Genomic DNA, 112658 nt, shown 5'->3' on the forward strand with positions numbered 1-112658 from the left:
CGGGGTCTGGCATCAACGGCGCCGTGGACGCCGTACGACGGTCACGGTCGAGCCGCTCGGACGGCTGACAGCGGGCCAGGAGCGGGAGTTGGGCGAGCGGGTCCGACGGGTGGGGGAAGTGCTGGAGGCGGAGGCGGAGTTGGTGGTCGGGGAGGTGACGGCGGGGCCGCACGCGTGACGAGGGCGTGGTGGTGGGCAGGTGCTCTCAGGCGAGGGGCTTGCGGGCGTCGAAGAGGTGGCGGGTGCTGTGTGCGACGAACGGGCCCTCGGACTCGATGCGTTCGTGCAGGGCGCGGAGTCGGTCCTCGTACTTCTCCGCGGTGAAGTCGGGGACCATCCAGATCACCTTGCGCAGGAAGTGGACGACGGCTGCGATGTCGTAGAACTCGATCCGCAGCTTCTCGGCGCGCAGTTCGGCGACTTCGAGACCGGCGGCCTCGGCGGCGGCGCGCTCGCGGTCGGGATGGCGGGCGTTGCGGGTCGCGTCGGGTTGGGTGCCGAGGAAGTACTCGACCAGTTCGTAGACGCTGCTGGGGCCGACGTGTTGGGCGAAGTACGTGCCGCCGGGTCGGAGCACGCGGGCGATCTCGTGCCAGTGCGCGCGCACGGGGTGTCGGCTCACGACCAGGTCGAAGGCGCCTTCGGCGAAGGGCAGTGGCGCGTCCTCGTCCGAGGCGACGACGGCGACACCGTGCGGGCGGAGCAGGGCGGTGGCCTTGGCGACGTTCGGGGGCCAGCCCTCGGTGGCGGCGGTGAGGAGCGGCCGCCGGTCGGCGCCGGGGAGTGGGCGGGGGACGGAGGCGAGGGCGAACCCGAGGACCTCCCCTCCCCCGGTCTGGATGTCGAGCGCGGCCGTGGCTCCCGCGAGCCGCTCCGCCATCGAACGGGCGTACCCCCAGGAGGGCCGCGCCTCGCTGGCCCGCCCCTCGAACCAGGAGAAGTCCCAGCCCGCGGTGGGGACGGCGACGCCTTCGGCGACGAGGTCTTCGAAAGTGCGGCGGTGTCCGTCCATGAGGTCATCGTGGCAGGGCGTTGTCAGTGGTCGCTGCTAATTTTTCGAGCATGACGACTGGGGATGAGGCGGGTGCGAAAGCTGGGGACGGGGCGGTCGCGGGCACGGCGACCGCGGGCATGCCGTACGCGGGCGGTGAGAAGGAGACGCTGCGGGCGAGCCTCGACCAGCACCGGGACGCGGTGCTGTGGAAGCTGGAGGGGATGGACGACGAGGGACTACGGCGCCCGATGACTCCGTCGGGCACGACTCTGCTCGGCCTGGTGAAGCATCTGGGGTCGGTCGAGTACGGGTGGTTCGTGGAGACCTTCGGCGGCGAGACCGAGCCGCTGTGGTTCGACCCGTACAGCGACGAGGACATGCGCGCGGACCAGGGCGAGACGACCGGGCAGATCGTCGAGTTCTACGGCCGCGCCCGCGCCGCCGCCGACCTCATGATCGCCGAGCGGTCGCTGGACGACCTCGGCCGACCGCCGTGGCGGAACCACTCCGTGTCCATGCGCTGGACCTTGGTCCACATGATCGAGGAGACGGCGAGACACGCGGGGCACATGGACATCGTGCGGGAGTTGCTCGACGGGGCGGCCGGGGACCATCGCCGGGACTGACGTGTCTGCCTGAGCGATGGTCTCGGCACGAGGGGTTACGGAACGAGCGGCAAGGTCTACGGGACGAGGGGCCGGACCTTCTCCGCCACGAACCGTACGAATCCCTCGGGGTCGGGCTCGTCGCCGGTCGGCTGGATGATCACCGTGTCGGCACCGGCGTCGGCGAGCCGCTGCACGGCCTTGGCGACGGCTCCGGCGTCCCCGGCGACACCGAGGTCGGGGACGGACTCGACGCCCTCGGTGGCGAGTTCGGCGCGGAGGCGGGCGGGGCCGTCGGGGCCGGTGGCGGCGAGGAGGTAGACGACGACTTCGTGCCGGGGGGCTTGGGGGGCGCGGGAGGGAGTGGCGGCGGAGTCGGCGGAGGAGGAATCGGCGGAGGAGGAGTCGGCGGCCTGTTGCCGCTGCTCGTTCCCCCGGTTGATCCCCTCGTCGATGAGCTGACGGGCCCGGCGTACGCCCTCGGGCGGGGTACTGGCGGTCAGGACGGTGCCGTCGGCGGCCTCACCGGCGAGGCGCAGCGTGCGGGGCCCGGTGGCGCCGGCGAGAACGGGAACCGGTCCAGCCGGCGGCCAGTCGAGCCCGACGTCGTCCAGCTTCACGTACCGCCCGCTCGTGGTGACCCGCTCCCCCGCCAACAGGGCGCGCAGCGCGACGAGATGCTCACGCAGCAGGGTCACGGGCGACTCGACGCGGGCGCCGACCTGGCCCATCCAGTCCTGCACGCCGTGGCCGACGGCGAGGATCGGGCGGCCGGGGAACATGCGGTGCAGGGCGGCGGCCTCCATGGCGGTGACGGCGACGTTGCGCAGCGGGACGGGCAGCAGCCCGACGCCGATCCGCACCCGTTCGGTCCAGGCGAGGGCGGCCGCGGCGGTGGAGATGCCGCCCTCCCGGAAGCAGTCCTCCCACAGCCACAGTTCCTCCAGCCCGGTCTCGTCGGCGAGCCGGGCGACGGAACGCAGTCGCTCAGGGGGCAGTTGGGGCCGGAACACAGCGCCGAGTCCAGTCATGGACCTTTCCTACCCGGCGCGGGGAGCAGGAACAACACCTTTACGCCGAGTCGCCGCTCTCGCTCCCTCCCCTGCCGTAGCGGAGCAGCACGACGCCGTTGCCGAAGACGCGGTTCTCGAGAAGCCGGAGGGAGGAGGCGATGTCGGCCCCTTCCGGGAAAAGCCGGGTCCCCTGCCCGACCAGCGCGGGATGAATGTACAACCGCAACTCCTCGACAAGCCCGAGCCGCAGAAACTCCCCTCCCACACCGGCCCCACCGACCCAGAGATCCCCTTGGGCCCCCTCTTTGAGCGCCGCGACCTCTTCGGGCACGATCTCCCGCACCACGGTGGCGTTCCACTCGGCCCGCGCGAGCGTCCGCGAGTACACGACCTTCGGCAACTCCCGCCAGATCCCGGCGAACTCGACGGTCACGGCATCGGCACCGGGCTCGGCGTCGGCGGTGGGCCAGAAGTCGGCCATCAACTCATACATGACCCGCCCACTGAGCAGCGCGCCCAGTCGTCCGATCTCGTCGTTGAAGTGCTGATGGAGTTCGTCGTCGACCGTGTGCCAGGAGATGTCTTTGTCGGGGCCTTCGATGTAGCCGTCTAGGGATACGGACATCATCAGAACGACTTTGGGCATCTGAGACTTCTCCTTCTCCTGGCTCACGTCCTGGCCATCATCCCTGGGTGTCCGCCGCGAACGGGTCGTCGAAACTCACCAGTTCCGCGATCTGGCGCAGGAGCCTGCGGAATGGATCCCGGTGGGTCGTGGCGGTTGTGCTGAGAGTGAGGAGCGCCAGGCTCGTACCGTAAGGGTGCGGAACGTGGGCGTGGAGTTGCAGCAAAGGCTCCTGTGGAAGGCCTGAGTCCGCACTGGGCACGCGGACGCTCTCACTGAACGAGGCCGGGCCACAGGGCATTTCGGCGTACTCGACATGGGTGTGGCCCTCCGCAGCGGTGACTGCACGGGCTGCGGTGACACCTCGGGGAGCCCATGTGGTGTTCACCCAGGTGATGGTGAACAGGGAGAACAGCATGCCGACGTCTCCGTCGCCGGTGTCGTCGCGGTGCAGACCCAGGGAGCAGTGAACAGTGCCGGCCGTGCGCAGGGTGGCGAACAGCCGCTCGGCGAAGTGGAGATCAGCTACGAATCGCTGTCGCGTTGCCTCGTCGGGGGCTGTGGCCAGGAGAGGTTCCATCACCTCCCGCAGTACCTCGGAATTCCGGGAAGCGGGCTCGGCGGCGAGGGCGTCAAAAGGCCACGAGATGAATCCCGGCGGCTTGAGGAACCAGATGCCGTCTCCCTCTGTCCTGGCGCTCGGATGAATGACGAGGTTCGGCATGGGCGCCGTCATGGTTCGCGGGACTCCGTACAGGTGGGGTGTCGGTTGCGCTAGAGGTGCGGTTGCGGGATGTGGCCGACCTGTACGGCACCTGCGCGCTGGGCTCGCTCGATGTCCGCGGATGCGGCACCCCAGTTCTCCGGCCTGGAACGACGGTCGAACACCGGGCGCTGGTAGAGAAGATGGAGACGCTTGGGCATCTTGCCGCCCCGAGCGGGCGCGGCGATGACCGCGAGGAAGCGCGGGTCGCCCGCGAACCAGAGAGGTTCGATCTCTGCTCTGCGCTCGGGCTTGGTACGGGGGCCGTCCATGCGCCTCAGCCACCAGTACGACCGCTGGTGCTTGATGAACACCAACGGGATCTTCGTATCCGGGTCGGCCGGATTCCGAAACTCGAACCAGATGCCGTCGTCCTGCGCACCGGGGTATTTCCCGATTCCGTTGGGCACACCTTCGAGGATCTGCCATGTGTACGCGCGCAGGATGCGGCGCATACGGAAGGCCCAGGGAAAATAGGTGAGTTGATTGACGGACCGGTAGAAGCCGTAGAGGAAGTACGGCACAAAGATCCAGACAACCCAGTCGGGGGTGTACGTCGAGACGCCCAGCAGGGCGATCCAGCTGGCGGGCCAGCCGACGAGTCCGATCACGTTCATGGCCATGTGCCCCGTCCACGCATGACGGGTGGGTGGATGGTCCCACGCCACAGGATGGTGGATCGCATTCATCTCAGGGTTGCCTTCCCATTCGGTTCAGGGAGTTGAGCAGCTTGGGGTCTATTGGAATGCGCGTCGAGCGAGGTCCACCGTCTCCGCCACGTCGACGGGTCCCAGGAAGAGGCCGTCCGCCGCAGTACCGGAATTGGCCACCCCGTCGCTGTCCAGCGAGTCGAACCGGCTGGCGGCCACACCGTACGAGGCGGTGGCGAAACCGGCCCACGGAGCGGCCGTTTCGACGACCTCGACGGTCTTGGCCAGACGAGGTGCCTTCTCCACCACCCACGTCGTGAACGGATTGTGCAGTTCGGTGAACTCCCTTGCTCCGGCGACGGTCTTGCCCCCGACCTGGCCGAACCTCTGGCCGAGCGTCAGAGCCTCACCGGCCTCGCTCACTCCTCTGAACAACAAGGGCGCTCCCTTGGTGACGGCCACCAGGCCGGGCAGTGCCCCAAGTCCGTCCGCCGCAACACCAATTGCGTTGCTCCAGAAGTCGGCGTCGAATTCCCCGTGCCGGACGCCGTCCCACAGAGACGTACGGACCTCCGGATTCAGCAGTCTCCCCGCGAACGCTCCCGCGCTCAACGCGGAGGCGGCCAGAAGCAGTACGGCCGCGGCGGTGCCGCCGGTGACGACGAACAGGGCCGCGATGGCGAGGCCGGCCGCCACCCAACTGAGAATGTCCGGCAGGTTGTCGACCAACCAGTCGAGCGCGTCCTCGAAGAAGCCCGGCTCGTGCGGCGCCAGTCTTCTCGTGGCGTCGCGGATCTTGCCGGCGCGGTGCCGAGCCTTCTCCTCGTGTTCCTCGGCGAGCTTCTTCGCCCTGCCGATGACCTTGTCGAGTTCGGCCTGCGCCTCCCCCACGGCCGTGTTCGCGCGCGTCAACGCCGCTTTCGCGTCGCTGTGCCGGGGGCCCTTCTCGTGCGCACCGAGGTCGTTCTCCGCATCGCTCGCGCGGCCTTTTGCCCGGGCGAGCGCGGCCTGCGCGTCCTTCGCGTCGCCGTCGAGGCGCTTGGCTCGCCGCTGGAACTCGTCGAGTTCGCCCTCCCACCGGTCGAGTTGCTTGGCCGCCTTGCGAATCGAGTGCGCGGCGTTCTTCAGATTGAGCGGCAGCGGGCCGTCACCGAGTTGCTTCCGAAACGCGACGGCGGCGTCGCCCCGCCAATAGCTGCCGTCCAGCAACTTGGTGACCAGGCCGTGGGTCTCCTCCAGCACCTTGGCGCAGTTCGTGAGCTTCTTCCGCAGATCACAAACGGTGTCGGTGCTGCCCGGCGCGGGGTTGAACCCCAGGTGCGGGTAGTTCGGATTGGCCGTCGGCCGCGACGACTTGAGTCCTTGCGGCCTGTCGAGGTCCGCTCGGGACCGAGGGTCGAGAGCCGCGCCCGATCGTTCGATTCCGGGGCTGTACGTCACCTCGCACCACTGACACCACTCGCCCCGGCATTGCCGCCCCGAGCCTTCTTCAGCGCCTCCTCCAGCGCCTTGTCGACCTCGCGGTAGCTGTCCCTGCTCTTACCGATGATCTCGGCGAGGCCCTCCGTCTGCTCGCCGATCTGCTCGGTGCCGTCCTTCCAGTCCTCCTGGAAGTCCTCGCAGGCAGAGTCCAGATCGTCTGTCCCGAGTCCGGCGACGGTCGCATCGCTCAGTGACCTGCGCAGTCCGTTGAGCGAGTTGCTCGACTTCTTCAACAGCTTCATGAAGTGCGCGAGTTCGTCGCCGTCGACGACCAACCGTTCCGCCATGCCCCGGTCCCTCTCCCCAGTTGATCAGCACCGATGGGAGGAACGACCGGGTCCGGGATTTGTGACGGACGGTGGGGCGCTCCCCTCTTTAGGGGGAGCGCTTACCGGTCAGGGTGGGGTGAAGTGGGGTGCCGTGCTCAGCGGTTGACTGCCTGGATTTCCTGTACGACGACGTTCTGGGTGGCGCCGAAGGTGCCGGGGTCGAGGTCGCCGCCCGGGGAGTTCGTGCCGGTCCAGCTGATGTTCCAGGTGACCGTGGCACGGAGGGGGAAGGTGTCGTCGCCCGAGGAGCGCAGGTATTTCACGCCGCAGGGTGGGGTCTTGCCGGCCTTGCCCTTGGCGTAGGGCTCGCCGATACGGTCGCCGTTGAGCGGGCAGACGCCGGACGCGGGGTAGGTCTGGGCGTCCGCGGTGCCGGGTTCGATCTTCACGGAGACCGGCGTGGCGGTGGTCGTCGCGGAGATGTTCAGCAGCGGGACGCTCGCCGTGACCGAGACCGGCTTGAACTTCGCCGCGTCCAGCCAGGCCCAGGTCGGGAGGTTCACCTTCGTGGTGTTGGCCGGGGCGAGGTCCATCTTCGTGGAGGGGACGCGGATCTCGGCGTAGGCGAGTTGCGCGAGCATCTCCGGCGTGACCGCCTCGGGGATGTCGGCGGGCGGGGCGTCGCCGGTGGCGACCCAGAAGTAGGGCTTCGTGCAGTTGAGCGCGGCGGGGTCGCCCTCGCGGCCCTGGGTGACGTACGAGTCCCACCAGAAGCCCTTGCCGGCCTGCTCCTTGTTGAAGTCCTTGTAGGGCTTGCCCTCTTCGTATGTCGCGCGCTGCTTGGCGTCCCACTCGTAGCCCGTCGAACCGGCTTCCCAGATCGGCTTGAGGTACTTCTCAAGTTGCTCGGGGGTGTATTTCGGGGCGTAGTAGCAGGCGGGCGGGGTCCAGGTTGTCGTGGAGGTCACCGGGCCCACGGATGCGCCGGAGCCGTTCTTGGAACGGTCGTAGACGATGGCTCCCGCGGTCGAGGTGAGCTTGTCGCCCTCGTTGCCGCCCTGCTCCTGGGTTTCGGAACCGGAGCCTTTTCCGCCGGGCACGAAATCGGCCCAGGCCGACGGGCTGGACGTGAACACCATGACGCCGGCCAGGACGGCGGTGCCGAGCGAGACTCTCCTTATGGCTGGCACTGAGCCGCCCCCCTTGTGGAAATGATCTGCGACGTCTGCCAGACACCGTCGGGGTTCTTGTCCAACCGGGTGTTGTAGAAGACGTAGCTGTTCTTGGTCGCCGGTGTCCTGGAGACCTTCCCGGTCTTCTTGTCCTTGCTGAAGCCCTTGCTCTCGTCCGCGCAGAAGGTGAGACCGGCCGAGGTCTTGCCGTTCAGCGTCACTTTGCGGTCGTAGTACCGGGCCGAGCCCGTCATCGTGGCCCCTGCGTCCTTGAACTCGGCGACCCACGACAGGGCGGCGTCCAGCGCCTTGCCGGTGTTGTAGTAGCCGATCGCCTCGCCCTTGGGATCGGTCCCGGTGATCGCGGCGTCGACGGCACGCATACGCTCCGCGTTGTCCGCCAGCACCGCGTCCTTGACCGCGTCGCCGGTCTTCGTGTCCTCGAAGTCGAGCGTCAGGTCGGACGGCAGCGTGATCTTCGGGCGGTCGGACGCCGTCGACGTCGACGCGGAGGGCGTCGGGGATGCCGAGGACTCCTTGCCGGTGTCGGCGCCTGCGATCTTGTCGTTCTTGCCGGAGCTGTCGTCGTTGCCGCATGCGGACAGCGACAGGGCCGCAGCGGCGGTCAGCGTGATCGCTGCGAGCAGTGTGGGGCGGCGGGTCACGGTCGGCTCCTGGTGGGGCGAGGCTTCTCTTGAGCGAACCAACGCTATCCAGCGGCATGGAGCGACACCAGGGTGACGCCCGTCAACCCGGGGAGCGTATGAGGTCAAATCCCCCACACCCGGGACCACTTGAGTCATTACAGTTACATAACGCGCCGACGTGTTCACGGTGCAGCGATGTGAGCCGATCATTCCACTCATGAACAAGCAAAGGTGAAAGTGTTCAGGGTTGGCACTTGGCGCTACCGCGCAGGGAAGTCAGCTTGCCCGCGACCCAGACGCCCTTGGCGTTCTTGCGGAGTTGTGTGGTGTAGAGGACGTAGTTGTCCTTGGAGGCCGGCGTCACGTCCGTCTTGCCGGTCTTGAGGTTCCGGTTATAGGCCTTGTTCTGGTCCTCGCAGTAGACGAAGCCCGCCGTACCGTCATCGCTGACCTTGACCTTCGCCTCGAAATAGCGCTTGGCGCCGGTGACGCGGTCCTTGTAGTCCACGAATTCCTGGATGAACTTCTGGCTTCCCGCCGCCGCTTCGCCCTCGGAGTAGTACCGGTACGCCTCACTGAGCGGGTCCTGCTCGGCGATGGCCATGTCCACCGCCTTGATGAACTCCTCGCTGTCGGCCAGCACCGCGTCCTCGTCCTTGTCGCCCGTCTTGGGCCAGTCGAAGGTGTACGAGAGGTCCGACGGCAGCTCGATCTTCGGGCGGTCGGACGCCGGCGACGTCGAGGGTGTCGGGGACGCCGACGGCTCCTTGGCGGAGTCGTCGGAGGTGTCGTCGTTGCCGCATGCGGACAGCGACAGGGCCGCGAAGGCGGTCAGTGCGATCGCTGGGAGCAGGGCGGGACGGCGGTTCACGGTCGGCTCCTGTGGGGCGAGGCTCGGGTGGAGTGGGCAACGTTAGCCAGTGGGGCGTTTCGGTGTGGGTACGTTCGGTGCGGACGGTAGGTCGGCCGGGTGAGAGGTTCTGGGGATGGCGCGGCGGTGGCGGGACGGGCGTGGGGTGTTGGTCGTGGGGGCGGACGGTGGGGTGGGGGGTGTCTCCGTTCCCCTGGAGGTCGCCACCTCCTATCGGGCCCGTACCAAAGGGCTGTTGGGGCGGGACTCCGTCGACGGGGCGATTCTGCTGTCGCCCGCGAATGGCGTGCATACCTTTCGGATGCGGATTCCGATCGATGTCGCCTATCTCGACCGGCGCCTCAAGGTCATCGCCGTACGCACCATGAAACCGGGGCGGTTGGGGCTGCCTCGGCTCCGGTCCCGGCATGTGCTGGAGGCGGAGGCCGGGGCTATGGCGGGGTGGGGGCTGCGGGTGGGGGGCACGGTCGAGGTGCGGGTGGATGGGGTGGGGGACGGGTTCTGAGGGGCGCGCCCTAACGGAGCCTGATGACCGGGGCCGCCGACGATACGTCCATCACGCCCCAGTCGCCCTCCACGTGGAAGGTCGAGCCGTTCCAGAGGAGGGCGTCGAAACCGCCGTAGTCCTTGGAGCCGGAAGCGTCCACCGCCGGAGGGGACCCCTGGCCCGACCACGTCAGCTCGCGTACTTGGGGGAATTGGATCGTGGCTCGCGCGTAGCAGGCCCGCTCGGTGGGGGCGGGTGGGTGGTGGGCCGGGTGTCCAGGGGTGAGGACCACTTCGACTTCGAAGGTGAGCACGCCGGGAGCGGCGCGGATCTCCAGGACGAAACTGTCCTCCAGGTAGACGTCCGCGAATCCGTCCAGCTGCTGGTAACTCACGCTCTCGGTCAGCTCTCCGTCCGCGGGAACGACACCTCCACCCGGCGGTTCTTCTTGCGGCCGTCCTCCGTGGAGTTGTCGGCGATCGGGTACTGCTCGCCGTAGCCGCGGACCTCGAAGGTGATGTTGGGGTCGTTGAGTTCCTGGTCCAGGACGTCCTGGACGGCGTTGGCGCGTTGGCGGGAGAGGACGTCGCCGTGGGCCGAGGAGCCGAGGTTGTCCGTGAAGCCGAAGACTCGGATTTTCGTGGCGTTCTGGTTTTTGATCTCCGTCGCGATCGAGGAGATGCGAGCTCTCGAATCGGCGCTCAGCTTCGCGCTGTTCTTGCTGAACAGGACCTCGGCCTGGAGGGCGAACTTGACGTCGGAGTTGGTGTCCTCGCGGCGTTCGTCGCCGCTCTGGTCCTCCACGACGGATTTGATGTCGAGGACCTTGGGCGTAGCCAGGGTGGCGCCTTCGGGGAGTTTGAGGTCGGGGTCGTTCGGGTCGACCTGGACGGGGGCGGAGGCGGAGGGTTCGGTGCCCGGGGGGACGCTGGGGGTGTCGTCGGCGTGGGCCCCCACCGCACCGTAGACATTGGCCGCGACCATGACGGTCGCCGCGGTGACGGCCACCAGCAGGCGCGGGGCCGTCGAGCGGGTGTGGGTACGGGTCATTGCCGGCCTCACCCGGAGATCTTGATCGTGGCGCTGGAGAACGTCGGCAGTTGGAGGGAGACCTCGGTCGTGCTCGCCGGTGGCGCCGGGAACTGCATGAAGACCGAGAGCTCCTCGCCCGCCTTGAGGATCGAGAAGCCCGTGGTCGTCAACGGGCGTCCCTCCGTGTCCCGTAGGACGTAGTAGCGCTTCTTCTCCTTGGAGTCCACGAGGGTGGCGCCGCCCAACGACCTGCCGTGCGCGACGACTTCGGTCTCGTCGCCGCGCAGGGCGGACGGCACGGTCACCGAGTTCGCGCTGTCGTTCTTCAACGTGCCGTTCACCGTGACGAATCCGCCGGCGTCGCGGTCCGCGGAAGTGACCTGGAGGAACAGGCCGTCGGAGCCCTTCAGTTCGGCCAGGGGGTCGTCCGACTGGCCTTCCTGGGCACTGGGGTCGGATCCGTCGTCCTTGGCATCGCCCTTGGAAGCAGAGGCCGTTGTCTCCGGCTTCTTGTCGTCACCGCTGCCGCCGCAGCCCGCCATGCCGACGGCCAGGCCGGCCGCGACGGTCAACGCGACCATCCCCCTGCGAGCCCGCGCAGTGAACCGAATGCTCATGCTTCTGCTTCCTTCGTCACTCGTCGTTCGCTATTGGTCGGCCAGATGGACGTCGAACAGGTCCTCGGGGTGCGGAAGTTCGGTGAGGTGCTCCGGGTCCAGGTCCCAGAACGCCCCGTCGTCGCAGGTGAGCCGTGGCAGCACGACGTCTCCCGCGTCACCGTCCCCCGGATCGCCCTCTCCCGGATCGCCGTCCCCGGGGTCCTCGGAGGGCTCCTCCGCAGGGGGGTCGAAGGTGCAGAGGGACTGGATGACGGCGGTGGCGTTTGTGGTGGACCGCTTGTCCTCCGTACCGGGGATGACGGATTTCCCGACGGTCCGGTTGGTCCTCACCTGGACCGTGAAGCCGAGCAGTCCCTGCGGTACGCAGCTCAGCACGGTCGCGTCGTTCTGCGCCGCGAGCTGGTCCGCACGCCCGCAGGAAGGTGCGAGACCCCCGACGTCGCCGTCGAAGATGTCCTGCCACTTCGTCGGGTCGAGGACGTCCGCCACCCACAGGTCCGCGAGCTGGTCCCGCCTGTCCTGGGCCGCCGCGAGGGCCGCCGCGTCGGCGGCCGTCTGGGCTCCGTTCCGATTCGCCGCGGCCTGGCCGACCGCGAGGTACGCGAACGCGAGGAAGAGCAGGGCTCCGACCACCGTGATGTAGATGGGGAACGCCTGCCCTGCGTCGCCGAGGTCGCGCCTGCGCATCAGCCCGTGATTTTGCCGATCTGCGTGGTGATCGCGTCGGCGATCGTGCCGCCGAAGTCCGTGCTGAGCAGCACCAGGATGATCGCCACGACCACCGCGATGATGCCCAGATACTCGACCGCCGTCTGGCCCTTGTCGTCGCGAGCGGCGCGGGTCCGCAGGTACGCGACGGTGGTGTTGATCCAGTTGCTCATGGTGTTCCCCTCCGGGTTCGGTGCCGGTGGCGCTGTCGTCACGAGAAACGTACGACGGAACACCCCGCCCGTCAGAGGGCCCCAGGGCCCAAATCCGGATCCGCTCCAGGTCCGGGACCCACGTCCTGCTCCCCTTGGTCCCCACCGGTCACCCCAATCCCCGTGCCGTGCCGAGCCACTTGGCGGCGGCCTCGGAGCGGCTGCTGCTGTGGAGCTTGGCGAAGATGCGGTTGATGTGGTTCTTGACCGTCTTCTCACTGATGAAGCACGTGGCGGCGATCTGCTGGTTGTTCATGCCGGACGCGATGAGGTCCATGATCTCCGCCTCCCTCGTGCTCAGTTGGTACCTCGACCTGTCGGGAGCTGCCGGACGGCCACTCGACCACCCAGACGACGACTGTCCCACATCCGGTTGCACTTGCGAAAGGTTTTCTGAAGAAATAGTGGAGACGAGAGGTGAGGAGTACCTGAAACCGCCAGCGGGGAAGGGTTCTTGAGGTGGAGAATGGATGACGACGGGGCGACTTGATTCGTATGCAATCGCACTTCCTACGATGTCCCGTACCGCCTCGACCAGTTGGTCCACCGTGAACTCGCCGTGCACCAGATAGCCGGCGGCGCCCCGGCGCAGGGCCTCCCGGACGATCTCCGGCTCGCTGCTGTACGTGAGCATCATGACCGGGGCGATGTCGACCAGGTACGGGAGCGCCGAGAGGCCGTCGACGCCGGGCATGCGGACGTCCAGGAGGACGACGTCCGGGCGGAGTTGACGTGCCGCCTCGTACGCCTCTCGGCCGTCGGCGGCCTCGGCCACGACGGCGATGTCCGCGCGGCCGGTGAGCAGGGCCGTCAGGCCCGCCCGGACCACCGGGTTGTCGTCGGCCACCACGACGCGCAGAGTCGTGTCGTCCGGCATGGGGCGGCCTCCTTTCGTGTCGTGGGGGGTGTGGCTCATGAGGGCGAAGCGGTGAGGGCTGCCAGCGGGAGTTCCAGTCGGACTTCCGTGCCCCGGTCGTGGTCGCCCCGGCCGATGCGGATGCGGGCGCCCACCGAGGCGGCTCGCTCGACCATGCCGACCAGGCCGAAGTGGCCCGCCCTGCGGAGCTGTTCGAGGGAGGCGTCGGGCGGGAAGCCGCGCCCGTCGTCGTACACGCTGATGCACAGCGACCGGCCGTGCACGCCCGCGCTCACGTCGACGCGGGTGGGGCACCCGTGCCGGTGGGCGTTCTCCATCGCCTCCGAGGCGATGGTGAGGAGTTGGCGGGCCACCGCCGGCGGCACGGGCGGCACGGAGTGCTCGCCGGTGGGGCGGTAGTGGGCCGTCACTCCGGTGCGGGCCCCGAAGTCCCGGGTGCGGGCGGCGAGTTCGACCAGGACGTCGGTGGCGTGGTCCGGGTCGGCCTCCCTGCGCAGGTCGGCGAGGAGCTCGCGGGACTCGGCCGCGGCTCTGCGGACCGAGCGGGCCACCAGTTCCGCCTGCTGTTTCACCAGGGCCGGATCCACGCGGTCGGCGCCCGCCGACGCCACGAGACCCTCCGCGGCCAGCGCCACACCGTGCAGGGTCTTGGCGACCGAGTCGTGCATCTCCCGGGCGAGGCGGGCCCGTTCGGCACTGACCGCCTCGGCGACGGCGAGACGGGCCTGGACCGTGGTCAGTGCCTGGGTGGCGGCGCCGAAGCGGAGCATCAGCAGACGCAGGGTGACCCCCACGGCCCCGGTGATGACACAGAAGCCCGGCAGGATCAGCGCCTCGGCGACCGTCGAATGGAGGTCCTTCGAACTCGCGTAGACCGTCACGAGGATGAGCCCCTGGAGCGACGCGAAGAGACCGGCGCCCCGCCAGCCGTAGACGAGGCCCGCGAGCAGCGGAGTGCAGACGCTGACGTACGCGAGGGTGCTGTCGGGGCCGGCGGCGACCAGGAGCAGCGCGGCGAAGAGCGTGTCCACGGCCAGCAGGGTCGGGTGTCGCAACAGGAGGGAGCCGAAGCGCTCCCAGTCGCGGAACAGGACGTACGACCCCATGAAGGTGACCAGTACGGCCGCCGCCACCAGGTTGGCCCCGAGGCCGGGGGCCGCGTTCAGGAGGGCGGCCGGGGCGGCCAGCGCGATCATGGCCAGGCGGAAGCCGAAGACCTGGCGGCACATCGCCTGCAGGGCGTTGATCTGGAGGGGGATCGGCGGTGCGGTCGAACCAGAGCCCGTGCCGCCTTCTCCATCGGGCAGCGGCGGAGGCCGATCGGCGTCGGCGGTCGTCGGAACGGGCCCCGGAACGGCCGCTGTCGCGGGCGGCCACGGCTCCCGCCGCGGTCCCGGTTGCGACGGCACCGCCCCGATCAGGACGTTCGACCTCTCCCAGCCCGGCGGCAGCGCCGGAGTCGCCGACGTCATCGGGACATCGGCCGCGCCGGTGCGCACGTGGGGCGCGAGGACGGTGCCCGCGGGGGGCGTCGTGATCTCCGGTGTCCGCGGGCGCCGTCGCAGCCGCCGGGTACGCTCCTTCGTCGCCATGGCTGTGGTCCCCCGCCCTAGTTGCCGGTGATGGTGCCGAAGTCCGTACCGGAGCCGAGGATCAGACCCGCGCCGAGCAGGATCATCGTGGCCGGGACCATGAAGGTGGTGATCACCAAGGTGGCCCTGGGGACCGCGCGGGCCGCCTTGCGGCGGGCGTTCTGCGCGTCCGTACGGCGCATGTCCTTCGCCAGCGAGACGAGCGTGTCGACGATGGGGGCGCCCAGCTCCTCGCCCTGCTGGAGCGCCGTCACGAACATCGCGACCTGTTCGGAGTCGTTGCGCCGGCGCAGTTCCGCGAAGGCCTCGCGGCGGCCCATGCCGAGGTCCATCTGGCGCAGGGTGATGCGCAGTTCGTCCGCCCAGGGGCCCTCGTACTTGATGGAGACCCGGTCCAGGGCCTGCCGGAAGCCGAGGCCGGCGCTCACCACGACGGCGAGTACGTCCAGGAAGTCCGGCAGCGTGCGCTCGATGACGTCCTTGCGGATACGGATCGCCGACCAGATGCCGACCTCCGTCCAGAACGCGCCGAAGGCGAGGAGGAGCAGCGCCAGGAGGAGGTGCCCCTTCATCAGCATCACCAGGGCGCCGAATCCGCCCAGGAAGCCGTAGACCGCGCGGCGGGCCGCGTAACGGTTGATCGTCAGGCCGCCCGGGTTGCCCGCGAGGTCGATCTTGCGGCGGTACTTGGCGACCAGCTTCGGACCCATCAGCCGCAGGACCGCCGGCGCGTACCGCATCCCGAGCCGGTCGACGACCGAGTCGACCGCTCCTGTGCGGGTGGAGCCGACCTCCAGTGCAAGTACCAGGTCGCTCGGCAGTTTCACGTCGGCGCGGTACATGCGGATGCCCGCGAAGACGCCCCAGACGCTGAGACCCATCGCCAGTGCGAGCAGTAGTGCCATCGGTTGTCCTCCCTCCCGGTTGTCTCAGACGTCGATACGCGACATGCGGCGGATCAGGATGAAGCCCACGGCGTACATCGAGAACGCGATGATCACGGCGGCCTGGCCTACCGGCGAACCCGTCATGCGCTCCAGGGCTCCGTCCTTGATGCTGTTCATCAGGAGCAACGACCCGAGTCCCAGCACAGGCACCGCATAAGAAGTCATATTCACCTGCGACAACTGCGTCCGAACCTCCCGTCGCGTCTCCTTCCGCTCCTCCAGCGTCTCCGTGAGGTTCCGCAGTGCCGTCACCACCTGGCCGCCCGCCCGGTTCGACAGAACCAACGTCGTGACGAGGACGACCAGTTCGCGGGACGGCAGGCGTTCCGCCATCTCGCCGAGCGCGTCGTCCATCGAGACGCCGAGCGCCAACTGGTTGGCCACCTTGGCCAACTCCTCGCCCGCCGGCGCCTCCAGTTCCTCCGCCGCCATGCCTATCGCCGTACGCAGCGCCAACCCCGCCTGTGTCGCGTTGGCCATGATGCGGGCCAGTTCGGGGAGTTGGTTGATGAACTTCTCGATGCGTTTCTGGCGTTGCCAGTTGAGGAACTGGACGGCCGCCCAGATGCCGAGGAGGCCGGCGATGGGGCCGAAGAAGGGGGCCAGAGAGGCCTGGCCGATGAGGAAGAGGCCCGCGACCGTGGCGAGCATGTAGACGAAGAACTCGCCGGGCGTGATGTCCAGGCCCGTTGCCGCAAGGCGGAGTTCCAGCTTGCGGCCCAGGCGCGTACGGCGCACCCGGCGGTCCACATTCACGAAGCGCCGGCGTCGGACGCCCGTCGGGATCTGGCCGGTGGCCGAGAGGCGGTCGACCAGGGCCTGGCGCTGGGCCTTGCCCTTCGTGTACGTGTGCAGGCCGAGGACGGCCAGGACACACGTCAGCAACGTGATGCCGGTGGTGAGCGTGACGAGCTGGTCCAGTTCCATCGGTCGGTCCTACCTGGCTTCTCGGGTGGTCAGCTGCGCCGCGGAGTTGGCCACTCCGAACGCCTGTGGGACGGGCTGGCTCGCCATGTAGAGGCGGTCGGCGGTGCGGCGCGGCAGCGGGGAGTACTCGAAGACGCCGTAGACGCGGCCGTCCGCCGCCATCGGCTGCGCGTGGAAGCGGGCCACGGTGGCAAGGCGGTACGGCTCGCTGCCGTGGCTGTCGAGGATCGCGATCTCGGTGATCCGGCGCGCGCCGTCGGCGAACCGGGTGAGCTGGATGATCACGTCGATCGCGCTGTTGATCTGGTCGTGCAGCGCCTCGAACGGGACCTCGACCTCCGACATCGACGCCAGCGTCTTCAGGCGCATCAGCGCGTCCTCCGCGCTGTTGGCGTGCACCGTGGCCAGCGAGCCGTCGTGGCCCGTCGACATCGCCTGGAGCATGTCCAGGGACTCGCCGCCGCGGACCTCGCCGACGACGATGCGGTCGGGGCGCATCCGGAGGGAGTTGCGGACCAGGTCGCGGATGGTGACCTGGCCCTGGCCCTCGACGTTCGGCGGGCGGGACTCCAGGCGGATCACATGGGCCTGCTGGAGCTGGAGTTCGGCCGAGTCCTCGATCGTGATGATGCGTTCCGACTCGGGGATCAGGCCCGAGAGGGCGTTGAGGAGAGTTGTCTTGCCGGTGCCTGTCGCGCCGGAGACGATCACGTTGAACTTCGCCTGTACCAAGCCCGCCAGCAGGTACACCATGTGCTCGTCGAGCGAGCCCAGGCCGACCATCTCGTGCAGCGTGAACGAGCGCGGGAAGCGGCGGATCGTGAGGGTCGCGCCGGTCAGGGACAGCGGCGGGATGATCACGTTGACCCGCTCGCCTGACGGGAGACGGGCGTCCACCATCGGATTCGACTCGTCCACCCGCCTGTTGACCGTCGAGACGATCCGCTCGATCGTCTGCATCAACTGGTCGTGGGAGGGGAAGCGCAGCGGGAGCTGTTCCACCCGGCCGCCCCGCTCGACGAAGATCGCGTCCGGGCCGTTCACCATGATCTCGGTGATCGACGCGTCCTCCAGGAGCGGTTCGAGGATGCCCAGGCCCAGGGCCTCGTCCACGACCCGGCGGATGAGTTGGGAGCGTTCGACCGTCGACAGGACCGGGCCCTCGCGGCTGATGATGTGGCCAAGTACCCGTTCCAGGCGGGCCCTTCGCTCGGCCGCCGCCAGCGAACTCATCTCCGCGAGGTCGATCTCCTCAAGGAGCTTGGACCGGTACGACGCGACCAGGTGGCCGTCCTCGCCCCGACTGCCGTTCTCCTCCGGGGTGTTGATACGGGACCGCAGACTCATGGTGCACCTCGTTCAGTGGTCGAGCGGCATGGTGGCGGTCTTCTGCGCGGTGCCGAAGTCCCAGCCCGGGACGATGGAAGGGATGTCGACGGTGGCGGTGACGGTGACCGCGTCGTCGCCGAACCCCTCACCACAGGAGGTGTTGTCCGCGAGCCAGTCGCTCACCGCGTTCTCGCACCCCGTCTGAGCGCTCTCCCGCAACGAGGCCGCCCGCGCCCCGGCCCGGGCCGCGGTGCCCGCCTGCTGCGCGGTATAGGCGATGAGTCCGATCTGTACGCCGGCCATCGCGACCAGGATCAGGACCGGGATGAAACCCAGGTACTCGATGGCGACTTGGCCCAGGTCACGCCGACCGCGGCCACGCCGGCCCCGATCGCGTCGCCCCTTGCTCCCGCCGCTCTCACCTTCGTACGACATCTCAGTCCTTCACCTCCTCCACCGCACCCGCGTGACCGATCACGTCGAAGGGGAAGCCGATCGCGCCGGGGAAGAGGACCGGGACTTCGAGCGTGACCGTGGCCCTGACGTAGCCGCCGCTGGTCGTGCACTCCACCTGGCCGTTCCACGCGTTCGGGAGCTTGTCCAGACCCGCCTGTTGGCACGCGGCATTTCTGGCGCCCTCCGGGACCTCCGTCCCCGCCCGTACCGCCTCGTCCGCAGCATTCCCCGCGAGCGTGAACGTGTATCCCAGGAGGACGAACTGCCACACCAGCACCAGCGTGATGATGATCAGCGGGGTCATGCCGAGCAGCTCGACACTCACCTGACCCGCGTCCCGCCGAACCGTCGGCAGCAGACCCGGAGCCCTCGATGCCCCCGCCGCCCTCACCGCTCCAGCTCCTTGCGTCGCCGCAGCGTCAGCGCGTTCCGATCCCCGCCGCGGGAGCGGCCGTTGCGGTGCTGGGGGCCCTGGGAGCCCTTGACCAGGCCCAGTTCGCCCGCGAGGGCCCACAGGGCCTGCTTCACCGTGCTCTTGTTGTCCAGTTCGTGGACCCGGCCCGCGTCCACCGCGCTCTGGAGTTCCTTGAAGTTGGCGGGGACCACGGTCGTGGCGAGGCCCGTGCCGGTGATCTTCTGGATCAGCGGCGGCTGGATCTCCGTACCGCGGGTGTGGCGGTTGACGACGACCATGGTCTCCTCGGCCTTGCGGACCTGGAGGCGGTCCCACATGCGGACGGCGCGCTTGGCGCCGCGGACGGAGACCACGTCGGGGGTGGTGACCAGGAGCGCGGTGTCAGCCATCTCCACCACCGCCGCGCCCGCGCCGCTGAGTTGGGCGCCGCAGTCGACGACGACGACCTCGTAGCGGGAGCGCAGGGCGCCGACGATCTGGCGGGCGGCGCGGTCGGTGACCTCCTCGCCGCGTTCGCCGTCGGCGGGGGCGAGGAGGAGGGTGAGGCCGGTGTCGTGGCGGAAGACGGCGTCGGCCAGGACCCGCGGGGTGATGTCCGTGATGGTGGCGAGGTCGACGACCGAGCGGCGGAACTGGACGTCCAGGTAGGAGGCGACGTCGCCGGTCTGGAGGTCCATGTCGAGCAGGACGGCGGTGCGGCCCGACGCCTGGGCGGCGAGGGCGAGTTGGATGGCGGTCGTGGTGGTGCCGACGCCGCCCTTCGCGCCGCTGACCGTGACGACCGTGCCGCCGACGCCGGTGAACACATCGCCCGCGGCGCCCAGATGACGGCGTACGCCCACCGACCACTGGGCCACCGCGTGCACCCGGCTGGCGAGTTCCTCATAGCCGAGCGGCAGGGCGATCAGGCCGCGGGCGCCGTAGTCCATGGCGGCCTGGAAGAGGCCGGGGCTGACGTCGGAGGTGACGAGGATGACGCCGACCGCGGGGAAGCGCAGGCTGACCTCGCGGACGAGCTCCAGGGCCGGGACGGGCCCGATGCGTTCGTGGACGACGACGACCTCGGGCAGTTCGTCGATGGACTCGGCGGCCAGCCGGGCGAGGGTGTCGATGAGCTGGGTGGAGTCGGTCACCGGGGCGACCGGCTCGGCGTCCGGCAGCTGGCTCAGCAGTGTGGTGAGGGAGCGCACCGCGTCCACGTCGCCGACTGCCGGGAGGATCCTCGTGGGCATGGCGGCCTCTCACTTGTCCTTGGTGAGTTCGTACGTGCGGTCCTTGTCGGGCACCGTGCCGGTCTCCCCCGGCGCGACGAGCGCGAGCCGCACCCGCTTGGCGAAGGACTCGGCGTACGTGATCCGCTGGGCGTCGAGCGCGGAGAGCGCGAACGTGATCGGGACGGCGTCGGTGGCGTCCCGAGTGCGGTCGTCGGCGTCGGGCTGGAGCGGGGTGAGGTCGCCGACGTCGAGGACGGACGCGTTCGTCACGATGATCTTGGAGAGGTCGGGATCGCCCTCCCGCTGGCCCTCGAAGGTGGCGTACACGTTGACCTTGGAGCCCGCCGTGATCTTGCCGGCCACGCCCGTCGCCGCGTCGATCATGATGGCGACCTCCTGCTGCCCGGGCTGCAGGGCGGGCTGGTCGACGATCATGTCGCTCTGCAGCAGGGAGCCCTGCTTGAGCGTGGTCACGGCGATCTTGCCGCGGATGTCGGCGAGATCGGTGACCGCGTTCTCCGACAGCCACCGCTTGGGCATCTCGGTCTTCTCGAACTGGGCCGAGGTGAGGCTGGTGTACGGCTTGATGTCCTTCTTGACCTCGTACGCCGTGACCTCGGGGCCGACCTTGGACTTCACGTCGTTGATGACGGACAGCACGCCGGCGAACGCGCCCAGGGCGCAGATGACCGACAGAAGCAGGAGTAGCACGCCGCGGCGCTGACGGGAGTTCATGAACCGTACAACCTCGTTGGGGGGCTCGGTCGAGCGGAATCGGGGACGGGGGGGGCCGAGGGCGGCTCAGCCGGCGGGCAGTTGGTTCTCCGGGACGGGTGACACCGGCGCGGTGGCCGAGCAGAAGACGCAGCGGTCGCCGATGACGTCGATGCCGCACCAGTGACAACTGCCCTGCCGGACCGAGGTGACCAGCTGGTAGAGCACCGACAGGTCCGGCAGATAGGCGGCGAACTCGACCAGTTTCCCGGTCTCCCACCACACCGCGGACTCGGCGGGCAGCGCGGTCTCCCGCAGCCCCTGCACGCTCCACTGCTTGGCCAGGGTCGCGGTGACCCAGTCCGACTGCAGCTGCCCCTTGGCCACTTGCATCCAGGTGCCGAACTCGGGCCCGGCGAGGGTGGCCCCGGGACCGATCTTCACCAACTGCGGCTCCGGGTGCGCGAGGACCGCGAACTGGCTGCCCGGCACCCAGGACTTGGCGTGCGACTTCAGCGGGACGGGGACCCGGTCCAGGCGCGCGACGGAGCCGAGCAGGGCGCCCGCGTGGATGTAGTGCGTGAGCAGCCGGCCCGCGGAGGCGAGCACCCCGGGGCTGAGGTCGCAGGACGCCAGCTGTCTCAACTGCCGGGCCAGGACGGCGAGTCCGAGCGGGGGCAGTTCGGGACGGAACAGGGCGATCCGGTCGCTCTCCAGCAGGCCGCGGATGGTGCGCAGCCGTCGCTCCACCGCGGGCGGGGTGGCCTGGGAGTACACGACGATGAGATGCCCGTGCTGGTCCAGCAGCGACTGGACGGCGAACAGCGCCTGGTCGAGGGGCTGTTTGTCCAGGTCAGGCAGGACGACAGCGGGCAGCGTCCGGTCGTCGTGCGGTGGCAGCGCGAGGTCCGCGCCGGTCACGGCAATGGCAGTTGGCACGCCCGCTCCCCGTGTTACGCCGTCGGCGGACCGAGATCACTCCGATACACCGAGTTGACTTCACTGCGTGACTACCTCAGCACTGTAACCACGCCCCTGTGACCGGAGAACAGCGTTTCTGTAGCTGGTAGGGAACTCGCAATGCACAAGACGCGCCAAAACGGAGCAGGTTGGTCATCTTGCCGCCCCTCCGGAGCGAGTCGACCTTCCCCCAAGTTGGTCTGGACCTCTTGACAGCCGGATTGGTCTGGACCAGCTTATTGTCATGTCCCCACTTAGAAGATCGGCACGGCTCTGGTCGGGAGTCGTCACCGCTGCCCTCGCCCTCTCCCTCGCGGGCGCGGGCCAGGCGTCCGCCGCGGACGTCAACAACGCCAAGAACGCCGGCTACGAGTCCGGCCTGAGCAACTGGACCTGTTCGGCGGGCAGCGGCACCACCGTCTCCTCGCCGGTGCACGGCGGCGCGGCCGCGCTCAAGGCGACGCCCGCCGGGCAGGACAACGCCCAGTGCACCCAGTCGGTCGCCGTGAAGCCCAACTCGACGTACACGCTGAGCGCCTGGGTGCAGGGCGGCTACACCTACCTGGGCGTGACCGGCACGGGCACCACCGACGTGTCGACGTGGACGCCCGACTCGGCGTCCTGGAAGCAGCTGTCGACGACCTTCACCACGGGCGGCTCCACCACCTCGGTGACCGTCTACACGCACGGCTGGTACGGCCAGGCCGCCTACTTCGCGGACGACCTCTCGGTGTTCGGCCCCGACGGCGGCGGTGGCGGCGACCCGGCCCCGACAATCCCCGCGGCGCCGGCCGGCCTCGCGGTGTCGGGCACGAGCTCCTCCTCGGTCTCCCTCGCCTGGAACGCGGTCTCCAACGCGACCGGGTACAACGTCTACCAGGGCGGTACGAAGGTGTCGTCGGTGACCGGCGCCTCGGCCACCGTGACCGGCCTCGCGGCCTCCACCTCGTACTCCTTCCAGGTCACCGCCACCAACTCGGCCGGTGAGTCCACCAAGTCGGCGACCGTGACCGGTACCACCACCGCGACCGGCGGCGGAGGCGGCGGCACCCTGCCCAAGCACGCCGTCACCGGCTACTGGCAGAACTTCAACAACGGGGCGACGGTCCAGAAGATCTCCGCCGTCCAGTCGCAGTACGACATCATCGCGGTGGCCTTCGCGGACGCGACGGGCACGCCGGGTGCGGTGACCTTCAACCTGGACTCGGCGGGTCTGGGCGGCTACACGGTCGACCAGTTCAAGGCCGACATCAAGGCGAAGCAGGCGGCCGGCAAGAAGGTCATCATCTCCATCGGCGGCCAGAACGGCACGGTGTCGATCAACGACTCCGCCTCCGCGACGAACTTCGCCAACTCGGTGTACTCGCTGATGCAGACGTACGGCTTCGACGGCGTCGACATCGACCTGGAGAACGGCCTCAACGCCACCTACATGTCGCAGGCGCTGCGCTCGCTGTCGTCCAAGGCGGGCTCGTCGCTGATCATCACGATGGCCCCGCAGACCATCGACATGCAGTCGACGTCGAACTCGTACTTCCAGACGGCCCTGAACATCAAGGACATCCTCACGGTCGTCAACATGCAGTACTACAACAGCGGTTCGATGCTGGGCTGCGACGGCAAGGTCTACTCGCAGGGCTCGGTGGACTTCCTCACCGCGCTGGCCTGCATCCAGCTGCAGGGCGGTCTGTCCCCGTCCCAGGTCGGTCTCGGCCTGCCGGCCTCGACCAGCGGCGCGGGCAGCGGCTATGTCTCGCCGACGATCGTGAACAACGCCCTTGACTGCCTCGCCAAGGGCACCAACTGCGGTTCCTTCAAGCCCTCCAAGACGTACCCCGACCTGCGGGGTGCGATGACCTGGTCGACGAACTGGGACGCCTCGGCGGGCAACGCGTGGTCCAACTCGGTGGGCGCGCACGTGCACGCGCTGCCGTAGCGCGGAGCGGAACCGGGAGAGAGATCAGGAGAAGAATCGAGATCGGTGGGCCGGGGGATGAAACATTTCCCCCGGCCCACCGCATCAATGAAGTGAGTACGGTGCCGAACGGCGCCGCGGGAGGGGGGCTCGGATGAGACAGCGCCGGGCGGAGGAGTACGCGGAGTTCGCCGCGGCACGTGCCGGGCATCTCTACCGGTCCGCCTGTCTGCTGACCGCCGGGGACACCCATCTCGCCGAGGATCTCGTGCAGGAGACCCTCGGGCGGCTGTACATCAGCTGGGGCCGGGTGTCGCGGGTCGGGAATCCGGCGGGGTACGCGCAGACGGTCCTGACGCGTACGTTCCTCGCGCACCAGCGGCGGCGCAGCAGCACCGAGCGGGCCACGGACGTGCTCCCCGACCTGCCGGGGCGCGCCTTCGACGGGGACACCTCGCTGCGGCTGACCCTGCTGGAGGCGCTGGGCCGGCTGCCCGCCAAGGACCGGGCCGTGGTCGTCCTGCGCTACTGGGAGGACCGCTCGATCGAGGAGACCGCCGACGTCATGAACACCAGCTCGGCGGCGGTCCGCACGCGCTGCGTCCGGGCGCTCGGACAGCTGCGCGAGCTGCTCGGCAAGGACCTCGGCGAGTACGCGCGCCCCTGAACACCGCGCCCTTGAACACGGCGTCCATGAACACCGGCATCCTCGAACACCCCCTCACTTCAGGCTTCTTCACCTCACCCCCTTCGCGAAACGGTGGTTCCGCCATGCCCGTCGAACAGCACAGCGATCCCTTCGAGGAGATTCTCGCCGCCGGTCTGCGAGAGGCCGGCGACGCCTTCGAGACCGACCGGGCCGCGCTCGTCACCGCCGGCTCGGTGCGCGGACGCCGGCGCCTGCTGCTGCGCCGGGCCGCCGTGACGGGCGGCGCCGCGGGCATCGCGCTGGTCGGCGTGGGCGGCGCGCTGCTCCTGCCCGGCGCCGACACCTCCCGTCACGACCAGGCCTCGGTGGCCTCCGCGACCACCACTCCCGGCAAGGGCTCGCACGGCGTGGTCACCGACGACGGACTGGTCAAGTCGCTCGAAGACCTGCTCCCGGAGGGCACGTTCAGCCAGGCGGGGGCCGCCTTCGACCAGCAGTCGGTGACCGTGCATCTCGTCTACGACGACGGCGAGGGCGCGTCGGCCATCGGGCTGTCCGTCGACCGCGTCGAACCGGGGAGCCAGGAGGCCGCCCAGTACACCCAGTGCCCGGGCAAGGCGCTGACGCACTACGACGCCTGCCGCACCGAGAAGCTGGCCGACGGCTCGCGGCTCATGATCTACCAGGGCTACGAGTATCCCGACCGCCGCGTGGACACCAAGTGGTGGGCCGCCGACCTGGTGACCCCACAGGGGCACCACGTCAGCGTCTCGGAGTGGAACTCCGCCGCCGAGAAGGACTCGCCGATCACCCGGCCCCAACCTCCGCTGACCCCGGCGCAGTTGAAGAGGGTCGCCACCGCGTCCGTCTGGCGCGACGCCGCCGACCAACTGGTCGGGAACTCCTCGAAGCCCACCGCCCCGTCGAGTCCGACGGCCCCCGCGGTCGAGGGCGAGCCGGTCACGTCGACGCTCAAGAGCCTGCTGCCGAAGGGGTTCAAGGTCACCGAGACCAGCCCCGGTGACGACGCCGAGTACGGCTATCTCGTGGTCGACGACGGCAAGGGGAAGACCTTCGTGCAGGTCAACGTGCAGCCCGACATGTCCGGTGCCGCGGGCGACCTCTTCGGCGCCGACTCCGAGACCCTGCCCGACGGCACCAAGGTCGCCGAGCACCAGGGGCCCGGCGAGAAGGGCGCCGAAGGTGTCGTCATGTGGACCGTCGACACGATGAAGCCCGACGGCTACCGGGTGGTCATCAGCGCCTTCAACTCCGGCTCCCAGAACACCCCGGCGACCCGCGCCACCCCGGCCCTGACCATGGAGCAGCTCCGCGCGATCGCACTCAGCACCGACTGGTTGTAGCCGAACGCGCCCCGGGCCGGAGCCCGGGGCGCGTCGGGCGGGTCCGCGTCAGAAGAAGTCCGCCCACGGCTGGTCCCAGATCTGCTTCACGCACAGCACCAGGAACAGCACCCCGGCCAGCGCCAGCATCGCGTTGCTGAGCGGTCCGTTGCGCCATTCGGCCGGGGTGCGGCCGGAGTTGAGGAGCCAGATGAGGGTGGCGGCCAGGAAGGGCAGGAAGGCCGCGCCCAGGACGCCGTAGAGGATGATCAGGCGGAAGGGCTGGCCCTGGAAGAGCAGGACGATCGGCGGGAAGGTCAGCCACAGGAGGTAGGCGCGGAAGGGCCAGGAGCGTTCGCGGGCGCCGGAGGCGACCTCCTCGCCGCGGACCGTCGACCGGGCCCGGGAGCGGGCCACGAAGTCGGCGAACATCAGGCTCACGCCGTGCCAGACGCCGATGAGTGAGGTGAAGGACGTGGCGAAGAAGCCGATCAGGAAGAACTTGGCCGTCGCCGTGCCGTATTCGGCCGCCAGGATGTCGCTGAGCTGGATCAGGCCCTTGTCGCCGCTCGCGATCGCGACGTTCGCGGAGTGCAGCAGTTCCGCGCCGACGAAGAGCATCGCGACCACGAAGATGCCGGTGGTGGCGTAGGCGACACGGTTGTCGAACCGCATCACCTTCATCCAGCCGGTGTTGGTCCAGCCCTTCGCGTTGACCCAGTACCCGTACGCGGCCAGCGTGATCGTGCCGCCGACCCCGCCGATCAGGCCCAGGGTGTTGAGGATCGAGTCCTTCTCGTCGGGCAGGACGGGCAGCAGGCCCGCGAAGGCGTGGCCCAGGTTCGGGGTGACCCGGATCGCGAGGTAGACGGTCACCACGAACATGACGCCCACCAGGACCGTCATGACCTTCTCGAAGACCTCGTACTTGTTGAACCAGACGAAGACGAGGCCGACCAACCCGCAGGCGATGCCCCACCATTCGAGGTCCATCACGTGCGGGAACAGCGCCTGCAGGGGCAGCGCGCTCGACGACATCGCCGCCGCGCCGTAGACGAAGCCCCAGATCACGGCGTAGACGACGAAGAACCATGTCGTCCAGCGGCCCAGGCTCGCCCAGCCGTCGAACAGGGTGCGGCCGGTGGACAGATGCCAGCGTCCGGCCGCCTCCGCGAGGGAGATCTTGACCAGGCAGCCGACGATCGCCGCCCACAGGAGGGTGTAGCCGAAGTTGCTGCCCGCGATGAGCGTGGCGACCAGGTCGCCGGCGCCGACGCCGGTGGCCGCGACCACGATCCCGGGTCCGATGTACCGCCAACTCGATTTACGTGGGGTGGAGTCGATGCCGGATGCTGCCTCGGTGTCAGTGGGGTTGCCCGTGGTGTCCGTCATGTGGGTCAAGAAAGCGCAAAGGGGCGCCTGGGGCAAGAGGGCCTGCGCGTACGGCTATCCGTACTGGAGTCGGACCGTGGCCCCTTTCGAGTCGTCGCGCACGTCCACGTACGCGCAGACCTGGCGGGTGAACCACAGACCTTGCGCGGGGTCCAACTCGCCGCCGGGCGGCGGCACGAAGCCGGCGAGGGGGTCGTCCAGCCGCCGCTCGGTGCGCAGTTCGCAGACGACGGCGGGCGCCCGGCCCCACAGCAGGGCGCCGGTCACGGGTCCGAGCGAGGCCAGCGCGGCGGCGACGGCCTCGGTGAACAACTCGGCGTCCGCGGGGGCGAGTCCCAGGGCGGTGGACCGGGCGCGTACGGCGGCGGGGTAGGGCCGCGGGAGCAGGTGCGCGCCGGCCGTGGGCGGTCCCTGGGCCACGGCGTCGAGTTCGGCGGCGAGGACGACCGGGTCCTCGTAGCCTCCGGTGTCCGGGTGGGCGCGGCGGGCCGCTCCGACGATGGCCGCGCCGGCGGTGCGGGTGTCGTACGCGCACAGGATCGTGGCCGCAGTCGGCGCGAACAGCAGGTTGGCGAGGGCCTCGTAGCGGATCCACTCGGCGGTCTCGCGTGTGGAGCGCCCTGCGCGTCCGCCCCAGTCGGGCTCCATGAGGAGGTGGACCCGGCCGTCGGGTCCGGCGCGGGAGTCGAGGTGACTCGCCAGCTGGGCAACGGCGTTGGCGGCCGAGCCGGTGTACCAGTCCGCGTGCGGGACCAGCCGCACCTGCCGGGCGTCATCGCCGAGGGCGTCCCGTAACAGGTCCAGCCGCTCGGGGGCGGCGACGGCCACCGGCGGGGGTTCACCCGGCGCGGCGAGGCCTTCGGCGAGGAAGGGCAGGGCGGCGGCCACGAACGCGTCGTCCGCGCCGAACACGGCCATGCGGTGGTCGAACGAGGAGGTGAGGGTCATGGTTCTCCTCCGGCTGGGGGTCTGACCGGTGGGCTGCGGCTCCCCTGGGGCCTGCCCCAACTGTCCGTCGCGGCCCGGCAGTTGCGCACCTCCCGCTCACACCCGCGAGTGCACTTCGCCGGGGACCGAGCCGGAGATGACCCCCACGCGTACACTGCGCGGCCGTTTTCCGAACGGTTCACGCCAAGGACTCTTGAGCCACTCTTGACCGGCTCATGACATAAGACCACGATGGGCCCGCCACGCGCACAGCAGGCGTACAGCACCCGCACAAGCACGTCGCCGGTCCACCCCCCGCTCCACTCCCCGCTTCCGGAGACCCCGGAACCCCAGGAGAAACCAGGAGACTTCATGCGACTTCGGATACGAGGTTCAGGCGCCCGGAGCGGCAGACGCACCGCCGCTCTCGCCGCCCTCCTCGCGCTGACCCTCGCGGCACCCCTCTCCGCGAACGCCGACGGCGCCGACAGCCCCGGCTCGGCGAAGGCGGCACCCGCTGCCGACGACATCCGGCAGTACGAGATCCACGTCGACCACAACACCCCGGTCACCCGTACCGCGATCACCGCGGCCGGGGTGAGCGTGGACGAGGCCGACGAGGAGACGGTGGTCGTCTCCGGCCGGGCCGCGCAGATCAAGAAGCTGCGCGCGCAGGGCTACGAGGTCGCGCCGCTCGGCTCCGCGCCGGACCGCTCCGCGGGCGAGGCGCGGCTGTTCGACTTCCCCACGGCCGACTCGAAGTACCACAACTACGCGGAGACGAACGCGGAGATCGACCAACGCCTCGCCGCCTACCCGAACATCATGAGCAAGCGGGTGATCGGCACGTCGTACCAGGGCCGGAACATCGTCGCGATCAAGGTCAGCGACAACGTGGCGACCGACGAGAGCGAGCCCGAGGTCCTCTTCACCTTCCACCAGCACGCGCGCGAGCACCTCACGGTGGAGATGGCGCTGTATCTGCTGCGGGAGTTGGGGGCCGGCTACGGCAGCGACTCGCGGATCACCAACATGGTCAACAACCGCGAGATCTGGATCGTGCCCGACCTCAACCCGGACGGCGGCGAGTACGACATCGCCACCGGCTCCTACCGCTCGTGGCGCAAGAACCGGCAGCCCAACTCCGGTTCCTCGTACGTCGGTACGGACCTGAACCGGAACTGGGACTACAGGTTCGGCTGCTGCGGCGGGTCCTCGGGCTCGACCTCGTCCGAGACCTACCGGGGCGCGTCCGCCGAGTCGGCGCCCGAGGTGAAGGTCGTCGCGAACTTCGTCCGCGGCCGGGTCGTCGGCGGCAAGCAGCAGATCACCGCGGGGATCGACTTCCACACGTACAGCCAGCTGGTGCTGTGGCCGTTCGGGTACACGTACTCGGACACGACGACCGGGATGACGGCGGACGACTACAACGCCTTCAAGACGGTCGGCCAGAAGATGGCCGCGAGCAACGGCTACACGCCCGAGCAGTCGAGCGACCTGTACATCACGGACGGGTCGATCGACGACTATCTCTGGGGTACGCAGAAGATCTTCTCGTACACCTTCGAGATGTATCCGGCGTCCAGTTCCGGGGGCGGGTTCTATCCGCCCGACGAGGTCATCGAACGCGAGACCTCCCGGAACCGGGACGCGGTGCTGCAACTGCTGGAGAACTCGGACTGCATGTACCGCTCGATCGGCAAGGAAGCGCAGTACTGCTCCTAGTCGACGTCCTTGGCCTTTGACCTGACGTCGGCCTTGGACACGACCTCGGCTTCGGTCGCGGCCTCGTCCTTGTCCTCGGCTTCAGTCGCGGTCTCGACCTCGGTCCGGGCCTCGTCCTCAGTCTGGTCCTCGACCTCGACCTCGATCTCGTCCTCGGCGTCGCCTTCTTCGAAGTAGGCGTCGAGGACGGCGTCCAGCTGCTCCTCCCACTCGGCGAAGCGGGCCCTGGACGTGGCCTCGATCTCGATCGGGTACCAGCGGCGTTCGGGGGTGTGCACGGTGATGGTGAACCGCTTGCCGAAGCGCGGGGTCTCCGTCTCCACGGCGCCGATCTCGTCCCAGCGGAACTCGCAACTCTGGTCGTCCAGGCTGAGCCGGACGCCCTTCTCGTCGGCGACGATCCGCGCGCGCCGGTCGGAGGCCTCGAACACAGGCCCGTCGCCGGACTCCTCCGCGTCGTCGGTGTCCTCGTCATCGGACTCGACGTCGACCTCGGCCGCCGCGGCCTCGGTGTCCGCCTCGTTGTCGGTCCCGGGCTGCTCCGCCGCCGCGTCCTCGGCCTCGTCCGGCTCCTTCGCCTTCGCCGGCTCATCGGACACGGGCGACGTGAGCCCGGGGATGAATGCCGGGTCGAACCCGGCGCCCTCCAGGGGCTGGCTGCTCGAACCTATGCGCTGCTCCACAGCGCGAAGTATGGTCGACGATCCTGTGCCGGACACAGCCAGCCCCGACTTTGTTATCGGACGCCTACACGAGCACACCGAACACACCGGACACCGCGGCCCCTACACGAACAAGCCCACCACCGCGGCACCACGATCCACCGCATCCGTCGGCACGCTCCGCGCGCGACACAGCGACAGCGACCGCCCACGGTCGGGCGACCGTCGGCGCGCTCCGCGCGTGAGCGCCGTCGTCAAGACGCGAGGCGACGACCGAGCCCACCGAGACACGGCCGACGCCAACGCGCGCGACACAGCGGCAGCGACCGCCCACGGCCGGCCGGCAATCCTCGCCGGCCGGCCGTGACGATCACCGCCACCCGGCCCCTACACGAATACGCTCACCACCGCCGCCACCGCGAAGCCCGCCACCGACAGGACCGACTCCAGGACCGTCCATGTCTTGAGGGTGTCGCGTTCGGTGATGCCGAAGTACTTGGCGACCATCCAGAAGCCGCCGTCGTTGACGTGCGAGGCGAAGATGGAGCCGGCCGAGATGGCCATGATGACGAGGGCGACGAAGGCCTGAGAGTGGTCGCCCTCCGCGAGGAGCGGGGCCACGATGCCCGCCGTCGTGACGATGGCCACCGTCGCCGAGCCCTGGGCGACGCGCAGGACGAGGGAGATCAGGTAGGAGAGGACGATCACCGGGAGGCCGACGTCGTTGAAGGTGTCCGAGAGGGCCTGGGCGACCCCGCTGGCCTTGAGGACCGCGCCGAAGATCCCGCCCGCGCCGACGACGAGCAGGATGTTGCCGACCGGCTTCAGGGAGGCCGTCGAGACGGTCTCCAGTGACTTGCGGGACCAGCCGCGCCGGATGCCCAGCAGGTAGTACGCCAGGAACAGGGCGATCGTGAGCGCCACGAAGGGGTGGCCGAAGAACTCGATCACCGAGCGGCCCGTGGAGGGGTCCAGGGCGATCGAGGAGAACGTCGCCGCCAGGATGAGGATCAGCGGCGTGCCGATGATGCCGAGCACCGTGCCCAGCGGCACCGGCGTCTCCCGCGGCTCCACCCCCGACTCGCGCTGCTCGGACAGCACCGCTTCCTTGGCCTCCGCAGCCGCCTCCACCATGTCCTGCGGTACGGCGACGAAGATGCGGTTGCCGACCCAGGCCGAGAACACCCAGGCGGCGAGCACCGCGGGCAGCCCGCAGACGATGCCCATCAGGATGACCCAGCCGAGGTCCACGTGGAGCAGCCCCGCGGCGGCCACCGGGCCGGGGTGCGGCGGCAGGAAGGCGTGGGTCATGGACAGGCCCGCCAGCAGCGGCAGGCAGTAGAGCAGGATCGACTTGCCGCCGCGCTTGGCCGCCGCGTACACGATCGGTGCCAGGACGAAGATGCCGACGTCGAAGAAGACCGGGATGCCGAAGATCAGGCCGGTCAGACCCATCGCGAGCGGCGCGCGCTTCTCGCCGAAGAGGTTGAGCAGCCGGGACGCCAACACCTCGGCGCCACCGCTGACTTCGAGGATCGCGCCGAGCATCGTGCCCAGGCCGATGATGATCGCGACATGGCCGAGGATGCCGCCCATCCCGGACTCGATGGTCGACACGGCGTCCGATCGCTGGACGGTGCCGAAGAGTTCGGTGACCGAGAGACCGGCCATCAGGCCGACGGCTATGGAGACCGCGAGGAGAGCGACGAACGGCTGGAGCCTGACCTTGATGATCAGGAAGAGCAGGAGCGCGATGCCGATGGCGGCGACGGTCAGCAGACCGGCGGTGCCGTCGAGAAGGAGGAGGAGACCGCCGGTGTGGGGTGGGGTCTCGGCGGGGGCTGTCGCGGCGAGCGGATGGGACATGGGTGGGGGTCCTCTGGGTAAGTACATCGGGCTTTCGGGCATGGGGGATCGCGGCACGGCACCCGGGGAGGTGCCATGCCGTGTACGGCGTGCGGGAGTTGAGGAGCCGTCAGCTCAGGACGGCGAGCGCGTCGATCTCGATGAGCAGACCCGCGGGGAGGCCGACGTAGACCGTCGTACGGGCGGCCGGCGGCGCGGTGAGGCCCTGCTCCTCGAAGTACGCGTTGTAGAGCGCGTTCATCTCGGCGAAGTGGTCGACGTCGGTCAGGTAGACGCGGATCATCATCGCGTCGTCCCAGCTCGCGCCGCCCTCCTCCAGGATCGCCTTGACGTTGGCGAGGGTCTGGAGGGTCTGCTCGCGCAGGGTGGGGCCGGCCGGCGTGGGCGGCTTGCCCTCCTCGGCCGGGAGGAAGCCGACCTGGCCGGCGACCTGGAGGATGTTGCCCTTCCGCACGCCGTGCGAGAACTTCGCGGGCGGAGCGGTGTGGGTCTTGGGGGTGAGGGCGATCTTGTCGGTCATACGGTGTTCCTGTCTGGTGGTGATGCCGGTGCTGATGCGGGCGTTCTTCCGGAGTACTCCCCGCTGATCGCGTCGGCCGTGCGGCGCACCAGCGGTAGCAGGGTGAGGAGTTCGTCGGCGGTCACCACGACGTTCGGCGCGGAGACCGACATCGCGGCGGCGACCTTGCCGTCCGCGCCGCGGATGGGGGCCGCGACGCAGTTGATGGACTCCTCGTGGCCGCCGAGGTCGGTGGCCCAGCCCTGGTCGCGCACCTTGTCCAACTCCTTCAGAAATGCAGGGGCGTTGGGCGTGGACCGGGCCGTGTACATGGGGTAGTCGAGCTCGTCGGCGAGCACCCGCCGCTCGCCCTCGGGCAGGTCGGCCAGGAGCAGCTTGGCGACGGCGGCGACGGTGATGGCGACGGGCTTGCCGATCCGCGAGTACATCCGCACCGGGTAGCGGCTCTCCACCTTGTCGATGTAGAGCACCTCGTGCTCCTCGTACACGGCGAGGTGCACGGTGTGTCCGCACTGCTCGTTGAGGCGTACGAGGTGGGGGTGGGCGATCTCGCGGATGTCGAGGTTCTCCATGGCCTCCTGGGCGAGCGCGATGAGGCGGGCGCCGAGGCGGTAGCGCTGGTCGGACTGGCGGTAGACCAGGCCGTGTTCGTGCAGGGTGCGCAGCAGCCGCAGGGCCGTGGACTTGTGGACGCCGAGCCGCTCGGCGACCTGGCCGAGGTCGGCGGGCCCCTCGGCGAGCAGCGGCAGGATGCTCAGCGCACGGTCGACGGTCTGGCTCATGGCGTACGTACCTCCTCGTCGGCCCGCTCTGCGGCTGCTGTCCAGCCGGGGCCGAGTCGAAGTCTCTCCCACGCCGTGTCGTCGAGGGCGACCAGCCGGTCGGCGTGGTCGCGGGCCGGGGGCACGGCGAGGTCGCCGGGGACAGTGAGGGCGGCGGCGGCCATCAGGTGGCCGTGCCGGATGCGGTCGCGGACGGGCAGTGCGCGCAGGGTGGCGGAGAGGAAGCCGGCGGCGAAGGCGTCCCCGGCGCCGACGGCGGCGACGACGTCGACGTGCGGGGCGGGCACGAAGGTGGCGCCGGTCCGGTCGTAGACGGTCGCGCCCTGCCCGCCCTGCTTGACGACGAGCACCGAGGGGTCGGGGAACGCGGCGCGCACGGCGTCGGCGCCCACCAGCCCCCACACCTCCTGCGCCTCGTCCTCGCCGACGAAGACGAGGTCGGCGGCGCGGGCCAGCTCCAGCGTGGTCTGCGGGCCGTCGGGGGTGCGCCAAAGGCCGGGCCGGTGGTTGACGTCGAAGGAGACGAGAGGGCGGCCGTGGCGCAGGACGGTCAGCTCGCGCATGAGGTCGGCGCAGCCCTCGGCCAGGGCCGCGGTGATCCCGGACAGATGCAGCACGCGTCCGGCGCGTACGGCGGCCAGGTCCACGTTGTCCACGGTCATCGCGGAGGCGGCGGAACCGGCCCGGTAGTACGCGACCTCGTGGGCGTCGGTGGCCCGGTCGCCGGCCGTGCGGAAGTACACGCCCGTGGGCCGCTCTGGGTCCCGTCCCACGGCGGTGACGTCGACGCCGTACGCCCCGATCGTCTCGACCAGGTGGTCGCCGAACCCGTCGGCCCCGACCCGGCTGACCCACCGGACCGAATGCCCGGCCGCGGCCAGCACACAGGCCACGTTCGACTCGGCGCCGCCGATGGCACGGTCGAAGGAGGGCACGTCGGCGAGGCGGCCCGGCCGGGTGGGCAGGAAGGTCACCATGGACTCGCCGAGCGCTACGACGTCCACGACGTCGGGGGCCTTGCCGGGTCCGGTGGCGGTCACGATCGTCGTAGCTCCTGGGTGAGGGGGTTCCGGCGGCTCCGTTGACCCCGCGTTGGCCGAGATGTTAGACAGCCGTAAGCGCTATACGCAATGGCCATTGCAGATATCGCAACAGACCAGATCAGGGAGGTCCCATGGACACCGAGGCACTCGACCGACTCGCCGAGGAACGCGTCGACCACCGATTCAAGGGCCTCCCGCCGGACGCGGACGGCCTGACCGTCGGCGAGCTGACCGCCGAGCGCCGCAACCTCTTCACGGGCGGCTTCACCACGCCCCTGCTCGCCCTGTCCGCCGAGCGCCTGGAGCACAACCTCGCGCTCATGGAGACGTACGCGACCCGCCACGGCCTCGCCTTCGCCCCGCACGGCAAGACCTCCATGGCCCCGCAGCTCTTCCGCCGCCAGCTCGACCGCGGCGCCTGGGGCATCACCCTCGCCCTCCCCCACCAGCTCCGCGTGGCCCGTGCCTTCGGCTTCCAGCGGCTCTTCCTCGCCAATGAACTCGTCGACCCGGCGGCCCTGCGCTGGATCGCCGGTCAGCTGGCGGCCGACCCGGACCTCCGCCTGATCTGTTACGTCGACTCCGTACCCGGCGTCGAGCTGATGGCCGCGGCCCTCGAAGGGTCCCCGCGTCCGCTGGACGTCGTCGTCGAACTCGCCGCCGGCGAGGGCGCCCGCACCGGCGTCCGCACCGAGGCGGAGTGCGCGGCCGTGGCCGACGCGGTGGCCGCCACCGGCACCCTGCGGCTGGTCGGTGTCGCGGGCTACGAGGGCGAGGTACCGGGAGCCGACCCGGAGCGCGTGCGCGGCTATCTGCGCCGACTGGTCGCCCTGGCCGCCGAGTTCGACAAGGCGGGCCGTTTCAAGGGCCTGGACGAGATCGTCGTCAGCGCCGGCGGCAGCGCCTGGTTCGACGCGGTGGCCGACGTCTTCGCCGAGATCCCCGAACTCTCCGTGCCCGTACTGAAGTTGCTGCGCTCGGGCGCCTACGTCTCGCACGACGACGGCCACTACCGCAAGATCACCCCCTTCAACCGGGTCCCCGAAGAGGGCGCGCTGGAGCCCGCGTTCCGCCTGTGGACGCAGGTCGTCTCCCGCCCCTCCCCCGAGCAGGCCTTCGCCAACGGCGGCAAGCGCGACGCGGCCTACGACCTCGACCTGCCCTTCCCCCAGGTCGTCCGCCGGGACGGCACCGAGCACCCGGCCACCGGCATCTCGGTGCCCGCCCTGTCCGACCAGCACACCTGGCTGACCACCACCCCCGAGGCCGAATTGCGGGTCGGCGACTGGCTGGGCCTGGGTCTGTCCCACCCGTGCACGACCTTCGACAAGTGGCCGCTGATCCCGCTGGCCGAGGCGGACGGGACGGTCGTCGACTACATCCGCACGTTCTTCTAGGAGGGTTCGTGGAGCAGCTCGTCATCCGGGACGCGGACGTCGTCGACGGTTCCGGCGCACCCTCGTACCGCGCCGACGTGGTGGTCGACGAGGGCCGGATCGTCTCGATCGTCCAGGAGGCCGCGGCGGCGGGCTGCCAACGCCCGAAAGCCGTGCGGGAGTTGGACGCGGAGGGCTTGACCCTCTCCCCCGGCTTCATCGACATGCACGCGCACAGCGACCTGGCCCTGCTGCGCGACCCGGACCACAGTGCGAAGGCCGCGCAGGGGGTCACGCTCGAAGTCCTGGGCCAGGACGGGCTGTCGTACGCGCCGGTCGACGACCGCACGCTCGCCGAGGTCCGCCGCTCGATCAGCGGCTGGAACGGGTACGGCGACGACATCGACTTCGACTGGCGGTCGGTCGGCGAGTACCTGGACCGGCTGGACCACGGCTTCGAGGGCCGCGGGATCGCGGTCAACGCGGCCTACTTGATCCCGCAGGGCACGGTCCGCATGCTCGCCGTCGGCTGGGAGGACCGCGAGGCCACGCCCCAGGAACTGGACCGCATGCGGCAGTTGGTGGCCGAGGGCATGGAGCAGGGCGCGGTCGGCCTGTCGTCCGGGCTGACGTACACCCCCGGGATGTACGCCAAGGACGCCGAACTGACCGAGCTGTGCCGGGTGGTGGCGTCCTACGACGGCTACTACTGCCCGCACCACCGCTCGTACGGAGCCGGAGCCCTGGAGGCGTACGAGGAGATGGTGGAGCTGACCCGTGAGGCGGGCTGCCCGCTCCATCTCGCCCACGCCACCATGAACTTCGGCGTGAACAAGGGCCGGGCACCGGAGTTGCTGACCCTCCTGGACGAGGCGCTGGCGTCCGGGGCGGACATCACGCTCGACACGTACCCCTACACCCCCGGCTGCACAACCCTCGTGGCGATGCTGCCCAGTTGGGCGAGCGAGGGCGGCCCGGAGGCGATCCTGAAGCGTCTCGCGGACGACGGGACGGCCGAGCGGATCCGGCACCACGTGGAGGTCGTCGGCTCGGACGGCTGCCACGGCGTACCGATCGAGTGGGACACGATCGAGATCTCGGGCGTGGGCACGGAGGCCTTGGCGGGATATGTGGGCCGCACGGTCCAGCAGTCGGCGGACGCCCGCGGCGAGACGCCGTGGACGGTGGCGCGCCACCTCCTGCTGGCGGACCGCCTGGGACCCACGATCCTCCAGCACGTGGGCCACGAGGAGAACGTGCAGGCGATCATGCGCCACCCCGTCCACACCGGCGGCTCGGACGGCATCCTGCAGGGCGCGAAGCCGCACCCGCGGGCGTACGGCACCTTCCCGCAGTATCTCGGGCGGTACGTACGGGAGTTGGGCGTGCTGTCGCTGGAGGAGTGCGTCGCGCATCTCACCTCGCGCCCGGCGGCCCGGCTGCGGCTGCCGGACCGGGGCCTGGTCCGCGAGGGGTACCGGGCGGACCTGGTCCTCTTCGACCCGGCGACGGTGGCGGCGGGCTCGACCTTCGCCGATCCGCGCAGGCTGCCGACGGGCATTCCGCACGTCCTGGTCGACGGACGGTTCGTGATCGAGGACGGACGGCGGACGGACGTACTGGCAGGGCGGGCGGTGCGGCGGACCACCCGCCCCTGACCGCTTACGGGTTGGGGCTCACGGCTTGGACCTACGGCTTGGGCAGGGTGCAGGAACTGGCGTTCAGGTTCAGCTTGTTGCCCGTGGTGAAGCAGGCGGGGATGTTGTAGATCTCCTGCGCGTAGTTGATGCCCTGGCGGACGGTCACGGTGCCGTTCGCGTCGACCTCGCAGGGGTTGTTCTCGGTGCAGCGCTGGCCGTCCTCGTTGCCGGTGTTGTTGACGGCGACGACCTGCCCGGTGGCGTTGTCGAGCACCGGCGAACCGGAGGTGCCGCCGATGGTCTGGCAGGCGGAGGTGTAACGGACCGAGTCCTTCCAGGTCCAGTCGCCCTCCTTGAGGCGGTAGACGAACCCGTCGATGTTGCAGGCGTAGGTCCGCTTCCAGTACCCGGAGACGACGGTGATCGCGGTACCGGCGGTCGGGTGGGTGCTCTGCACGGTCAGCGGGGAGATCCCGTAGGTGCTCTGGATCGAGGCGTACGTGGTGGTGAGCTGGTAGATCGTGACGTCCGTGTCGGTCATGGTCGCGTAGGCGACCTTGCTGGCGCGCAGCGTGCCGACCCTGGTCGCCGAGGCGTTGAGCAGCCCGAAGGTACGGGTGGAGGCCTGGTCGACGATGACCTCGCCGGCCGCCGGGAAGCCGGTCTCCAGGCAGTGGCCGTTCGTCAGCACCAGCGCCGGGTCGGTGGACACGGAGTTGGGGAAGCGGATGACGGAACCGGAGCAGTTGCTGAGCGAGACGGTGCCGGCGAAGTTGACGGCCTGGATGGTGGGCGCGGCGGCCTTCTCGACGGCCGCCTTCTCGGCCGGCGCCGTGGTGGGCGCGGCGACCGCGGGTGCCATGCCCGCCCCGGCGATGGCCAGGGTGAAGAGCGTGGCAAGGAGAGGCTTCTTCATGTGGGGGTCCCCTCTGGAAACGCGAGCGCCCGGAGATCTTCCGGTCGCTTTCACGTTTTTGTCATGGACATCTTCACGACAAGGGGGTGCCACGACAAGAAGGCATGCGCGAGTTGTGTACAGGTGATCTACGCGCGACACCTGCCATGTCTCATGTGGTGGAAAGCACGACCCGGGGGGCGTTACCGAGCCGTAAGCTCCCAGACATGCAGGTGATCCAGTCGACCAAGCTCGCCAACGTCTGTTACGAGATCCGGGGCCCGGTTCTTGAGGAGGCGATGCGGCTGGAAGCGGCCGGGCACCGCATTCTCAAGCTGAACACCGGCAACCCCGCCGCGTTCGGCTTCGAGTGCCCGCCGGAGATCCTGGAGGACATCCTCCGCAACGTCTCCTCGGCACACGGGTACGGCGACGCGAAGGGCCTGCTGGCGGCGCGCCGGGCGGTCGTCATGCACAACCAGACGCTCGGCATCGAGACCGACGTGGAACACGTCTTCATCGGCAACGGCGTGTCCGAGCTGATCGTGATGGCGATGCAGGGGCTGCTGGACGACGGCGACGAGGTGCTCGTACCCGCGCCGGACTATCCACTGTGGACGGCCGCGGTCTCTTTGTCGGGCGGCACCGCCGTGCACTACCGCTGCGACGAGCAGTCGGACTGGATGCCGGACCTCACGGACGTGGAGCGGAAGGTCACCGACCGCACCAAGGCGATCGTCATCATCAACCCCAACAACCCGACGGGGGCGGTGTACGACGAGGCGATGCTCAAGGGGCTCACCGACATCGCCCGGCGCCACAACCTGCTGGTCTGCTCCGACGAGATCTACGACAAGATCCTGTACGACGACGCCACGCACACGCCGACCGCGGCGGTCGCGCCGGATCTGCTGACGCTGACCTTCAACGGCATGTCGAAGGCGTACCGGGTGGCGGGTTACCGGGTCGGCTGGATGGCGATCTCGGGTCCGCGCGCGCACGCCGACTCCTACATCGAGGGTCTGACGATCCTCGCGAACATGCGGCTGTGCGCGAACATGCCGGGGCAGCACGGGGTGGTCGCCGCGCTGAGCGGACGGCAGACGATCAATGACCTGGTGCTGCCGGGTGGGCGGCTGCGGGAGCAGCGGGATGTGGCGTACGAGTTGCTCACGCGGATTCCGGGGGTGAGCTGCGTGAAGCCGAAGGGGGCGCTGTATCTGTTCCCGCGGCTCGACCCCAAGGTGTTCAAGATCAAGGACGACCGGCGGATGGTGCTGGATCTGCTGCGCCAGGAGAAGATCATGGTCGTCCAGGGGACCGGGTTCAACTGGCCCGAGCCGGATCACTTCCGGGTGGTGACGCTGCCGACGGCCGGGGATCTGCGGGATGCGGTGGGGCGGATCGGGAACTTCCTCGACGGTTACGGTCAACTTTAAACTTTAGACGGGATCTAAGGTAGGATGGTTTCCTGGCAGCCACAGGAGGCTATCCCCATGTACGAGCCGATCCGTACGAAGTCGGTCCACAGCACGGTGGCCGGTGCGGCCGATTTCCCCCACCGGTCGCGTGAGGACGAGCTGGACATCCAACTGGCGGGGCATCTCTCGGCGTTGCTGGCGGTGACGGACGAGTTGCGTGTGCTGGAGCCTTCCGGCGACCTCGACGAGGCGGCGGAGCGGCTTGCCGCGCAGGTGGGTCGGTTGCGGGGCGGTACGGCGCCGGTCCGCATGGCGGTGACCCCGCGCGACACCGACCTCACGGCTCTGCACCAGCGGGCGCATGCCCTTGCGGGGCGGGCGCTGGTGGTGGCGGCGTCGCGGGCGGACACGGCGGCGGCGATTCTGGCGGCGGAGCGGATGGATGCGCATGCGGCGGCGCTGGCTCCCCTGGAACTGGCGTCCCGCTGAGCGCGTCCGCGGTATCGCCGTAGGGGTTAGGCCGGTCTTGCGGCTGCGGCTCCGTCGTGGCCGGCCGCGCAGTTCCCCGCGCCCCTGAGGGCGTTGCACCGCCGAACGCCCCATTGCGCCGCCCCCTCTTGTCCCCACCCAATCTCTTCCGGCGCCCCCTGTTACTCCCGCTGACTCTTCTCCGCCGCAACGGCGATCAACCACCGCGGCGCACCCCGGCGGTGCCGAACCGGCCGCACATTCCACCCGCTCTTCTTCGCCGCATCATCTTCTCCCCGCCCCCACTTCTCGCCGCCCCCTCCTTTCCGCCGCCGCGGCGATCAGCCACCGCGGCGCGCCCCGGCGGTGCCGAACCAGCCTCCACTCACCCCCTGCTGAAGCGGCGCAGCCGGTCCGTTGTGTTCCGGGACCGCCACTTCACCCCCCGTTCACCCGGTAAGCACTGGAACATGGGGTTCCGGGAGCACGCTCCCCGGCGTGAGACGTATCGCAGGAATCGTCCTCGCGGTTCTGCTGATCGGCGGCGTGGTGGCAGCCGTCGTCGCAGGGCGGCACACGGAGGACCAGGGCACGGCAACGAAGACCGTGCGTGGCGTGATCGGATCGGAGAAGGCGGACTTCTTCGCCGATCCCGACGTGGTGAAGGCCCTCGCCGCCAAGGGCTACACCGTGAAGGCCGAGACCTCCGGGTCCTGGGCCATGGAGGGGCTGGACCTGGACGGGTACGACTTCGCCTTTCCCTCCAGTCAGGCACCCGCCGTCGAGCTCGCCGCCCGCTACAAAGTGCGCGGCGCCCTCCCCCGCCCCTTCTACTCGCCCCTCGTCGTCGTGGCCCACCGCAGCGCCGCCGACGTGCTCGCCGCCAACGGCCTCGCCACGCTCGACACCGAGCACCGCGGCACCCTGAAGATGGCCGCCTATCTCGACGCCGCCAAGCACGATCGCAGTTGGCAGCAGCTCAAGGGGGCCGGGAAATATGGGGAGTTGAGCGGGACTCTCTTCATCTCCAGTACCGATCCCGCGTCCTCCAACTCCGGCGCCCTCTACCTCGCCGCCGCCTCCTACGTGGCCAACGGCGGGCGGGTCGTCGCGAGCGAGTCCGACCTCGATCGCACCGAGCCTCTGCTGAAGAAGCTCGTCAGCGTGCAGGGCGCCCAGCAGTCCAGTTCGGACGCCGTCTTCCGGGACTTCGTCAGCGGGGCCGGGAATCCGCTCGTGCTGGTCTACGAGTCCCAGGTCGCCGCCCTGTTGGCGGACGGACAGCAGCCCGACGACCTCGTCGTGCTCTACCCGGACACCACCGTCAACAGCGACCACACCGTCGTACCGCTCACCGACAACGGCCAGGCACTCGCCCAACTCCTCTCCACGGACCCGGAGTTGCGCAAGCTCGCCGTTCGGCACGGTTTTCGGCCGCAGGGTTCCGCCACCGAGTTCGCCTCGGCCGGCACCTATCTCAAGCAGGAACTGACCGGCGTCCGGCAGGCGCCCGTGCCCACCTCCGCGGTGCTGCACGAGATGGCCCGCCGGGCGAAGGGATAACGGGGGGACAGACACGTGAACGATCACAACACCAGTCAGAACAGCAGCCACAGCAGCGACGACACCTTCACGCTCACTCCGCCCGAGGCCGTGACCGCAGTGCCGCGGGAGAAGGCAGGCGGGCTCGTGCCCGTCGCCGACACCGTCCGCACCGACATGGCACAGAAGGCCGCCGCGTACGTCGACGGGCTCGCCGCGCTCGACGCCCGCTCACCCGAGTTCGCCGGCAAGGTCGGCGAGATCACCGCGCTCGGCGCCGGCGAGATGCGTACCGCGACCGCACAATCCAACCGGATGCTGGAGCGGACCGTCCGCTCTCTGCCGGACAAGGGCGGGGACGCGCAGTCCCAGGTCGCCGGGTCGCTCGTCGAACTCCGGCGTGTGGTCGAGGACTTGGATCCGCGGGACATGCCGGCCGGCAAGGGGCGGAAGTTCCTGTCCCGGCTGCCCGGCGGCAACAAGCTGCGCGACCACGTCGCCAAGTACGCCTCCGCGCAAGGGACCTTGAACAAGATCGTCGGCTCCCTGCGCGGCGGCCAGGACGAACTGCGGCGCGACAACGCCGCGTTGCAGACCGAGCGGGTCCGCCTCTGGGAGACCATGGGCAAGCTGCAGGAGTACGTCGTGCTGACCGAGGCCCTGGACGCGGCCGTCGAGCAGCACATCGCCGGTGTCGCGGAGTTGGAGGCGGCCGACAGTCTCCGCGCCGACGTGCTCTTCCCCGTCCGGCAGAAGCACCAGGACCTGCTCACCCAACTCGCGGTCTGCGCCCAGGGCTACCTCGCCATGGACGTCGTACGCCGCAACAACGAAGAGCTGATCAAGGGCGTCGACCGGGCGGCCACGACCACCGTGTCGGCGCTGCGGATCTCCGTGATGCTGGCCTCCGCGCTGGACAACCAGAAGAAGGTCGTCGAGCAGGTCAACGCGTTGCGCGGGACCACCGAGGACCTGATCCGGGGCAACGCCGAGATGCTCGCCACGCAGAGCGGGGAGATCCAGCGGATCGCCGCCGACCCGGCCGTGGGCGCCGAGACCCTGCGCTCCGCCTTCCAGCAGATCTACCGCACGCTGGACGCCATCGACACGTACAAGGTCCAGGCGACCGAGGTGATGGCCTCGACCGTCGAGTCCCTGACCGCCGAACTCCAGTCCGCCAGCAGCTACTTGGCGCGCAGCAGGTCACAGAGCGCGCTCGAAGGGGGGCTCTCATGAGACGGGGTCTCGTCCTCGTAACCGCGGCCGCCGCCCTGTTGACCGCCTGCACGACTGCGCCCAAGGCGGCCGACCCCGCCGACGACCACTCCCCGCAGCCGGGCACCCTGCGCGTCCTCGCCTCCAGCGAACTCGCCGACATGACACCGGTGTTGGACCAGGTCCGCAAGGACACCGGACTCACCGTCCGCCCCACCTACATGGGCACCCTGGACGCCGTGGACCTGCTCGCCAAGGGCGGCACCGACGGGCTGTACGACGCGGTGTGGCTGTCCTCGGACGACTATCTGCGACTGCGGCCCGAGGCGGCGAAGCGGGTCGTGTCGGAGACGTCGATCATGTCCAGCCCGGTCGCGATCGGCGTGAAGACGGCCGTGGTGAAGGAGTTGGGCTGGCAGCCCGATCACGTCACCTGGTCGCAGGTCGAGCAGGCCGTGCAGGAGGGCCGGCTCAGCTACGGCATGACCGACCCGGCCCGCTCCAACTCCGGTTTCTCCACGCTGATCTCGGTCGCTTCCGCCCTGTCCGGCGCCCAGTCCGCGCTCACCGACGCGGACGTCACCAAGGCCACGCCGAAGCTGAAGGAGTTCTTCAAGGGGCAGCAGCTGACCTCGGGTTCGTCGGGCTGGCTGGCGACCGCCTACGAGCGGCGGGGGAACGTCGACGCGATGCTCAACTACGAGTCGGTCCTCAAGGGCGTCCCCGGTCTGACCGTGATCCGCCCCACCGACGGCGTGGTCACCGCCGACTACCCGCTCTCCTCCCTCGCCGCCACCAGCGCGGCGACCCGCGAGGAGGTCCGCCGTCTGACCGAGGCCCTGCGCACCCCGGAGATCCAGCGGCAGATCACAGAGCGCACTCACCGCCGCCCGGTCGTCCCCTCCGTGAAGCCGGCGGCCGGCCTCGACACCAGCCGCCGCCGTGAACTGCCCTTCCCCGGCAGCCGATCCGTCGCCGACGGACTCCTCGACGCCTACGAGAACAAGCTGCGCCGCCCCTCCCGCACGGTCTACGTCCTCGACACCTCGGGCTCGATGAAGGGCGACCGCCTCGCCCGGCTGAAGAAGGCGCTCACCGACCTCACCGCGGACTTCCGCGACCGCGAGGAGGTGACGCTGATGCCCTTCGGCTCGGACGTGAAGAGCGTCCGCACCCATGTGATCGACCCGGCCGACCCGCAGACCGGTCTGAACGGCGTCCGCAAGGACACCAAGGCGCTCAGCGCCCAGGGCGACACCGCGATCTTCTCCTCGCTGGAGAAGGCGTACGACCATCTCGGCGCCGACGACGACACGTTCACGTCGATCGTGCTGATGACGGACGGCGAGAACACGACCGGCGCCAAGTCCGCTGACTTCGACGCCTTCTACCGCGGGCTCGGCGCGCAGCAGCGGCAGACCCCGGTCTTCCCGATCCTCTTCGGCGACTCCGACCGGGCGGAGCTGGAGCACATCGCCGAACTGACCGGCGGCCGCCTCTTCGACGCCCAGAAGGGCTCGCTGGACGGCGCCTTCGAGGAGATCCGTGGCTACCAGTAGGTTCGTGGGGTTCCTGGAGTCCCGCAAGAACATCACCGGCAGCGCCTGCGGACTGGTGGGCGTGGTGCTGACCTTCGTCGGCGCGGCGGGACCGTACTGGCCCGTCGTGGTCGTCGGCCTCTACGGCGCGGGCGCGCTCATCGCCCCGCCGGAGCGCCCGGCGCCGCCCGCCTTCCCGGACCCGTCCGCCCAACTCGACGAGGTGCGCGAGGACTTCGAGCGGCTCGGCGGCTATCTCGCCGGCGTCGAGCTGCCGCCGGCCGCGGCGGGCCGGCTCACCGAACTGACCGAGCTGCTGGCCGCGTTGCTCGACCCGGGCTGGGCCACGGAGTTGCTGGGCCAGGACCCCGAGGGCCTGCACACCCTCTCCCGGGCGGTGCGCCAGGACATCCCGGAGGCCGTCGACACCTTCGTACGCACCCGGTGGTGGAGTCGGATGGCGCCGGGGCAGGAGCCGCCGGAGCGGCACCTGGAACGGCAGTTGACGCTCCTCCAGGAGGAGGCGGACCGGCTGGCCTCGTCCCTGCGGGAGACGGAGGCGCGGCGGCAGGAGTCGCACACGCGGTATCTGGAGGAGCGAGGCCGGGGGGCCTGAGCCGACCCCTCGGCCACCGGGCCCGCGTCATCCTGCCTGGATCCTGACCAGTACCACGATCAGCACCAGCACCACGAGCAGCAGCACCGCCACCTTCACCGCCCCCAACCGGCCGCCGCCTGAGGGCTCTTGGACGACCGGCGCCGGAACCGGAGGTGGCAGCGGCACCGGTGCCGGGCCGTTGAACACGTCGTGGCCGGTCAGGGCCGCGCGCGTGCACCAGGGGCAGGTCGGCAGGTGCGAACCGTAGGTGTGCAGGGGGCGGTTGGGGCAGCTGCGCATGCGGGCCCGCTCCCGGTCGAGCGCCCGTAGCCAGGCCTCCGCCGGTGGGCGGGCGGCGGGGGCGTGCACGCCGGGGCCGAAGGCGGCGCGGGCCAGGGTGAGCAACTCCGGTGGCAGTACGGACGGGTCGACCGTGCCGCGCGGGATGACGACCGACTCGGGGCGCACCACGTAGGAGCAGCTCGCGGCGATGTTGTCCTTGACCGTGGACTCGGAGGTGCTCTCGTGCGGGACGCCCCCGAAGGGGTGGTTGCCGGCCGTCAGGAGTTGGTAGACGAGGACCGCGAGGGCGAAGTCGTCGCTGGCGCGGGTGGCGGGGCCGCCGGCCTGGCGCTCGGGGGACGAGTAGTCGGTGGTGTGCATCAGGCACGGGAAGGGCTCACCGGTGACCGCGTCGGTGAAGGCGATGGAGTCGCAGTCCAGGAAGGTGACGAAGCCGTTGGCGTCGACGACCACGTTGCTGCTGGAGAAGTCTCCGATGACGAGGTGGTCGTGGTGCATGCGGGCGGTCATGAAGGCGAGGTTCCAGGAGACGCCGAGCAGGAACCGCCAGTCCGCCCGCTCCGGGAACAGCCGCAGCCGCTGGGCGCGGGTGAACAGACCGACCAGCTGGACGTGTTCGGGCTCTCCGAAGCGGTGCATGGCGTAGCCGAGGAACTCGCCCTCCGCACCCCGGGCGATCGCGGTCGGCCAGGCCAGCTCCGGCGGCTGGGACCGGTCGGTGGGGCGGGCGGCGAGCGGGGACATGGTCAGCATCCGGGCCAACCGCCGCTCCTGGTCGGGGCCCGGCGGCTCGCGGTAGAGCTTGACGACCGTGCCGTGGTCGCCCTCGACCGGGAAGACCGCCGCCTGGCCGCCGCCCTTGAGCGGGAGTTCGGCCAACTGGGCCTGCTTGCCGTCGAGATACACCACCCGGCCGCTCATCCCCGTACCTCCCGCACGGCCCGCAGCAGCGTCTTGTCGTCGGCGTTCAGCGCGGTCAGCCGGTCCGACCTGAGCAGCGCGGCCAGGTTCTCGTGCGCGCTGTCGGAGACCGGGCCCGGAGTGGTGTCCAGGGAGCGGAAGACGGCGTCCACGAAAGAGGCGTTGGGCGTGGGCGCGCCCCCTGCCGAGCGGGACAGGGCGGCCTGCGCGAGGCCGTCGGTGGACAGCAGCACCCCGTCGACGCGCGGGTCGCACACGCAGTCGGTGTGGATCCGGCGGGCCGCGTCCGGCGAGGTGAGGAAGACCGTCTCGTTGCTGTACTCGCTCACCGCGGCCGGCTGCGGCAGCGCGTGGAACTGCCGCTCTCCGTCCTCCGTCCCGGCCCGCAGCACCACGAAGCCGTCGCCGACGGTGAGATGACCTAGCCAGCCGGGGGTCAGCACGACGACGGTGAGCGTGGTCGCGAAGTCCGTCGCCGAGGCTCCGGTGGTGTCCAGGAACACCTTGGTGACGTCGTGGAAGGCGTCCGCGAGCAGGTCGTGCACGGCCTCGCCGGGCGAGGTGTCGACGGCGGCCGATGACCTGCGTACGAAGTGTTCGACGGCCAGGTCCACCGCGAGCCGGGAGCCCTCCTCCGAGCGCGGTCGGCTGCCCGCGCCGTCCGCGACCGCGAGCACCGCGACCTGTCCCGACACGGTGTGCGCGCACGCGTCCTGGCAGGGCCGGCCGTCTCTGCGGTGCCGGTAGCCCTCGACGCTCATGCCGTGCATCCGCCAGCCGGCCCGGCCCGCGCCCATCGCCTAGCTCTCCCAGGCCGGGCGCTGGGTCTTGAACTGGCTGAAGATCTTCTCGAAGACCTCGTCGCCCGCGCCCTTCTGCTCGGCGTTCGCGCTCGCGGACATCATCTGGAGCAGTTCGCGGAACGGGAAGCCCTGGATACGGGCGTTGAACGTCGGCGCGAAGGCGCGCAGCACCTGTTCGCCGATGTCGGTGATCCCGCCGACGCCGATCGCGTAGAGCCGGAAGCGGCGGGCGCGCTGCTCCTCGGCGAGGACGGGGACAAGGCGTTGCCAGGAGTCGGTGCGGCGGCCGGTGCCGTCGGTGGGCAGTCCGTCGGTGACCAGGCAGATCTGCGGGCGGTAGTACTGGAGCCCGGAAGCGCGCAGTTCCGCCTTGCGGGCCGCGACCACGTGCATCGACAGCTCCAGCGCCTCGGTCATCAACGTCACGCCGGCGGCCGCCAGTCGGGGCGGCCGGAAGGTGTGGGCGGGCACGAACGGGCTCACCGGCGTCCCCGGCGGCAGCGGCTGCGGGCCGCGCCAGGCGGCGACGCCCTGTCCGCCGAAGGTGACCAGCGCGACCTCGACGGAGTAGCTGAGCGCCACGTCGTCGTGGAGTTCGCGGGTCCACTCCACGAGCGCGTCGTTGAGCGTCTGGATCGGGGGGCCCGCCATCGAGCTGGACGTGTCGAGGCACAGCACCAGCGGCAGCCGCTGGGCGTTGTTCTCGAACTCGATGTCGGCGTACTCCGCCGGCAGGGTGGGCGGGTATTCGCTGGACATGGGCCTCTCCTGGTGGAACCGGTACGTCAGCGGGCGGGTCGCCCCGCGGCGGGCGGGAAGGCGTGCAGGACGTCCGCGTCCTTGTCCGAGGCGTCGGTGACGTCGACGGGCGCGCCGGGCGCGGGCGGCGCCTGTCCGGGCTCCGCCCACACCGCCCGGTACAGGACGCGGTCGACCTCGACGTATCCCTGCGGATGCAGATCGGTACGGACGACGGCGGACCTTGTCGGGCCACCACGGCCACCGTCGCGGGCCCGATGTCGGCCACCGGAACGGGCGGGGGTGGCGCGCAGGGCACGGGTGGGCTCGTCGGCGTCGGCGGTGCGCGAGGCCTGACCGGCCGTGGCGGGGGCGGGAGTTCGGGTGCGGCGGACGAGGAGGAAGAAGGCGCCGAGGAGGAGGACGAGGACGGTGGCGACGGCGGGGAGCAGCCAGGGGGGTCGGCCGTCGTCGGCGGGGTCGTAGACGTAGCCGACGCGCTTCTCGATGTTCGTCCCGGTCAGGTCGTTGCCCGACACGTCGTCCTTGGCGACCTGGTCGCACAGGGTCTTGTTGCCGGCCTCGGTGCAGACGCCGTTGTCCACGAGGTCCTTGTGTGTCCGCTCCGACAACTTGGTGATCTTGGCGTCCGGGTCGACGATCCTGCTGTCGGCCAGCAGGAGCAGGACAGTGCCGCCTTCGCCGGTGGTGACGCCGGCCGGTACCTGGACCGCCAGGTCGTGTTCGTTTCCATCGGCGTTGTCGATGGCGTCCTCGCGGTCCGACCTGGAACCGTCGAGCGCCAGCGAGCGGTTGAGGGTGACCGTGACGTTGCCGTCGTCCAGCCGACCCGTCCAGCACTTCAGCCTGGCCGAGAAGTCCCCACCGCACTCCTCGTCCGCCCCGGCCGCCGGAGCGACCGCCGTCAGGACGAGGAGAATTCCCAGAAAGATGGTGAAACGCAACGATCGCCCCATGGGCACCCCCGTGGCCCGAAAAGACCCCCGCCCATAGTGGAGCCAACAGGCCCGCGTCCGAAAGGGGTTGTGCCCCCTCACACCGGCCACTTCTACAACTGGAACACCTGGTGGCAGCGGATGAACATCTGCCGCGCCCGTTCCACCCAATCACTGGCCAGAGCATCGAAATCCGACTGTGTGACCCGGCAGATCAGCGGGAGGTCGCACACCCCCGCGAGACACGGCCGAGGTCCCCGGACGTCCCAGACGGAGAGCATCGGATTGAGCTGTTCCGTGTTCCACGCGTTCGACGCGGCCGCGGCGAGGGCGAGTTGATCGTGGCGCAGGTACTGGCCGTCGGTGACGAAGGCGACCAGCAGCCGTTTGGTGGTCATGAAGCGGACCGTGAGCGTGCGGCCGGTCTCCTCCAGATCGAAGCGCAGGGACACGGAGTCGGTGTCCGTAAGGGCGTGGTAGTTCCGCCCCGCACCCCACTTCTGCACCAACTGCCGCCAGTGCGTGCCGATTTCGAGGACCGGGGCGGGAAAGGACTCAGAGGGAGCCACGGTTCACCGCCCGGGAAACCATCGCGTCGGTCAGGCCTGCGTCCAGCAGGGCCTGGGCGTGCAGCAGCAGACAGGACGGCACGGACACGCTCGTACCGGAGGAGCGGCGGGCCGCCAGCTCGCTGACCCGCAGCTCGATCGTCCGTCTCACCTTGGGCGGCGGCCAGGACGGCGACTGCGCGGTCTCCGCGAGGAGTTCGGTCAGCAGCACGTCGAGCGGGGGCCGGTCCTCGGGCTTCTTGGCCAGGCAGCGGGCGATCAGCGGGCGGATGCCCGGGGGTACGGCGTCGAGTTCGGGTTCGCCGCAGACGACCTGGTAGCGCACGGACTCGCCGATGCCGTGCGGCGGACGGCCGGTGAGGGCGTACACCAGGACTCCGCCGAGAGAGAAGACGTCACTGGGCGGGCCGACCCGCGCGCCCTTCATCTGCTCGGGGGACATGAACGGCGGGGTGCCGACGATGAGTCCGGCCTGGGTGAGGCCGGGGGCGCCGTCGACGCGGGAGATGCCGAAGTCGATGACACGGGGGCCGTCGGCGGCCAGCAGCACGTTGGACGGCTTGAGGTCGCGGTGCACGACTCCCGCCGCGTGCACGGCCTGCAACGCCTCGACCAGGAAGGCGCCGAGCTTGCGGACCTGCGCCTCGGGCAGCGGGCCGTCGGTGCGGACGGCCTCGGTGAGCGAGGGGCCCGCCACGTACATCGTGGCCAGCCAGGGCAGTTCGGCCTCCGTGTCGGCGTCGATCACGGCCGCCGTGTACGCGCCGCTGACCACCCGGGCGGCGGCGACCTCGCGGGCGAAGCGCTCCCGGAACTCGGGCTCGGCGGCCAGTTCCTGGCGCACCACCTTCACCGCCACCTCACGCCCGGCCGGCGAACGGCCGAGATACACCCATCCCATGCCGCCGGACCCGAGCCGCCCGACGATCCGGTAGGGCCCCACCTTCAGGGGATCGCTGACCGGTGTGCGCACCCCGCTCACCTCATTTCGGGGTTCGTTGCAGGATGTCCCGAGTGTCCCGCGAAATCCGGGTGCGCACAGAGGTGATGCGAGAAGTGGAAGCCGTCGGTTTCACGACAAGGGCGAGGGCCCGCCGCCCCCGTTCCCGTCGGGGCGGACGCGAACGGTGACGACGGGCCCACAGTCCCGCACGCCGTTGTGCGGGACCTCGCCGGTCTCGGGGGCTAGCCCAGGCGCTCCACCAGCGCGCGGTACTCGTCCCACAGTTCCTTCGGTGTGTGCTCGCCGAAGGTGTTGAGGTGGTCCGGCACCAGCGCGGCCTCCTCGCGCCAGATCTCCTTGTCGACCGTGAGCAGGAACTCCAGGTCGGACTCGGCCAGTTCGAGGCCCTTGGTGTCGAGGGCGCCCTTGGCCGGCAGCACGCCGATCGGGGTCTCGACGCCCTCGGCGCGGCCGTCGAGGCGGTCCACGATCCACTTCAGGACGCGGCTGTTCTCACCGAAGCCGGGCCAGACGAACTTGCCCGCGTCGTTCTTGCGGAACCAGTTGACGTAGTAGATCTTCGGCAGCTTCGACTGGTCGCGGCCCTTGGCCACATCGACCCAGTGGCCCATGTAGTCGCCCATGTTGTAGCCGCAGAACGGCAGCATGGCGAAGGGGTCGCGGCGCAGCTCGCCGACCTTGCCCTCGGCGGCGGCGGTCTTCTCGGAGGCCACGTTGGCGCCGAGGAAGACGCCGTGGTTCCAGTCGAAGGACTCGGTGACCAGCGGTACGGCGGTGGCGCGCCGGCCGCCGAAGAGGATCGCCGAGATCGGCACGCCCTTGGGGTTCTCCCACTCGGGCGCGATGATCGGGCACTGCGCGGCGGGGGTGGTGAAGCGGGCGTTGGGGTGGGCGGCGGGCGTCTCGGACTCCGGTGTCCAGGAGTTGCCCTTCCAGTCGGTGAGGTGGGCCGGGGTCTCCTCCGTCATGCCCTCCCACCAGATGTCGTTGTCGTCGGTCAACGCGACGTTGGTGAAGACCGAGTTGCCCCACAGGGTCTTCATCGCGTTGGCGTTGGTGTGCTCACCGGTGCCGGGCGCGACGCCGAAGAAGCCGGCCTCGGGGTTGATCGCGTAGAGCCGGCCGTCCTCGCCGAACCGCATCCAGGCGATGTCGTCACCGATGGTCTCGACGGTCCAGCCGGAGATGGTGGGCTCCAGCATGGCGAGGTTGGTCTTGCCGCAGGCGCTCGGGAAGGCTGCGGCGACGTACTTCGACTCGCCCTGCGGGGGCGTGAGTTTGAGGATCAGCATGTGCTCGGCGAGCCAGCCCTCGTCGCGCGCCATGACGGAGGCGATGCGCAGGGCGTAGCACTTCTTGCCCAGCAGCGCGTTGCCGCCGTAGCCGGAGCCGTAGGACCAGATCTCGCGGCTCTCGGGGAAGTGCGAGTCGAGGGAGCTCGCGGGGATGGCCGCGGCGCCCAGGCCGACCACGCCGAGCAGCAGCACGGCGATCGGACGGCGTACGACGAAGCTCGCCCAGCGCGTGCCCATGTTGGGCTTGTCGGCCTTCTTGGCCGCGCGGGCCCCGCCCAGGAACCTGCTCTTCTGGCCGGCCGGCTTGATCTTGCGGCCCGCGTAGCCCAGCAGCGCCGGGATCATGGTCAGGGCGATGAAGACCGCGATCGCGACCGTACCGGCGGCTGCCACGCCCATCTTCGTCAGCATCGGGATGTTGACCACCGACAGGCCGACCAGCGCGATGACCACCGTAAGACCCGCGAAGACCACCGCGGAGCCGGCCGTGCCGACCGCTCGCCCTGCCGCTTCCTCGCGATCTCGGCCGTCGGCGAGTTCCGCTCGATAGCGGGAGACGACGAACAGGGCGTAGTCGATGCCGACCGCGAGGCCGATCATCATCGCCAGGGTGGAGGTGGTGGAGCCGAGGTCCAGCGTGCTGGCCAGGCCGGTGATCGCCGCGACACCGATGCCCACGCCGATGAGGGCGGTCAGCAGCGGCAGTCCGGCCGCTATCAGCGAGCCGAAGGTGATGACCAGGACGACGGCCGCGACCGCGATGCCGATGATCTCGGTGGACCCGGTCTCGGGCGTGGTCTGGAGGGCGTCACCGCCGACCTCGACGGTCAGCCCGGCGTCCTGCGCCTGCTTGGCGGTGTCCTCCAGGGCGTCCCGGGAGGAGTCCTTGAGCTCCATGCCGGAGACCTTGTAGCTCACCGACGCGTAGGCGATCGTGCCGTTCTTGCTGACCGCGTTCGACTTGAACGGGTCGGCGACGGAGGTGACCTCGGAGCCGTCGGCCAGGTCGTCGACCGCCTTGGTCACGATGGCCTTGTTGGCGGAGTCGGAGATCTTCTCACCGGCCGGCGCCTTGAAGACGACACGTGCGGTGGCGCCGTCGGCACTGGTGCCGGGGAAGCGCGCCTCCAGCAGGTCGAAGGCCTTCTGGGCCTCCGTGCCCGGGACGGAGAAGGAGGTCGTTCCGGGGGTCGGGGCGCTGGCCGCGCCCACTCCGACGAGGGTCAGCAGTGCCACCCAGAACAGGGCGACGAAGTGCCGTCGCCTGAAGGCGAACCGGCCGAGTTTGTAGAGGATCGTGGCCACGAGGGCGGTCTCCCGGTCAGGTCGTGTGAGGTGCAGGGCAGGGGTGATCAACCCGGCAGGGAGGCAGGGGTGATCGTCCCGACGACTTGAGCGGTGACGTCAGGTGGTGAGGTGGCGCAGGGGGATACGGGGAGGGGTCAGCTGACGGGTGGGCCAGGGATCAGCTGGTGGGTACACCGAGGGCGGGGAGGACCACGGCGTCGATGTACGAGACGAGGAAGTCCTGGGTGGGCGGCTGGTCTTCGAGCAGCGCCCGGGTCGCGAACCCGCCGACCATCATGTGCACCACGAACTCCAGCGCGGGGCAGTCCTCGCGGACCTCGCCCCGGTCGATGGCACGCCGGATCATCAGGTTGAAGCCGGTCATCTCCGGCTCGACCAGCTGCGCCCGGAAGGCACGGCGCAGATCCGGGTTGTTGTGCATCGCCATGGCGACGCCCCGCATCAGCGACGAGTTCTTCTCGAGGGTGCAGTCGTCGTCGACCCTGATGGAGGCGTGCAGGTCCTCACGGAGGGAACCGGTGTCGATGCCCTCGCCGTGATCCGGCTTGGTGTGCTTGATGGCTCGTACCACCAGCTCGGCCTTGCCGCCCCACTGGCGGTAGAGCGTGGCCTTGCTGGAACGGGTGCGGGCGGCGACGGCGTCCATGGTCAGGGCGTCGTAACCGACCTCACGGAGCAGGTCGAGCACGGCCTCGTAGAGCTCGGCCTCACGCTCGGGCGTGATCCGACTGCGACGCGCCGTTGCGACAACCTCGGTCATGCCTCTCACCTTCTCACTCCGCGTGCTTACTCGTTCGTACAACCATGAAGATACCCCGAAGCCGAGCGAAACGAAACCGTTTCGTACGTGCGCTGGGTCACGTGTGTGAGGATTCCGTAAGAAGGACTCGTCACACAGGCTGTGAAAGTTCGAGCCGGTTCACGAGTTGCTGGTACCCATCCCCCGGAAAAGCATGGGGAGGTGAGCTATCTGCGCCTGCCTCATCTCAGCGGTGATCTGTTGTGCTTCGTGGCCGAGGACGACCTCTGGCTCTCCCCGCTCGACGGCCGGGAGCGTGCCTGGCGGCTGACCGTCGACCGGACGAAGACCGGGCACCCCCGCTTCTCGCCCGACGGCGGGCAGATCGCGTACACGAGCTGGCGCAGTCTGGTGCCCGAGATCCACGTCGTGCCGGTGGACGGCGGGCCCGGGCGGCAGCTCACCTACTGGGGGTCGGCCGACACCCAGGTCTGCGGCTGGGACCCGGGCGGCACGATCCTCGCGGTCGCCTCGCACGGCGAGCCCTTCTCGTACTTCACCTGGGCCTACAAGGTCGCCACCGACGGCGATCCGGGGCGCAAGCTGCCCTGGGGCCCGGTCTCCGACATCCAGGTCGCCGACCTCGACGGCGAGCGCCGGACCCTGCTCCTGACCGGCACCCCGCCCCATGAACCGGCCGCCTGGAAGCGCTACCGGGGCGGCGCCACCGGCCGCCTCTGGCTGCACGGCGAACGGCTCCTCGCCGACCTCGGCGGCCACCTCGACTCCCCCATGTTCGTCGGCGGCCGGATCGCCTTCCTCTCCGACCACGAGGGCGTCGGCAACCTCTACTCCTGCGCCCACGACGGCTCCGACCTGCGCCGGCACACCGACCACGACGCCTTCTACGCCCGGCACGCGGCGAGCGACGGCACCCGGGTGGTGTACCAGTGCGCGGGCGACCTGTGGATCGTCGACGACCTCGCCGCCGGCTCCGAGCCGCGCCGCCTGGAGGTACGGCTCAGCGGCCCGCGCGCGGGCCGGCGCACGTACCAGGTCCCGGCCGCCCAGCACGTCGACGGTCTCTCGGTCGACGAGACGGGCCGCGCGAGCGCCGTCGTCGTCCGCGGCAGCCTGTACTGGCTGACCCACCGCGACGGCCCCGCGCGCACGATCACCGACACCCCGGGCGTACGGGCCCGGCTCCCGGAGATGCTCGGCTCGCTCGGCCAGGTCGCCTACGTCACCGACGCCGAGGGCGAGGACGCGGTCGAGATCGCCTATCTGCCCCGCGCCAGCGGCGACCGCGCGCCACGCCGGCTGGCCTCGGGCGAACTGGGCCGGGTCCTGGAACTGGTGTCGGACGCCAAGGGCGAACGGCTCGCGATCGCCTCCCACGACGGCCGCCTGCTGCTCATCGACGCCACCGAGGACTCCAACGGTGAGGTGACGGAGCTGATCCGGTCCATCAACGGGCCGGTCCGCGACCTCGCCTTCTCCCCCGACGGATCCTGGCTGACCTGGTCGCACCCCGGCATCGGCCGCTCGCTGCGCCAGATCAAGATGGCCCGCATCGCGGGACTCGGCACGGGCGAACGACTGATCGTGGACGTCACGAACGGCCGCTTCGAGGACGAGAACCCGGTCTTCACCAGGGACGGCCGCTATCTCGCGTTCCTCTCCTGGCGCGGCTTCGACCCGGTCTACGACGTCCACACCGGCGACCTCTCCTTCCCGCTCGGCTGCCGCCCCTACCTGGTCCCCCTCTCCTCCGCCACGCCCTCCCCCTTCGCCCTGAGCCCCGAGGGCCGGCCGGCCGCCGGTGGCCTGGACCCGGTGGAGGACGAGGGCGCGGACGGCGCGGTGACCGTCGAGGTGGAGGGCCTGGAGAGCCGGGTCACCCCGTTCCCGGTCACCGCCTCCAAGTACTCGGCGCTGTACCCGGTCGCGGGCGGCGGCCTGGTCTGGCTGCGCTGGCCGATCTCGGGCGCGCTCGGCGAGACCTTCGCCAACCCGGACGACACCAGCGGGCGGCCGACCCTGGAGTACTTCAACATCAGCAAGGCCAAGAAGTCCGAACTGGTCGACCACCTCGACTGGTTCGCCCTCAGCGGCGACGGCACCCGGCTGGTCGTGGTCGACGAGGACGAGCTGCGGGCCGTCCCTTCCACCGAGTCCGGCGACGTCGACAGCACGGTCTGGATCGACCTGCGCCGCATCCTGCACGAGGTCGACCCGCCCGCCGAGTGGCGCCAGTCCTACGAGGAGGCCGGCCGCCTGATCCGCGCCTACTTCTGGGACCCCGGGATGTGCGGCATCGACTGGGACGCGGTCCTCGACCAGTACCGTCCGCTGCTCGAACGGGTCGCCTCCCCCGACGAGTTCGCCGACCTGCTGCGCGAGGTCCTCGGCGAACTGGGCACCTCCCACGCCTACGTCACCCCCGCCCGCCGCAACGAGGGCCCGCCCCACTACCAGCGCCGCCAGGGCCTGCTCGGCGCCAACTTCGCGCGCAGGGACGAGGGTTGGGCCGTCCACCGCATCCTCCCCGGCGACTCCTCCGACTCCAAGGCCCGCTCCCCGCTGGCCGGCACCGGCATCCGCGAGGGCGCGGTCCTCACCCACGTGGACGGCCGCCCGGTGGACCGACTCACCGGCCCCTACCCCCTCTTGGCGGGTGCGGGCGGCACCACGGTGGAGCTGACCTTCACCCCGGCGGAGGGCGAGGCCGGCCGCGCCCGCCGGGTCGCCGTCGTCCCCCTCCTCGACGAACGCCCCCTGCGCTACCAGGACTGGGTGGCCAAACGCCGGGCGGTGGTACGGGAGTTGAGCGGCGGCCGCTGCGGCTACCTGCACATCCCCGACATGGGCGGCTCGGGCTGGGCCCAGTTCAACCGCGACCTGCGGATGGAGGTGTCACGCCCGGCGCTCCTGGTCGACGTGCGCGGCAACGCGGGCGGCCACATCAGCGAGCTGGTGGTCGAGAAGCTCACGCGCGTGATCCTCGGCTGGGACCTCACGCGCAACGCCCAGCCGGTGTCGTACGCGGGAAACGCCCCCCGGGGCCCGGTAGTTGCCCTCGCCGACGAAGCGACGTCCTCCGACGGCGACATGATCACGGCCGCGTTCAAGCTGCTCAAGCTGGGCCCGGTCGTCGGCCAGCGCACCTGGGGCGGAGTCGTCGGCATGACCGGCCGCCACCGCCTGGGCGACGGCACGATCATCACGGTCCCGATGAACGCGGCCTGGTTCGACGCGTACGGCTGGAGCGTGGAGAACCACGGCGTCACCCCGGACCTGGAGGTCCTCCGCACACCCCTGGACTGGGCGGAGGGCCGCCACGTCCAACTCGACGACGCGATCCGACTGGCCGTCGACCTGCTGGAGACGAGGCCGCCGGCAACACCGCCGGACTATTCAGCGGTACCGGACAGGTCGAGGCCAAAATTGCCGCCGCGAGAGTGAGTGAGGCGGGCGCCAACGCCCTGCTTTTGTCTTTGTCTTTCAGGGGCGCGGGGAACTGCGCGACCAGCCCCCCCCGGGCCCGCACCCGACAACGCACCATTCACAGCAACGCAAACATGGGGCGCCCCAACACACAGGGCACCCCATGCTCAGCTGCTGAAGCCAAGTGCAACGGCCGCGCCTCGACCAGATTCACACGCCAGGACAACCCTCGCATTTCGATCAGTCACGGTGCGTAGCACGAGCCTCTTCATCGGCCGTCCCACCTGCACCGACGAGCCCGCTCCGCATGCCGTCCAACCGTGACCCGAACCGCTTCATCTCCCGCTGGCCCACCGACCCGATGACCCCCGGCAGATACCCACGCACCCCCTGCATCCCCCGCAGCCACCACTGCCCGTACACATGACTGGACCGCCGCTCGATCCCCGCGACGATCCGGTCGACCGCGGGCCCCAGTGGATACGTCTTGTTGGCCGGCCACGGCAACCGCTGCCGCAGCTCCCGCATCACCTCGTCCTGGTCCGCCCCGCGCACCATGTCCGTGTCGGTCCAGGACAGATACCCCACCCCGACCCGCACGCCCTTGTACCCGACCTCGGCCCGCAGGCTGTGCGCGTACGCCTCCACACCGGACTTGGAGGCGCAGTACGCGGTCATCATCGGCGCCGGAGTCATGGCCGCGAGGGAGGCGATCTGGAGCAAGTAGCCCCGGCTCTCCATCAGTTGGGGCAGGAACGCGCGGGCCGTCACCGCCGACCCGATCAGGTTCACCTCGATCACCCGCCGCCAGGCGTCCGGATCGGAGTCGACGAACGGACCGCCCGTCGCCACACCGGCGTTGGCGACCACGATGTCGATCTTCCCGAACCGCTCCTTCACCTCCCGCGCCACCCGGGCCATCGCCTCATGGTCCGTGACGTCGGCGAACCAGTGGTCGCTGTCGCTGTGCAGCCGCTCGGAGACCTGCTTGAGGACGTCCGGTTCGAGCCCGACCAACGCCACCTTCACCCCGCGCGCGGACAGCTTCCGGGCGAGCAACTCCCCGACGCCCCGCGCCGCTCCGGTGACGACGGCGACCTGTCCTTCGAGACCGACCTTGCTCATGCGCTCTCCTTAGTGGCCGTGTCGGGCGTAGCGGGCCTATCGGCTGCGGCAGCCGGACCGGCCGTCGCGTACGTGGTCACCAGCTCCCGGATCCGCCCGCTCACCGACTCCGGCGCCTCGATGGGCACCATGTGCCCGAGCCCCGCCAGCTCCGTGCTGCCCACGCAGTTCGGCAGCGCGGCGACCAGCGCCCGCGTGTGCACCGGCGGGGTCAGCCGGTCGGCCGTCCCGCACAGCACGGCGGTCGGTACGCCGATCTCCCGTACGCCGTGGTCGAGTTCGAGCAGATCCAGCACCTGCGACCAGGCGTACCGCGCCTTGGGCGGACACGCGAGCACGATCCGCGCGACGGCTTCCACCATGTGCGGCGCCGAACCGGGGCCCATCGTCGCGTACTTGAGAAGCGCGCGGGAGACGGGCGTGACCGGCCCGAGCGGTCCCCGCGCGCCGAGGATCTTCTTGGTCAGCCAGGTCCGCGTCCGCCCCGCCCGGATCGGCAGCACGGTCGACTCGGCGACCAGCCGCGAGGCACCGGTGCTGCACAGCAGGACGGCGACGGCGTGCTCACGGAACGCGGGCCGGGCGGCCGCCGCCATCACCGTCATGCCGCCCATGGAGTGACCGACGATCACGGCCTGTTGGCCCGGCGCGAGGGTCGCCTTCAGTACCGCTTCGAGGTCGTCGGCGAGGGCGTCCGTACCGCAGGAGCGGCTCGCCGGGCTGCGTCCGTGGCCGCGTTGGTCGTAGGCGATGACGCGGTGATCGACCTCGAGGTCGCGGATCTGGGCCGCCCAGAAGGCGGTTGAGCAGGTCCAGCCGTGTGCGAGGACGACGGCCGGGGCGTCCTCGGGCCCGTGGATCTCGACATGGAGCCGGGAGCCGTCGGCGGAGACGGCGGTCACCTCGCGGGCGGGAGCGGGCGGGGCGTAGGGACCGGCGGTGACGTGCGTCAGACGGCTCACGCGGAAACCTCTTTCCTGGGGCCCTTGTCGGCGCCCTTGTCGACGCTCTTCTTGGCGCCCCTCTTGGCGGAGCCGGCCTTCTCGGCGGGGGCACTCCGGGCAGGTTCGGCCGACGGCCGTACGACGACGTACTCCCCCAGATCCACCCGGCGCGTGGCCCGCCGGAACTCGGTCGTCGTACCGGGCCAGACGGTGGTGTTGCGGCCGTTCGCGTCGAGGTACCAGCTGGTGCAGCCGCCGGTGTTCCACACGGTCCGCTCCATCCTCTCCTGCACGCGCCGGTTCCAGGCGTGCACGGCGCCGGGCCGGGCGTCGAGGGCCGCGCGGCCGCCGAGGACGTCCAACTGCCGCAGATAGTCCGCCATGTAGTTCAGCTGGGACTCGATCATCAGGATCATCGAGGAGTTCCCGAGCCCGGTGTTGGGCCCGATGATGGTCATCCAGTTCGGGAACCCGGCCGCGGAGGCGCCCCGCAGGGCCTCCATTCCACCCGTCCACGCCTCGGCGAGGGTCTTGCCCTCGGCGCCCACCACGCGGTCGGCGATCGGCATGTCGGTGACGTGGAAACCCGTACCGAAGACGATCGCGTCGACCTCGGTCTCGGTGCCGTCGGCGGCGACGAGGGTGGAGCCGCGCACCTCGCTCAACCCGCTGCTGACGACGTCGACGTTGGGCTGGGCGAGCGCCGGATAGTAGGTGTTGCTCAGCAGGATCCGCTTGCAGCCGATGCGGTAGTCGGGGGTGAGCCGGGCGCGCAGGGCCGGGTCCTTGATCGCGCGGGCCATGTTCCGTTTCGCCAACTGCTCGACGAAGCCCAGCTCTTCGGGGTGCTTGGTGAAGGCCTGGACCTGCAACTCCCTTATCCCCCACAGCAGTCCGCGACGGGCCCGGGTGGTGAAGGGCAGCGCGCGGTGCAGCGCCCGTTCGGCGCCGCTGATGGCGCGGTCGGCGCGGGGCATGACCCAGGGCGGGGTGCGCTGGAAGAGGGTGAGCCGGCCGACCCGCGGCTGGATGGCCGGCACGATCTGGATGGCGGAGGCGCCGGTGCCGATGACGGCGACGCGCTTGCCGCGCAGGTCGTAGTCGTGGTTCCAGCGGGCGGAGTGGAAGACCTCGCCGGGGAAGGAGTCGAGCCCCGGGATGTCGGGCGTCTTGGGATCGGACAGGGGCCCGGTGGCGGACACGACGACGTCGGCGGACAAGACCCCGGAACTGGTCTCGATGTCCCAGCACAACCGCCCCGCGTCCCAGGTCATCTTCTTCACCTCGGAGTTGAAGCGGAGGTGGGGCCGCAGGTGGAAGACGTCGGTGACGTGCTCCAGATACTTCCGGATGTGCTCCTGCCCGGAGAAGGCGCGCGGCCAGTCGGGATACGGGGCGAAGGAGAAGGAGTACAGGTGGGAGGGCACGTCGCAGGCGCACCCCGGATAGCTGTTGTCCCGCCAGGTGCCGCCGACGCCGCCGGCCCGTTCCAGCACGACGAAGTCGGTGATGCCCTCGCGCCGCAGCCGCACGGCGGCCCCGAGTCCCCCGAACCCGGACCCGACGACCACCACCCGCACATGTTCGTGTTCGGCCATGCCGATGCCCTTCCCTGCGCGACTCTGCCAGTGAACACTGGCGTAATCGGAGCGTAGAGCAGCTCCGTACTCATGGGTAGGGGTCGGCGGAAGGAAAGTTACCGCCGGTACGACATAGGCTCACGACGTGACAGCGGCCGAGGGACGACGAACCGAGTACCGCATGGAGGAGCTGGCCGCGAAGGCCGGCATCACCGTGCGCACCCTGCGCTTCTACCGCGAACGCAAACTGATCGGGCCACCCCGCCGCGAGGGCCGCATCGCCTGGTACGACGACCACCACCTGTCCCGCCTGCGCACGATCTCGGCGATGCTGGAACGCGGCCACACCCTCAACGGCATCGCGGAACTGGCCGACGCCCTCGACCACGGACGGGACGTCGCCGACCTCCTCGGCGTCGGCGGCCCCACCGAGGAGGAGCCGGTCCGCCTCACCCCCGAGGAACTCGCCGCCCGCTTCGAGGGCGAGGTCACCACCGAGAACCTCGCCGCCGCCATGGAACTCGGCTACCTGGGCACCGACGGCGACGAGATCGTCCACATCAGCCGCCGCCTCCTGGACGTCTCCTCCGACCTGGTCCGCGAGGGCATCCCGCTGGCCGAGGTCCTGGCGGCGGGCAAACAGGTCCGCGAACACGTCGACGTCCTCGCCGAGATGTTCGCCACCCTGGTCCTACGCCACGGCCCGGAAGAAAACCTCCAACGCCTACGCCCACTGGCCCGAAGCGTGGTGGAGGCGGAGCTGTCATTGGCGCTGGACAGGCGGTTGCGGAAGCGGGACTAGAACCGGGGGCCGGCGAGAGCCGCGAGGACTAATGGTCGTACACGACCGTCACCGGCGCGTGGTCCGACCAGCGCTCGGGGTGCGTGGCCGCGCGCTCGACGAGCCCCTTGACCGCCTTGGCGGCGAGGCCGGGCGTGGAGACCTGGTAGTCGATGCGCCATCCCGTGTCGTTGTCGAACGCCCGCCCCCGGTACGACCACCACGAATACGGCCCCTCCACCTCCGGATGCAGGGCGCGCACGACGTCGACGTACCCGCCGTCCGTCGCGTCGAAGACCTGGGTCAGCCAGGCGCGCTCCTCCGGGAGGAAGCCGGAGCTTTTCTGGTTGGCGCGCCAGTTCTTGAGGTCGGCGGGCTGGTGGGCGATGTTCCAGTCGCCGCAGACGACGACCTCGCGGCCGTCGGCGGCGGCGCGTTCGCGGAGTTCCTTGAGGTAGGCGAGGAACTCGCCCATGAAGCGGACCTTCTCGTCCTGGCGGTCGGTGCCGACCTCGCCGGACGGGAGGTAGAGCGAGGCGACCGTGACACCGGGCAGGTCCGCCTCGACGTAGCGCCCGCTCGTGTCGAACTCCGCCGACCCGAACCCGACCTGGACGCGGTCCGGCTCGCGGCGGGTGTAGAGGGAGACGCCGGCGCGGCCCTTCGCGGCGGCCGGCGCGTGCACGACGTGCCAGCCGTCGGGCGTGCGGACGTGCTCCGGCAACTGCTCCGGCTCGGCGCGCACCTCCTGCAGGCAGAGCACATCGGCGGAGGTCCCGGCGAGCCACTCCACGAAGCCCTTCTTCGCGGCGGCACGCAATCCGTTCACATTGGCGGTCGTCACAGTGAGCACGCGGGAACGATACCGGCACACTGGAGACAGTCCGACGCCCCACTCTGTGCATAGGTGTACGATCTTCGACATGAATATACGCCGGGTCCCCTTCGACCACCCCGACGCCGTGAAGCTGAACGACCAGGTCCAGGCCGAGTACCACGTCCGTTACGGCGACGGCGGCGACGCCACCGTCATGGACCCGACGCACTTCGAGCCGCCGAACGGCGTGTACCTCATCGCGTACGACGAGGACGACAGCCCGATCGCCACCGGCGGCTGGCGCGCCAAGGACGCCAACGGCGAGGGCAACCTCGACGGCGATGCCGAGCTCAAGCGGATGTACGTGGTCGAGCGGGCGCGGGGGTTGGGGCTCGCCCGGCGCATCCTGGCCGCGCTGGAGGAGGACGCGCGAGCGGCGGGGCGGCGGCGGATGGTCCTGGAGACGGGGACCAAGCAGCCGGAGGCGATCGCCCTGTACACGTCGAGCGGGTACGAGCCGTGCGAGAAGTTCGGCTACTACCGGTTCCACGAGGACAGCCGGTGCTTCGCCAAACCCCTTAACCCGTAAGGGTGTTCACGCCCTGAGATACGCCAGCACCGCCAGCACCCGCCGGTGCACGTCGTCCGCCGGTGGCAGGTCCAGCTTGGTGAGGATGCTGCCGATGTGTTTGCCGACGGCCGCCTCCGACACCACCAGCGCCCGCGCGATCGCCCCGTTCGACTTCCCCTCCGCGATCAGCGCCAGCACCTCCCGCTCCCGCGCGGTCAGCCGCGCCAGCGGATCACGGCGCCGGCGCAGCAACTGCCGTACCACCTCGGGGTCGACGACCGTGCCGCCGTCCGCGACATCGCACAGCGCGTCCACGAACCGCTCCACCTGCCCCACCCGGTCCTTGAGCAGATAGCCGACCCCGGTCCCGTCCCCGGAGTCCAACAGCTCGGCCGCGTAAGCCCGTTGCACGTACTGACTGAGCACCAGCACCGGCAACCCCGGCCGCTCCGAGCGCAGTTGGAGCGCCGCGTGCAGCCCCTCGTCCTGAAAACCGGGCGGCATGCGTACGTCCGTCACGACCACGTCCGGCCCGTCCGGACCCTGCGCGGCCACCGCCGCGAGCAGCGCGTCCGCGTCGCCGACGGCCGCGACGACCTCGTGCCCGAAGCGGCTGAGCAGCCCGGTCAGTCCGTCCCGCAGCAGCACGCTGTCCTCGGCGAGGACTACCCGGAGCGGTCGGTCGGCCGGCAAGGGATCTCCACTCGCAGCAGGGTCGGTCCGCCCGGCGGGCTGGACAGGGTGAGTCTGCCATCGAGCACCGACACCCGATCGGCGAGCCCGGTCAGCCCGCTACCGGCCCCGGCCCGCGCACCCCCGCACCCGTCGTCCCCGATCCGCAGCACCAACCGCCCGCCCGCGTACTCCCCACCGACCTCGGCCCGGCTCGCCCCGCTGTGCCGGGCGACATTCGCGAGCGCCTCGCAGACGACGAAGTACGCGGCGGACTCGACCGACCCGGGCAATCGCCGCCCGTCCAAGCCGAGTTGGAGATCGAGGGAGAGATCGACCGGGACCGGACTGCGGTCGGCCGCGTCGGCGACGGCGGCCTCAAGACCGTAGTCGGTGAGCACCTTGGGGTGGATGCCGTGGATCAACTCCCGCAGTTCGGCCAGCACTTGCCCGGCCTCCTCGTGCGCCTTGGCGAGCTGCTCGGCGAACGGTCCTGGTGGGGCGTCGAGTCGGGCAAGGCCGAGCGTCATGGTGAGGGCGACGAGCCGCTGTTGAGCGCCGTCGCGCAGGTCGCGCTCGATCCGTCGGCGCTCCGCCTCGAAGGCGTCCACCAACCGCACACGGGAGCGCACGAGTTCGGTGACCCGCACACTGTCCTCCGCACGGACCGGGGGCGCGATCATGGCGCGGGCGAGTTCGGCGCGGGCTCCCGCGAACACCCCCAGCGCGTACGCCCCTGTCGCGATCAGCACCACCCCCAGCCCGGCGACCGCGAACGCGCCGGGCAGCGTGTCGACGGCCCACACCTTCACCACCTTCGCCTCGCCCTGCACCCCGACCAGCACGGGCGCGGCCACCAACTGCCCCGGCACACCCACCGCGAGGGCGACGACCAGCGCGTCGAGCGGCCACAGCACCACCCCGACCAGCACGGCGTACGCCAACTCCCGCCAGGTCGCCGCCTCCCGCAACCGCGTCGACAGCCACGCCCCCAACCCCGCCCGCTCCGGCACCAGATGCCGCCCGGCGGGTTCCGCCCGGACCCCGACCAGCCGCAGCCGCCACCGTTCCACCGCGGCCACGGGAATCCCGGCCAGCACGGTCAGCCCGAGCAACGGCAGCCCGACGAGTACGACGGCGAGGGCGCCCCCGAGCACGGCCCCACAGGCGATCACCACGAGGACGACCGTCCCGAACAGCACCCCGCTGCCCAGGTACGCCAACGCCCGCCACGGCCATGCCGACCACAGGTATCCGCGCCTCCGGAGCGCCCGCCACACAGTCATGAGGATCACGGTAGGAGCGACGGGCGCGCCGGGCCATCCGTCCTGGGCGAGGCCGGGGGTATGCCTGGCCCTACCTCAAGTCTCGTCCCTGCCGCACTGATTGACCCGCCCGTCCCACGGTTCGCTGATCCCGGCAGCCGACGAGGGACGTACGGGAAGAAGGTCAGATGCGGTCCGACGCGATCGAACTACGAGGTGTGAGGCGGACGTTCGGGGCGGGCGACAGCCAAGTCGCCGCCCTGGACGACGTATCACTCGCCTTCCGGCAGGGCACCTTCACCGCCGTGATGGGCCCGTCCGGCTCGGGCAAGTCCACGCTGTTGCAGTGCGCAGCTGGCCTGGATCGCCCCACCTCGGGCTCGGTCCGGATCGGCGGGACGGAGTTGACGACACTCACCGAGCGCCGCCTCACCCTCCTGCGCCGCGAACGCGTCGGCTTCGTCTTCCAGGCCTTCAACCTCCTCCCGTCCCTGACGGCGGAACAGAACGTGGCCCTCCCGCTGCGCCTGGCCGGCCGCCGCGTACCGAGGTCGGAGGTACGGGCGGCTCTGTCCCGCGTCGGCCTCACGGACCGCGCCCGGCACCGCCCCGGCGAACTCTCCGGCGGCCAGCAGCAACGCGTCGCCCTGGCCCGCGCCCTGATCACCCGCCCCGAGGTCCTGTTCGCCGACGAACCGACCGGCGCCCTCGACTCGCGGACCGGCAGGGACGTACTCGCCCTCCTCCGCACCATGGTCGACACGGAGGAACGCACGATCGTGATGGTCACCCACGACCCGATCGCCGCGTCGTACGCAGACCGGGTGCTGTTCCTGGTGGACGGCCGCGTGCACGGCGAACTGTCCGGCGCCCCCGCGGCCGACATCGCCGCCCGCATGACGACACTGGAGGCCGTCCCGTGCTGACGGTCGCCGTCCAGACCCTGCGCACGCGTTGGGTCACCTTCGTCGGCAGCTTCGTCGCGCTCACGCTCGGCGTCGCGCTGATCGCCGTCATGGGCCAGTCCCTCGCCGCTTCCCTGGACGCCCCCGAGCGCCGGCCGGAACGGTTCACGGCGGCCGAGGTGGTGGTGAAGGGACAGGACACCCTCCGCGTCCCGACCCCGAACGGCGTCCGTACCGAGCAACTCGCCCACCCCCGCCCGGTCCCCGCCCGGACGATCGCCGCCCTGCGCCACCTGGGCAGGATCACCGAGGACCGCTCCTTCGCCGTACCCACCGAGGACGGCCCCCGCGACCTCGTCGGCCACCCATGGTCGACGGCGGCCTACGCCCCGTACGAACTCACCACGGGCCGCGCGCCCCGCACCGTCGACGAGGTGGTGGCGACGGGGAGTTGGACGGAGACGGGCCGGTGCCTGCGGACCGCTTACGGGCGGGTCCGCGTGGTCGGCACGGTTGGGGTGGTCGGCACGGTTGGGGCGGTAGGCGCAGTCCCCTTCGAAAACGCCCTGTTCTACACGGACACCCGGGCAGCGCGCCTGTCGCCGGTGAGTACGCAACTCGTGGTGGACGCAGACGCGGGGGCAGTACGGCGGGTGGTGAACGGCGCGGGCGGGGTGAAGGGTGTGGGCGAGGCAGGCGCCGGCGCGGGCGAGGTGAACAGTGTGGGCGAGGCAGGCGCCGGCGCGAGCGTGCTCACCGGCAACGACCGACGGCTCGCAGACCCCGACCCCGACCGTGACGCCGAGGCCCTCACGGCCCTCAACGCCCTGTTCGGCACGGCCAGCGGGGTCACCGGCTTCGTATCGGTGTTCGTCGTGGCGTCCACCTTCGCCTTCGCGGTCGCCCAGCGCCGCCGGGAGTTCGGGCTGCTGCGCCTGGCCGGCGCGACCCCGGCCCAACTCCGCCGGACGGTCTGCGCGGAGGCACTGCTGATCGGCGTCGCGGCCTCGGCGACGGGCTGCGCGCTGGGGGCGTACGCCGCTCCGCTGCTGGCGTCCCAGGTGGTCGACGGCGGCCTCGCACCGGCATGGTTCGCGATCGGCGACCACACCTGGCCGTACCACCTGGCCTTCTGGACCGGCGTACTGGTATCGCTGTGCGGAGTCCTGGCCGCCTCGCACCGGGCGGGCCGAACCAGCCCGACGGACGCGCTGCGAGAAGCGTCGGTGGACACCAATCCCCTCGCCCCGGGCCGCCTCCTGTCCGGTACGACCCTGCTGTTCACGGCCGTCGCCCTGCAGGCGTTCGCCCTGCTGACCGACCCGGGTGACCTGCTGCACCGCAAGACGTACGTCAGCCGCCCGATGCTGCTGATCACGGCGGTTGCGCTGCTGTCACCTGCGGTGGTGCGCCCCCTGGTCCGCCTGGTCGTCCGGCTGCCCGGCGCCGTCGGCATGCTGGTGCGCGAGAACACCGCTGCCGGTGTCCGCCGTACCGCCGCCGTCGCGGCCCCCGTCCTGGTCACGGTGGCCCTGACCGGTTCCCTGCTGGGCGCCACGGCGACGCTGGAGGGCGCGCGGGCGACAGAGGCAGGCGACCGCACCACGGCGGACTTCATCCTCACCCCACCACCCGGAACCGCCTTCACCCCAACGACCCTGCACCACCTGCGCACAATCCCCGACGCGATCGTCTCCCCCACTGCGACAACCGCCGTCTACGTCCTGGAGGACGGAACAACCCTGATCAAGTCACAAGCACGCGCGGCAGCCCCACCCCTCCTCGCCACAACCGCGCACCTACCCCTGACCGCCGGCCGAGTCATCGACCTGGACGACGACTCGATCATCGTGAACAAGGAATGGGCCAGCCACACCCTGGGCCAACGCGTAACCGTCTGGCTGGCCGACGGCACCCGGAAATCCCTGCGCATCGCGGCAGTGATGCCGACCGGCACGGGCGACAACGGCGCATACGTGACCCCGGCCAACGCCCCACACGCCCCCGTCGACCGGGTCGAGGTGAAGGTACGGGAGGGCGGGAGTGCGAGCGAGGTGGCGGCGGGGTTGCGGAGGGCGGTGAGCGGCACGGGGGTGGAAGTCCTGACCCGAGCGGACTGGCTACGACGCACACCCCCCTCCCCCTCGGGGGGTCTGGCCACCGGAACGGACCGCACAACCCGCCTCGGCTTCCTCCTGGTCCTAGGCCTCGCCCTCCTCTACACCGCCATCTCCCTAGCCAACACCCTGCTCATGGCCACCTCCGACCGACTGCACGACCTGGAAACCCTCCGCCTAGCGGGCGCGACAAGAACCCAGCTCCTACGCCTGATCACGGCGGAGTCACTGACGACGGTGACACTGGGCGCGTCCCTGGGCCTCCTGACCGCCACCCTGAACCTGCTCGGAATGTGGACGGCCCTGGCCCACCAGTCGGTATGGACCCTGCCCCGACTCCCCTGGCCCGCCCTGGCTCTGACCACGGCGTCCTGCGCGGCGATAGCCGTCGTCGCGGCCCTGATCCCAACGGCTCTCGCCTTGCGCAGCCGAGCCGCAGGGACGCGCACCGGTGCCGCTGCCTGACAACAGGTCAGCACAACAAAGATCCCGCCCGATCTTCCGATCGGACGGGATCTCATCAACTGCCCCAGGTTTCCCTGACCAGTTGTTGCGGTGGACCTGTGGGGATTTGAACCCCAGACCCCCTCGATGCGAACGAGGTGCGCTACCAGACTGCGCCACAGGCCCTTGCAACGAGTGAAACTCTAGCATCCCGGTCCGCGTGCTTGGAAATCCGTTCCCGGGCCCCGGCAGGCGGCCCCGCCACAGGTGGGGGCGGGGGCAGACGGAGAGGGCGAGCGCCCCCGGGTCGCCTATTCGTTGGCGGCCCGGGGGCGCTCCCCGTCCTCGTACTGATCGAACAGCGGCGTACGCCCCCGCTCCCGCGCGCGCCTCGCGGACGCGGCCCGGCGGGCGTCGCTGCGGCCCTCGCCGTCCGTCTCTGTCTCCGACTCCGCCTGGTCGTCGGCGGGATCCATGTGCGCGTCCGCGCCGGGCTCGGTGCCGGCCTCCGCCTCCTGGTCCCGCGCGACCGAGCTCGACCGTGCCGAGCTCCACGCGTCCGGCGCCCCCAGGTCCACGTCCGAGGTGGCTCGCGGAGCTACTGGCGCGGTCACGTACGTCGGCAGCGGCACCGGGACCGGGTCCCAGCTGTCGCCGTGTCCGGGACGCCGCTGGCGCTCGCGCTGCTGGTCGACCCACTCGGCGTGGTCGGTCTGCTCGACGAGGGCGCGACGGTCGGCGGCGAGTGCGGACAGGCCCGGGTCCAGTTCCTGCTCTGGCGCACCCTCCGGCGACTCGGCCTCGGCCTCGGCGGTGGCCCGCCGGCGCGGCTGACGCTGCCGCTCCCGCAGTCGCTGCGCGGCGGCCTCGGCCCGGCGCCGGTCCATCTGGTAGGTGAACCGGCGCTGCTCCTGGGAGCGCAGGTACACGATGTAGCCGCTCAGCAGTATCGCGGGCACACCCGGCGCCCACAGGAACGCCAGTCCGCCGACCGCCGCGACGACCGTGCCCATCGTGAACGCGAGGAACAGCATCACGGTGGTACGCCGACGGCGCGCGAGCACCTTCGTACGCCGGGCGCGCGCGGCGGCCGCCTCGGCCGCGGGCGAACGCCGGGCGACCGGGACGCGCTTGCGCGCCGGCGCGGAGCCGGATTCGGGCGCCGGAGCGGAGTGGGACGCGCGCGCCGGTGCGGAACCGGATGTGGGAGTGGACGCGGGACTGGTCGTACGGGCGGGCTTGGTACTCGGCGCCTGTGCCGACCCGGTACCTGCCCCCGACCCGGTGCCTGCCGCCGGTGCTTTCACGTCCGCGCGCACCTGGGCGCGGGCCGGAGGCATGGCGAAGGCCCGGACGTCCACCGAGTCGGTGACGACGTCCGGAGCGTCGGCGCTGTGCTCCCCCTCTTCGGTGGAGCGCGCGCGCAGGTCCTTGGCGTACCGGCGCTCCATGCCCGCCCGTCCGGACAGCAACCGGATGGCTGTGCTGAAGCGTTCCGTCGGACGGGCCTCGTTCAGCTCGTCCTGCCTACGGAGCCACATCGGCACCAAGTAGGCGGCCCAGGCCCCGACAATGACTGCGTAGATGAGGCCGCTGCTGCTCACGCCTCACACGGTAGAGGGGTTTGCGTGAGGCCATCTGCCAATTGAGCCGGTGTGTCGCACGATCTGGCTGATATTTCGAACTTTTTTTGTGACCGATGCGATCAGCAGCCCGCGACGGGCGCGAAATTAATGCTTTGAGTCGGTCACTGGGCGATCAATTTCGAACACCTATTCAATTCCCCGGAGAAGTGTCGTGCGAGGTCCGCTGAGAGCGTGCCCGCTGCCAGCGGCTCAGCAACCCGTCGGGGACCTCTTCCGCCGTGAGCGCGAAGACGAGATGGTCGCGCCAGGCTCCGTCGATGTGGAGATAACGCGGCCTGAGCCCCTCCTCACGGAATCCGAGTTTCTCCACCACGCGGCGGCTGGGCCCGTTCTCGGGGCGAATGCAGACCTCGATGCGGTGCAGACCGACCGTGCGGAAACAGTGGTCCACGACGAGTGCCACGGACGTCGGCATCACACCGCGCCCGGCCACCGACTCGTCCACCCAGTAGCCGACATGGCCCGAGCACATCGAGCCCCAGGTGATCCCGGCGACCGTCAACTGCCCGACCAGGCGCCCCTGGTACTCGATGACGAAGGGCAGCATCCGGCCCGAGTTCGCCTCGGACCGAAGATGCCGGACCATCTGCCGGTAGGTCGGCCGGTGGGCGATCGGCCCGCTGGGCGTGGGCGGCGGAATCGTCGCCTCCCAGGGGCGCAGCCAGTCCCGGTTGCGCCGGTTGACCTCGCGCCAGGCGCGCTGGTCACGCAGTTTTATCGGCCTCAGGACGATGTCGCCGTCCGCCAGCACGGCGGGCCAGGATGGGCTGTTCAGCTCGCACCCCCACTGGTGGCGCCGGGTCTTTGGTGGTCGCCGCCCCGGATCTGGTCGACGGCGTGCACCAGCAGGGGTTCCAGGACGGCGAGACCGTCCTTCACCCCGCCGGTGGAACCCGGCAGGTTGACGATGAGCGTGCCCCCCGCGACTCCGGCCAGCCCCCGGGAGAGCGCCGAGGTCGGCACCTTCTCCCGTCCGAACGCCCGGACGGCCTCGGCGATGCCCGGCACCTCGTAGTCGATCACCCGGCGGGTCGCCTCCGGCGTGCGGTCGGTGGGCGAGACGCCGGTGCCGCCGGTGGTGACGATCACGTCGAAACCGGCCTCGACGCCCGCCCGCAGCGCGGCTTCCACGGGGTCGCCGTCGGGCACGATCTGCGGCCCGTCCACGGTGAAGCCGAAGCCCTTGAGACCCTCGGCGATCAGCGGACCGCCCCTGTCCTCGTAGACCCCGGCCGCGGCCCGGTTCGAGGCCGTGACGACGAGCGCGCTGTAGGGCGCGGGGAGGGCACCGCCTATGGGCGCGTCGAGGGTCATGACCGGCTCCAGTCGCCCGACTTGCCGCCCGTCTTCTCCTCCACGCGCACGTCCGTGATGACCGCTCCCTTGTCGACCGCCTTGACCATGTCGATCACGGTGAGCGCGGCGACGGAGACCGCGGTGAGCGCCTCCATCTCGACGCCCGTGCGGTCCGTGGTCTTCACGGTGGCCACGATCTCCACGGCGTCGTCCGCGACCGACAGATCCAGTTTCACACCCGACACCGACAACGGGTGGCACAGCGGGATGAGGTCCGGCGTGCGCTTGGCGCCCATGATCCCCGCGATCCGCGCGGTGGCCAGCGCGTCGCCCTTGGGAACGCCCTCACCGCGCAGCAGCTCGATCACGCGCGGCGAGACGAGGACGCGCCCGCTGGCGCGGGCGGTCCGGGCGGTCACGTCCTTCCCGGAGACGTCGACCATGCGGGCGGCACCCGCGTCGTCGATGTGGGTCAGACGGTCCTGCGTGCTCATGGCGTGTGGCGCTCCCGGTCCGGGCCCGTCGCGATGCGGCGCGCGGGCCTGTTGTGCGCGACACGGTACCGCCAAGTCGGCGCGGACAACGGACCAGCACGGCGTCTTCGACCGGCACGCACGCGTGGGGTCAGCCGAGCAGGACGACCTCGACCTCGGTGCCGGGCTCGACGGACTCCACGTCCTCGGGTACGACGATCAGCGCGTCGGCGTGCGCGAGGGCCGCGACCAGGTGCGATGCGGCGCCGCCGACCGGGCTCACCGAGCCGTCGGCGTAGGTGGCCCGCAGGAACTGCCGGCGCCCCTTCGGCGAGGTCAGCGCCTTGGCGGCGGTCAGGGTGGCCCGGGTCCTGGGCCGGTGGATGTCGTCGAGCCCCATGAGCGCGCGGATCGCAGGCCGCGCGAACAGCTCGAAGGAGACGTACGACGACACCGGGTTGCCCGGCAGGGCGAGCAGCGGGGTGTGGTCGGGGCCGATGGAGCCGAAGCCCTGGGGCTTGCCGGGCTGCATGGCGAGCTTGCGGAACTCGATGCCGCTGCCCGCCGCGTCCTCGTCGCCGACGTACGACAGCGCTTCCTTGACGACGTCGTACGCTCCGACGCTCACTCCGCCCGTGGTGACCAGGAGGTCGGCGCGGACGAGCTGGTCCTCGATGGTGGCGCGCAGGGTCTCGGCGTCGTCGGCGACGGCGCCCACCCGGTAGGCGATGGCGCCGGCGTCGATGGCGGCCGCGGTGAGGGCGAAGCTGTTGGAGTCGTAGATCTGGCCGCTGCCCAACTGCTCGTCGGGCTGGACGAGTTCGCTGCCGGTGGACAGGACGACCACGCGCGGACGCGGGCGCACGCGTGCCGTGCCGCGGCCGATCGCCGCGAGCAGGCCGATCTGCGGCGGGCCCAGGACGGTGCCCGCCTCCAGGGCGCGGTCCCCGGCCTTCACGTCGCTGCCCTTCGCGCGTACGTGCGCGCGTGCCTCGGCCGGCCGGTACACGTGCACATGGCCCTCGGCCGCCTCGGGGGCCAGGCTGCGGGCGCGCATCCCGGTCACCGGTCCGTCGCCGAGGCCTCCGTCGGTCCACTCGACCGGGACGACGGTCTCGGCGCCGGGCGGCAGCGGGGCGCCGGTCATGATGCGGGCGGCCTGGCCGGGGCCCACGTGGAGCAGGTCGGCCTGGCCCGCCGCGACATCGCCGACGACCTCCAGGACGGCGGGGAACTCCTCGCTCGCGCCCGCGACATCCGCGACCCGTACCGCGTACCCGTCCATGGAGCTGTTGTCGAAGGGCGGCAGCGAGAGCGGCACCGTGATGTCTTCGACGAGGACGCAGCCCTGGGCGTCCAGCAGGTTCAGCTCGATGGGTTCGAGGGGACGGACGGTGGCGAGGATGTCCTCCAGGTGTTCCTCCACCGACCACAGGTGGTCCGGGCCGGCGGTGCGGGGCGCGGCGCTGCTCAAATCGCTACATCTCCTCGGCTACGTAACTGCGAAGCCAGGTCCGGAAGTCCGGGCCCAGATCTTCACGTTCGCACGCGAGTCTGACAATGGCACGCAGATAGTCGCCGCGGTCGCCGGTGTCATAGCGGCGGCCCTTGAAGACGACGCCGTGCACCGGGCCGCCGACCTTCTCGTCCTGGGCGAGCTGCTGGAGGGCGTCGGTGAGCTGGATCTCGCCGCCGCGGCCCGGCTCGGTCTTGCGCAGTATGTCGAAGATGTGCGGGTCCAGGACGTAGCGTCCGATGACCGCGTAGTTCGACGGGGCGTCCACCGGGTCGGGCTTCTCGACCAGGCCTGTCACCTTGACGACGTCGCCGTCGGCGGTGGGCTCGACGGCCGCGGAGCCGTAGAGGTGGATCTGCTCCGGCTCGACCTCCATGAGGGCGATGACGCTGCCGCCGTGCTGCTCCTGGACGGCGACCATGCGCGCGAGCAGCGGGTCGCGCGGGTCGATCAGGTCGTCGCCGAGCAGGACGGCGAAGGGCTCGTGACCGACGTGCGGGGCGGCGCAGAGCACGGCGTGACCGAGCCCCTTGGGGTCGCCCTGGCGCACGTAGTGCATGGTCGCGAGGTCGCTGGACTCCTGCACCTTGGCCAGCCGGCTGGCGTCACCCTTCTTCTGAAGGGCCGACTCCAGCTCGTAGTTGCGGTCGAAATGGTCCTCCAGGGGGCGCTTGTTGCGCCCCGTGATCATGAGGACGTCGTCGAGGCCCGCGGACACGGCCTCCTCGACCACGTACTGGATCGCCGGCTTGTCGACGACGGGCAGCATCTCCTTGGGAGTGGCCTTCGTGGCCGGCAGGAACCGGGTGCCGAGGCCGGCTGCGGGAATGACAGCCTTGCTGATCCTGGGGTGCGACTGAGTCATGTCCGCAACCTTATCCGGTGCCTTTGCAGGGAATCTGTGGCTCCGGTTAATTAGCTCTCATATGAGCGCATTAGGAAGGGTACGGGTGCGATCTGTGAGTCACATCGGACGTGCGGCCGAGCCTGACAAGCGAATGTTGCGGCGAGAGTTCATCGCGGTGAGGAACAGGTTGACGGCGGATGACGTGCGGGAATCCGCGGGCGAGTTGGCCACACGCGCGCTCGAACTGCCCGAGTTGGCGCACGCGCGCACGGTGGCGGCGTACGTCTCCGTGGGCAGCGAGCCCGGAACGCTCGCGCTGCTGGACGCGCTGCACGCGCGGGGCGTGCGGGTCCTGCTCCCCGCGCTCCTGCCGGACAACGACCTGGACTGGGGCTCCTACGCCGGTGAGGGCTCCCTCGCCCGGGTCCAACACGGCGGAAAGATGGCGCTGTTCGAGCCCACCGGCACGCGGCTGGGCCCGGAGGCCGTCATCGAGGCGGACGCCGTGCTGCTGCCCGGCCTCGCGGTCGACGCGCGCGGAATGCGGCTGGGGCGCGGCGGAGGGTCGTACGACCGCGTGCTCGCCCGTCTGGAGCGCGCGGACGTGCATCCCGCACTGGTGGTGCTCCTCTACGACGCCGAGGTCGTCGAGCGTGTTCCGGCGGAGGCGCACGACCGGCCCGTGCAGGCCGCGGTGACGCCGTCGGCGGTGCACCGCTTCCGGTAGCCGGGGGGGCGGGTGAGGTCCGTGGACGCGTGAAAGGGCCCTCCACGCGTGCGTGGAGGGCCCTTCGAGGTCGTGGCCGGCTACCGCGGGCGGCTCACGGTTTCAGGACCAGTGTGTCGCTCGTGCTGTCGTCGACGGCCTTGTCCGTGAAGGACCACGGCAGCAGTTCGCCGTCGACCCACTTGCTCGTCTGGTCGGTGTAGTGCGCGCTGAAGGCGTGCCCGGAGGCGCCGGTGAGATTGATCCACTTTGACTTGTCGAGGTCGTCAAGGTTGACCACCATGCGCATCGACGGCACCCAGACGACGCCGTAACCGCCGGCCGCGTTCCACCCGGTGGCGTTGACGGTCGCCTCGCCGCCGCCGAGCTTCCAGGGGCCGCGGTTGAGGATGTACTGCACGACGGCGGGGCCGCTGGTGCCCAGGGTCTGGTTCTTCAGGAACAGGCGGTGCAGCCGGCCCCAGCTCCAGGTGTCGATGTCCTTGCCGAGCTTGGAGGTCAGCTCCCAGCGGGCATCGATCATGGCGCGCTTGAGCAGGTCGTCACGGTTGTTGGTCGCGCCCGGCCGGGTGCCCGACTTGGGCGTGGTCCACCAGTCGCTCTTGGGGTCGTTCATGAGGGTGCGCACGACCTCGAACCAGCGATCGCCGCCGTCGGGTTGCGCCTGGTCGGCGTCGCGCTGACCGCACTCTCTGACCTTCTGGGTGTCGTCCACGGGCCCGGTGTCATTGACGGGGTCGACCCACAGGCACTGACCCTCGACCCGCAGTTCCTTGGGCAGTTTGTTGCCGAAGGCGAGCTTGAGGATGTTGCGCCAGACCGAGTTGAAGTAGGCGGCCGCGGCCGAGTCGGCGTCCTGGGTGTAGTCCCAGCCCTCCAGCAGCTTCTGCGCCTCGCGGACGTCCTTGTCGTCGATGTCGATCTTCAGCAGCTTGGGCACGAGCAGCTTGGCGATCTCGCTGCTGTTGTCCAGCTGCATCTGGCGCATGTCGTCGGTGGAGATCTTGCCGCCGCCCTTGATCTTCGACTGGATCAGGTCGGTGATGCGCTGGCTTCGGGTGCCGTAGCCCCAGTCCGTGGTGAGCGTGTAGGGGTACTTGTCCGGGTCGATGACGGCCTGGTTGGCGGTGACGATGTAGCCGCGCTCCGGGTCGAACTCGTACGGCAGCTCGTCCTGCTTGATGAAGCCGGTCCACTGGTACTTGGAGTCCCAGCCCGGCGCGGGGATCGAACCGTCGTCGCCCTTGGCGCGGATGGGGATCCGGCCGGGCAGCGTGTACCCGATGTGGTTGTCGGTGTCGGCGTAGACGAGGTTCTGCGAGGGCACGTCGAACTTGGCGGCCGCCGAGCGGAACTCGGTCCAGTTGGACGCCTTGTCGATGGCGAAGACGGCGTCCATGGTGGTGCCCGCGTCCAGCGCGGTCCAGCGCAGGGCGATGCCGTAGCCGTCGCCTCTGTCGGGCGCGGCCGTGTCGACGGTGGCCTTCTTGCCGACCTTCACGAGTTCGTCGTCGCGGTCGGACAGCAGGGGTCCGTTGTTCGTCTCTCTGACGACGATCTTCTTGGAGGCGCCGCCGGCGACCTTGATGGTCTCCGTACGGGACTTGAAGGGCTTCACGGTGCCGTCGTACAGGTAGCCGTCGCCGCTGAGCTTCTCCAGGTAGAGATCGGTGACGTCGACTCCCGAGTTGGTCATGCCCCAGGCGATGTCCTGGTTGTGGCCGATGACGACGCCGGGCATGCCCGAGAAGGTGTAACCGGTCACGTCGTACTGGCACTTGGCGGAGACCGTGCGGCAGTGCAGGCCCATCTGGTACCAGACGGACGGCAGGGAGGCCGACAGGTGCGGGTCGTTGGCCAGCAGGGGCTTGCCGGTGATGGTGTACTTCCCGGCCACCACCCAGGAGTTGGAGCCGATGCCCTGGCCGTTCACCCCGACGGCCGTGGGGACGTCGTCCAGGACGTCGTAGAGGCCCGAGAGCTGGCTCTGCAGGGCCGAACCCGCCGACGAGGTGGACGAGCCCGTCGTGCCGCTCGTGGACGTCCCAGAAGTGCCGCTGTCGCCCTGCTCGAACGTCTGGGTGAGCTCGTCGTACTGGCCCTCCTGGACGATCGCCTGGTTGCGGCTGTACGGGTACTGCGGGTACAGGTCCTTGATCTGCTTGGGGCCGAGCCGGCTGGTCATCAGGGCGCGGTCGATCTCGTCGTCCATGTTGCCGCGCAGGTCCCAGGCCATCGCCTTCAGCCAGGCCACGGAGTCCACCGGGGTCCACTGCTCGGGCTTGTAGTCGTTGACGAAGCCGAGGGCGGCGTACTCCAGGGAGATGTCCTTGCCGTCCTTGCCCTGGAGGTAGGCGTTGACTCCCTTGGAGTAGGCCTGGAGGTACTTCTTGGTGGAGGCCGACAGCTTGGTGTCGTACTCCTCCTTGGCGACCCGGTCCCAGCCCAGGGTGCGCAGGAACTCGTCGTCCTTGACCTGGTCCTTGCCGAACATCTCCGACAGGCGCCCGGACGTCATGTGCCGGCGTACGTCCATCTCGTAGAACCGATCCTGCGCCTGGACGTAGCCCTGCGCCATGAACAGGTCCTCGTCGGAGGAGGCGTAGATCTGCGGGATGCCGTAGCCGTCGCGCTTGACGTCGACGGGTCCTGACAGACCGTCGAGCGTGATGGAGCCCTTCGTCTGCGGGAAGGACGCACGGACGGTACTGATCGACCAGTACGCCCCGTAGGCGACGCCTCCGATGATGGCCAGCACCAGGACGAGGACGACAAGGCGGGCTTTGCGCCCCTTCTTCCTGCCGGACTTGCGGGCCTTGCGACCCGTTGAGGCGGTGGTGTTGGGGGGCATCGCTGTCCTTGCTGTCCTTCCGCGAGCGGCAGGCGGGCTGGTCCATGTGACTGAGCGCTGGAGCAACCATAGGCGCAGGGCCCACAGCCCCTTGACGCGGTGTCCGGAACGAGCGCGGACGAGCGTTCGATCATGCCTCGGCGAGTGTCAAGGAATCGTCAAGAGTTAGGTAAGGTAACGAAGTACCTGGATGCGGAGCTCCATGGGCTCGTGTCCTATGTACGTGAGCTCCCGCGCGGGATGCGCGTGAGCCAGGGAAGGGAACGGCCGCTGACTGTCCACCACCTCAACCAGCTCCTGTTCGTCTGCTCGCTCGTCCTGCTCGTAGCCGTGGCCGCGGTCCGGATCTCCTCGCGCAGCGGACTCCCCAGCCTGCTCGTGTACCTGGGGATCGGCGTCGCCATGGGGCAGGACGGCGTCGGCGACATCCGCTTCGACAACGCCGAACTGACCCAGGTCATCGGATACGCGGCCCTGGTCGTGATCCTCGCCGAGGGCGGACTTGGCACGAAGTGGAAGGAGATCAAGCCGGCCCTGCCGGCCGCCTCCGCGCTGGCACTGGTCGGCGTCGCGGTGAGCGTCGGGGTCACGGCGTCGGCCGCGCACTACCTGATCGGGCTGGAATGGCGCCAGGCGCTCATCGTCGGGGCGGTGGTCTCCTCCACGGACGCGGCGGCCGTCTTCTCGGTGCTGCGCAAGATCCCGCTCCCCACGCGCGTGACGGGCACCCTGGAGGCCGAGTCCGGCTTCAACGACGCCCCTGTCGTCATCCTGGTCGTCGCCTTCTCCACGGCGGGCCCGGTCGACCACTGGTACGCGCTGATCGGCGAGATAGCGCTGGAGCTGGCCATCGGCGCCGCCATCGGCCTCGCGGTGGGCTGGCTGGGCGCCTGGGGGCTGCGACACGTCGCCCTGCCCGCCTCCGGCCTCTACCCCATCGCCGTCATGGCCATCGCCGTCACCGCGTACGCGGGCGGCGCCCTGGCGCACGGCAGCGGCTTCCTGGGCGTCTACCTCGCCTCGATGGTGATGGGCAACGCCAAGCTGCCGCACTGGCCCGCCACGCGCGGGTTCGCCGACGGGCTCGGCTGGATCGCCCAGATCGGCATGTTCGTGCTGCTCGGCCTCCTGGTCACCCCGCACGAACTCGGCGACGACATCTGGCCCGCCCTCGTCATCGGCATGGTGCTCACGATGGTGGCGCGGCCCTTGAGCGTGGTGGTCTGTCTGACGCCGTTCCGGGTGCCCTGGCAGGAGCAGACCCTCATGTCCTGGGCCGGGCTGCGCGGCGCGGTGCCCATCATCCTGGCGACGATCCCCATGGTGGAGGGCGTCGACGCCAGCCGCCGCATCTTCAACATCGTCTTCGTCCTGGTCGTCGTCTACACCCTCATCCAAGGCCCGACCCTGCCCTGGCTGGCCCGCAAGCTGAGCCTGGGCGGGGACGCGGAGGCCGCGGACCTCGGCATCGAGTCGGCGCCCCTGGAGCGGCTGCGCGGTCATCTCTTGTCGGTCGCCATTCCCGACGGCTCCAAGATGCACGGCGTCGAGGTGGCCGAACTGCGGCTGCCCGCCGGAGCGGCCGTCACCCTCGTAGTCCGCGAGGGAAAATCGTTTGTCCCGCTGCCGACCACGGTCCTGCGGCACGGCGACGAACTCCTCGTCGTCGCCACCGACCCCGTCCGGGACGCGGCGGAACGACGCCTGCGCGCGGTGGGCCACGGCGGCAAGCTGGCGGACTGGCTGGGGACGGACGGGGCGGGCGCGGGGCGGTGACGTGCCCCTGGGGCGTTAAGGGTGCGTTTCGCACAATTCACGCCCGACGCAATCGCAGGCGAGCGTCCACATGGTGCTCACTTTCACAGGAGCACCAGCCCTTGATCCCTGTAGGATGAAGGCAGACTTTGATCGAACCAACTCTGCCTGACGCAGAGCTGGCGCGACCGTATGGCGGTCGGATCGCTCTCCACAGGGAGACAGCGGGCTCCGGCATCTACCGCAGTTCCGCGCAAGAGGACAGCTCTCGGCGCCCCCGCACGGGCGCGCTACCAGGCGGCAGAAAGGCACGGGCCGTGGCATCCACGGTCACCACCGAGCCGTCGGAGAACGCGCCGGCTCCCACCCGCCCGGGATACGGACAGCTGCTGCGCACCCGCGGCGCCTGGACCTTCCTGCTCCCCGGCTTCGCGGCACGCCAGCCGTTCGCGATGCTCACCATCTCCATCGTGCTGCTCGTGCAGCACACCACCGGCTCGTACGGCGCCGCCGGCGCCGCCGCGGCCGTCACAGGCGTCTCCATGGCCGTGTTCGCGCCCTACAGCGGCCGTCTCGCCGACCGCTACGGGCAGCGCACGGTCCTGCTCCCCGGTGTCCTGATCCACACGCTGTCGGGCCTGACCCTGACCGCGCTCGCGCTGGCCCACGCGCCGCTGTGGGCGCTGTTCGTGGCGGCCGTGCCCACCGGCGCCTCGGTGCCGCAGATCGGCCCCATGGTGCGCGCCCGCTGGGGCGTGAAGCTCCAGGACTCGCCCCTGCTGACCACCGCCGCCGCCTTCGAGTCCGTCACCGACGAACTGACCTTCGTCTTCGGCCCGCTGCTCGCCACCGCCCTGTGCACGGCCGTCGACCCGGCCGCCGGCCTGGTGACAGAAGCGGCGCTGACACTCATCGGCGGCCTGCTGTTCGCGGCGCAGAAGAGCACTCAGCCCACGGTCGCGGTCCGCGGGCACGCACGCGTGGAGCACGTTTCCGCGCTGAGCATCCCCGGGGTGCGCGTGCTGATCGTGACCTTCCTGGGCATCGGCTCCGTCTTCGGCGGCATGCAGGTCTCCCTGGCCGCGTTCACGGAGTCGATCGGCGAACCCGGCCTCAACGGCGTCCTGTACGGCGTCTTCGCGGCGGGCAACATGCTCTCCGGGATCGTCTGCGGCGCGATCGCGTGGAAGACCGCCCCGCGGCGACGCCTGGTCGTCGGCTACGGCGCGCTCGCCCTCACCGCCTCCGGGCTCTGGGCCGCGCACTCGGTGCTCGTCCTGGCCGGCCTCGGCCTGCTCGTCGGCATGTGCATCGCGCCCGCGCTGATCACGGGCTACACGCTCGTCGAGGGCCTGGTCCCGGCGGGCGCCCGCACCGAGGCGTTCACCTGGCTGACCGGCGCGGTCGCGCTCGGCCAGGCGGCTGCCGTCACCGTCGCCGGACAGCTGGAGGACCGCTTCTGGACGGGCGCCGGGTTCTTGGTGCCCGCGGCGGGCACGATACTGGCTCTGGCGACTCTCCTGACCCTCCGCTCACGCCTCGCGGTGCGGCCCCGCAGCCGGACCGTGGCACGTGGCGTCGGTCACCGCGTGCCGGTGACGGTGGACTGATCCTCAGGAATACGTCACTATGGACCGTCGTTAGCACTCACTGAGTGAGAGTGCCAGGAGGAAGACAGTGCCCACTTACCAGTACCAGTGCACCGAGTGCGGCGAGGGCCTCGAGGCGGTGCAGAAGTTCACCGATGACGCCCTCACCGAGTGCCCCAACTGCGGTGGCCGCCTGAAGAAGGTGTTCTCGGCGGTCGGCATTGTCTTCAAGGGCTCCGGTTTCTACCGCAACGACAGCCGCGGCTCCTCGTCGAGCAGCGCGCCGGCCTCGTCGTCCAAGTCGACGTCGTCGTCCTCTTCGAGCGACTCGTCGTCTTCCTCGTCATCGTCTTCTTCTTCGTCCTCCTCGGACTCGAAGTCGAAGTCGTCGAGCACCGGCTCCTCCTCCAGCAGCAGCTCCGCCGCCTAGGACTCGCCTACGGGACCCTGTCGTCACAGGACGGCAGGGTCTTCGGTGTTCCTGGAGGTGTTCCCGGAGCGCCTCACCTCTCGCCGCCGGGGCCGATTACTGTGCTGGTCATGGCGAACGCAGAGATCGGTGTCATCGGCGGCTCGGGCTTCTACTCGTTCCTGGAGGACGTGACCGAGGTCGAGGTGGACACCCCGTACGGGCCACCCAGCGACTCCCTCTTCCTGGGCGAGGTCGCCGGCCGCCGGGTCGCCTTCCTGCCCCGGCACGGACGCGGCCACCATCTGCCCCCGCACCGCATCAACTACCGGGCCAACCTGTGGGCGTTGCGGTCCGTCGGGGTGCGCCAGGTCCTCGGCCCGTGCGCGGTGGGCGGCCTGCGCCCCGACTACGGACCGGGCACGCTGCTCGTGCCGGACCAACTCGTCGACCGTACGAAGTCCCGCGCCGGGACGTACTTCGACGGCCTGCCGCTGCCGGGCGGCGACGTACCGAACGTCGTGCACGTGTCCCTGGCCGACCCGTACTGCCCCACCGGCCGCGCCGCCGCGCTCAAGGCCGCGCGCGGACGGGACTGGGAGGCGGTGGACGGCGGCACCCTGGTCGTGATCGAGGGGCCGCGCTTCTCGACCCGCGCCGAGTCGCTCTGGCACCAGGCGCAGGGCTGGTCGATCGTGGGCATGACCGGCCACCCGGAAGCGTCCCTCGCCCGTGAACTGGAGCTCTGCTACACGTCGTTGACCCTGGTCACCGACCTCGACGCGGGCGCCGAGACCGGCGAGGGCGTCTCGCACGACGAGGTACTGCGGGTGTTCGCGGCGAACGTGGACCGGCTGCGCGGGGTGCTGTTCGACGCGGTGGCCGCCCTGCCCGCCACGGAGGAACGGGACTGCCTGTGCACGACGGCACTTGGCGGGATGGATCCGGGGTTCGCGCTGCCGTAGCCGGTCCCTGATCGGCGGAGTGGCTCGGAACTTCCCGTTCGAGTGAGGGAGTTGTCCACAACCCGTCGGTCGTCCACCGGCCGCGGCTAGCTTCGGCGAAAAGCCCCATCGTGGGTTCGCAAGCCGATCCCTCGTCGCAGGTGGTGACCCACATGACCTTCCCACACCCTCCCGTCCTCTCCTCTCCGGCTCCCCCGCGCTGGGCGCAGCGCCCGCCCAGCACCGACGCCCCCGCCACCTGCGAGGTCCCGCACTTCGCTCCCGTGCGGGTGCGCGGCGGGCGGTATCAACTGCGGCGGCTGGTACGGCATCGACGGCGGGCGCTGGCCGCGGGCCTGGCCGTGACGGCGGCCGCGCTGGTGGCGGCGGGACCGCAGAACACGGACCGGGCACGCGGACATCCGGCGGCGGATCCGGTACGACACCACCGGGCCGTCGAGATGGTGGCCGCGCCGGTGCGGATCACCGACGGCGCCACGGTCCGGCTCCTGCGGCCGGGCGACCGGGTCGACGTCATCGCCGCACGGGAGACGGCGACGGGCGGAGACGCGCGCGTGGTCGCACGCGGGGCGCGGGTGACCAAGGTGCCTGAACCGCTGGACAGTTCGGTCGACAGCGGGGCGCTGGTCGTGCTGTCGGTTCCGCGCTCGCTCGCGGCGCGGCTGGCCGGCGCCGGGGCGACGGCACGGTTGGCGGTGACGCTGTGCTGAATCAAGTCGTCCACGGAATCCGCACGATTCATGTGAATCACCTGGTCCACGCCGTCCGCGTTCTGCACCCTCGCTTGTCAAGTCCCTCGTTCGAGCTACCCAATTGGACAGGGCGACCTTGCCCTGACGTAGGTTGCGGAGCTGTTTGTTCCACAACCGGCGCATGCGAGAAGAGGCCCCGCGGTGAGCGAGAAGAAGGATCCGAGCGTCTGGCAGGGCTTCAAGGCCTTCCTGATGCGCGGGAACGTCGTCGACCTGGCGGTGGCGGTGGTCATCGGCGCCGCGTTCACCAACATCGTGAACGCGGTGGTGAAGGGGCTCATCAACCCGCTCGTCGGGGCGATCGGCACCCAGAACCTCGACAGCTACAGCTCGTGCCTGAGCGACAGTTGCTCCGGCGACAAGGGCATCCAGCTCATGTGGGGCTCGGTCCTCGGCGCCGCCCTGAGCTTCGTGATCACCGCGGCCGTCGTCTACTTCCTGATGGTCCTGCCGATGTCGAAGTACCTGGCACGACAGGCGGCCCGGGACAAGGCGAAGGAAGGCACGCACGAGGTCATCGAGCTGACCGAGCTGGAGGTCCTCAAGGAGATCCGCGACGCCCTGGTCGCGCAGCGCGGCTCCGGGAACGGCGAGCGGCAGCCGTAGCGCAAGCAGCGGTGACGGGGGCGGTCGGCGCGGTTCAGATGTGGTGGGGCGGCTTCTCGTCGAGGAAGCGCTTCAGGTCCGCCGCGCCGCCGCTGTCGGTGCCAGGACGCTCGCCCCAGCCGCGGTCCGTGTCGTCCGAGGACTGCTGGTCCAGCGGGTCGTCGAAGATCAGCGAGGGCTTCGGCCTACGGGACTCCGAGACGGCGGGCGCGGGGGCGGCCGGCTCGGGAGCGGCGGGGCCGGGGCCGGCGGAGTCGGGGGCGGTGGCCGGATCGGGGGCGGTGGCCGGATCGGGGGCGGTGGTCATGTCCCCAGGGTACGACCCCTGTGCATTTGTGAATGCTTTCACAAGAATTTCCGCCGATTATCTGGTGTGCTGGACCCATGACGAGCAGTTCGACTCCGTCGTCGGCGCCCTCCGGCGAGCCCGCACGCCACAGACCCCTGCGCAGGATCACGGCCCGCGGCCGGGACGAGGCGCACCGCGTCGCCTCCCCACTGGAGCTCTTCTTCGACCTGTGCTTCGTGGTGGCCGTCGCCCAGGCGGGCATCCAACTGGTGCACTCCGTGGCCGAAGGGCATCCGGGCGAGGGGATCCTCAACTACGCGATGGTCTTCTTCGCCATCTGGTGGGCGTGGATGAACTTCACCTGGTTCGCATCGGCTTACGACAACGACGACGTGCTCTACCGGGTCGTCACCCTGATCCAGATCGCCGGAGTGCTCGTGCTCGCGGCCGGGGTGTCCCGGGCGTTCGAGGACCACGAGTTCCTGGCCGTCTGGCTGGGCTATGTGATCATGCGGGTCGCCATGAGCGCGCAGTGGCTGCGGGTCGCGCGGTCGAGCGAGGGCGCGGAGAGAACGACGGCGTTGCGGTACGCTGGCGGTGTACTGCTGTGCCAGGTCGGCTGGTTGGGGCTGCTGGTCCTGCCCGAGGGCGGCCGCGCCTGGGTCTTCCTGGTGATGGCTGTCCTGGAGATGTGCGTACCGCTCTACGCGGAGAAGGACCACCCGACCTCATGGCACCCGCACCACATCTCCGAGCGGTACGGGCTGTTCACGATCATCGTGCTCGGCGAGACCATCGCCTCGGCCACCGTCGCCGTGAAGACGGGCGTCGACGAGAACGACGCCCTGGGCGAGCTGTTGCCCATCGCGTCGGGTGGATTGCTGATCATCTTCGCCGCCTGGTGGATCTACTTCGTGGTGCCCATCCACGGGCATCTGCGCTCCAACCGGCAGTCCTTCCTCTGGGGTTACGGCCACTACGTGATCTTCGCGTCGGCGGCGGCGATCGGCGCGGGTCTGGAGGTAGCGGTGGAACAGGCGGTCGGCAAGGCGCACATCTCCACGCTGGCCGCGTCGGCGGCCGTGACGCTGCCGACGGCGCTGTTCCTGCTCACGGTCTGGTTGCTGCACGCACGCTTCTACAAGGTGGGCACGGCCCAGCAGTTGGTCCTGCCGACCGCCGCCCTGCTGGTGATCCTCTGCACGTTCCTGGGCGACTGGGCGGTACTCGCCGCCGGCATCGTGTCCGCGCTGACGGTGGCGACCGGGGTGACGCTGACGGCGCGCATGGTGGCCGGGGAGCGCAGGGCGACGCAGGAGGTGTGACGGGAGCGCCCGGCCTCCGAGCGCCGGCACACCGAGTACCCGCACACCGACCGCCCGCACCGCGAACACCGGCACCCCAAGCACCCGCACCCCGAATACGGGCACCCCAAGCACCAACACCCCGAATACGCGCACCGCACCCGCCGCTCACGTGACCGTGCCTCCCGCCGGGCGAGACTGGGCCCATGACAGTTGACGCATTGACGGATGTGGCCGGTGTGCGGGTGGGCCATGCGACGCGCATCGGTGACGGTTGGCTGACCGGCACCACCGTCGTCCTCGCGCCGGAGGGAGGCGCCGTGGCCGCCGTGGACGTACGCGGCGGCGGTCCCGGCACCAAGGAGACCGACGCCCTCGACCCGCGCAACCTCGTGCAGAAGGTCGACGCGATCGTCCTGACCGGCGGCAGCGCGTACGGGCTCGACTCGGCGTCCGGGGTGATGGCGTGGCTGGAGGCGCAGGGGCGCGGAGTGCGGGTCGGGCCGGATCCGGCGCACGTCGTGCCGGTGGTCCCCGCCGCCTGCGTCTTCGACCTCGGCCGGGGCGGCGACTTCTCCGCCCGGCCGGACGCGGCCACCGGCAGGGCGGCGGCCGCGGCGGCCGCGGCGAGTGCGGCCGGAGCGCGGGTGGAGGAGGGGTGCGTGGGTGCCGGTACGGGTGCCACGACAGGGCCGTTGAAGGGAGGGATCGGTACCGCGAGCGTCGTGCTCGACTCGGGGGTCACGGTGGCCGCGCTGGTCGTGGCCAATGCAGCGGGGTCGGTGGTCGATCCCGAAACGGGGGTGCTGTACGGGGAGTTGTTCCAAGGGCGCGTGAACTATCCGGAGGCGGGTGTGCACGAGGCCGCGCGCCGGCGCCTTGCGGAGACCCAGGCGAAGAACTCCCGCCCCCCGCTCAACACCACGCTCGCCGTGGTCGCCACCGACGCGGAACTGTCCAAGGCGCAGGCCCAGAAGCTGGCCGGCACAGCGCACGACGGCATCGCGCGCGCCGTACGGCCGGTGCACCTGCTCCACGACGGGGACACGGTGTTCGCGCTGGCGACGGGTGCCCGCCCCCTAGACGCCGAGAACCCCCTCGCCCTGAACGACCTCCTCGCGGCGGGCGCGGACCTGGTGACGCGCGCGATCGTACGAGCCGTGCGCGCCGCAAAGCCGGTGACGGGCGCGGGCGGGGGCGGGGAGTGGCCGTCGTACGGGGAGTTGTACGGGGGGCGGTGACGGCGGGGAGGTGGGGGCGGGGGCGCCAGGGGCGGGGAGGGAGGGGAGGGGGGAGGGGGGAGGGGCCCCCAGGAGGAGAACGAAGCGCGAGTGAGGCGCCTCGTGAGAGGGACCCCCCCCACGAGCAACGCAAGCAAGCCCCCCACGAGCAGCACAAGGCCGTCCCAAGCACCGTCCCCGCGCCCCAACCACGCTCCCGCGATTGTCCAGGTTTTGTCACGCGATGGTGTTCATGGGGAACGCAGGCAACCCCACCCGGTGTGCGGTCCCTCTTTGTTCACGCATCGGAGCGGATCACGCACATCACACGAACCTGGAGCAGCCCGTGACAACGCCGGACATAGCAGCGCGGCGCGTACTGGGGGCCATCGCCGCCCTGGTGGTCGGCACCCTCACCCTCAGCGGCTGTGGCGGCGACGCCAATGCCGACACCAACGGCAAGAGCGACGGGAAGAACGGAGACACGGCGGTCAAGACGTCCGTCGCGAAGATCGTCATCTCCGCCAAGGACGGCTCGACCAACGCGTCCATCAACACGACCGGTGTGAAGGTCAGTGGCGGCAGGCTGGCCGTCGTGAAGATGACGGTCGCCGGGTCGGGGCAGGCCGTCGAGGGCGTGACGTCGGCGAACGGCAGTACCTGGAAGCCGAAGGAGCAGTTGGAGCGCGGGACGAAGTACGAGATATCGGCGACCGCGAAGGACGCGAGCGGCAAGACCGCGGCCGCCAACTCGATCTTCACGACGGTGTCTTCGGCCAACAGCTTCATCGGAACGTACACGCCGGACAACGGCACGACGGTCGGTGTCGGGATGCCGGTGTCGTTCACCTTCGACAAGGCGATCAGCGACACGAAGGCCGTGCAGTCGCACATCACGGTCACCTCGACCAGCGGCCAGAAGGTCGAAGGGCACTGGTTCGGGGCGCAGCGGCTCGACTTCAGGCCCGAGGAGTACTGGAAGGCCGGCTCCAAGGTCACGATGAAGATCGACCTGGACGGCGTGCAGGGCGCGAACGGCGTGTACGGGGTGCAGAAGAAGACCGTCACGTTCACCATCGGGCGTTCGCAGGTCTCCACGGTCGACGTCAACACGCAGACCATGACGGTCGTACGCGATGGTCGGACCCTCAAGTCGGTGCCGATCTCGTCGGGCAGCCCGGAGCACACGACGTACAACGGGCAGATGGTGATCTCCGAGAAGTTCACGCAGACGCGGATGAACAGCCGGACGGTCGGGCTCGGTGGCGAGTACGACATCCCGGACGTGCCGCACGCGATGCGGCTGACCTCGTCGGGGACGTTCATCCACGGCAACTACTGGTACGACAAGGGCAACCCGCCCTTCGGCCGGACGGGCACCAGCCACGGCTGTGTCGGGCTCGCGGACGTGCAGGGCGCGCAGGGCGCGACGAACGCCAAGTGGTTCTACGACAATTCACTCATCGGGGACGTGGTGATCGTGAAGAACTCCCCCGACAAGACGGTCTCCCCGGACAACGGGCTCAACGGCTGGAACCTGCCGTGGAGCGAGTGGACCGCCGGAAGTGCCGCCTGACCGGCGGGTTTTGACGGGTTCTTGAGCCGCGCGGGAACACTCCGCGCGGCTCGCTCGTTTTGTGGACGTACGTTTTCTCGGTTCCCGGACATGATGTCCGACCGAGGGGCTACGGTATGCACCCACAAGGTGACATGCAGCAACGCCGGGAGAAACCTTGAGCGTTCCGTACGAGACGGCAGCGTACGAACCACCCGAGTCGTTCGAGTCTCCGGAGGAGCATCTCGAACGGCTCCTCGGCCGTGCCCTGAACTCCTTCGAGCTGCCGGACGAGACGATACGGCGGCTCGACTGCGCGCTGGCGCACGACAGTTCGCTGCACTCCGCGCATCACAGCGCGGGCCTGCACCGCGAGACGTACCGGCACACCTGGCTGCTGGCCGACGGCTCGGCGCTCACTCTCTGGGAGCTCGTGCACAACACCGCGCCGGGCAGCATCGCGCAGCACGAGGTGTACGTGGACGAGGAGGAGTTGCGGGCGGCCACCGCGCGTCTGCCGCTGCCGCCGGACGCCCCGGACTTCGAACTGCCGGTGACGGTGCAGTTGTCGCCGGTCCCCGCGCCGCGGCACGCGTACGTGCCGGACGATTCGGCGGATCACGCGCGCCGGCTGCTGCGCCGCGCGGAGAACACCGACCGGCCGGACGCGGACACCGCCGACCTGCTCACCATGGCGTGCGCGCACCAGATCACGCAGGCCTTCGGGCGCCCGTGCCGCACGGTGCGCGCCGGGTTGTGCTTCGCGCTCTACGAGCACGCGTTCCTGCTGTGCGACGGCGCGGAGGTCTCCCTGTGGGAGGTCGAGCACACGGCGACGCCGGACGGGCGGCACATGTGCGAGGTGTACGTCACCGAGGACGCGGCCCGGGACGCGATCGAGCGGCGGGCGGCCCAGGTCTCCTGACGCCGGGCCGTGCAGGTCTGCCGACGCCCACCGACGCCCTCGACGACGACTCGGCCCGCGCCCGCGGCCTCAACTGCCGTTGCTGAGCTGTCGTACGAGGCCCGCGAACGCGGCCTTCTCCGCCGGGGTCAGTTCGACGGACTCCAGGTGGGGGGCCGTTCGGCGTTGGTGCGGGAGGGCGTGCAGGGTGGGGTCGGTGCGCCAGAGGGCGGCGCCGGAGCGGGCGCGGCGCAGCAGGCGGACCAGGCCGATCAGCCAGACGGCCGTGGCGAAGGCGAGCAGGGCGACGCCCAGTGACTGCAGGATCGAGACGCTCTCATCGGCCATGCGCCCCAGTAGACAACACGGTCCGGGACTTTGGTCCCGGACCGTGATGTATCTCGCAGATGGCGCAGTTGCCCCTTAGCGGGTCACGCCGCGACCGGCTGCTTCTTCTCCGCCGTCGGCGCGGCGGTGCCGTCCGGGGCGGCCGTGGTCGCGGCGCCCGGGGCCTGCTTGCGCATGCCCTTCAGGACGATCACCAGGGCGGTCGTGACACACACGCCGGCCGCGAGGGCGATCAGGAAGAGGAACGGGTTGCCGATCAGCGGGACCACGAAGACGCCGCCGTGCGGGGCGCGCAGCGTGGCGTCGAAGGCCATCGACAGGGCGCCGGTGACCGCGCCGCCCGCCATGGACGCGGGGATCACGCGCAACGGGTCGGCCGCGGCGAACGGGATCGCGCCCTCGGAGATGAAGGAGGCGCCGAGGACCCAGGCGGCCTTGCCGTTCTCGCGCTCGGTCGGGGTGAAGAGCTTCGCGCGTACGGTCGTGGCCAGGGCCATGGCCAGCGGCGGGACCATACCCGCGGCCATCACCGCGGCCATGATCTTCATCGCGGAGTCGCTGGGGCTGGCGACGGCGATGCCCGCGGTGGCGAAGGTGTACGCGACCTTGTTGACCGGGCCGCCGAGGTCGAAGCACATCATCAGGCCGAGCAGGGCGCCGAGCAGGACGGCGTTGGCGCCGGACAGGCCGTTGAGCCAGTCGGTCATCCCTTTCTGGGCCTCGGCGATGGGTTTGCCGATCACCACGAACATCAGGAAGCCGACGATCGCCGAGGAGATCAGCGGAATCACCACGACCGGCATGATGCCGCGCACCGCCGCGGGGATCTTGACCTTCTGGATGGCCATCACCACGCCACCGGCGATGAGACCGGCGGCCAGGCCGCCGAGGAAGCCCGCGTTGATGGTGAGGGAGATCGCGCCGCCGACGAAGCCGGGCACGAGACCGGGTCGGTCGGCCATGCCGTAGGCGATGTAACCGGCCAGGACCGGGACGAGGAACTGGAAGGCCACGCCGCCGATCTGGAACAGCAGCGCGCCCCAGCTGTCCACCTGGGTCCACGCGAAGTGGTCCATGACCGACGGTGCCTTGTTGACCTCCCAGCCGCCGATCGCGAAGCCGAGGGCGATCAGCAGACCGCCCGCCGCGACGAACGGGACCATGTAACTGACGCCGGACATCAGCCACTTGCGGAGCTTGGAGCCGTAGCCCTCGCCCGCGTCGCCGCCGCGTTCGACGGGGGTCGCGGCGCCCGAACCGGCCGTCACCTCACCGCGTTCCGCCTTCGCGCGCACCTCGGAGATCAGCTCGCCGGGGCGGTTGATGCCCGCCTTCACACCGACGTCGACGGTCGGCTTGCCGGCGAAGCGTTCCTTCTCCCGTACGGGCACGTCGTGGGCGAAGATCACGCCGTCCGCCGCGGCGATCACCGCGGGGTCGAGGCGGGTGAAGCCGGCGGAGCCCTGCGGCTCGACGACGAGTTCGATGCCCGCCTCGCGGCCCGCGTTCTCCAGGGACTCGGCCGCCATGTACGTATGGGCGATGCCGGTCGGGCAGGAGGTGACGGCGACGATGCGGAAGGGGCGTTCGTCGTCGGACGCCGGTGGTGTGCTGTCCGTGGCGGCGTCGGCGGAGGCCGCCGCCGATGCCGCCACGGAGTCTGTGCCGGCCTCGGCCTCGGGCCGGGCCTCGGGCTCGTCCCCGCGGATCAGCGCCGCGGCCGACTCCGCGTCGCCCACCGACCGCAGCGCGTCCGTGAACTCGGTGTTCATCAGATGCCGGGCCAGTGAGGACAGGATCGTCAGGTGGGCGTCGTCGGCGCCGGCGGGCGCGGCGATGAGGAAGATCAGGTCGGCGGGGCCGTCCGGGGCACCGAAGTCGATCCCGGCCGCGCTGCGTCCGAAGCCGAGGGTCGGTTCGGTGACGTACTCGCTGCGGCAGTGCGGGATGCCGATGCCGCCGTCGAGACCGGTCGGCATCTGCGCCTCACGCGCGGCGACGTCGGCGAGGAAACCCTCCAGGTCGGTCACCCGGCCCAGGGTCACCATGCGCTCGGCCAGGGCGCGTGCCGCGGCTTCCTTGGTATCGGCGGACAGGTCGAGGTCGACCAGGTCCGCGGTGATGAGGTCGCTCATCGCGGGCTCCTTCGCTCGCGTATCGCCCGGGGAGTGGAGTGGGCGCGTATGGGGACGGGGACGGTGCGGGGGGTTGTGGGGAGCGGGGAGTGGGGGAGATCGGGGCCGACGGCCACCGGATCGGAGGCGGTGAGTGGACCGGAGGCCGTGAGTGGACGGGAGGCGGTGAGTAAGGGATCGCCTCGCCGCCCAGGAATCGGCCGAAGAGGATCTCGGACCGAACCGCGAACCGAGCCGGGGACCGGACCGCGGACCGAACCGCGGATCGGACCGCGCCGAGGTCGGCCAAGCGAACTGCCAGGAGCCGTACAGAGGTTCACGAATCCGTTCATGACACCGGCTCCCTCAGCACGCGATCCGCCGGCACCTCCGCCGTCACCGTCACCGCCGCCGGGTCCAGGTCGCCCGGGGAGGGCATAACGCTGCCCGGCAGTTGGACGGCGGCCGCGCCGAACGCGACCGCGGAGGCGAGGGCCTCGGGGCCGCTGCCGCCGGCGATCAGGAAACCGGCGAGCGAGGAGTCCCCGGCGCCCACATTGCTGCGTACGACGTCCACGCGCGCGCTGCCGAACCAGGCGCCCGAGCCGTCCACGAGCAACTGCCCGTCCGCGCCCAGGCTGGCGAGCACGGCGCGTGCGCCCATCTCGCGCAACTCCTCGGCCGCCTTCATCGCGTCGCCGACCGTGGCCAGGGGGCGCCCGACGGCCTCGGCGAGTTCCTCGGCGTTGGGCTTCACGACGTCGGGCCGCTCGCGCAGTGCCGCGAGGAGCGCGGGCCCGGAGGTGTCCAGGGCGATCCGAGCGCCGCCGGCGTGCGCCCGGGCGACGACATCGGCGTACCAGGCGGGCGCGAGCCCTCGCGGGAGGCTGCCGCAGCAGGCGATCCAGTCCGCGTCCGGCGACTGCGCGCGGACCGTCTCCAGGAGCAACTCCTGTTCCTCCGCGGACAGTTCGGGCCCCGGTGCGTTGATCTTCGTGAGCACCCCGTCCGCCTCGGCGAGCGCGATGTTCGAGCGGGTGGCGCCCGCGACCAGGACCGGCGCGACCTCGATGCCCTGCGCGTCGAGCAGGTCGGCGACGAGTGCGCCCGGCGCACCACCGAGGGGCAGTACGGCGACCGTGCGCCGTCCGGCGGCCGCGACGGCGCGCGAGACGTTGACGCCCTTGCCGCCCGGGTCCATGCGTTCGCCGGTGGCGCGTATGACCTCGCCGCGGTCGAGCGAGGGGACCTCGTACGTGCGGTCCAGGGACGGGTTGGGGGTGACCGTGAGGATCATGCGCGCACTACTTCCGTACCGCCGCGCTCGATGTCGGCGGCGTCTTCCGGGCTCAGCCCGCTGTCGGTGATCAGCAGGTCCACGTCGCTCAGGTCGCCGAAGCGGGCGAAGTGCTCCTGGCCGTACTTGGAGGAGTCGGCGAGGAGCACCACGCGCCGGGCGGCGGCGACCGCGGCGCGCTTGACCGCGGCCTCGGCGAGGTCGGGGGTGGTCAGGCCGTGGTCGGCGGAGAAGCCGTTGGCGGCGACGAACAGGACGTCCGCCCGGATCTCGCCGTACGCGCGCAGCGCCCAGGCGTCCACGGCGGCGCGCGTACGGTGGCGCACGCGTCCTCCGACGAGGTGGAGCTGGATGCCGGGGTGGTCGGCGAGGCGCGCGGCGATGGGCAGGCTGTGCGTGACGACGGTGAGGGAGGCCTCCAGCGGGATGCCGGCCGCGAGCCGTGCCACGGTCGAACCGGCGTCGAGGATCAGCGTGCCCTCGCTGGGCAGTTCCGCGACGGCGGCCTTCGCGAGGCGGTCCTTCTCGTCGGCCGCGGTGCTCTCGCGTTCGGCGAGGTCCGGTTCGAAGTCGAGACGCCCCGCCGGTATGGCACCGCCGTGCACGCGGCGGAGCAGGCCTGCGCGGTCGAGGGCCTTGAGGTCCCGGCGGATCGTCTCCGCCGTCACCTGGAACTCCTCGGCCAGCGACACGACGTCGACCCGGCCGCCGTCACGGGCGAGCCGGAGGATCTCCTGCTGCCGCTCCGGTGCGTACATGTCCGTTCGCCTCCGACTGAGTGCCTGACCGTGTCCGATCAATGCCCGAACTTGTGGTTTCACTCGGAGGCTACGCCCGGATTTCCGGAAAGTAAACGGGTTCGGACACGACTCGGACGTAAACGGGCAGTCAGCCGTGCCGCAGGGTTTTGATCTTCTGCTGGGCGGCGATGATGGCGCGGGCCAGCTGGTGGCGGGCGTCCTCCTGCCGCATGGCCCTGACGAGCTGGGTACGGTGCTCCGAGAGGGGCACCTTCACGGCCGGCCCCTGCTCGGGCAGGGCGGTGGCGATGTATTCGGCGGCCCGCTCGACGACCCGCGTCAGTTCGGGGCGGACGGCTTCCGTGTGGTCGGCGATTCCCTTGATCATGTTGCTGACCTGGCAGACGTCCTCGAAGTCGGCCGCGCGACAGGGCTTCTGTTCGAGGCGGCACTGCGCCTTGTAGAGGTCGGCGAGCCACTCGGTGGGCTTGTCGAGTTCGCTGTTCGTCTCGTCCTTGCTGCGCATCTTCCGCATCCAGGCGAAGACCTGCTTGTGGTGCACCAGGGTGTACGTGGCGAGGACGCCCGTGACGAGGCAGGAGACGGCGGTCAGCGCCAGGGATCCGGCGCTGGTGCCGATCGCCAGCGTGGTGGTGCTGGTCATCATGCTGTGCTCAGCTCCCGGCGGCGAAGTGACGCAGCGCGTCGACGTCGTGGACGATGAACTGCCGGTACCGGGCCTCGATGACGCCGTGGTAGCGCAGGGTCCGGAGCGCGTTCTCCGTGGTGGAGACGGCGAGTTGGAGGGCGGCGGCGATGTCCTTCTGGCCCGGCCCGGTGATGGTGGCGCACCCCGTGCCGGGGCCGGGGGAGCCCGCGGTGTCGGCGAGATGCGCCAGGAGCCTGCTGGTGCGCTCCAGGGGCGGCCGGGTGGCCAGGGTGTAGACGAGCTCGTCGCTGCGGCTGCGGTCTTCGAGGCTGCGCAGGAGGGCGAGCTGGATCTCGGGGTGCCGGCCCAGCAGGACGTTGAAGTGGCGCGCCCGGCAGGGGATCGCCACGGTCCTGGTCAGGCACCTGGTGCGGACGGCGGAGCCCGGGGTGATGAGCTTGGCCTCGCCGACCAGTTGGCCGCCGCCCCGGAACCGCGTGACGCTGGGGACGCCCTCCCGGTCCCCCAGCGGGAACCGGTCCTGGCGCACGACGCCGTCCCAGATGATGTACACGTTGCGGTCGTCCTGCCCCATCGGCAGGTGCTCGTCCCGGTCGAAGCTGCGGCTGCGCAGTCCGGCCCGCAGCAGAGCGCTCAAGCCCTCGGCCGACAGGCGCTGCAGGAAGCTTCCCTCGGGCTTGTTCTCGTGGTCCAGCAGGAGGTCGGTCGGCCGGGCGGTGTCGACGGTCACGGGCATGCCCGCTCCCCCGCTCCGGCGCTCACGGTGGCGCGCGTCCCGGCGTACGCGCCCTGAGGCGCGCGATGGTGACTACGTGTCACGGGCAAGGTGCCGCGAGGTCCGCGGCACGACGGCGGAACGGGGCCGTCGTGGTGGGCGGTGCGCATTGACTCTGGATCCCCTGTTCTGATGACGCTCTGAAACCCCGCTGATCAGCGGGGTTCCGGGGTGGTGGGTCCTGCTCTCTCCGGGAGGTGCGACAGCGCCCGGGTGGTGAGGCCGGGCGAGTGGAGACGGTTGAGCGAGATAAAGCTACCCCTCGCCGCGAGTGAAGAGCCAGTCGCGTTTTCGAAGGTACCGCGACGAATAGCGATCATGGTGCGAACCCCCTCGCGCCGGGGTTTTGTTACAGAAGATCACGCACAATCCGGGCGAGAAATACCTCAGCCATTTACCCAATTGCCGATCGCGGTTATCCACGTGCCCCGACAGAGGGCAGACGGGACTCTTCTCGATGAGCGACATATGACGGCCGCATAAACCCTCGGCAAAGACGAGAGGCCCCGGGGCACCACCCCCAGGACCTCCCGGAAAGGTCCGGACCCACCAGGGATCAGACCGCTGCCCAGTAAACACCACGGATGCCCTTTGGGTCACTCCCCATCAGGCATCAGGAAGACGTCATCGCCCGGCGGCCAGCCGAAACCGGGCCCCGGCGATCTGTCACGGACAGCACACCGACCCGTACGCGCCGTCGGGACACCTCACCGGGCCGCACGTTTTACCCCCTTTGCCTGCACAGGGGCGAGACGCTCCCGTCCCTCCCCGGGCAATGACAGCGTTATCAATTGACGGTCATCGATCAAGACTCAACAGATTCGGCCAACGCCTCCCCGCCCGACCGGCGACCGCACCGCCCGCGGACAGGGTCGGCGAGACCGCCGGAGCGGACCGCTCCGGCTCGTCGAATTAGCCCGCCACCACGTCAGCAATTTCTTTTCGAGAGGTAATCCGAGTCGACAGAAAATACGGCGTTTCCGGGCGGGGAGCGGAATCACGCACGGGAATCCGGAGTTCGCCGCCGCACATCATCAAATGTCGACTAAGGCACAAGGGCACTGTCATCCGGCCCCACCTGGGTGCCGTCGCCACAGCCTGTCGACCCACCCGTCCGCCACGACCTTATGCACTGTCAGTTTCGTTGCGGAGCAGGCGAGTTGAGCGCACGATCCGCACAACTCCGGAGTGTTCCATGCACAAGTGAGCATTCCGGTACGTGGTGGGGCGTTCGGCACGGAGTGCGCTGTCGGTTCCGCCCCGGCGTACGCCCCCTGTGACCACCGGCGTACGCCATCGTCCGACCGGGTACGCCGAGCGCCCCGCCCCGGTACCGACTCGGGGCGGGGCGGAGCGCTGTCGCGCGTCGATGGAGAACGTGCCGGTGGACAACGTGTCCGTGGACAAAGTACCGATGGACAACGTCAGGTCATCCGGCCGTCCGCCCCGTCCGCTCGGCGTCCGCCTTGCCGGCCCCCCGCCCCGGCAACGCGAACATCAGCAGGAAGATCAGCCCCATCACCGCGGCCACCCATCCCAGCGCTCCCTGGAACGCGTCCACGAACGCCGGGCCCACCCGGTCCGGCGTCAGGTGGTCGTCCATCGTGCCGAAGAAGACCACCGAGACCAGGCCGAGCCCCAGCGCATTGCCCATCTGCTGAACGGTGTTGATGAGCCCGGACGCCGAACCGGCGTGCTCCCGCGGCACCTCGGACAGGATCGTGTCGGTCAGCGGGGCGAAGATCAGGCCCATGCCCGCACCCATCACGACGAGCGGGAGCGCCATCTGCCAGGAGGCGATGCCCAGTCCGTAGCGCTCGGACTCCCAGAGGTAGAGCAGCACGCCCGCGGCCATCACCAGCGCACCGGCCTGCAGGACATTGCGTCCGCCGACCCGCGGCACGAGCTTCTGGACGGACATCCCGGCCGCCACCGACACGGCGATCGAGAACGGCACTCCGGTCAGCCCCGCCCGCAGCGGGCTCCAGCCGAGCCCGACCTGCATGTACAGCGTCCAGACGAGGAAGAAGATGCCGAGTCCGACGCCGAAGACGGTCTGCACGGCGATGCCGGCCGCGAAGCTCTTCACCTTGAACAGGGAGAGTTCGACGAGCGGCGAGCCGTCCCGTGCCGCCTTCTTCTTCTCGTACGCCACCAGTCCCCAGAAGACGCCGATCGAGCCGGACATCGACACGAACCCCCAGGCGGGCCAGCCCAGTTCCTCGCCGCGGGTGAGCGGGTAGAGCAGCATCAGCAGGCCGAGGACGACCAGGGCGACGCCCACCAGGTCCAGCTTCAGCGCGCGCGGGGCCTTCGACTCGGTGATGAAGCGGCTGCCGAGGATCAGGCCCGCGATGCCGACGGGCAGGTTGATGAGGAAGATCGGGCGCCATTCGAGGCCGAAGAGGTTCCACTCCGTCAGCAGGGCGCCGAGCAGCGGGCCCGAGACCGCGCCGAGGCCGACGATCGCGCCGAACAGGCCGAACACCTTGCCGCGTTCGTGCGCCGGGAAGGTCGCGTGCACGATCGACAGCACCTGCGGCACCATCAGCGCCGCCATCCCGCCCTGCAGGATCCGCGAGGCGACCAGCATCTCCGGGTTCGCCGCGAAGCCGCACAGCGCGGAGGCGAGTGTGAAGCCGCCGATGCCGATGAGGAACAGCCGCTTGCGGCCGTGGATGTCACCGAGCCGGCCGCCCGTGATCAGGCCCGCGGCGAAGGCGAGCGCGTAACCGGCGGTGATCCACTGGATCTGGCTGAAGGACGCGCCCGCGTCCCGCTGGATCGACGGGATCGCGACATTGACGATCGTGACGTCGACGAGGTCCATGAAGGCCGCGGTCATCACGATGGCGAGCGCGAACCAGCGCCGCCGGTCGCCCGGGGCGGGCTGCACGCTGTCGTCCGGTACCGCCGTCACCGCCGGCTGGACGCTGAGAGGTGTGGTCTCCGTTGAGGTCATGAGACGAACCTAGAAGGCCACTAGGTCAGATCGTGTCCTAGTTCTACGGCATCCTCGAACTCATGACGACGGACACCCCGGCCCGGCTCCTGCAACTCCTCTCCCTCCTCCAGACGCCCCGCGAGTGGCCCGGCGGCGAGCTCGCCGACCGGCTCGGCGTCTCGCGCCGCACGATCCGCCGCGACATCGACCGGCTGCGCGAACTGGGCTACCCGGTCGAGGCCTCCCTGGGCTCCGACGGCGGCTACCGGCTCGTGGCGGGCAAGGCGATGCCCCCGCTCGTCCTCGACGACGAGGAGGCGGTGGCCATCGCCGTCGGCCTGCGCGCGGGCGCCGGACACGCCCTGGAGGGCGTCGACGAGGCCTCCGTACGCGCCCTCGCGAAGCTGGAACAGGTGCTGCCCTCCCGGCTGCGTCACCGCGTCTCCACCCTCCAGGCGGCGACCACCCCGCTGACCAGCGGCGACGGCGCGAGCATCGCGCCCGAGACGCTGACCGTGATGGCCTCGACGGTGGCCGGGCACGAGCGCCTGCGGTTCGCCTACCGCGCGGCCGACGGCACCGAGTCGCGCCGCCTCACCGAGCCCTACCGCCTGGTCTCGACCGGCCGACGCTGGTACCTCGTCGCCTACGACCTCGACCGCGCCGGCTGGCGCACCTTCCGCGTCGACCGCGTCGCCGACCCCTTCGCGACCGGCGCGCGCTTCGCCCCGCGGGAGCTGCCGACCGGCAGCGCGGCGGAGTACCTGCGGCGCTCGATGCAGCGACAGCACGAGTCGTACGACTTCGAGGTCACGTTCGCCGCCCCCGCGGAGTCCGTGGCGGCGCACCTCCCGAGCTGGCTGGGCACCCCCGAACCCCTCACCGCCGACAGCTGCCGCCTGCGCGCGGCGGTCGGCGACAAGAAGGAGTGGCTGGCGGTCCGGCTCGCCCTGCTGGGTTTCGAGTTCACGGTCCAGGAACCGGCGGAACTGGTGGAGTGTGTACGGGAGTTGGCCGGCCGGCTGGCTCGGGCGGCGGGCGGCTGAGGACGCCGGCGGCAGCCGAGCCACGATCCCTCCACCGCCGACCTACCCGCCGGACTACCCTCTCGCCACGTCCCCCCACGGAAAGTCCCGCAGCGCCTCCAGGTTCCGCAGCGCCATCGCGGCCGGCCCCTTCGGCCCCGACGCGGGTGCCTCGCCGGCGGCCCAGCCCTCGACGGCGACCCGTACGGCGGCGCTGGCCACGGCGGCCGCGAAGCGCAGGCCGGGAGACTGGGCGGGGCCGCTGCCAACGTTGTCGGCACCCCGTACCGGATGCCCGTCAGCACCTTGTCCCGGATCCCGGCCGTCAGGACCCCGTACCGGAGACTTCCCCAGCCGCCCCGCCAGTACCTCGCCCAGCCTGCCCTCCGCGTCGTGCGAGACCTCGGCCCACACCTTGTGCAGGGCGGGGCTCGTGTCGGTGAGGCGGATGAGGGTGCGGACCAGTTCCCAGGAGGCGGCGGAGACGCCGACGCCCGGGGTCAGGGTGTGGCGTACCGCGTGTTCCAGTGCCTCGGGCACGGAGAGGTCGGCGGGGGCCGCGCGCAGCGCCTCGCCCCAGCGCTCGGCGCCCGCCGCGTAGAGCGGGGCGACGGCTTCTTCCTTGGAGGCGAAGTAGCGGTAGAAGGTGCGCGGCGCGATACCGGCGGCCTGGGCGATGTCCTCGGCCCGGGTGGCGCGCAGTCCGTGGCGTACGAACAGTCCGGCCGCGGCCCGCGCGATCTCCATCCGGGTCGCGGCCTTGCGCCGTTCGGTCAGCGAGGACGCGCGGGACTGCTGTGCGGGGGTGGAGCTGCTCACACCGGCAGGCTATGCCCATGTGGCACAATCTGCCATTCGGCGGGCCACCCCGGGGTTCAGGTTCGGGGTGCCCCGCCGTCCACTCTGCCCTGCCCGGCCGCGGTCCACAAAAGCGGACGGCGGTGTGGGCGGCAGCGGCGGCGGCAAAAAAGAGCCGGGCTCCGGCGCCCGGGGGGAGGGCGCCGAAGCCCGGCTCAGGGAAGGTCCCGGCGCCGGGGGGGAGTGCGTCGGGACGTGGTCCAAGGGGGTCGAGGGGACGGTGTCCCCTGACCCGAACTCCTGGGCCCTGAAGTCTTGTTCCCGGGGCCCGGATACTTGAAGCGGTGGAACACGGCCATGTTTGCGCCGGTGTTCCGCCACCCGGCGTACGCGGTGGAGGCTGTCGTACGCCACTGGCATCTGCCGAGTGACGCACGCTCCCCCGCGCCGCTTACGCGGCCGCTTCGAAGCCCGTGTCGCGGGCCAGCTTCTTCAGTTCCAGCAGTGCGTGCTTCTCGATCTGACGGATGCGCTCGCGCGTCAGGCCGTGTTCCTTGCCGACCTCGGTCAGGGTCCGCTCTCGGCCGTCGTCGATGCCGTAGCGCATCTTGATGATGGAGGCCGTGCGCGGGTCGAGGCGGCCGATCAGGTCGTCCAGCTCCTCGCTGCGCAGCAGGGTCAGGACGGACTGCTCGGGGGAGACCGCGGAGGTGTCCTCCAGCAGGTCGCCGAACTGGGTCTCGCCCTCGTCGTCCACCGCCATGTTCAGCGAGACCGGGTCGCGGGCCCAGTCCAGGACGTCGATGACGCGCTCCGGGGTGGATGCCAGCTCGGCGGCGATCTCGGTGGGCTCCGGGTCGCGGCCGTGCTCGCGGTTGAACTCGCGCTGGACGCGGCGGATCCGGCCGAGCTCCTCCACCAGGTGGACGGGGAGCCGGATGGTGCGGGACTGGTCGGCGATCGAGCGGGTGATCGCCTGGCGGATCCACCAGGTCGCGTACGTCGAGAACTTGAAGCCCTTGCGGTAGTCGAACTTCTCGACCGCGCGCACCAGGCCCGCGTTGCCCTCCTGGATCAGGTCCAGCAGGGGCAGGCCGCTGCGCGGGTAGCGCCGGGCCACGGCCACGACCAGGCGGAGGTTGGAGCGGATGAAGACGTCCTTGGCCCGCTCTCCCTCGTCGACCAGGGCCTGCAGCTCCTCGCGGCTGGCCTCGGCGTGCGAATCCTCGTATCCCTCGAGAACCTGTCGCGCGAACACACCCGCCTCGATGATCTGAGACAGCTCGACCTCCTTGGCGGCGTCGAGCAGCGGTGTGCGCGCGATCTCGTCGAGGTACATGCCGACCAGGTCACGGTCGGCGATCTCGCCGGCGTGGGCGCGAACACTGCTTGCCCTGTCGGCCGTCTCGCCAGAGGCGGACTTACGACGGGCGACGGCACGGGTTGCCATGCGAGCTCCCTTGCGATGGTGGCTGGCGGGTGGTCTGTCGGACACCGGGCACTCACCGTCGAGTGCCTCTCAGCACCTTTCTCGGGTGCCCTGCATCCGAAGGAAACAACGACTGGAATCCGGACAGAATTCCCAACCTGCCCCCCGATTTTTCTGATCATGCAGTACCCTGTGCCGCCACGGAGGTGGTCCGGTGTCGTCGGAACGTACAGAGGTGCAGGTCAGGGCGGGAGTCGAGGGAGATCTCGAAGCCCTCACCGACATCTACAACCACTACGTTCGTGAGACGCCCATCACATTCGATACCGCTGTCTTCGCTCCGGAAGAGCGCCGCCCTTGGTTGCTCTCCCATCCTGAAGACGGCCCGCACCGGCTGAAGGTTGCCGAAGATGCGGACACACAGGAGATTCTGGGCTACGCCACATCCGGCCCTTACCGTGCGAAGCCCGCCTACTCGACCTCGGTGGAGGTCACGGTCTACGTCGCCCCGCACGCGGGCCGCCGCGGCATCGGCACGCTGCTCTACAAGGCCCTCTTCGAGTCCCTGGCGGACGAGGACCTGCACCGCGCCTACGCGGGCATCGCACAGCCCAACGAAGCGTCCACGCGGCTGCATGAACGCTTCGGGTTCCGGTACGTCGGCACCTACCGGGAGGTGGGCCGCAAGTTCGGCCGCTACTGGGACGTCGCCTGGCACGAGAAGGACCTCTGAGCAGGTCCCGTCACCCGAACTGCACCGACCGCTTCGCCATCCCCATCCAGAACCCGTCGATCACCGACTTCTGCGCGTCCAGCTCGCCGGTCACCTCGGCCGCGCCCATGGTGACGAAGAGCGGGGCGAAGTGCTCGGTGCGCGGGTGGGCGTAGCGGCCGGCCGGGGCCTTGTGGAGGAAGTCGAGCAGTCCGTCCCAGTCCCGTGTCTCCAGCGCCCGCCGGCCCCAGTCGTCGAACTCGGAGGACCAGGTGGGCACTCCCCCGCCGGTGTGCCGCAGTGCGGCGAGGTTGTGGGTGAAGAAGCCGGAGCCGACGATCAGGACGCCCTCGTCGCGCAGCGGCGCGAGCCTGCGGCCGATCTCCATCAGCTTCACCGGGTCGAGGGTCGGCATGGAGACCTGGAGGACCGGGATGTCGGCGGCCGGGAACATCTCGACGAGCGGGACGTAGGCGCCATGGTCGAGGCCGCGGTCCGGGACGTCCTGCACGGGGATTCCGGGGGCGCGCAGCAACTTCCGTACGGACTCGGCGAGTTCGGGGGCGCCGGGGGCGTCGTAGCGGACCTGGTAGTAGTGCTCGGGGAAGCCCCAGAAGTCGTAGACGAGCGGGACCGGGTCGACCGCGCCGAGGGCGAGCGGGGCCTCCTCCCAGTGGGCGGAGACCATCAGGATCGCCTTGGGGCGGGGCAGGTCCGCGGACCAGGCGGCGAGTTCGCCGGGCCAGATCGGGTCGTCCGCGAGGGGCGGGGCGCCGTGGCTGAGGTAGAGGGCGGGCATGCGCTCCGGTGCGGCGGTGGACATGGCGGCGGCTCCTCCGGCGAAACAGTTGCTTCAAGTTGCTTGAACTCTAAAACTCTCTCCGTGGAACAGCGTACGCGCCACTTGTTTAATCTTCAAGAAGAGTTTCGTACAGTGGAGGACATGAACTCGGAAGAACCCCGCTGGCTGACCGCCGAGGAACAGCGTGTCTGGCGCGCCTACATGCAGGCGTCCACGCTCCTCGAAGACCATCTCGACCGTCAGCTCCAGCGGGACGCGGGCATGCCGCACATCTACTACGGGCTGCTCGTGGTGCTCGCCGAGGCGCCCGGGCGGCGGCTGCGGATGACCGAGCTGGCCCGGATGGCGAAGATCACCCGCTCCCGGCTCTCGCACGCGATCGCGCGGCTGGAGAAGAGCGACTGGGTGCGGCGCGAGGACTGCCCCTCGGACAAGCGGGGCCAGTTCGCGGTCCTGACGGACCAGGGTTTCGAGGTGCTCGGGCGCAACGCGCCGGGGCATGTGGCGGCCGTACGGCAGGCGGTGTTCGAGCGGCTCAGCCCGGAGCAGCAGAAGGCCCTCGGCGACATCATGGAGATCGTCGCCGAGGGCCTTCAGCCCAAGGAAGCGGGCGCGGACCTGCCCTGGCTGCGCTGAGCCGCTCGCTCAGCATGCCGGGCAGGTCCGCCGGGTTGTACGTGCGGGGCGTCCCCTTCCCCGCACGTACGGGTTTTCCGAAGGGGTACCTGGGTGGCCGCCGTCAGTGGGCGATCACCGGTACCGCCAGCTCGTCCTCCACCGCGTCACCGGTGGCGACCGGGCCGCCGCCCTGCTTGCCGGCGGTGACCAGGACCGAGACGATCGCCGCGGCGGCGACCAGCATGCCGACCGCGAACCAGATGGCGTTGGTGTAGCCGTGCACCTGGCCCTGCAGCGCGACGAGCTGCTGCTGGGTCTTGGAGGTGCCCGCCGAGGCGATGTGGTCCTTGATGTACGCGGTCGTCGCGGACGCGGCGATCGTGTTCAGCAGGGCCGTACCGATGGCGCCGCCCACCTGCTGCGAGGTGTTGACCATCGCGGAGGCGACACCCGCGTCCCGGGGCTCGACACCCAGGGTGGCCAGGGACATGGCGGGGTCGACGCGCAGGGACACCGAGCCCGGCGCGGCCGGGTGCTTCAGCGTCAGATGCGTACCGCCGACGGCCTTGGCGGACTGCCAGGTGGCGCCGTCGTCGTAGGAGACCTGGAACGCGAGCTTCGCGGGCTTCTGCCCGGCCGCCGCGCCTCTGATGCTGAACGGCACCTTGAAGGTCGTACCCGCCTTGGCCGTGCTGGCCAGGGTCAGCTTCGGGGAGAAGGTGACCGTCGACAGCGGCAGCGTGGCGAAGTCGCCGTCGGGGGTCGTGGCCGAGCGGAAGGTCCACTCCGCCTGGACGCGCGTGCTGACCGGATACACGGCAGGATCACGGGAGTTGTCCACGCTCAGCTTGTACGCGGCGTCCCCGGCGGGGACCGTGTACTCGGTGAGGCTCTCGGTCGGCGGGATGCCGTAGTCGTCGGCGATCTCCCGGCCGTCCACCGTGAGCGAGGTCTTCACCGACGTGGAGTCGGCATCGCCCCAGTGCCCGGAGCCGTCGCCGAACATCGGCACATAGGCCCTGATGGTGTTGCCCATCCGGGCGAGACCCGGGAAGCCGGTGGCCGGTCCGGGCTCCGCGGAGCCGTTCAGGACCGGGCCGAACACGCCCACGTTGAAGCGCTCCTGATAGGTGTGACCGGCCTTCCAGCGCTGCGGCATCCGCATCAGGAAGTTCTCGAAGACCGAGTCCCGGCCCTCGCCGGAGACCGACCACATACGGCCCGACCACTGCACGCCGTTGTCGAGGATGTACTCGGTGGTCCGCAGCGGCAGATCCCCGCGCAAGTCGGTGTAGCTGCGCACCAGTTCACCGTCGGGCCCGTGCGGAGACACCTCGACCTGGGCGCGCCGGCCCTCGACCGGCTCGCCCGCCTCGAAGTCGACCTTGGCCAGCTGCTTCTGCGTCACCGTGGTGGTGAACCCGTCCAGGTCGCTGCCGCGGTTCCAGCCCAGGTGGTACGAGACCGGCCGGCCCTCCGCGTCCAGCCGCGACCAGGTGCCGGCGAACAGGGCGTACAGCCCGTCGACGGCCTCCCCGGTACCGAGCTGCCCGAACCGCGCGCCCTGGAAGGTCGGCATCAGGTACTGGAGGAAGCCGTCGTTCAGCTCCGCGCCCCGCTGGAAGCCGATCGCGGCCGTCGCGTCGGTGGACTCGGCCGCCGGGTCCGGCAGGGTGACGTCCACCGGCTTCGCCTGCCGGGCGTCGACGGTGATGGTCCTGTCGCCATCGAGCCGGAACTTGGGCTGCACCAGGATGGCGTGCGCGCCGGACGAGATGCTCGGATGGATCACCCCGCTGAGGATGTAGTCGCCCTTGGGCAGCCGGACCGTCAGCTCCCCGTCCTGCTCGTCGGCGTACTCGGCGTAGAAGTCCTTGGCGAAGCCCATCACCGAGGTGACGGCGTCACCGGTCGGCTCGCCGTTCTCGTCGATGTGCTTGAGCGTCAGGCTGTACGACTCCACCTCGCGCTCGGCGCCGACAGCGGTCCGCACCTGGACCTTGCCGTCGGCGGAGGTCGCCGAGACCGAGCCGCCGAAGCTGCCGTCGGCACTGCCCGCGCTGGTGTCCGCGGTGACCTCGGCGCTCGCCTCGCCGCCCGCAGGGACGGTGATCGTCCGGGGCGAGACGGTGAACATGCCCTCGGCGGCGGGCTTGCCGTCCACCGCGTAGGCGTCGACGGAGAGGTCCAGGGTGACCGGCTCCGTACCGAGGTTCTGGTACGTGAGCTGCTTGGTGACCGGCTTGTCGTCGGTGTGCGGCCACTGCTGCTCGCCGAAGCCGATCGACTGCTGCTCGGATACGACGCTCTGGTCCAGCGCCCGCACCAGATCGGTGCGCCCGGTGCCCTGCTGGAAGGAGCTGTACGCGCCCGGCTTCGCGGAGGCGGTGAGGACCTGCTTGATGCGCTCGCCGGTCCAGTCCGGGTGCTGCTGGGCGAGGAGGGCGGCGGCGCCCGCGACGTGCGGGGTCGCCATCGACGTACCGTCGAGCGTGAGGTAGCCCGGGGTGTCGGAGGGGAACTCGCCCTCCAGGAAGCTGCCCGCGGCCGCGGCGGCCGTGATGGCGACGCCGGGCGCGGTCAGGTCGGGCTTGACCCCGCCGTCCCCGACGCGCGGGCCGCGGCTGGAGAACGAGGCGAGTTGGTCCGACTTGTCGACCGCGCCGACGGTCAGCGCCGCGTCGGCGCTGCCGGGTGAACCGACGGTCTTCTCGCCGAACTCGCCCTCGTTTCCTGCCGCGATGACGAACAGCGTGTCGGACTCGGCGGAGAGCCGGTTGACGGTCTCCTCCATCGGGTCGATGCCGGGCGTGTCCTCGCCGCCGAGGCTGAGGTTGGCGACATCGGCGCCCTGCGCCACCGCCCACTCCATGCCGGCGATGATCCCGGAGTCGTAGCCGGAGCCGCTGTCGTCGAGGACCTTGCCGTTGATGAGCTGCGCGCCCGGGGCGACGCCCTTGTACTTGCCGCCGGACTTGGCGCCGGTGCCGGCCGTGATCGACGCGACGTGCGTGCCGTGGCCGAACTTGTCGCCGGTGCTCCCGGAGTCGGAGAAGTCCTGTGCCGCGACCACCTTGCCCGCGAGATCGGGGTGGCTGGTGTCGATGCCGGTGTCCAGGACGGCGATCTTCGTCCCGGTGCCGTCGTAACCGGCGGCCCAGGCGGTCGGCGCGCCGATCTGCGGGACGCTCTTGTCGAGGCTCGCCTTGCGCTTGCCGTCCAGCCAGACCTTCTCCACCGCCGTCGAGTCGGTGAACTCCGTCGTGCCGCTGTCGCCGGCGGTGTCGGTCACGGCGTTCCAGAAGTCGCCGGCCCGCTTCTTGACCGGCCGGATCACCTTGCCGTTGACGACGGGCAACGCCCGGCCCATCCGGGCGCCGGCTCCGGTGAACGGGCTCATCGAGGGCACCTTCTTGCCCTTGAACGTGACGATCAGCGGTACGTCGGTGCGGCGCGCGTCGTCGTACCCGTCCGCCACCAGCTGGGTCACGTCGAACAGCCGGACGTCCAGCTTGCCCTGCGCGATCAGCAACTCCGCGTCGGAGGGCACCACTTGGGTGTGCTCGCCAACGGTGCGGATCGAGAACGTGCCCCGCTCCCGGCCCTTCGCCCGCTCGACGCCGGCGACCTTTCCGGCGGCGTCCAGCAGGACCCGGTCACCGGTGACCAGCGTGACGGTCTTGACGGCGGCGGCAGTTCGCGCCGCGCTCGTCTTGATGGACCCGGCTCCGGTCCCCGCTCCGGACGCCGTACCGGCGGGCAGCCCGGCCAGCACCAGGGCCGAGGCGGCGACCCCGGCCGCGGCGACGGCATGTCTGTGCTTCACACGTAACTCCACTTGTGCTCCTGGAAGTTGGGAACAATCGAAGGAAGTGATCGATGGTCAGGGGACGGCCGGGCCGGTGATGTACCGGCCGTCGGCGGTGTAGGGCCAGACGTTGGGCTCGCAGCCGTGCATGCCCTTGATCTGCTGCATCATCGCGGGGGCCGGTCCGCCCTTCGCGGGGCAGGTGACATGGCCGTGGCCGAGGAAATGGCCCACCTCGTGGTTGATGATGAGCGCCCGGTAGGACGTGACGTCCTTGGCGTAGACGGGAGTTGCCTCTTCCCAGCGCTTGAGGTTGACCATGACGTTGTGGGCGACGCTGCAGTTGACCTCGCCGCCGGTCTCAAGGCCGTACTGCCCGCAGACCTTGTCCACGGTCCCGGGAGTGGCGACCTTGACCACGAAGTCGGTCGAGCCGGTGGAGACCCGCTGGAAGCCCGAGTGTCCGTCGGCCGTCCAGCCGCGCGGGTCGGCCAGGATGCGCTCGACCTGCTCGGCGATGTCCTCGGCGGACAGGTCGATGCCGTTCTCCACCTCGACCTTGTAGCGCAGGGCCCTGCCCTTCCCGACGCGCTCGCTGCCGCCGGGTGCGGTGACGAACGTGCCGGGCCCGTTGCCGGGGATGTCCGGGCCGGAAGAACTCGGCGTCCCCTCGGCCTTCCCGGTGGCGGTCGCTGTCGGTCTTTTCGGCTTCGGCGGCTCGGAGGTGGGCCGCACCGACGGACTGCGCTCGGCACCCGCGCCCGAACCGGCCGCCGTCGGCGACCGTTTCGCGTTCGAGTCGGCCGGCAGCCACGCCACCACCGCACACCCGACGACACCCAGAGCGGCCAACGCGGCCAGTCCCCCCGTCAGTTGTCTCCGCCCGGTCCGCGTGGCGGCGTGGGTGGATCCCTTCCGACGACGGCTGGGGGGCTTCTCCTTGTGCGCTCTCACGATCGTTTACGGTGCGACCGCAATGTGATCGGATCTGGCTCGGAAGATAACGAGACGATAACGCCCGCCTTGGTCATCTCCCTGTGGATACTGTGCGCATGTCACGAGTACTGCTGATCGAGGACGACCGCGCCGTGCGCGAGGGCGTCGACCTGGCCCTGCGCCGACAGGGCCACGACGTCGCCGCCACCGCGACCGGGGAAGAGGGCATGGACCGGTTAAGGAGCTTCCGGCCGGACATCGTGGTCCTCGATCTGATGCTCCCCGGCATGACCGGCCTTGAGGTGTGCCGGGGCATACGCGCCGTCGACCAGACCCTGCCGATCATCATCGCCACCGCGCGGGGTGACGAAGTGGACATCGTTGTCGGTCTGGAGGCGGGCGCCGACGACTACGTGGTGAAGCCGGTGCTGGCCCGGGTGTTGGACGCCCGCATACGTGCCGTCCTGCGCCGCGCGGGCGGAGCGCCGGCCGGGACGGGGCTGCCGAAGATCGACACCTACGGTGAACTCGCCGTGGACCGGGCCGGGTTGACCGTCACGCTGGGCGGTGCGCCGATCGCCCTCGCCCCCTCCGAGACACGCCTCCTGCTCACGCTCTCCGCCTCGCCGGGTCAAGTGTTCAGCAGGCAGCAGCTGTTGGAGGCGGTCTGGGAGCACGACTACCACGGGGACGCGCGGCTGGTGGACGCCTGCGTCAAGCGCCTGCGCACCAAGATGTCCGAGCCGCCCAAGGCACCGCGGTACATCCACACCGTGCGCGGCTTCGGCTACCGTTTCTCGGCGCCGTGAAGACGCGCAGGACGCGCCGCGCGCGACGACTGCGCGGTCTGCGCCCGCGCCTGGTGGTGGCCTTCGGGTTGGTCGCCACCGTCGCCGCCGCCACGACCGGCGCCCTGACCTTCCGGGAGGCCCGCACCGGAGTGCTCCAGCAGAGCCAGGACGCCACGATCAGACAACTGCGCACCCAGATCAACCAACGCGCCCCCGAACTCGGCTTCCCCCCGGACCAGTCGGCGCTCCAGCGCTTCGCCGCCGACGTGGCCGCCACGGAGGCGCCCGGCGACTGGCGCGTCCTGGCCATCTTCGGGACCCTGAGCGCCCCCTCTGTCGCCGGCGACTCCTTCCCCGAGCTGAGCTCCGACGTGCGCGAGGCCGTCGCCACCAGCCGGGCCACCGTCTTCCAACGGGTGCGCCAGAGCGGACGCACCTCGCTCGTCGTCGGCATGTCGGTCACCTTCGGCGCCCCCGACGGAGCCCAGACGGCATCCGGGGTCCGGGTGTTCCTGGTCGTGCCGCAGACCGAGGAACAGGCGTACGTGGACGCCCTGGTGACCTCCGTCGAGCGCGCGATGGTGCCTGCCCTGCTGCTCGCCGTCGTGCTCGCGCTGTTCGCCGCGCGGGGTGTGCTGCTGCCGGTGCGGGCGCTGCGGGACGCCACCCGCAGCATCGCCGAGGGGCGCCTGGACACCCGGCTCGCGGTCAACGGATCCGATGAACTCGCCGATCTCTCCCACACGTTCAACGAGACCGCCGCCGCCCTGGAGACGTCGGTGGCGGAGCTGCGCGGCATGGAGGCGCGGGCTCGGCGCTTCGCCGCGGACGTCTCGCACGAACTGCGCACCCCGCTCGCCGCGATGTCGGCGGTCACCGACGTCTTGGACGAGGACGCGGCCGGGCTGGACCCGGACACGGCCACCGCGGTCCGGCTGATCAGCGAGGAGACCGTCAAACTCGCCCGCCTGGTCGACGACTTGATGGAGATCTCCCGTTTCGACGCGGGCGCGGCGGAGCTGCACCTGGACGAGATCGACCTCGCCGAGTCGATCCGGCGCACCCTCGCCTCGCGCGGCTGGTCGGACTCCGTGGAGACGCGGCTGCCGCCGCCCGACGCGGTGCGCGGACGCGTCGACCCGCGCCGACTCGACGTGGTCGTCGCCAACCTGGTCGGCAACGCCCTGCGGCACGGCGCCCGTCCGGTGTGCGTGAGCCTGGAGGCGAGTGCTGCCCCCGCGGTCGGGCGCCTCGCCGTCATCGAGATACGGGACGGCGGCCCAGGCATCCCCGAGGACGTACTGCCGCACGTCTTCGAGCGGTTCTACAAGTCGGACACCGCCAGGACCCGCTCCGAGGGCAGCGGCCTCGGTCTGTCGATCACCGCAGAGAACGTGCGGATGCACGGCGGAACCGTCCGCGCGGCCAACCAACCGGCCGGCGGTGCCGTCTTCACGGTCGAACTCCCGTTGCGGCGGGACGAGTCGCCCGAGGAGAACCCGTCATGAAGGCCACACACCGGCTCCCGCTGCTGGTGGCACCGTCGCTGCTGGCCCTGTCCGCCTGCGGGATCCCCGCGACCGGAGTCGTGGAGGCCGGCGGTCCGGCGAGCGGGATCGCCTCGGTCACGTCGGTCTACTTCGTCCGGGACGGCGGCGCGCTCGTCGCGGTCCCGCGCACGACCGCCGAGCCCGGGGACGCCGGGACGGCCCTGGACCTGCTGCTGCTCGGCCCGACCGACCGGGAGCAGTCCCAGGGCCTGGCCAGCGACGTGCCCGGACTGCCGAGCGTCGCGCCGGTCCCGACGGCCAAGGCCGACGCGGTCGGCGGGGGACCCGACGAGACCTCCGAGGACGTGCCGACCGTGACCGTACGGGACGACACGCTCTCCATCGAACTCCCGCACGGCATGGGCAGGTTGACCGACCTCGCGATCCGCCAGCTGATCTGCACGGCCGCCGCCGCACACCGGGTCGCCACGCAGTCCGTGAACCCGGTGACGGTGGACGTGACCAGCGTCTACGGACAGGAGTTCAGGGGCTCCGACAAGGGTTGCCCCGAACCGTGAACTGGGCGCCCCGATCCGTGAACCCGATGCCGCGTTCCACGAACCCGGCGTCGCGTTCCACGAACCAGGTGTCGCGTTCCGTGAACCCGGCGCCGGGCCACCTCAGTCGGCCGCGTCCCCGAACGCCTTCAGGATCCGCTCCGCGGCCAGCGTCGCCGTCAACTTCCCCTCGCGCACCTGCTGTTCGAGTTCGGGAGCGAGTTCCCGCACCTTGGGGTCGGCGTGCAGACGGCCGAGGAGCGTGTCGCGGACCATCGTCCAGGTCCAGTCGACCTGCTGGTCCCGGCGCTTGGCGGCGAGCCGCCCACTGGACTCCAGGAGCGCGCGGTGCTGTTCGAGGCGTTCCCAGACGGTGTCCAGGCCGGTCTGCTCGCGGGCGCTGCAACTGAGCACGGGCGGCGCCCAGTACACGTCCTTGCCGTGCATCAGCCGCAGCGCGCCCGCCAGTTCACGCGCCGCAGCCTTGGCGTCCCGCTCGTGCGGACCGTCCGCCTTGTTGACGGCGATCACGTCGGCCAGCTCCAGCACGCCCTTCTTGATGCCCTGCAACTGGTCGCCGGTACGGGCCAGGGTGAGCAGCAGGAAGGAGTCGACCATGTTGGCGACGGCCGTCTCCGACTGGCCCACGCCGACCGTCTCCACCAGCACCACGTCGTAGCCCGCCGCCTCCATTACCACGATCGACTCGCGGGTGGCCTTGGCGACCCCGCCGAGCGTCCCGGCGGTGGGGGAGGGCCGTACGAAGGCGGCCGGATCCACGGCGAGGCGTTCCATGCGGGTCTTGTCGCCCAGGATCGAGCCGCCGGTACGGCTGGAGGACGGGTCGACGGCGAGCACCGCCACCCGATGGCCCAGCGCGGTCAGCATGGTGCCGAAGGCGTCGATGAACGTCGACTTGCCCACCCCGGGCACCCCACTGATCCCGATCCGCCGGGCCCGGCCACTGTGCGGGAGCAGTTCGGTCAACAGCGCCTGGGCCAGGGCCCGGTGGCGGGGGTGGGTGGACTCGACGAGCGTGATCGCACGGGCGATCAGCGCCCGCTTGCCGTCGAGGACACCCTTCGCGTACGTCTCCAGATCGATCGCTGCCATGCGGCGCTACAGATCGTGGCCGAGGTCGGTCGCCAGCCGTTTCACCAGGTCGTAGGCCGCGTCCGGGATCACCGTGCCGGGCGGGAAGACGGCCGCCGCGCCCATCTCCAGGAGCGTGGGCACGTCCTGCGGCGGGATCACACCGCCGACCACGATCATGATGTCCTCCCGGCCCTCCTCGGCGAGCGATTCCTTCAACGCCGGTACGAGGGTGAGGTGTCCGGCGGCCAGCGAGGACACCCCGACGATATGCACGTCCGCCTCGACGGCCTGCCGGGCCACCTCGCCCGGGGTCTGGAACAGCGGGCCGACGTCGACGTCGAAGCCGAGGTCGGCGAAGGCGGTGGCGATCACCTTCTGGCCCCGGTCGTGGCCGTCCTGGCCCATCTTGGCGACCAGGATGCGCGGCCGGCGCCCCTCGGCCTCCTCGAATTCGGTCACGAGGGTGCGGGTGCGGTCCACGGAGGGGGACTCGCCTGCTTCGTTGCGGTACACGCCGGAGATCGTACGGATCTGGCTGGCGTGCCGTCCGTACACCTTCTCCAGCGCGTCGGAGATCTCGCCGACCGTCGCCTTCGCGCGGGCCGCGTTCACGGCCAGCTCCAGCAGGTTGCCCTCGCCGCCG

The 112658-nt window shown here is 70.4% G+C and carries 106 protein-coding genes and 1 tRNA gene (2 of these 107 running past the window's edge); 37 read left to right on the forward strand and 70 right to left on the reverse strand.

The features are described from left to right. Positions 1-178 carry the final stretch of a winged helix DNA-binding domain-containing protein gene (locus ACWDR3_RS01605; protein ID WP_450349886.1) on the forward strand. Its footprint begins 1097 nt before the window's first position, so 178 of the gene's 1275 nt are visible here — the last part of the coding sequence; its start codon lies beyond the left edge, outside the window; its stop codon occupies positions 176-178. 27 nt (positions 179-205) lie between these two features. On the opposite strand, the gene ACWDR3_RS01610 is transcribed toward ACWDR3_RS01605, so the two are convergent. After that, on the reverse strand, positions 206-1012 hold the full coding sequence (locus tag ACWDR3_RS01610) for a methyltransferase domain-containing protein (RefSeq protein WP_450349888.1): 807 nt from the start codon (positions 1010-1012) through the stop codon (positions 206-208). A 119-nt stretch (positions 1013-1131) separates the two neighbouring features. On the opposite strand from ACWDR3_RS01610, the gene ACWDR3_RS01615 reads away from it, so the two are divergent. Further along, complete coding sequence (locus ACWDR3_RS01615; RefSeq protein ID WP_450350107.1) at positions 1132-1620, forward strand: DinB family protein; 489 nt, start codon at positions 1132-1134, stop codon at positions 1618-1620. Between the two features lie 56 nt (positions 1621-1676). Here ACWDR3_RS01615 and ACWDR3_RS01620 read toward each other — a convergent pair whose 3' ends face one another. The 9 genes from ACWDR3_RS01620 to ACWDR3_RS01660 form a co-directional block, all read right to left on the reverse strand. Beyond that, positions 1677-2630: an LLM class flavin-dependent oxidoreductase gene (locus ACWDR3_RS01620; RefSeq protein WP_450349889.1), complete on the reverse strand. Its 954-nt coding sequence runs from the start codon at positions 2628-2630 to the stop codon at positions 1677-1679. A 40-nt stretch (positions 2631-2670) separates the two neighbouring features. Next, the gene (locus tag ACWDR3_RS01625) at positions 2671-3258 is read right to left on the reverse strand and encodes a dihydrofolate reductase family protein (protein ID WP_450349890.1); all 588 of its coding nucleotides are present in this window, start codon (positions 3256-3258) and stop codon (positions 2671-2673) included. Positions 3259-3295: 37 nt separating this feature from the next. Continuing rightward, complete coding sequence (locus ACWDR3_RS01630) at positions 3296-3973, reverse strand: hypothetical protein (protein ID WP_450349892.1); 678 nt, start codon at positions 3971-3973, stop codon at positions 3296-3298. 38 nt (positions 3974-4011) lie between these two features. Then, positions 4012-4623: a hypothetical protein gene (locus ACWDR3_RS01635; RefSeq protein WP_450349893.1), complete on the reverse strand. Its 612-nt coding sequence runs from the start codon at positions 4621-4623 to the stop codon at positions 4012-4014. A 114-nt stretch (positions 4624-4737) separates the two neighbouring features. Next, on the reverse strand, positions 4738-6090 hold the full coding sequence (locus ACWDR3_RS01640; RefSeq protein WP_450349895.1) for a hypothetical protein: 1353 nt from the start codon (positions 6088-6090) through the stop codon (positions 4738-4740). Next, a complete protein-coding gene (locus ACWDR3_RS01645) occupies positions 6087-6419 on the reverse strand; it encodes a hypothetical protein (protein ID WP_450349896.1) in 333 nt (110 codons plus the stop codon). The genes ACWDR3_RS01640 and ACWDR3_RS01645 overlap by 4 nt, the downstream gene beginning before the upstream one ends. Before the next feature lie 137 nt (positions 6420-6556). After that, positions 6557-7591, reverse strand: coding sequence for a hypothetical protein (locus tag ACWDR3_RS01650; RefSeq protein ID WP_450349897.1), 1035 nt, complete (start codon positions 7589-7591; stop codon positions 6557-6559). Continuing rightward, complete coding sequence (locus ACWDR3_RS01655) at positions 7579-8238, reverse strand: hypothetical protein (protein ID WP_450349898.1); 660 nt, start codon at positions 8236-8238, stop codon at positions 7579-7581. Before ACWDR3_RS01655 ends, ACWDR3_RS01650 begins: the two co-directional genes overlap by 13 nt. A 223-nt stretch (positions 8239-8461) precedes the next feature. After that, positions 8462-9091, reverse strand: coding sequence for a hypothetical protein (locus ACWDR3_RS01660; RefSeq protein WP_450349899.1), 630 nt, complete (start codon positions 9089-9091; stop codon positions 8462-8464). Positions 9092-9206: 115 nt separating this feature from the next. Here ACWDR3_RS01660 and ACWDR3_RS01665 point away from each other — a divergent pair, with 115 nt between their 5' ends. Next, entirely contained in the window at positions 9207-9596 is a 390-nt protein-coding gene (locus ACWDR3_RS01665) for a DUF192 domain-containing protein (protein ID WP_450349901.1), read from the forward strand. 10 nt (positions 9597-9606) lie between these two features. Here ACWDR3_RS01665 and ACWDR3_RS01670 read toward each other — a convergent pair whose 3' ends face one another. From ACWDR3_RS01670 to ACWDR3_RS01740, 15 genes are all read right to left on the reverse strand, one after another. Continuing rightward, a complete protein-coding gene (locus ACWDR3_RS01670; RefSeq protein ID WP_450349903.1) occupies positions 9607-9972 on the reverse strand; it encodes a hypothetical protein in 366 nt (121 codons plus the stop codon). Positions 9973-9980: 8 nt separating this feature from the next. Further along, on the reverse strand, positions 9981-10628 hold the full coding sequence (locus ACWDR3_RS01675) for an OmpA family protein (RefSeq protein WP_401713496.1): 648 nt from the start codon (positions 10626-10628) through the stop codon (positions 9981-9983). An 8-nt stretch (positions 10629-10636) separates the two neighbouring features. Further along, positions 10637-11227, reverse strand: coding sequence for a hypothetical protein (locus ACWDR3_RS01680; RefSeq protein WP_450349904.1), 591 nt, complete (start codon positions 11225-11227; stop codon positions 10637-10639). Positions 11228-11257: 30 nt separating this feature from the next. Then, positions 11258-11917, reverse strand: a complete 660-nt coding sequence (locus tag ACWDR3_RS01685; RefSeq protein ID WP_450349905.1) for a pilus assembly protein TadG-related protein — start codon at positions 11915-11917, stop codon at positions 11258-11260. Continuing rightward, the gene (locus ACWDR3_RS01690; protein WP_123998023.1) at positions 11917-12111 is read right to left on the reverse strand and encodes a hypothetical protein; all 195 of its coding nucleotides are present in this window, start codon (positions 12109-12111) and stop codon (positions 11917-11919) included. Before ACWDR3_RS01690 ends, ACWDR3_RS01685 begins: the two co-directional genes overlap by 1 nt. Before the next feature lie 148 nt (positions 12112-12259). Further along, a complete protein-coding gene (locus ACWDR3_RS01695) occupies positions 12260-13066 on the reverse strand; it encodes a response regulator (RefSeq protein WP_450349907.1) in 807 nt (268 codons plus the stop codon). Next, a complete protein-coding gene (locus tag ACWDR3_RS01700) occupies positions 13063-14619 on the reverse strand; it encodes a sensor histidine kinase (protein ID WP_450349909.1) in 1557 nt (518 codons plus the stop codon). Before ACWDR3_RS01700 ends, ACWDR3_RS01695 begins: the two co-directional genes overlap by 4 nt. Before the next feature lie 17 nt (positions 14620-14636). After that, a complete protein-coding gene (locus tag ACWDR3_RS01705) occupies positions 14637-15524 on the reverse strand; it encodes a DUF5936 domain-containing protein (RefSeq protein ID WP_450349911.1) in 888 nt (295 codons plus the stop codon). Positions 15525-15548: 24 nt separating this feature from the next. Continuing rightward, positions 15549-16493 carry a type II secretion system F family protein gene (locus tag ACWDR3_RS01710; RefSeq protein WP_450349912.1) on the reverse strand — a complete coding sequence of 315 codons (945 nt, stop codon included), beginning with the start codon at positions 16491-16493 and terminating at the stop codon, positions 15549-15551. A 9-nt stretch (positions 16494-16502) separates the two neighbouring features. After that, positions 16503-17840, reverse strand: coding sequence for a CpaF family protein (locus ACWDR3_RS01715; RefSeq protein WP_123998028.1), 1338 nt, complete (start codon positions 17838-17840; stop codon positions 16503-16505). 12 nt (positions 17841-17852) lie between these two features. Next, on the reverse strand, positions 17853-18257 hold the full coding sequence (locus tag ACWDR3_RS01720) for a TadE/TadG family type IV pilus assembly protein (RefSeq protein ID WP_450349914.1): 405 nt from the start codon (positions 18255-18257) through the stop codon (positions 17853-17855). Between the two features lies 1 nt (position 18258). Next, complete coding sequence (locus ACWDR3_RS01725; protein WP_450350108.1) at positions 18259-18582, reverse strand: pilus assembly protein; 324 nt, start codon at positions 18580-18582, stop codon at positions 18259-18261. An 83-nt stretch (positions 18583-18665) separates the two neighbouring features. Beyond that, positions 18666-19925, reverse strand: coding sequence for an AAA family ATPase (locus ACWDR3_RS01730; RefSeq protein ID WP_450349916.1), 1260 nt, complete (start codon positions 19923-19925; stop codon positions 18666-18668). A 9-nt stretch (positions 19926-19934) separates the two neighbouring features. Next, positions 19935-20642, reverse strand: coding sequence for a Flp pilus assembly protein CpaB (gene cpaB / locus ACWDR3_RS01735; protein ID WP_450349918.1), 708 nt, complete (start codon positions 20640-20642; stop codon positions 19935-19937). 66 nt (positions 20643-20708) lie between these two features. Continuing rightward, the gene (locus ACWDR3_RS01740) at positions 20709-21560 is read right to left on the reverse strand and encodes a hypothetical protein (RefSeq protein ID WP_450349919.1); all 852 of its coding nucleotides are present in this window, start codon (positions 21558-21560) and stop codon (positions 20709-20711) included. 265 nt (positions 21561-21825) lie between these two features. On the opposite strand from ACWDR3_RS01740, the gene ACWDR3_RS01745 reads away from it, so the two are divergent. The 3 genes from ACWDR3_RS01745 to ACWDR3_RS01755 all read left to right on the forward strand — a co-directional run bounded on the left by ACWDR3_RS01745 (position 21826) and on the right by ACWDR3_RS01755 (position 25509). After that, positions 21826-23517: a chitinase gene (locus ACWDR3_RS01745; protein WP_450349920.1), complete on the forward strand. Its 1692-nt coding sequence runs from the start codon at positions 21826-21828 to the stop codon at positions 23515-23517. Between the two features lie 133 nt (positions 23518-23650). Continuing rightward, complete coding sequence (locus ACWDR3_RS01750) at positions 23651-24163, forward strand: SigE family RNA polymerase sigma factor (RefSeq protein ID WP_450349921.1); 513 nt, start codon at positions 23651-23653, stop codon at positions 24161-24163. 104 nt (positions 24164-24267) lie between these two features. Beyond that, positions 24268-25509 (forward strand): hypothetical protein, encoded by a 1242-nt coding sequence (locus tag ACWDR3_RS01755; RefSeq protein WP_450349923.1) that lies wholly within the window; start codon positions 24268-24270, stop codon positions 25507-25509. Positions 25510-25557: 48 nt separating this feature from the next. Here the strand turns inward: ACWDR3_RS01755 and ACWDR3_RS01760 are convergent, their stop codons facing one another. Then, positions 25558-26880, reverse strand: a complete 1323-nt coding sequence (locus ACWDR3_RS01760; RefSeq protein ID WP_450349925.1) for an Nramp family divalent metal transporter — start codon at positions 26878-26880, stop codon at positions 25558-25560. A gap of 54 nt (positions 26881-26934) precedes the next feature. Beyond that, positions 26935-27828: an anti-sigma factor RsbA family regulatory protein gene (locus ACWDR3_RS01765; protein ID WP_450349927.1), complete on the reverse strand. Its 894-nt coding sequence runs from the start codon at positions 27826-27828 to the stop codon at positions 26935-26937. A 351-nt stretch (positions 27829-28179) separates the two neighbouring features. Here ACWDR3_RS01765 and ACWDR3_RS01770 point away from each other — a divergent pair, with 351 nt between their 5' ends. Next, positions 28180-29532: a M14 family metallopeptidase gene (locus tag ACWDR3_RS01770; protein WP_450349929.1), complete on the forward strand. Its 1353-nt coding sequence runs from the start codon at positions 28180-28182 to the stop codon at positions 29530-29532. Here the strand turns inward: ACWDR3_RS01770 and ACWDR3_RS01775 are convergent. The 5 genes from ACWDR3_RS01775 to ACWDR3_RS01795 form a co-directional block, all read right to left on the reverse strand. Further along, entirely contained in the window at positions 29529-30215 is a 687-nt protein-coding gene (locus tag ACWDR3_RS01775; RefSeq protein WP_450349930.1) for a hypothetical protein, read from the reverse strand. The two genes, ACWDR3_RS01770 and ACWDR3_RS01775, sit on opposite strands and share 4 nt — an antisense overlap. A 366-nt stretch (positions 30216-30581) precedes the next feature. After that, positions 30582-32060, reverse strand: coding sequence for a GntP family permease (locus ACWDR3_RS01780; RefSeq protein WP_450349931.1), 1479 nt, complete (start codon positions 32058-32060; stop codon positions 30582-30584). A gap of 109 nt (positions 32061-32169) precedes the next feature. Next, on the reverse strand, positions 32170-32580 hold the full coding sequence (locus ACWDR3_RS01785) for a RidA family protein (RefSeq protein ID WP_401713536.1): 411 nt from the start codon (positions 32578-32580) through the stop codon (positions 32170-32172). Continuing rightward, positions 32577-33362 (reverse strand): IclR family transcriptional regulator, encoded by a 786-nt coding sequence (locus ACWDR3_RS01790; protein ID WP_450349933.1) that lies wholly within the window; start codon positions 33360-33362, stop codon positions 32577-32579. The genes ACWDR3_RS01785 and ACWDR3_RS01790 overlap by 4 nt, the downstream gene beginning before the upstream one ends. Next, positions 33359-34402 carry a sugar kinase gene (locus ACWDR3_RS01795; protein ID WP_450349935.1) on the reverse strand — a complete coding sequence of 348 codons (1044 nt, stop codon included), beginning with the start codon at positions 34400-34402 and terminating at the stop codon, positions 33359-33361. The genes ACWDR3_RS01790 and ACWDR3_RS01795 overlap by 4 nt, the downstream gene beginning before the upstream one ends. 134 nt (positions 34403-34536) lie before the next feature. On the opposite strand from ACWDR3_RS01795, the gene ACWDR3_RS01800 reads away from it, so the two are divergent. After that, entirely contained in the window at positions 34537-35802 is a 1266-nt protein-coding gene (locus ACWDR3_RS01800) for an amino acid deaminase (protein ID WP_450349936.1), read from the forward strand. Positions 35803-35810: 8 nt separating this feature from the next. Then, positions 35811-37439 (forward strand): N-acyl-D-amino-acid deacylase family protein, encoded by a 1629-nt coding sequence (locus ACWDR3_RS01805; protein WP_450349937.1) that lies wholly within the window; start codon positions 35811-35813, stop codon positions 37437-37439. Positions 37440-37470: 31 nt separating this feature from the next. Here ACWDR3_RS01805 and ACWDR3_RS01810 read toward each other — a convergent pair whose 3' ends face one another. After that, positions 37471-38337: a S1 family peptidase gene (locus ACWDR3_RS01810; RefSeq protein ID WP_450349939.1), complete on the reverse strand. Its 867-nt coding sequence runs from the start codon at positions 38335-38337 to the stop codon at positions 37471-37473. A gap of 206 nt (positions 38338-38543) precedes the next feature. Here ACWDR3_RS01810 and ACWDR3_RS01815 point away from each other — a divergent pair, with 206 nt between their 5' ends. The 6 genes from ACWDR3_RS01815 (at position 38544) to ACWDR3_RS01840 (ending at position 45116) form a co-directional block, all read left to right on the forward strand. After that, a complete protein-coding gene (locus ACWDR3_RS01815) occupies positions 38544-39755 on the forward strand; it encodes a pyridoxal phosphate-dependent aminotransferase (protein WP_450349941.1) in 1212 nt (403 codons plus the stop codon). A gap of 57 nt (positions 39756-39812) precedes the next feature. Then, complete coding sequence (locus ACWDR3_RS01820) at positions 39813-40226, forward strand: SCO4983 family protein (protein ID WP_450349943.1); 414 nt, start codon at positions 39813-39815, stop codon at positions 40224-40226. Positions 40227-40703: 477 nt separating this feature from the next. Beyond that, entirely contained in the window at positions 40704-41768 is a 1065-nt protein-coding gene (locus ACWDR3_RS01825; RefSeq protein WP_450349945.1) for a hypothetical protein, read from the forward strand. Between the two features lie 15 nt (positions 41769-41783). Then, complete coding sequence (locus ACWDR3_RS01830; protein WP_450349947.1) at positions 41784-42983, forward strand: toxic anion resistance protein; 1200 nt, start codon at positions 41784-41786, stop codon at positions 42981-42983. Beyond that, positions 42980-44521, forward strand: a complete 1542-nt coding sequence (locus tag ACWDR3_RS01835) for a substrate-binding domain-containing protein (RefSeq protein WP_450349949.1) — start codon at positions 42980-42982, stop codon at positions 44519-44521. The genes ACWDR3_RS01830 and ACWDR3_RS01835 overlap by 4 nt, the downstream gene beginning before the upstream one ends. Further along, a complete protein-coding gene (locus tag ACWDR3_RS01840) occupies positions 44508-45116 on the forward strand; it encodes a hypothetical protein (protein ID WP_450349950.1) in 609 nt (202 codons plus the stop codon). Before ACWDR3_RS01835 ends, ACWDR3_RS01840 begins: the two co-directional genes overlap by 14 nt. 27 nt (positions 45117-45143) lie before the next feature. Here the strand turns inward: ACWDR3_RS01840 and ACWDR3_RS01845 are convergent, their stop codons facing one another. From ACWDR3_RS01845 to ACWDR3_RS01880, 8 genes are all read right to left on the reverse strand, one after another. Beyond that, the gene (locus ACWDR3_RS01845) at positions 45144-46322 is read right to left on the reverse strand and encodes a hypothetical protein (RefSeq protein WP_450349952.1); all 1179 of its coding nucleotides are present in this window, start codon (positions 46320-46322) and stop codon (positions 45144-45146) included. Beyond that, on the reverse strand, positions 46319-47119 hold the full coding sequence (locus tag ACWDR3_RS01850; protein ID WP_450349954.1) for a PP2C family serine/threonine-protein phosphatase: 801 nt from the start codon (positions 47117-47119) through the stop codon (positions 46319-46321). Before ACWDR3_RS01850 ends, ACWDR3_RS01845 begins: the two co-directional genes overlap by 4 nt. A gap of 3 nt (positions 47120-47122) precedes the next feature. Then, positions 47123-47884, reverse strand: coding sequence for a vWA domain-containing protein (locus ACWDR3_RS01855; protein ID WP_280881018.1), 762 nt, complete (start codon positions 47882-47884; stop codon positions 47123-47125). Between the two features lie 26 nt (positions 47885-47910). Further along, positions 47911-48828, reverse strand: coding sequence for a hypothetical protein (locus ACWDR3_RS01860; RefSeq protein WP_450350114.1), 918 nt, complete (start codon positions 48826-48828; stop codon positions 47911-47913). 104 nt (positions 48829-48932) lie between these two features. Continuing rightward, positions 48933-49388 carry a hypothetical protein gene (locus ACWDR3_RS01865; RefSeq protein ID WP_450349955.1) on the reverse strand — a complete coding sequence of 152 codons (456 nt, stop codon included), beginning with the start codon at positions 49386-49388 and terminating at the stop codon, positions 48933-48935. Next, complete coding sequence (locus ACWDR3_RS01870) at positions 49375-50361, reverse strand: serine/threonine-protein kinase (protein WP_450349956.1); 987 nt, start codon at positions 50359-50361, stop codon at positions 49375-49377. The genes ACWDR3_RS01865 and ACWDR3_RS01870 overlap by 14 nt, the downstream gene beginning before the upstream one ends. 212 nt (positions 50362-50573) lie before the next feature. After that, positions 50574-52952, reverse strand: a complete 2379-nt coding sequence (locus ACWDR3_RS01875) for a phosphoenolpyruvate carboxykinase (GTP) (RefSeq protein ID WP_450349957.1) — start codon at positions 52950-52952, stop codon at positions 50574-50576. A gap of 160 nt (positions 52953-53112) precedes the next feature. Then, positions 53113-53715, reverse strand: a complete 603-nt coding sequence (locus ACWDR3_RS01880; protein ID WP_401716526.1) for a TetR/AcrR family transcriptional regulator — start codon at positions 53713-53715, stop codon at positions 53113-53115. A 201-nt stretch (positions 53716-53916) separates the two neighbouring features. Between ACWDR3_RS01880 and ACWDR3_RS01885 the strand changes: the two genes are divergently transcribed. Next, on the forward strand, positions 53917-57159 hold the full coding sequence (locus tag ACWDR3_RS01885; protein ID WP_450349958.1) for a S41 family peptidase: 3243 nt from the start codon (positions 53917-53919) through the stop codon (positions 57157-57159). Positions 57160-57381: 222 nt separating this feature from the next. On the opposite strand, the gene ACWDR3_RS01890 is transcribed toward ACWDR3_RS01885, so the two are convergent. From ACWDR3_RS01890 to ACWDR3_RS01900, 3 genes are read right to left on the reverse strand one after another with little or no spacing between them, the layout of a single operon-like run. Beyond that, entirely contained in the window at positions 57382-58266 is an 885-nt protein-coding gene (locus tag ACWDR3_RS01890; RefSeq protein WP_450349960.1) for an SDR family oxidoreductase, read from the reverse strand. Further along, on the reverse strand, positions 58263-59228 hold the full coding sequence (locus ACWDR3_RS01895; protein ID WP_450349961.1) for an alpha/beta fold hydrolase: 966 nt from the start codon (positions 59226-59228) through the stop codon (positions 58263-58265). The genes ACWDR3_RS01890 and ACWDR3_RS01895 overlap by 4 nt, the downstream gene beginning before the upstream one ends. Next, a complete protein-coding gene (locus tag ACWDR3_RS01900; protein WP_450349963.1) occupies positions 59225-60808 on the reverse strand; it encodes a flavin-containing monooxygenase in 1584 nt (527 codons plus the stop codon). Before ACWDR3_RS01900 ends, ACWDR3_RS01895 begins: the two co-directional genes overlap by 4 nt. Before the next feature lie 163 nt (positions 60809-60971). Here ACWDR3_RS01900 and ACWDR3_RS01905 point away from each other — a divergent pair, with 163 nt between their 5' ends. After that, positions 60972-61592: a MerR family transcriptional regulator gene (locus ACWDR3_RS01905; protein WP_450350110.1), complete on the forward strand. Its 621-nt coding sequence runs from the start codon at positions 60972-60974 to the stop codon at positions 61590-61592. Between the two features lie 28 nt (positions 61593-61620). Here ACWDR3_RS01905 and ACWDR3_RS01910 read toward each other — a convergent pair whose 3' ends face one another. Next, positions 61621-62424: an exodeoxyribonuclease III gene (locus ACWDR3_RS01910; protein ID WP_450349964.1), complete on the reverse strand. Its 804-nt coding sequence runs from the start codon at positions 62422-62424 to the stop codon at positions 61621-61623. Between the two features lie 70 nt (positions 62425-62494). Here ACWDR3_RS01910 and ACWDR3_RS01915 point away from each other — a divergent pair, with 70 nt between their 5' ends. Beyond that, the gene (locus tag ACWDR3_RS01915) at positions 62495-62977 is read left to right on the forward strand and encodes a GNAT family N-acetyltransferase (protein WP_450349966.1); all 483 of its coding nucleotides are present in this window, start codon (positions 62495-62497) and stop codon (positions 62975-62977) included. Positions 62978-62983: 6 nt separating this feature from the next. Here ACWDR3_RS01915 and ACWDR3_RS01920 read toward each other — a convergent pair whose 3' ends face one another. Together ACWDR3_RS01920 and ACWDR3_RS01925 are read right to left on the reverse strand one after the other, a co-directional pair. After that, positions 62984-63652 carry a LuxR C-terminal-related transcriptional regulator gene (locus tag ACWDR3_RS01920; protein ID WP_450349968.1) on the reverse strand — a complete coding sequence of 223 codons (669 nt, stop codon included), beginning with the start codon at positions 63650-63652 and terminating at the stop codon, positions 62984-62986. Continuing rightward, the gene (locus tag ACWDR3_RS01925) at positions 63625-64917 is read right to left on the reverse strand and encodes a sensor histidine kinase (RefSeq protein WP_450349970.1); all 1293 of its coding nucleotides are present in this window, start codon (positions 64915-64917) and stop codon (positions 63625-63627) included. Before ACWDR3_RS01925 ends, ACWDR3_RS01920 begins: the two co-directional genes overlap by 28 nt. A gap of 167 nt (positions 64918-65084) precedes the next feature. Between ACWDR3_RS01925 and ACWDR3_RS01930 the strand changes: the two genes are divergently transcribed. Together ACWDR3_RS01930 and ACWDR3_RS01935 are read left to right on the forward strand one after the other, a co-directional pair. Beyond that, positions 65085-65822, forward strand: a complete 738-nt coding sequence (locus ACWDR3_RS01930; RefSeq protein WP_450349971.1) for an ABC transporter ATP-binding protein — start codon at positions 65085-65087, stop codon at positions 65820-65822. After that, complete coding sequence (locus tag ACWDR3_RS01935; RefSeq protein ID WP_450349973.1) at positions 65816-68383, forward strand: FtsX-like permease family protein; 2568 nt, start codon at positions 65816-65818, stop codon at positions 68381-68383. The genes ACWDR3_RS01930 and ACWDR3_RS01935 overlap by 7 nt, the downstream gene beginning before the upstream one ends. Before the next feature lie 91 nt (positions 68384-68474). Here the strand turns inward: ACWDR3_RS01935 and ACWDR3_RS01940 are convergent. The 7 genes from ACWDR3_RS01940 to galU all read right to left on the reverse strand — a co-directional run bounded on the left by ACWDR3_RS01940 (position 68475) and on the right by galU (position 74158). Beyond that, positions 68475-68548: transfer RNA gene (locus tag ACWDR3_RS01940), tRNA-Ala, on the reverse strand. A 125-nt stretch (positions 68549-68673) separates the two neighbouring features. Then, a complete protein-coding gene (gene sepX / locus ACWDR3_RS01945) occupies positions 68674-69966 on the reverse strand; it encodes a divisome protein SepX/GlpR (RefSeq protein WP_450349974.1) in 1293 nt (430 codons plus the stop codon). Between the two features lie 172 nt (positions 69967-70138). Further along, complete coding sequence (locus tag ACWDR3_RS01950) at positions 70139-70759, reverse strand: GNAT family N-acetyltransferase (RefSeq protein ID WP_450349975.1); 621 nt, start codon at positions 70757-70759, stop codon at positions 70139-70141. A gap of 20 nt (positions 70760-70779) precedes the next feature. Then, on the reverse strand, positions 70780-71322 hold the full coding sequence (locus ACWDR3_RS01955; RefSeq protein ID WP_450349976.1) for a MogA/MoaB family molybdenum cofactor biosynthesis protein: 543 nt from the start codon (positions 71320-71322) through the stop codon (positions 70780-70782). Next, entirely contained in the window at positions 71319-71798 is a 480-nt protein-coding gene (gene moaC, locus ACWDR3_RS01960; RefSeq protein WP_351734092.1) for a cyclic pyranopterin monophosphate synthase MoaC, read from the reverse strand. Before moaC ends, ACWDR3_RS01955 begins: the two co-directional genes overlap by 4 nt. Before the next feature lie 130 nt (positions 71799-71928). Then, positions 71929-73251, reverse strand: coding sequence for a molybdotransferase-like divisome protein Glp (gene glp / locus ACWDR3_RS01965; RefSeq protein WP_450349978.1), 1323 nt, complete (start codon positions 73249-73251; stop codon positions 71929-71931). Positions 73252-73255: 4 nt separating this feature from the next. Continuing rightward, positions 73256-74158: a UTP--glucose-1-phosphate uridylyltransferase GalU gene (gene galU / locus ACWDR3_RS01970; protein ID WP_124003860.1), complete on the reverse strand. Its 903-nt coding sequence runs from the start codon at positions 74156-74158 to the stop codon at positions 73256-73258. 133 nt (positions 74159-74291) lie between these two features. Here galU and ACWDR3_RS01975 point away from each other — a divergent pair, with 133 nt between their 5' ends. Further along, complete coding sequence (locus ACWDR3_RS01975; protein ID WP_450349979.1) at positions 74292-74867, forward strand: 5-formyltetrahydrofolate cyclo-ligase; 576 nt, start codon at positions 74292-74294, stop codon at positions 74865-74867. Between the two features lie 94 nt (positions 74868-74961). On the opposite strand, the gene ACWDR3_RS01980 is transcribed toward ACWDR3_RS01975, so the two are convergent. After that, complete coding sequence (locus tag ACWDR3_RS01980) at positions 74962-77718, reverse strand: penicillin acylase family protein (protein ID WP_450349981.1); 2757 nt, start codon at positions 77716-77718, stop codon at positions 74962-74964. Positions 77719-77958: 240 nt separating this feature from the next. On the opposite strand from ACWDR3_RS01980, the gene ACWDR3_RS01985 reads away from it, so the two are divergent. The 6 genes from ACWDR3_RS01985 to mscL all read left to right on the forward strand — a co-directional run bounded on the left by ACWDR3_RS01985 (position 77959) and on the right by mscL (position 83794). Beyond that, positions 77959-79494, forward strand: coding sequence for a potassium/proton antiporter (locus ACWDR3_RS01985; protein WP_450350111.1), 1536 nt, complete (start codon positions 77959-77961; stop codon positions 79492-79494). 296 nt (positions 79495-79790) lie between these two features. Then, positions 79791-81083 carry an MFS transporter gene (locus tag ACWDR3_RS01990; RefSeq protein WP_450349982.1) on the forward strand — a complete coding sequence of 431 codons (1293 nt, stop codon included), beginning with the start codon at positions 79791-79793 and terminating at the stop codon, positions 81081-81083. Between the two features lie 67 nt (positions 81084-81150). Beyond that, positions 81151-81492 (forward strand): FmdB family zinc ribbon protein, encoded by a 342-nt coding sequence (locus tag ACWDR3_RS01995; protein WP_450349984.1) that lies wholly within the window; start codon positions 81151-81153, stop codon positions 81490-81492. 110 nt (positions 81493-81602) lie between these two features. Beyond that, on the forward strand, positions 81603-82436 hold the full coding sequence (locus ACWDR3_RS02000; protein WP_450349986.1) for an S-methyl-5'-thioadenosine phosphorylase: 834 nt from the start codon (positions 81603-81605) through the stop codon (positions 82434-82436). A 152-nt stretch (positions 82437-82588) separates the two neighbouring features. Then, positions 82589-83146 (forward strand): hypothetical protein, encoded by a 558-nt coding sequence (locus ACWDR3_RS02005; protein ID WP_450349988.1) that lies wholly within the window; start codon positions 82589-82591, stop codon positions 83144-83146. 183 nt (positions 83147-83329) lie between these two features. Then, positions 83330-83794, forward strand: a complete 465-nt coding sequence (gene mscL / locus ACWDR3_RS02010; protein ID WP_450349990.1) for a large conductance mechanosensitive channel protein MscL — start codon at positions 83330-83332, stop codon at positions 83792-83794. A 34-nt stretch (positions 83795-83828) separates the two neighbouring features. Here the strand turns inward: mscL and ACWDR3_RS02015 are convergent, their stop codons facing one another. Next, positions 83829-84101, reverse strand: coding sequence for a hypothetical protein (locus tag ACWDR3_RS02015; RefSeq protein ID WP_450350116.1), 273 nt, complete (start codon positions 84099-84101; stop codon positions 83829-83831). 77 nt (positions 84102-84178) lie between these two features. Between ACWDR3_RS02015 and ACWDR3_RS02020 the strand changes: the two genes are divergently transcribed. The 4 genes from ACWDR3_RS02020 to ACWDR3_RS02035 all read left to right on the forward strand — a co-directional run bounded on the left by ACWDR3_RS02020 (position 84179) and on the right by ACWDR3_RS02035 (position 89087). Further along, on the forward strand, positions 84179-85408 hold the full coding sequence (locus tag ACWDR3_RS02020; protein WP_450349991.1) for a low temperature requirement protein A: 1230 nt from the start codon (positions 84179-84181) through the stop codon (positions 85406-85408). A 185-nt stretch (positions 85409-85593) separates the two neighbouring features. Then, the gene (locus ACWDR3_RS02025; RefSeq protein WP_450349993.1) at positions 85594-86628 is read left to right on the forward strand and encodes a P1 family peptidase; all 1035 of its coding nucleotides are present in this window, start codon (positions 85594-85596) and stop codon (positions 86626-86628) included. Positions 86629-86953: 325 nt separating this feature from the next. Continuing rightward, on the forward strand, positions 86954-88183 hold the full coding sequence (locus tag ACWDR3_RS02030) for a L,D-transpeptidase (RefSeq protein ID WP_450349994.1): 1230 nt from the start codon (positions 86954-86956) through the stop codon (positions 88181-88183). Positions 88184-88340: 157 nt separating this feature from the next. Beyond that, a complete protein-coding gene (locus ACWDR3_RS02035) occupies positions 88341-89087 on the forward strand; it encodes a DUF6227 family protein (protein WP_450349995.1) in 747 nt (248 codons plus the stop codon). A gap of 69 nt (positions 89088-89156) precedes the next feature. Here ACWDR3_RS02035 and ACWDR3_RS02040 read toward each other — a convergent pair whose 3' ends face one another. From ACWDR3_RS02040 to ACWDR3_RS02070, 7 genes are all read right to left on the reverse strand, one after another. After that, on the reverse strand, positions 89157-89414 hold the full coding sequence (locus ACWDR3_RS02040) for a hypothetical protein (protein WP_450349996.1): 258 nt from the start codon (positions 89412-89414) through the stop codon (positions 89157-89159). A gap of 83 nt (positions 89415-89497) precedes the next feature. Then, positions 89498-91549, reverse strand: coding sequence for a PTS fructose transporter subunit IIABC (locus ACWDR3_RS02045; protein ID WP_450349997.1), 2052 nt, complete (start codon positions 91547-91549; stop codon positions 89498-89500). Between the two features lie 328 nt (positions 91550-91877). Then, entirely contained in the window at positions 91878-92825 is a 948-nt protein-coding gene (gene pfkB, locus ACWDR3_RS02050) for a 1-phosphofructokinase (RefSeq protein ID WP_450349999.1), read from the reverse strand. Further along, positions 92822-93583, reverse strand: a complete 762-nt coding sequence (locus ACWDR3_RS02055; RefSeq protein ID WP_124003876.1) for a DeoR/GlpR family DNA-binding transcription regulator — start codon at positions 93581-93583, stop codon at positions 92822-92824. The genes pfkB and ACWDR3_RS02055 overlap by 4 nt, the downstream gene beginning before the upstream one ends. Positions 93584-93713: 130 nt before the next feature. Continuing rightward, on the reverse strand, positions 93714-94232 hold the full coding sequence (locus ACWDR3_RS02060; RefSeq protein ID WP_450350001.1) for a hypothetical protein: 519 nt from the start codon (positions 94230-94232) through the stop codon (positions 93714-93716). 7 nt (positions 94233-94239) lie between these two features. Beyond that, positions 94240-94971 (reverse strand): Crp/Fnr family transcriptional regulator, encoded by a 732-nt coding sequence (locus tag ACWDR3_RS02065; RefSeq protein WP_450350002.1) that lies wholly within the window; start codon positions 94969-94971, stop codon positions 94240-94242. A 1468-nt stretch (positions 94972-96439) separates the two neighbouring features. Beyond that, the gene (locus ACWDR3_RS02070; protein WP_450350003.1) at positions 96440-97972 is read right to left on the reverse strand and encodes an MFS transporter; all 1533 of its coding nucleotides are present in this window, start codon (positions 97970-97972) and stop codon (positions 96440-96442) included. Between the two features lie 62 nt (positions 97973-98034). On the opposite strand from ACWDR3_RS02070, the gene ACWDR3_RS02075 reads away from it, so the two are divergent. Continuing rightward, positions 98035-99000 (forward strand): helix-turn-helix transcriptional regulator, encoded by a 966-nt coding sequence (locus ACWDR3_RS02075; RefSeq protein WP_450350005.1) that lies wholly within the window; start codon positions 98035-98037, stop codon positions 98998-99000. A 54-nt stretch (positions 99001-99054) separates the two neighbouring features. On the opposite strand, the gene ACWDR3_RS02080 is transcribed toward ACWDR3_RS02075, so the two are convergent. Continuing rightward, entirely contained in the window at positions 99055-99798 is a 744-nt protein-coding gene (locus ACWDR3_RS02080; RefSeq protein WP_450350006.1) for a TetR/AcrR family transcriptional regulator, read from the reverse strand. A 430-nt stretch (positions 99799-100228) separates the two neighbouring features. Beyond that, positions 100229-101227 (reverse strand): sigma-70 family RNA polymerase sigma factor, encoded by a 999-nt coding sequence (locus ACWDR3_RS02085; RefSeq protein WP_450350007.1) that lies wholly within the window; start codon positions 101225-101227, stop codon positions 100229-100231. A gap of 193 nt (positions 101228-101420) precedes the next feature. Between ACWDR3_RS02085 and ACWDR3_RS02090 the strand changes: the two genes are divergently transcribed. Beyond that, positions 101421-101939: an N-acetyltransferase family protein gene (locus tag ACWDR3_RS02090; protein WP_450350009.1), complete on the forward strand. Its 519-nt coding sequence runs from the start codon at positions 101421-101423 to the stop codon at positions 101937-101939. A 10-nt stretch (positions 101940-101949) separates the two neighbouring features. Here the strand turns inward: ACWDR3_RS02090 and ACWDR3_RS02095 are convergent, their stop codons facing one another. Further along, a complete protein-coding gene (locus tag ACWDR3_RS02095) occupies positions 101950-102741 on the reverse strand; it encodes a DODA-type extradiol aromatic ring-opening family dioxygenase (protein WP_124003882.1) in 792 nt (263 codons plus the stop codon). Positions 102742-102861: 120 nt separating this feature from the next. Between ACWDR3_RS02095 and ACWDR3_RS02100 the strand changes: the two genes are divergently transcribed. Further along, positions 102862-103356 (forward strand): MarR family winged helix-turn-helix transcriptional regulator, encoded by a 495-nt coding sequence (locus ACWDR3_RS02100; RefSeq protein WP_450350011.1) that lies wholly within the window; start codon positions 102862-102864, stop codon positions 103354-103356. 103 nt (positions 103357-103459) lie between these two features. Here the strand turns inward: ACWDR3_RS02100 and ACWDR3_RS02105 are convergent, their stop codons facing one another. Together ACWDR3_RS02105 and ACWDR3_RS02110 are read right to left on the reverse strand one after the other, a co-directional pair. Further along, positions 103460-107164, reverse strand: a complete 3705-nt coding sequence (locus ACWDR3_RS02105) for a S8 family serine peptidase (RefSeq protein ID WP_450350013.1) — start codon at positions 107162-107164, stop codon at positions 103460-103462. A gap of 57 nt (positions 107165-107221) precedes the next feature. Beyond that, positions 107222-107998: a DUF3152 domain-containing protein gene (locus tag ACWDR3_RS02110; protein WP_450350014.1), complete on the reverse strand. Its 777-nt coding sequence runs from the start codon at positions 107996-107998 to the stop codon at positions 107222-107224. A gap of 200 nt (positions 107999-108198) precedes the next feature. Between ACWDR3_RS02110 and ACWDR3_RS02115 the strand changes: the two genes are divergently transcribed. Genes ACWDR3_RS02115 through ACWDR3_RS02125 form a run of 3 tightly spaced genes read left to right on the forward strand, consistent with a single transcriptional unit; the run spans position 108199 to position 110941 of the window. After that, positions 108199-108891, forward strand: a complete 693-nt coding sequence (locus ACWDR3_RS02115; protein ID WP_450350015.1) for a response regulator — start codon at positions 108199-108201, stop codon at positions 108889-108891. Beyond that, positions 108888-110381: a sensor histidine kinase gene (locus ACWDR3_RS02120; RefSeq protein ID WP_450350016.1), complete on the forward strand. Its 1494-nt coding sequence runs from the start codon at positions 108888-108890 to the stop codon at positions 110379-110381. Before ACWDR3_RS02115 ends, ACWDR3_RS02120 begins: the two co-directional genes overlap by 4 nt. Further along, positions 110378-110941 (forward strand): hypothetical protein, encoded by a 564-nt coding sequence (locus tag ACWDR3_RS02125; protein ID WP_450350017.1) that lies wholly within the window; start codon positions 110378-110380, stop codon positions 110939-110941. Before ACWDR3_RS02120 ends, ACWDR3_RS02125 begins: the two co-directional genes overlap by 4 nt. A 102-nt stretch (positions 110942-111043) precedes the next feature. Here the strand turns inward: ACWDR3_RS02125 and meaB are convergent, their stop codons facing one another. Beyond that, positions 111044-112033, reverse strand: a complete 990-nt coding sequence (gene meaB, locus ACWDR3_RS02130) for a methylmalonyl Co-A mutase-associated GTPase MeaB (RefSeq protein ID WP_450350018.1) — start codon at positions 112031-112033, stop codon at positions 111044-111046. Between the two features lie 6 nt (positions 112034-112039). Further along, on the reverse strand, positions 112040-112658 hold the 3' portion of the coding sequence (gene scpA / locus ACWDR3_RS02135) for a methylmalonyl-CoA mutase (protein ID WP_450350020.1). Its footprint extends 1556 nt past the window's final position; the window shows 619 of its 2175 coding nt (coding positions 1557-2175); the start codon falls outside the window, past its right edge — the gene reads right to left on this strand; its stop codon occupies positions 112040-112042.

Source organism: Streptomyces sp. NPDC001002, assembly GCF_053599215.1.

What these genes read in the sequence shown, in the direction of transcription:
- ACWDR3_RS01620 (WP_450349889.1), bottom strand. Translation starts at nt 2,630, where the DNA reads ATGACTGGACTCGGCGCTGTGTTCCGGCCCCAACTGCCCCCTGAGCGA.
- galU (WP_124003860.1), bottom strand. Translation starts at nt 74,158, where the DNA reads ATGACTCAGTCGCACCCCAGGATCAGCAAGGCTGTCATTCCCGCAGCC.
- ACWDR3_RS02060 (WP_450350001.1), bottom strand. Translation starts at nt 94,232, where the DNA reads ATGATGACCAGCACCACCACGCTGGCGATCGGCACCAGCGCCGGATCC.
- ACWDR3_RS01985 (WP_450350111.1), top strand. Translation starts at nt 77,959, where the DNA reads ATGCGCGTGAGCCAGGGAAGGGAACGGCCGCTGACTGTCCACCACCTC.
- ACWDR3_RS01915 (WP_450349966.1), top strand. Translation starts at nt 62,495, where the DNA reads ATGAATATACGCCGGGTCCCCTTCGACCACCCCGACGCCGTGAAGCTG.
- ACWDR3_RS02040 (WP_450349996.1), bottom strand. Translation starts at nt 89,414, where the DNA reads ATGGCCGATGAGAGCGTCTCGATCCTGCAGTCACTGGGCGTCGCCCTG.
- ACWDR3_RS01930 (WP_450349971.1), top strand. Translation starts at nt 65,085, where the DNA reads ATGCGGTCCGACGCGATCGAACTACGAGGTGTGAGGCGGACGTTCGGG.
- ACWDR3_RS02055 (WP_124003876.1), bottom strand. Translation starts at nt 93,583, where the DNA reads ATGTACGCACCGGAGCGGCAGCAGGAGATCCTCCGGCTCGCCCGTGAC.
- ACWDR3_RS01810 (WP_450349939.1), bottom strand. Translation starts at nt 38,337, where the DNA reads ATGAAGAAGCCTCTCCTTGCCACGCTCTTCACCCTGGCCATCGCCGGG.
- ACWDR3_RS02075 (WP_450350005.1), top strand. Translation starts at nt 98,035, where the DNA reads ATGACGACGGACACCCCGGCCCGGCTCCTGCAACTCCTCTCCCTCCTC.
- ACWDR3_RS02015 (WP_450350116.1), bottom strand. Translation starts at nt 84,101, where the DNA reads ATGACCACCGCCCCCGATCCGGCCACCGCCCCCGATCCGGCCACCGCC.
- ACWDR3_RS01835 (WP_450349949.1), top strand. Translation starts at nt 42,980, where the DNA reads ATGAGACGGGGTCTCGTCCTCGTAACCGCGGCCGCCGCCCTGTTGACC.
- ACWDR3_RS01800 (WP_450349936.1), top strand. Translation starts at nt 34,537, where the DNA reads ATGGACACCGAGGCACTCGACCGACTCGCCGAGGAACGCGTCGACCAC.
- ACWDR3_RS02115 (WP_450350015.1), top strand. Translation starts at nt 108,199, where the DNA reads ATGTCACGAGTACTGCTGATCGAGGACGACCGCGCCGTGCGCGAGGGC.
- ACWDR3_RS01890 (WP_450349960.1), bottom strand. Translation starts at nt 58,266, where the DNA reads ATGAGCAAGGTCGGTCTCGAAGGACAGGTCGCCGTCGTCACCGGAGCG.
- ACWDR3_RS02095 (WP_124003882.1), bottom strand. Translation starts at nt 102,741, where the DNA reads ATGTCCACCGCCGCACCGGAGCGCATGCCCGCCCTCTACCTCAGCCAC.
- cpaB (WP_450349918.1), bottom strand. Translation starts at nt 20,642, where the DNA reads ATGAACTCCCGTCAGCGCCGCGGCGTGCTACTCCTGCTTCTGTCGGTC.
- ACWDR3_RS01720 (WP_450349914.1), bottom strand. Translation starts at nt 18,257, where the DNA reads ATGTCGTACGAAGGTGAGAGCGGCGGGAGCAAGGGGCGACGCGATCGG.
- ACWDR3_RS01750 (WP_450349921.1), top strand. Translation starts at nt 23,651, where the DNA reads ATGAGACAGCGCCGGGCGGAGGAGTACGCGGAGTTCGCCGCGGCACGT.
- ACWDR3_RS01615 (WP_450350107.1), top strand. Translation starts at nt 1,132, where the DNA reads ATGCCGTACGCGGGCGGTGAGAAGGAGACGCTGCGGGCGAGCCTCGAC.
- ACWDR3_RS01760 (WP_450349925.1), bottom strand. Translation starts at nt 26,880, where the DNA reads ATGACGGACACCACGGGCAACCCCACTGACACCGAGGCAGCATCCGGC.
- ACWDR3_RS02025 (WP_450349993.1), top strand. Translation starts at nt 85,594, where the DNA reads ATGACAGTTGACGCATTGACGGATGTGGCCGGTGTGCGGGTGGGCCAT.
- ACWDR3_RS01610 (WP_450349888.1), bottom strand. Translation starts at nt 1,012, where the DNA reads ATGGACGGACACCGCCGCACTTTCGAAGACCTCGTCGCCGAAGGCGTC.
- ACWDR3_RS01630 (WP_450349892.1), bottom strand. Translation starts at nt 3,973, where the DNA reads ATGACGGCGCCCATGCCGAACCTCGTCATTCATCCGAGCGCCAGGACA.
- ACWDR3_RS01905 (WP_450350110.1), top strand. Translation starts at nt 60,972, where the DNA reads ATGGAGGAGCTGGCCGCGAAGGCCGGCATCACCGTGCGCACCCTGCGC.
- ACWDR3_RS01900 (WP_450349963.1), bottom strand. Translation starts at nt 60,808, where the DNA reads ATGGCCGAACACGAACATGTGCGGGTGGTGGTCGTCGGGTCCGGGTTC.
- ACWDR3_RS01685 (WP_450349905.1), bottom strand. Translation starts at nt 11,917, where the DNA reads ATGCGCAGGCGCGACCTCGGCGACGCAGGGCAGGCGTTCCCCATCTAC.
- ACWDR3_RS01680 (WP_450349904.1), bottom strand. Translation starts at nt 11,227, where the DNA reads ATGAGCATTCGGTTCACTGCGCGGGCTCGCAGGGGGATGGTCGCGTTG.
- ACWDR3_RS01625 (WP_450349890.1), bottom strand. Translation starts at nt 3,258, where the DNA reads ATGCCCAAAGTCGTTCTGATGATGTCCGTATCCCTAGACGGCTACATC.
- ACWDR3_RS02005 (WP_450349988.1), top strand. Translation starts at nt 82,589, where the DNA reads ATGACCTTCCCACACCCTCCCGTCCTCTCCTCTCCGGCTCCCCCGCGC.
- ACWDR3_RS02000 (WP_450349986.1), top strand. Translation starts at nt 81,603, where the DNA reads ATGGCGAACGCAGAGATCGGTGTCATCGGCGGCTCGGGCTTCTACTCG.
- ACWDR3_RS01635 (WP_450349893.1), bottom strand. Translation starts at nt 4,623, where the DNA reads ATGGCCATGAACGTGATCGGACTCGTCGGCTGGCCCGCCAGCTGGATC.
- ACWDR3_RS01770 (WP_450349929.1), top strand. Translation starts at nt 28,180, where the DNA reads ATGCGACTTCGGATACGAGGTTCAGGCGCCCGGAGCGGCAGACGCACC.
- ACWDR3_RS01815 (WP_450349941.1), top strand. Translation starts at nt 38,544, where the DNA reads ATGCAGGTGATCCAGTCGACCAAGCTCGCCAACGTCTGTTACGAGATC.
- ACWDR3_RS01785 (WP_401713536.1), bottom strand. Translation starts at nt 32,580, where the DNA reads ATGACCGACAAGATCGCCCTCACCCCCAAGACCCACACCGCTCCGCCC.
- meaB (WP_450350018.1), bottom strand. Translation starts at nt 112,033, where the DNA reads ATGGCAGCGATCGATCTGGAGACGTACGCGAAGGGTGTCCTCGACGGC.
- ACWDR3_RS01780 (WP_450349931.1), bottom strand. Translation starts at nt 32,060, where the DNA reads ATGTCCCATCCGCTCGCCGCGACAGCCCCCGCCGAGACCCCACCCCAC.
- pfkB (WP_450349999.1), bottom strand. Translation starts at nt 92,825, where the DNA reads ATGATCCTCACGGTCACCCCCAACCCGTCCCTGGACCGCACGTACGAG.
- ACWDR3_RS01690 (WP_123998023.1), bottom strand. Translation starts at nt 12,111, where the DNA reads ATGAGCAACTGGATCAACACCACCGTCGCGTACCTGCGGACCCGCGCC.
- ACWDR3_RS01980 (WP_450349981.1), bottom strand. Translation starts at nt 77,718, where the DNA reads ATGCCCCCCAACACCACCGCCTCAACGGGTCGCAAGGCCCGCAAGTCC.
- ACWDR3_RS02045 (WP_450349997.1), bottom strand. Translation starts at nt 91,549, where the DNA reads ATGAGCGACCTCATCACCGCGGACCTGGTCGACCTCGACCTGTCCGCC.
- ACWDR3_RS01705 (WP_450349911.1), bottom strand. Translation starts at nt 15,524, where the DNA reads ATGGCACTACTGCTCGCACTGGCGATGGGTCTCAGCGTCTGGGGCGTC.
- ACWDR3_RS01790 (WP_450349933.1), bottom strand. Translation starts at nt 33,362, where the DNA reads ATGAGCCAGACCGTCGACCGTGCGCTGAGCATCCTGCCGCTGCTCGCC.
- ACWDR3_RS01850 (WP_450349954.1), bottom strand. Translation starts at nt 47,119, where the DNA reads ATGGGCGCGGGCCGGGCCGGCTGGCGGATGCACGGCATGAGCGTCGAG.
- ACWDR3_RS02070 (WP_450350003.1), bottom strand. Translation starts at nt 97,972, where the DNA reads ATGACCTCAACGGAGACCACACCTCTCAGCGTCCAGCCGGCGGTGACG.
- ACWDR3_RS01700 (WP_450349909.1), bottom strand. Translation starts at nt 14,619, where the DNA reads ATGGCGACGAAGGAGCGTACCCGGCGGCTGCGACGGCGCCCGCGGACA.
- ACWDR3_RS02125 (WP_450350017.1), top strand. Translation starts at nt 110,378, where the DNA reads ATGAAGGCCACACACCGGCTCCCGCTGCTGGTGGCACCGTCGCTGCTG.
- ACWDR3_RS01715 (WP_123998028.1), bottom strand. Translation starts at nt 17,840, where the DNA reads ATGAGTCTGCGGTCCCGTATCAACACCCCGGAGGAGAACGGCAGTCGG.
- ACWDR3_RS01880 (WP_401716526.1), bottom strand. Translation starts at nt 53,715, where the DNA reads ATGACCGAGGTTGTCGCAACGGCGCGTCGCAGTCGGATCACGCCCGAG.
- ACWDR3_RS01855 (WP_280881018.1), bottom strand. Translation starts at nt 47,884, where the DNA reads ATGTCCAGCGAATACCCGCCCACCCTGCCGGCGGAGTACGCCGACATC.
- ACWDR3_RS01955 (WP_450349976.1), bottom strand. Translation starts at nt 71,322, where the DNA reads ATGACCCTCGACGCGCCCATAGGCGGTGCCCTCCCCGCGCCCTACAGC.
- ACWDR3_RS01645 (WP_450349896.1), bottom strand. Translation starts at nt 6,419, where the DNA reads ATGGCGGAACGGTTGGTCGTCGACGGCGACGAACTCGCGCACTTCATG.
- ACWDR3_RS01820 (WP_450349943.1), top strand. Translation starts at nt 39,813, where the DNA reads ATGTACGAGCCGATCCGTACGAAGTCGGTCCACAGCACGGTGGCCGGT.
- ACWDR3_RS01730 (WP_450349916.1), bottom strand. Translation starts at nt 19,925, where the DNA reads ATGCCCACGAGGATCCTCCCGGCAGTCGGCGACGTGGACGCGGTGCGC.
- ACWDR3_RS01745 (WP_450349920.1), top strand. Translation starts at nt 21,826, where the DNA reads ATGTCCCCACTTAGAAGATCGGCACGGCTCTGGTCGGGAGTCGTCACC.
- ACWDR3_RS02085 (WP_450350007.1), bottom strand. Translation starts at nt 101,227, where the DNA reads ATGGCAACCCGTGCCGTCGCCCGTCGTAAGTCCGCCTCTGGCGAGACG.
- ACWDR3_RS01755 (WP_450349923.1), top strand. Translation starts at nt 24,268, where the DNA reads ATGCCCGTCGAACAGCACAGCGATCCCTTCGAGGAGATTCTCGCCGCC.
- ACWDR3_RS01845 (WP_450349952.1), bottom strand. Translation starts at nt 46,322, where the DNA reads ATGAGCGGCCGGGTGGTGTATCTCGACGGCAAGCAGGCCCAGTTGGCC.
- moaC (WP_351734092.1), bottom strand. Translation starts at nt 71,798, where the DNA reads ATGAGCACGCAGGACCGTCTGACCCACATCGACGACGCGGGTGCCGCC.
- ACWDR3_RS01710 (WP_450349912.1), bottom strand. Translation starts at nt 16,493, where the DNA reads ATGGAACTGGACCAGCTCGTCACGCTCACCACCGGCATCACGTTGCTG.
- ACWDR3_RS01975 (WP_450349979.1), top strand. Translation starts at nt 74,292, where the DNA reads ATGTTGCGGCGAGAGTTCATCGCGGTGAGGAACAGGTTGACGGCGGAT.
- ACWDR3_RS01725 (WP_450350108.1), bottom strand. Translation starts at nt 18,582, where the DNA reads ATGACCCCGCTGATCATCATCACGCTGGTGCTGGTGTGGCAGTTCGTC.
- ACWDR3_RS01765 (WP_450349927.1), bottom strand. Translation starts at nt 27,828, where the DNA reads ATGACCCTCACCTCCTCGTTCGACCACCGCATGGCCGTGTTCGGCGCG.
- ACWDR3_RS01675 (WP_401713496.1), bottom strand. Translation starts at nt 10,628, where the DNA reads ATGACCCGTACCCACACCCGCTCGACGGCCCCGCGCCTGCTGGTGGCC.
- ACWDR3_RS02020 (WP_450349991.1), top strand. Translation starts at nt 84,179, where the DNA reads ATGACGAGCAGTTCGACTCCGTCGTCGGCGCCCTCCGGCGAGCCCGCA.
- ACWDR3_RS01925 (WP_450349970.1), bottom strand. Translation starts at nt 64,917, where the DNA reads ATGACTGTGTGGCGGGCGCTCCGGAGGCGCGGATACCTGTGGTCGGCA.
- ACWDR3_RS01665 (WP_450349901.1), top strand. Translation starts at nt 9,207, where the DNA reads ATGGCGCGGCGGTGGCGGGACGGGCGTGGGGTGTTGGTCGTGGGGGCG.
- ACWDR3_RS01695 (WP_450349907.1), bottom strand. Translation starts at nt 13,066, where the DNA reads ATGAGCCACACCCCCCACGACACGAAAGGAGGCCGCCCCATGCCGGAC.
- ACWDR3_RS02065 (WP_450350002.1), bottom strand. Translation starts at nt 94,971, where the DNA reads ATGCCCGTGACCGTCGACACCGCCCGGCCGACCGACCTCCTGCTGGAC.
- ACWDR3_RS02100 (WP_450350011.1), top strand. Translation starts at nt 102,862, where the DNA reads ATGAACTCGGAAGAACCCCGCTGGCTGACCGCCGAGGAACAGCGTGTC.